The organism is Pseudomonas sp. KBW05 (genome assembly GCF_003852405.1).
GTDB lineage: Bacteria > Pseudomonadota > Gammaproteobacteria > Pseudomonadales > Pseudomonadaceae > Aquipseudomonas.
In genome coordinates this window covers 113,271-197,165 of record NZ_QAJM01000024.1, presented here as the reverse complement: position 1 = coordinate 197,165, position 83,895 = coordinate 113,271, and the positions used below count along the sequence as shown (strand labels likewise).

General features: G+C 56.7%; 77 protein-coding genes (1 of these 77 cut by a window edge). 14 read left to right on the top strand and 63 right to left on the bottom strand.

The features are described from left to right. Positions 1 to 426 precede the first annotated feature (426 nt). Positions 427 to 789 (top strand): Mpo1-like protein, encoded by a 363-nt coding sequence (locus DBR46_RS23540; protein WP_124528138.1) that lies wholly within the window; start codon positions 427 to 429, stop codon positions 787 to 789. Here DBR46_RS23540 and DBR46_RS23535 read toward each other — a convergent pair. The 3 genes from DBR46_RS23535 to DBR46_RS23525 all read right to left on the bottom strand — a co-directional run bounded on the left by DBR46_RS23535 (position 786) and on the right by DBR46_RS23525 (position 2,815). Continuing rightward, on the bottom strand, positions 786 to 1,583 hold the full coding sequence (locus DBR46_RS23535) for an acyl-CoA thioesterase II (RefSeq protein WP_124528137.1): 798 nt from the start codon (positions 1,581 to 1,583) through the stop codon (positions 786 to 788). The genes DBR46_RS23540 and DBR46_RS23535 overlap by 4 nt on opposite strands. Before the next feature lie 148 nt (positions 1,584 to 1,731). Beyond that, positions 1,732 to 2,493, bottom strand: coding sequence for a CHAD domain-containing protein (locus DBR46_RS23530; RefSeq protein ID WP_124528136.1), 762 nt, complete (start codon positions 2,491 to 2,493; stop codon positions 1,732 to 1,734). Positions 2,494 to 2,536: 43 nt separating this feature from the next. Then, entirely contained in the window at positions 2,537 to 2,815 is a 279-nt protein-coding gene (locus DBR46_RS23525) for a hypothetical protein (protein WP_017734442.1), read from the bottom strand. Positions 2,816 to 3,011: 196 nt separating this feature from the next. Here DBR46_RS23525 and DBR46_RS23520 point away from each other — a divergent pair, with 196 nt between their 5' ends. Next, positions 3,012 to 4,049: a patatin-like phospholipase family protein gene (locus DBR46_RS23520; RefSeq protein WP_124528135.1), complete on the top strand. Its 1,038-nt coding sequence runs from the start codon at positions 3,012 to 3,014 to the stop codon at positions 4,047 to 4,049. 132 nt (positions 4,050 to 4,181) lie between these two features. On the opposite strand, the gene DBR46_RS23515 is transcribed toward DBR46_RS23520, so the two are convergent. From DBR46_RS23515 to kdpF, 6 genes are all read right to left on the bottom strand, one after another. Beyond that, positions 4,182 to 4,871 carry a response regulator gene (locus tag DBR46_RS23515; RefSeq protein ID WP_101267897.1) on the bottom strand — a complete coding sequence of 230 codons (690 nt, stop codon included), beginning with the start codon at positions 4,869 to 4,871 and terminating at the stop codon, positions 4,182 to 4,184. Positions 4,872 to 4,908: 37 nt separating this feature from the next. After that, a complete protein-coding gene (locus tag DBR46_RS23510; protein ID WP_124528134.1) occupies positions 4,909 to 7,560 on the bottom strand; it encodes a sensor histidine kinase KdpD in 2,652 nt (883 codons plus the stop codon). Between the two features lie 136 nt (positions 7,561 to 7,696). Continuing rightward, positions 7,697 to 8,242, bottom strand: a complete 546-nt coding sequence (kdpC, locus tag DBR46_RS23505; RefSeq protein ID WP_124528133.1) for a potassium-transporting ATPase subunit KdpC — start codon at positions 8,240 to 8,242, stop codon at positions 7,697 to 7,699. Positions 8,243 to 8,315: 73 nt separating this feature from the next. Further along, positions 8,316 to 10,379: a potassium-transporting ATPase subunit KdpB gene (gene kdpB / locus DBR46_RS23500; RefSeq protein ID WP_124528132.1), complete on the bottom strand. Its 2,064-nt coding sequence runs from the start codon at positions 10,377 to 10,379 to the stop codon at positions 8,316 to 8,318. A 6-nt stretch (positions 10,380 to 10,385) separates the two neighbouring features. Further along, entirely contained in the window at positions 10,386 to 12,080 is a 1,695-nt protein-coding gene (gene kdpA, locus DBR46_RS23495) for a potassium-transporting ATPase subunit KdpA (RefSeq protein ID WP_124528131.1), read from the bottom strand. Positions 12,081 to 12,090: 10 nt separating this feature from the next. Then, positions 12,091 to 12,180: a K(+)-transporting ATPase subunit F gene (gene kdpF, locus DBR46_RS23490; RefSeq protein ID WP_003218754.1), complete on the bottom strand. Its 90-nt coding sequence runs from the start codon at positions 12,178 to 12,180 to the stop codon at positions 12,091 to 12,093. Between the two features lie 414 nt (positions 12,181 to 12,594). Between kdpF and eat the strand changes: the two genes are divergently transcribed. Both eat and DBR46_RS23480 read left to right on the top strand, forming a co-directional pair. After that, positions 12,595 to 13,959, top strand: a complete 1,365-nt coding sequence (eat, locus tag DBR46_RS23485; RefSeq protein WP_124528130.1) for an ethanolamine permease — start codon at positions 12,595 to 12,597, stop codon at positions 13,957 to 13,959. A 111-nt stretch (positions 13,960 to 14,070) separates the two neighbouring features. Continuing rightward, positions 14,071 to 14,238, top strand: coding sequence for a DUF2897 family protein (locus DBR46_RS23480; RefSeq protein ID WP_008437727.1), 168 nt, complete (start codon positions 14,071 to 14,073; stop codon positions 14,236 to 14,238). A gap of 70 nt (positions 14,239 to 14,308) precedes the next feature. Here the strand turns inward: DBR46_RS23480 and DBR46_RS23475 are convergent, their stop codons facing one another. Together DBR46_RS23475 and DBR46_RS23470 are read right to left on the bottom strand one after the other, a co-directional pair. Continuing rightward, positions 14,309 to 15,157, bottom strand: coding sequence for a DUF1989 domain-containing protein (locus DBR46_RS23475; protein WP_124528129.1), 849 nt, complete (start codon positions 15,155 to 15,157; stop codon positions 14,309 to 14,311). A 15-nt stretch (positions 15,158 to 15,172) separates the two neighbouring features. Further along, positions 15,173 to 15,817, bottom strand: coding sequence for a GntR family transcriptional regulator (locus DBR46_RS23470; protein WP_124528128.1), 645 nt, complete (start codon positions 15,815 to 15,817; stop codon positions 15,173 to 15,175). A 130-nt stretch (positions 15,818 to 15,947) separates the two neighbouring features. On the opposite strand from DBR46_RS23470, the gene DBR46_RS23465 reads away from it, so the two are divergent. Further along, entirely contained in the window at positions 15,948 to 16,526 is a 579-nt protein-coding gene (locus tag DBR46_RS23465; RefSeq protein WP_124528127.1) for a TetR/AcrR family transcriptional regulator, read from the top strand. Positions 16,527 to 16,542: 16 nt separating this feature from the next. On the opposite strand, the gene DBR46_RS23460 is transcribed toward DBR46_RS23465, so the two are convergent. The 44 genes from DBR46_RS23460 to mtnA all read right to left on the bottom strand — a co-directional run bounded on the left by DBR46_RS23460 (position 16,543) and on the right by mtnA (position 66,280). Continuing rightward, complete coding sequence (locus DBR46_RS23460) at positions 16,543 to 16,875, bottom strand: ComEA family DNA-binding protein (RefSeq protein WP_124528126.1); 333 nt, start codon at positions 16,873 to 16,875, stop codon at positions 16,543 to 16,545. Between the two features lie 181 nt (positions 16,876 to 17,056). Then, on the bottom strand, positions 17,057 to 19,006 hold the full coding sequence (locus tag DBR46_RS23455; RefSeq protein ID WP_124528125.1) for a hypothetical protein: 1,950 nt from the start codon (positions 19,004 to 19,006) through the stop codon (positions 17,057 to 17,059). Next, entirely contained in the window at positions 19,006 to 20,031 is a 1,026-nt protein-coding gene (locus DBR46_RS23450; RefSeq protein ID WP_124528124.1) for a glycosyltransferase family 2 protein, read from the bottom strand. The genes DBR46_RS23455 and DBR46_RS23450 overlap by 1 nt, the downstream gene beginning before the upstream one ends. A gap of 49 nt (positions 20,032 to 20,080) precedes the next feature. Next, positions 20,081 to 20,443: an EamA family transporter gene (locus DBR46_RS23445; RefSeq protein WP_124528123.1), complete on the bottom strand. Its 363-nt coding sequence runs from the start codon at positions 20,441 to 20,443 to the stop codon at positions 20,081 to 20,083. A 218-nt stretch (positions 20,444 to 20,661) separates the two neighbouring features. Further along, entirely contained in the window at positions 20,662 to 22,647 is a 1,986-nt protein-coding gene (locus tag DBR46_RS23440) for a nucleoside-diphosphate sugar epimerase/dehydratase (RefSeq protein ID WP_177414116.1), read from the bottom strand. A 111-nt stretch (positions 22,648 to 22,758) separates the two neighbouring features. Continuing rightward, positions 22,759 to 23,778, bottom strand: coding sequence for a glycosyltransferase family 4 protein (locus DBR46_RS23435; RefSeq protein WP_124528121.1), 1,020 nt, complete (start codon positions 23,776 to 23,778; stop codon positions 22,759 to 22,761). Continuing rightward, positions 23,775 to 24,740, bottom strand: a complete 966-nt coding sequence (locus tag DBR46_RS23430) for an SDR family oxidoreductase (RefSeq protein ID WP_124528120.1) — start codon at positions 24,738 to 24,740, stop codon at positions 23,775 to 23,777. The genes DBR46_RS23435 and DBR46_RS23430 overlap by 4 nt, the downstream gene beginning before the upstream one ends. Beyond that, on the bottom strand, positions 24,737 to 25,504 hold the full coding sequence (locus DBR46_RS23425) for a glycosyltransferase family 2 protein (RefSeq protein WP_124528119.1): 768 nt from the start codon (positions 25,502 to 25,504) through the stop codon (positions 24,737 to 24,739). Before DBR46_RS23425 ends, DBR46_RS23430 begins: the two co-directional genes overlap by 4 nt. A gap of 4 nt (positions 25,505 to 25,508) precedes the next feature. Next, the gene (locus DBR46_RS23420) at positions 25,509 to 26,924 is read right to left on the bottom strand and encodes a mannose-1-phosphate guanylyltransferase/mannose-6-phosphate isomerase (protein ID WP_124528118.1); all 1,416 of its coding nucleotides are present in this window, start codon (positions 26,922 to 26,924) and stop codon (positions 25,509 to 25,511) included. A 240-nt stretch (positions 26,925 to 27,164) separates the two neighbouring features. After that, the gene (locus DBR46_RS23415) at positions 27,165 to 28,139 is read right to left on the bottom strand and encodes a GDP-L-fucose synthase (RefSeq protein WP_124528117.1); all 975 of its coding nucleotides are present in this window, start codon (positions 28,137 to 28,139) and stop codon (positions 27,165 to 27,167) included. 3 nt (positions 28,140 to 28,142) lie between these two features. After that, positions 28,143 to 29,267, bottom strand: coding sequence for a GDP-mannose 4,6-dehydratase (gene gmd / locus DBR46_RS23410; RefSeq protein WP_124528116.1), 1,125 nt, complete (start codon positions 29,265 to 29,267; stop codon positions 28,143 to 28,145). After that, positions 29,264 to 30,385, bottom strand: a complete 1,122-nt coding sequence (locus tag DBR46_RS23405; protein WP_124528115.1) for a glycosyltransferase family 4 protein — start codon at positions 30,383 to 30,385, stop codon at positions 29,264 to 29,266. Before DBR46_RS23405 ends, gmd begins: the two co-directional genes overlap by 4 nt. Before the next feature lie 46 nt (positions 30,386 to 30,431). Beyond that, on the bottom strand, positions 30,432 to 31,505 hold the full coding sequence (locus DBR46_RS23400; protein ID WP_124528114.1) for a hypothetical protein: 1,074 nt from the start codon (positions 31,503 to 31,505) through the stop codon (positions 30,432 to 30,434). A gap of 105 nt (positions 31,506 to 31,610) precedes the next feature. Continuing rightward, entirely contained in the window at positions 31,611 to 32,741 is a 1,131-nt protein-coding gene (locus DBR46_RS23395) for an N-acetyl sugar amidotransferase (RefSeq protein WP_124528113.1), read from the bottom strand. Between the two features lies 1 nt (position 32,742). After that, positions 32,743 to 33,489: an AglZ/HisF2 family acetamidino modification protein gene (locus tag DBR46_RS23390; protein ID WP_256659382.1), complete on the bottom strand. Its 747-nt coding sequence runs from the start codon at positions 33,487 to 33,489 to the stop codon at positions 32,743 to 32,745. Between the two features lie 16 nt (positions 33,490 to 33,505). Continuing rightward, positions 33,506 to 34,132: an imidazole glycerol phosphate synthase subunit HisH gene (gene hisH / locus DBR46_RS23385; RefSeq protein ID WP_124528111.1), complete on the bottom strand. Its 627-nt coding sequence runs from the start codon at positions 34,130 to 34,132 to the stop codon at positions 33,506 to 33,508. Further along, positions 34,125 to 35,405: a hypothetical protein gene (locus DBR46_RS23380; protein ID WP_124528110.1), complete on the bottom strand. Its 1,281-nt coding sequence runs from the start codon at positions 35,403 to 35,405 to the stop codon at positions 34,125 to 34,127. The genes hisH (DBR46_RS23385) and DBR46_RS23380 overlap by 8 nt, the downstream gene beginning before the upstream one ends. Next, entirely contained in the window at positions 35,405 to 36,112 is a 708-nt protein-coding gene (locus DBR46_RS23375; RefSeq protein ID WP_218569334.1) for an acylneuraminate cytidylyltransferase family protein, read from the bottom strand. Before DBR46_RS23375 ends, DBR46_RS23380 begins: the two co-directional genes overlap by 1 nt. After that, positions 36,105 to 37,160 (bottom strand): nucleotidyltransferase family protein, encoded by a 1,056-nt coding sequence (locus tag DBR46_RS23370; protein ID WP_124528109.1) that lies wholly within the window; start codon positions 37,158 to 37,160, stop codon positions 36,105 to 36,107. The genes DBR46_RS23375 and DBR46_RS23370 overlap by 8 nt, the downstream gene beginning before the upstream one ends. Positions 37,161 to 37,168: 8 nt before the next feature. Further along, on the bottom strand, positions 37,169 to 37,843 hold the full coding sequence (locus DBR46_RS23365; RefSeq protein ID WP_218569333.1) for an acetyltransferase: 675 nt from the start codon (positions 37,841 to 37,843) through the stop codon (positions 37,169 to 37,171). Further along, positions 37,840 to 38,928 (bottom strand): N-acetylneuraminate synthase, encoded by a 1,089-nt coding sequence (neuB, locus tag DBR46_RS23360; RefSeq protein WP_124528107.1) that lies wholly within the window; start codon positions 38,926 to 38,928, stop codon positions 37,840 to 37,842. The genes DBR46_RS23365 and neuB overlap by 4 nt, the downstream gene beginning before the upstream one ends. A 3-nt stretch (positions 38,929 to 38,931) precedes the next feature. Next, the gene (gene neuC / locus DBR46_RS23355) at positions 38,932 to 40,086 is read right to left on the bottom strand and encodes a UDP-N-acetylglucosamine 2-epimerase (protein ID WP_124528106.1); all 1,155 of its coding nucleotides are present in this window, start codon (positions 40,084 to 40,086) and stop codon (positions 38,932 to 38,934) included. Continuing rightward, complete coding sequence (locus tag DBR46_RS23350) at positions 40,083 to 41,234, bottom strand: LegC family aminotransferase (RefSeq protein ID WP_124528105.1); 1,152 nt, start codon at positions 41,232 to 41,234, stop codon at positions 40,083 to 40,085. Before DBR46_RS23350 ends, neuC begins: the two co-directional genes overlap by 4 nt. Positions 41,235 to 41,244: 10 nt before the next feature. Next, a complete protein-coding gene (locus DBR46_RS23345) occupies positions 41,245 to 42,222 on the bottom strand; it encodes an NAD-dependent 4,6-dehydratase LegB (RefSeq protein ID WP_124528104.1) in 978 nt (325 codons plus the stop codon). Between the two features lie 24 nt (positions 42,223 to 42,246). Continuing rightward, entirely contained in the window at positions 42,247 to 43,464 is a 1,218-nt protein-coding gene (locus tag DBR46_RS23340; RefSeq protein ID WP_124528103.1) for an N-acetyl sugar amidotransferase, read from the bottom strand. A 7-nt stretch (positions 43,465 to 43,471) separates the two neighbouring features. Then, entirely contained in the window at positions 43,472 to 44,080 is a 609-nt protein-coding gene (gene hisH / locus DBR46_RS23335) for an imidazole glycerol phosphate synthase subunit HisH (RefSeq protein ID WP_124528102.1), read from the bottom strand. Then, positions 44,077 to 44,826 carry an imidazole glycerol phosphate synthase subunit HisF gene (hisF, locus tag DBR46_RS23330; protein WP_124528101.1) on the bottom strand — a complete coding sequence of 250 codons (750 nt, stop codon included), beginning with the start codon at positions 44,824 to 44,826 and terminating at the stop codon, positions 44,077 to 44,079. Before hisF ends, hisH (DBR46_RS23335) begins: the two co-directional genes overlap by 4 nt. A 191-nt stretch (positions 44,827 to 45,017) precedes the next feature. After that, complete coding sequence (locus DBR46_RS23325; RefSeq protein ID WP_124528100.1) at positions 45,018 to 46,310, bottom strand: lipopolysaccharide biosynthesis protein; 1,293 nt, start codon at positions 46,308 to 46,310, stop codon at positions 45,018 to 45,020. Then, positions 46,307 to 47,437 (bottom strand): DegT/DnrJ/EryC1/StrS aminotransferase family protein, encoded by a 1,131-nt coding sequence (locus tag DBR46_RS23320; RefSeq protein WP_124528099.1) that lies wholly within the window; start codon positions 47,435 to 47,437, stop codon positions 46,307 to 46,309. Before DBR46_RS23320 ends, DBR46_RS23325 begins: the two co-directional genes overlap by 4 nt. Beyond that, positions 47,434 to 48,015 carry an acyltransferase gene (locus DBR46_RS23315; RefSeq protein WP_124528098.1) on the bottom strand — a complete coding sequence of 194 codons (582 nt, stop codon included), beginning with the start codon at positions 48,013 to 48,015 and terminating at the stop codon, positions 47,434 to 47,436. The genes DBR46_RS23320 and DBR46_RS23315 overlap by 4 nt, the downstream gene beginning before the upstream one ends. Before the next feature lie 7 nt (positions 48,016 to 48,022). Continuing rightward, a complete protein-coding gene (wbpB, locus tag DBR46_RS23310) occupies positions 48,023 to 48,973 on the bottom strand; it encodes a UDP-N-acetyl-2-amino-2-deoxy-D-glucuronate oxidase (protein ID WP_124528097.1) in 951 nt (316 codons plus the stop codon). Positions 48,974 to 48,989: 16 nt separating this feature from the next. Further along, entirely contained in the window at positions 48,990 to 50,303 is a 1,314-nt protein-coding gene (wbpA, locus tag DBR46_RS23305; protein WP_124528096.1) for a UDP-N-acetyl-D-glucosamine 6-dehydrogenase, read from the bottom strand. A gap of 789 nt (positions 50,304 to 51,092) precedes the next feature. Further along, positions 51,093 to 52,433, bottom strand: a complete 1,341-nt coding sequence (locus tag DBR46_RS23300; RefSeq protein ID WP_124528095.1) for a Wzz/FepE/Etk N-terminal domain-containing protein — start codon at positions 52,431 to 52,433, stop codon at positions 51,093 to 51,095. Between the two features lie 283 nt (positions 52,434 to 52,716). Then, entirely contained in the window at positions 52,717 to 52,941 is a 225-nt protein-coding gene (locus tag DBR46_RS23295; protein ID WP_124528094.1) for a lipopolysaccharide assembly protein LapA domain-containing protein, read from the bottom strand. 22 nt (positions 52,942 to 52,963) lie between these two features. Further along, the gene (ihfB, locus tag DBR46_RS23290; RefSeq protein WP_124528093.1) at positions 52,964 to 53,260 is read right to left on the bottom strand and encodes an integration host factor subunit beta; all 297 of its coding nucleotides are present in this window, start codon (positions 53,258 to 53,260) and stop codon (positions 52,964 to 52,966) included. A 132-nt stretch (positions 53,261 to 53,392) separates the two neighbouring features. Further along, the gene (locus DBR46_RS23285) at positions 53,393 to 53,677 is read right to left on the bottom strand and encodes a hypothetical protein (RefSeq protein WP_124528092.1); all 285 of its coding nucleotides are present in this window, start codon (positions 53,675 to 53,677) and stop codon (positions 53,393 to 53,395) included. A gap of 161 nt (positions 53,678 to 53,838) precedes the next feature. After that, positions 53,839 to 55,527 (bottom strand): 30S ribosomal protein S1, encoded by a 1,689-nt coding sequence (rpsA, locus tag DBR46_RS23280; protein WP_017734470.1) that lies wholly within the window; start codon positions 55,525 to 55,527, stop codon positions 53,839 to 53,841. A 120-nt stretch (positions 55,528 to 55,647) separates the two neighbouring features. Next, positions 55,648 to 56,337, bottom strand: a complete 690-nt coding sequence (cmk, locus tag DBR46_RS23275) for a (d)CMP kinase (RefSeq protein ID WP_124528091.1) — start codon at positions 56,335 to 56,337, stop codon at positions 55,648 to 55,650. Further along, on the bottom strand, positions 56,334 to 58,544 hold the full coding sequence (locus DBR46_RS23270) for a bifunctional prephenate dehydrogenase/3-phosphoshikimate 1-carboxyvinyltransferase (RefSeq protein ID WP_256659381.1): 2,211 nt from the start codon (positions 58,542 to 58,544) through the stop codon (positions 56,334 to 56,336). The genes cmk and DBR46_RS23270 overlap by 4 nt, the downstream gene beginning before the upstream one ends. Positions 58,545 to 58,572: 28 nt before the next feature. After that, positions 58,573 to 59,685, bottom strand: coding sequence for a histidinol-phosphate transaminase (hisC, locus tag DBR46_RS23265; protein ID WP_124528089.1), 1,113 nt, complete (start codon positions 59,683 to 59,685; stop codon positions 58,573 to 58,575). 9 nt (positions 59,686 to 59,694) lie between these two features. Continuing rightward, the gene (pheA, locus tag DBR46_RS23260) at positions 59,695 to 60,789 is read right to left on the bottom strand and encodes a prephenate dehydratase (RefSeq protein ID WP_003172650.1); all 1,095 of its coding nucleotides are present in this window, start codon (positions 60,787 to 60,789) and stop codon (positions 59,695 to 59,697) included. After that, the gene (serC, locus tag DBR46_RS23255) at positions 60,789 to 61,874 is read right to left on the bottom strand and encodes a 3-phosphoserine/phosphohydroxythreonine transaminase (RefSeq protein ID WP_124528088.1); all 1,086 of its coding nucleotides are present in this window, start codon (positions 61,872 to 61,874) and stop codon (positions 60,789 to 60,791) included. Before serC ends, pheA begins: the two co-directional genes overlap by 1 nt. A gap of 243 nt (positions 61,875 to 62,117) precedes the next feature. Then, positions 62,118 to 64,787 (bottom strand): DNA gyrase subunit A, encoded by a 2,670-nt coding sequence (gyrA, locus tag DBR46_RS23250; RefSeq protein WP_124528087.1) that lies wholly within the window; start codon positions 64,785 to 64,787, stop codon positions 62,118 to 62,120. A gap of 422 nt (positions 64,788 to 65,209) precedes the next feature. Next, positions 65,210 to 66,280, bottom strand: coding sequence for an S-methyl-5-thioribose-1-phosphate isomerase (mtnA, locus tag DBR46_RS23245; protein ID WP_124528086.1), 1,071 nt, complete (start codon positions 66,278 to 66,280; stop codon positions 65,210 to 65,212). Positions 66,281 to 66,389: 109 nt separating this feature from the next. Between mtnA and DBR46_RS23240 the strand changes: the two genes are divergently transcribed. From DBR46_RS23240 to DBR46_RS23225, 4 genes are all read left to right on the top strand, one after another. Further along, on the top strand, positions 66,390 to 67,721 hold the full coding sequence (locus tag DBR46_RS23240) for a TRZ/ATZ family hydrolase (protein WP_124528085.1): 1,332 nt from the start codon (positions 66,390 to 66,392) through the stop codon (positions 67,719 to 67,721). A gap of 64 nt (positions 67,722 to 67,785) precedes the next feature. Next, positions 67,786 to 68,484, top strand: coding sequence for a bifunctional 2-polyprenyl-6-hydroxyphenol methylase/3-demethylubiquinol 3-O-methyltransferase UbiG (ubiG, locus tag DBR46_RS23235; protein ID WP_017734479.1), 699 nt, complete (start codon positions 67,786 to 67,788; stop codon positions 68,482 to 68,484). Between the two features lie 4 nt (positions 68,485 to 68,488). Then, positions 68,489 to 69,160: an N-acetylmuramic acid 6-phosphate phosphatase MupP gene (mupP, locus tag DBR46_RS23230; RefSeq protein ID WP_026136488.1), complete on the top strand. Its 672-nt coding sequence runs from the start codon at positions 68,489 to 68,491 to the stop codon at positions 69,158 to 69,160. Between the two features lie 187 nt (positions 69,161 to 69,347). Next, positions 69,348 to 70,088, top strand: a complete 741-nt coding sequence (locus DBR46_RS23225; RefSeq protein WP_016975315.1) for a YciK family oxidoreductase — start codon at positions 69,348 to 69,350, stop codon at positions 70,086 to 70,088. A 154-nt stretch (positions 70,089 to 70,242) separates the two neighbouring features. Here DBR46_RS23225 and DBR46_RS23220 read toward each other — a convergent pair whose 3' ends face one another. From DBR46_RS23220 to DBR46_RS23195, 6 genes are read right to left on the bottom strand one after another with little or no spacing between them, the layout of a single operon-like run. Then, positions 70,243 to 71,757, bottom strand: a complete 1,515-nt coding sequence (locus tag DBR46_RS23220) for an ABC transporter substrate-binding protein (RefSeq protein ID WP_124528084.1) — start codon at positions 71,755 to 71,757, stop codon at positions 70,243 to 70,245. A gap of 32 nt (positions 71,758 to 71,789) precedes the next feature. Then, positions 71,790 to 72,761 carry an ABC transporter ATP-binding protein gene (locus tag DBR46_RS23215; RefSeq protein ID WP_124528083.1) on the bottom strand — a complete coding sequence of 324 codons (972 nt, stop codon included), beginning with the start codon at positions 72,759 to 72,761 and terminating at the stop codon, positions 71,790 to 71,792. Then, on the bottom strand, positions 72,758 to 73,714 hold the full coding sequence (locus DBR46_RS23210) for an ABC transporter ATP-binding protein (RefSeq protein WP_124528082.1): 957 nt from the start codon (positions 73,712 to 73,714) through the stop codon (positions 72,758 to 72,760). Before DBR46_RS23210 ends, DBR46_RS23215 begins: the two co-directional genes overlap by 4 nt. Then, positions 73,711 to 74,568, bottom strand: a complete 858-nt coding sequence (locus tag DBR46_RS23205; RefSeq protein ID WP_124528081.1) for an ABC transporter permease — start codon at positions 74,566 to 74,568, stop codon at positions 73,711 to 73,713. The genes DBR46_RS23210 and DBR46_RS23205 overlap by 4 nt, the downstream gene beginning before the upstream one ends. Beyond that, the gene (locus DBR46_RS23200; RefSeq protein ID WP_124528080.1) at positions 74,565 to 75,512 is read right to left on the bottom strand and encodes an ABC transporter permease; all 948 of its coding nucleotides are present in this window, start codon (positions 75,510 to 75,512) and stop codon (positions 74,565 to 74,567) included. Before DBR46_RS23200 ends, DBR46_RS23205 begins: the two co-directional genes overlap by 4 nt. Positions 75,513 to 75,515: 3 nt before the next feature. Next, positions 75,516 to 76,403, bottom strand: coding sequence for a proline iminopeptidase-family hydrolase (locus tag DBR46_RS23195; RefSeq protein ID WP_124528079.1), 888 nt, complete (start codon positions 76,401 to 76,403; stop codon positions 75,516 to 75,518). Positions 76,404 to 76,586: 183 nt separating this feature from the next. On the opposite strand from DBR46_RS23195, the gene DBR46_RS23190 reads away from it, so the two are divergent. Both DBR46_RS23190 and DBR46_RS23185 read left to right on the top strand, forming a co-directional pair. Beyond that, positions 76,587 to 77,351, top strand: coding sequence for a LuxR family transcriptional regulator (locus tag DBR46_RS23190; RefSeq protein WP_124528078.1), 765 nt, complete (start codon positions 76,587 to 76,589; stop codon positions 77,349 to 77,351). A gap of 93 nt (positions 77,352 to 77,444) precedes the next feature. Further along, positions 77,445 to 78,377 (top strand): proline iminopeptidase-family hydrolase, encoded by a 933-nt coding sequence (locus DBR46_RS23185; protein WP_124528077.1) that lies wholly within the window; start codon positions 77,445 to 77,447, stop codon positions 78,375 to 78,377. A 102-nt stretch (positions 78,378 to 78,479) separates the two neighbouring features. On the opposite strand, the gene DBR46_RS23180 is transcribed toward DBR46_RS23185, so the two are convergent. Continuing rightward, on the bottom strand, positions 78,480 to 79,982 hold the full coding sequence (locus tag DBR46_RS23180; protein WP_124528076.1) for a nucleobase:cation symporter-2 family protein: 1,503 nt from the start codon (positions 79,980 to 79,982) through the stop codon (positions 78,480 to 78,482). A 173-nt stretch (positions 79,983 to 80,155) separates the two neighbouring features. Here DBR46_RS23180 and DBR46_RS23175 point away from each other — a divergent pair, with 173 nt between their 5' ends. Together DBR46_RS23175 and DBR46_RS23170 are read left to right on the top strand one after the other, a co-directional pair. Beyond that, positions 80,156 to 81,103, top strand: a complete 948-nt coding sequence (locus DBR46_RS23175; protein ID WP_124528075.1) for a LysR family transcriptional regulator — start codon at positions 80,156 to 80,158, stop codon at positions 81,101 to 81,103. A 143-nt stretch (positions 81,104 to 81,246) separates the two neighbouring features. Then, entirely contained in the window at positions 81,247 to 82,080 is an 834-nt protein-coding gene (locus tag DBR46_RS23170) for a nucleoside-binding protein (RefSeq protein ID WP_124528074.1), read from the top strand. A gap of 132 nt (positions 82,081 to 82,212) precedes the next feature. Here the strand turns inward: DBR46_RS23170 and punC are convergent, their stop codons facing one another. Further along, positions 82,213 to 83,397, bottom strand: coding sequence for a purine nucleoside transporter PunC (gene punC / locus DBR46_RS23165; protein ID WP_124528073.1), 1,185 nt, complete (start codon positions 83,395 to 83,397; stop codon positions 82,213 to 82,215). A 122-nt stretch (positions 83,398 to 83,519) separates the two neighbouring features. Here punC and punR point away from each other — a divergent pair, with 122 nt between their 5' ends. Continuing rightward, positions 83,520 to 83,895, top strand: the start of a protein-coding gene (punR, locus tag DBR46_RS23160) for a DNA-binding transcriptional activator PunR (RefSeq protein WP_124528072.1). 533 nt of this gene lie beyond the right edge of the window; the window shows 376 of its 909 coding nt (coding positions 1-376); the start codon lies at positions 83,520 to 83,522; its stop codon lies off the right edge, out of view.

Here is an 83,895-nt window from a genome sequence, read left to right as displayed (position 1 = left end):
ATGTGGGTGAGTCATACCGGCGAGGACCTTTTGCTTACTTTTGGGTCCTTCCAAAAGTGAGCCGCTGTAAGAGCGGAACCGTCAGTGGCCGTGACCGCAGCAATGGATATGTACTCCGACCAAAAAGCTCCAGCGCCCGACACATAGCCTTCGCGAGCAAGCCCGCTCCCACATTTGGACCGGTGTCCATCCGACAAACTGCGATCGTCTGTCAGGAAGCTATCGCAGGCAAGCCAGCTCCCACAGTAGAGCCGGTTTACACCCGGTAAAAAATGCCCGACTGCCAGTCCCTCGCCACGGGTCCAGCAGTAATGCTCAATGTTGTTTAGATACCTATAGCCCCCATAGCCAGCCTTGATTCGCCGACCCGCCCGCCCCCACCTAAACTCTGTTCAAGTTGTTTCAACGGACAGAGGATTTTTCATCATGGGCAAACGTCACCCCAATCTCCCCGCCTGGCAATGGCGCAACTACCCGCAAAACCATCAGCACCCGACCAACCTGGCGTTGCACCTGATTGCCGTGCCGCTGTTCATCGTCGGGTTTCTGTTGATTGTGTCCGGGGTGTTCAGCCTGAGCCTGGCCAGTTTCGCCATTGGTGTGGTCGGCATCGTTGCCGGCCTGGCGTTGCAGCGTCACGGCCATAGCCTTGAAGCCCAGGCCAGTGAGCCGTTCAGTGATCGCACAGACGCCGTACAGCGCCTGGTGGTCGAGCAGTTCGTGACCTTCCCGCGTTTTGTCCTGAGCGGTGGCTGGTGGCGCGCCTGGCGGCAGCGCCATCGGCATTAAGCGAACACCACCACGGTCTGGCGGCTGATAGCAATCAACGCGCCGCTCGGGCTCCACAGCGCGGCGGCAGCGTGGCCATAGCCGTCGCGGGCATGCTCGATGGTTACGTAGTATTGGCACCAGTCCAACGTCGAAAGGTCCTGCAAGGGTTGGATAAATTCGATAGTCCAGGTCAGCGTGCTGCCCGGCGCGGGCTTCTTCAGGTGCGGCAGCAAGGCCGGGGGCCAGGCGTCCACCAGGGCGAGGATGTGCGCCTCGGTCAGCGGTTCTTCTTTCACATCACCACGCAGTCGGACCCAGCCGCCCATATCGCGGGACTTGTTCCCGGTAAACGGTAGGCCGCCGACACTCCAGCGCATCGCCAAATGGCGCATGAACTCCGGGGTGACGCCCTTGATATAGGGCAGTTCCTGGCATTCGTCCCAATGCTTGAACACCGGCGGCGCTTCGCTTTCAACCGTAATTTCCGACTCCCGAGACCCACCGAAACTGGCCTGCACCAGCGTCGCCACTTCGCCGTTCTGCACCACGCGACCGAGCAATTGGCTGACGGCCTTGCCTTCGCGCAACACTTCGACTTGATAGCTGGCCGGTACATCGGGCGCCACTGGGCCGACGAAGGTGATCGCCAACGAGCGCAATGGCCGATCTGCCGGAACCTGGGCACGCAGCGCTTCGTATTGCAACGCGGCAACCAGGCCGCCAAAGGTGGCACGGCCTTGAGCCCATTCGGCGGGGATGGTGACGTCTTGCGGGTGGCTTCGGGCGGCATCGAGCAAATCACTAAAGCGCATGGCGACCTCACATCAAAAGAAACGGATGGGCGATCTTAACCAGCGTGTTGGCCGGGTACAGCGCCTATTCCGGCCAAAAGCCGGACGATTGTAGGACACGGAGCGTCCTGGGCTGCGTTCCCACGCGGGGCGTGGGGACGATCAGGTGTCAGAAACAATCGGTGCGGAGTTTATCCAGCACGCGGTCCGCCTGCCCTTCTGCCTTGGCCATGGTGCGCTGCCACACAGCTACGCAGGGTTGCAGATCAGGCTGGTGTTCGGCCTGGGCCAGCCACTGCCAGCAGTCGTGCCAATCCCCCAGGGCACCCTGGGCTTTCTTCAGGCGGGACATGGCGTTGGTGGGGAGCTTGTTCAATTCGGGGTAGGCCTCGGCGGCATAGCGTACGCGCTTGATCAGCAACCGCAGGCGGTGGCGATCATGGCCTGGGTCCTTCAAGGCGACGTCGAGGGCCTGCCATTGCTTAGCCAGACGCTTCTCGATGCGCGGGCGCAGGCCCTTGAGCAATTTCTGATGTTCGGATGCGCGGATAAAGCGCGGGAAGGCATCGAGGATCAGCAGCAGCTGCGCCAACTCGGGGCTTTGCGCCACGTGGCGATACGCCTCGGGTTGCAGGCGCAGGCGCCGGTCAGCCGCCTCGTGATAACCGTGCTGGTGCAAATAGGCTGCCAGCACCTCGCGGTCACGCAGCGGCGTGGTCAATTGGCCGACCGCGCTGGCGGCCGATTCAAGCTGTTCCACGCCCGGCAGCCCACGCAAGGGGCGCAACAAGCTGCGCAGGCGGCGCACGGTGGTGCGCAGGTCATGCAGGGCTTCATCGTCGGTGACGGCGGTGAGACGAGCCTGGCAGCTCAGCAACCCTACTTCCAGGCCAATGACCTGAGCGACTAACTGATCGACCAACGCTGACATCCTGCCCTCACTCTCCGATGAAAATTCCTACTCGCTGCTCGGATCAACGCCCGGCGCGCGACTCACGAATATAGAACCGCGCTTTCTCGGCCTTGTTGGCACAGCCTTCAAACGCTTCAAATTGCTGCTGGGTCTTGGCACCGGTCAGCAGGGACAGGGCCTTGGAGTAGCTGACAGTCCCGGCGAACCCTTCGGCCTTGGCCAGGTCCAGCTCGTGCCAAGCGGCATCCAATTGCGTGCCGCAGCTGTCGCGGTACGCGGTTTTCCCGGCACAACCAGCCAGGGCCAACACGATCACAGGCACACACATCCAGGCTTTCATCGATGACACCTCAAAATAAAGAAAAACAGTCGTACGTTGTAGACGTTGCCTACATGAAAAAGTGCCTTGTCCTTAGCCTGAAATCGGTCGTACCTATCACCAGAGCATACCCGAGGCTTAGCACTCCCGCTGCGAAGATTGAAGCCGCCCCCTCAATGGGTGCATTGTGGGCACCTGCCATCTGTAGGACATGACCATGAAGAAACGTGTTGCCTTGGTACTGGGCTCTGGCGGTGCCCGGGGCTACGCCCATATCGGCGTGATTGAAGAGATCGAACGACGGGGCTATGACATCGCCTGTGTCGCCGGTTGCTCCATGGGCGCCGTGGTCGGTGGCATCTACGCCGCCGGCAAGCTGGATGAGTACCGCAACTGGATCGAAAGCCTCGACTACCTCGACGTGCTGCGCCTGGTGGACGTGAGCTTTCGCCTCGGGGCAATTCGTGGCGAGAAGGTCTTCGGCCAGATCCGCAAGATCGTTGGCGAGTTGAATATCGAAGAGTTGCGCATCCCCTACACCGCCGTCGCCACCGACCTCACCAACCAACAGGAAATCTGGTTCCAGGAAGGCTGCCTGCACCAGGCCATGCGTGCTTCGGCGGCGATCCCCAGCCTGTTCACGCCGGTGATGCAAGGCAACCGCATGCTGGTGGACGGCGGCCTGCTCAACCCGCTGCCCATCGTGCCGGTGGTGTCGAGCCATTGCGATTTGATCATCGCGGTCAACCTCAACGCCACCAACCAGAAGCACTACCAACTGCCGGTGATCCAGCGCCCACCGGCGTTCAAGAGCCGCTTCAACAGCCTGGCCAAATCACTCGGTTCGCACCTGCCGTTTCGGCGTAAGCAGGCCGAGCAATTGATGAAGCTGGAACAGGAAGCCTTGCAGGCCGAAGCCGCCGACATCAACCCGTGGCTGGACGCGGCAGAACCCGAATCCCAGCAACCCGCCGCCGCACCGGAAAAGGCTGGCGCGCCGAAGTCGGCCACCGGTTCGTTCATCATTGATAACGTGGGGCCGGCGTCGTTGCTGGACCTGATCAACCAGAGTTTCGAGGTGATGCAGACGTCATTGGCGCAGTACAAGATTGCCGGGTACCCGCCGGATGTATTGATCAACGTGCCGAAGCGGGTGTGCCGGTTTTTCGAGTTCTACAAGGCGCCGGAGTTGATCGCGTTGGGGCGGGAGATTGCGCGGGACACCTTGGATCGGTATGAGAGTGAGCAGGGCTGAAATTTTGGCTGTTGCTGATGGCCCCTTCGCGAGCAAGCCCGCTCCCACACTTGACCGTGTTCCAACATTTGAAATGCGGTCAAATGTGGGAGCGGGCTTGCTCGCGAAGAGGCCGGCACACACAACGCAAATCTAAGCGCTCAACAACCGATACCCCACCCCCGCCTCCGTCACGATAAACCGCGGCTGCGTCGGATCATCCGCCAGCTTCTGCCGCAAATGCCCCACCACAATCCGCAGGTAGTGACTGTCTTCGGTGTGCGTCGGCCCCCAGATATCCTTGAGCAATTGCTGCTGGGTAATCACCCGTCCTGGATGCCGCGCCAGTTGCGCCAGCACCGCGTATTCCTTGCGCGTCAGGGCGACTTCGACGCCGTCCAGCAGCACGCGGCGGTAGGCCAGGTCCACGGTCAGCGGGCCGAACGACAGCGCCGCTTCCTGCGCCTCCCCCGCCGGCGCCTGGCGCAGCAGCGCACGCACGCGGGCGAGAAATTCCTGGATACCAAAGGGCTTGGTCACATAGTCATTGGCGCCGCCGTCCAGGGCTTCGACTTTCTGCCCTTCGCTGGCGCGCACCGACAGCACCAGTACCGGCACCGTGGACCACTCGCGAAATTCGCGCAGCACCTGCTGGCCGTCCATGTCCGGCAGGCCGAGGTCGAGCACCAGCAAGTCCGGTTTACTCAGTGCTGCCTGGGCCAGGCCTTCGTTGCCGGTACCGGCCTCGATCACCTTGTAGCCCTGGGAAGCCAGGCTGATACGCAGGAATTTGCGGATCTGCGGTTCGTCATCAATGACCAAAATCGTCGCGGTCTGGCTCATGGTGTCCAATCAGAATCGGGAGAGAAAACAGGGTAGCTCATGCCTCGCGCTCCAGGCCAGGCTGGGTCGGCAACGGCAGGAACAGGGTGATGCAAGTACCGCGGCCATCGATGCCGTCGGCCACACCAATATGCCCGCCGTGGGCGCCGACCATGCCCTGGCAGATCGCCAGGCCAAGGCCCGTGCCCTGCCCGCCGCGATCGCCACGGGCGGCGGTGTAGAACATGTCGAAAATCTTCGCGCGCTCGTCCTCGGGAATGCCGGGACCTTCGTCGGCGACGGCAAAAAACAGCTGGTTATCCACTACCCCCGCGCTCAACTGCAAACGCCCATGGACCGGCGAAAAGCGCGCGGCGTTTTCCAGCACATTGACCAAAGCCTGCTCGATCAGCGCCGCGTGCACATACAGCAATGGCAACTGTGCCGGCACCTCGGTGTGCACCTGCAGCGGCGCCAGTACGGCGCGCAATCGGCCGAGGGCACTGCCGACGATATCACCCGGCGATACCCAGTCCCGCGCCAGCTTCAACGCGCCGTGGCCCAGGCGCGTCATGTCCAGCAGGTTCTGGATGTAGCGGTCGAGGCGCTCGGCTTCATCGCGGGTGCCTTCCAGCAGTTCGCGGCGATCCTCCAGCGGGATGGCCTCGCCGAGGGCCAGCAGGCTGTCGATGCTGCCGCGCATGGAGGTCAGCGGCGTGCGCAAATCGTGGGACACCGAGGCGAGCAAGGCGCTGCGCAGTTGCTCGGTTTCGCCGTGCAGGCGTGCCGACTCCAACTCCTGCGCCAGTTGCGCACGGGCCAGGGCTTGCGCCAGCGGCTGGCTCAAGGCCGTCAGCAGGCGGCGGCGCTGGCCGCTCAATTCCAGGCCCGGTTTGGGGCTCACGCCGAGCAAGCCCAGCGGCCCTTCTTCAGCGGATAACGGCCACCACCACCAACGTCCAAGCGGCAAGGTGCCGGTGCCCATGCCGGCCGGTTGATCGTGCTGCCAGGCCCAGTCCGCAGCGGCGCGTTCGCCTTCGGTGAGGGTCAGCGGGCCACCGGTTTCGATCGTCCAACCACCCTGGCCGTCGCGATTGACCAGGCACAGGTCGAGGTCGCTCCAGCCTTCCAGGTGATGGGCCGCCGCGCTGATCACCGCCTGGCGGTCAGTGGCAGCGGTGAGCTTGCGCGACAGGTCGAGCAACTCGCTGGTTTCTTCCTGGGTGTCGCGCAGCGCCTGCAACTGTCGGCGTTGACGCGCTGCGAGGTTGCCGGTGAGCGCTGCCATCAGCAGGAAGAACAGCAAGGTCAGCACGTCTTCTTCACGTTGGATCGCGAAGGAGAAATTCGGCGGGATAAACAGGAAGTCATAGGTCATGAACGACAGCGCCGCGCACACCAGCGACGGGCCCAGGCTGCTGCGCACCGCCACCAGCAAGACTGCCGCGAGGAACACCAACGAGATATTCGGCAACGGCAATACGCTGGACACCGCCCAGGCCACCGCCGCCGCGACGACGGTCGCCACCACCGCCAGGCCGTAGTCGAACCACACCAGCCCACGCACATCCGGCAGGCGCGGCGGTGCGGGGATGTCGTCGCTGTCGAGGACGTTGATTTCCAACCCACGGGCATTGCGCAACAGGCGCGCCGCGAGCCCGCCACCGAATACCCGACGGCGCCAGCGCATGCGCGACTGCCCCACCAGCAGTAGGCTGGCACGGCGTTCGGCGGCGTGCTGGATCAGGGTCTTGGCCACCTCCCCGGCCCGCAGCAATACCACTTCGCCGCCCAGGCGTTCGGCCAGTTGTTGGGCGTTTTGCAGGCGCAGCCGCGATTGCTCATCCCGCGCGCCGCCGTTGTCGATATGCACCAGGCTCCACGGCAAATGCCGACGCTGCGCAACACGGCTGGCGTGACGCACCAGGCGTTCGGCCTGGGCATCTCCGTCCACGCCCACCAGCAGGCGACCGCGCACCGCTGGCGCGGCCTGGCCGAGTTGGCGGTAGCCTTGGGCCAAGTCGTCATCGACGTGGGCGGCGGCGGTCTGCATCGCCAGCTCGCGCAGGGCCATCAGGTTAGTCTGGGTGAAAAATGCGTCGATGGCCGCGCGTGCCTGTTCCGGCACATACACCTTGCCGTCGCGCAGACGCTCCAGCAGTTCGCGCGATGGCAGGTCGATCAGCAGCAGTTCGTCGGCCTCTTGCAGCACCCAGTCCGGCAGGGTTTCACGCACCTGCACGCCGGTGATGCCGCGCACTTGGTCGTTGAGGCTCTCCAGGTGCTGGACGTTGACCGTGGTGAAGACGTTGATGCCGGCAGCGAGCAGTTCCTGGATGTCTTGCCAGCGTTTTTCATGCCGGCTGCCGGGGGCGTTGCTGTGGGCCAGTTCGTCCACCAGCACCAGCTTGGGCTTGGCGGCGAGCAGGCCGTCGAGGTCCATTTCTTCGAGCATCACGCCGCGGTATTCGCTGCGCAATAACGGTTGCTGCGGCAGGCCGCTGAGCAAGGCTTCGGTCTCGGCGCGGCCGTGGGTCTCGACCACGCCGGCGATCAACTTCACGCCCTGGCGCAGCTGGGTGTGGGCGGCCTGGAGCATGGCGTAGGTCTTGCCCACGCCTGGCGCGGCGCCGAGGAAGACTTTGAGCCGGCCACGGCCGTTGCGGGGCAGATCGGCTAGCAGGGCATCGGCGCGGCCGGAGTCGCTCATGTAGGGGGTTCCTTCAGGTATTTATGTTCACTGAGGATCCAATGTGGGAGCGGGCTTGCTCGCGAAAGCGGTGGTTCAGTTGAAATACCTGTGACTGACACACCGCCTTCGCGAGCAAGCCCGCTCCCACAGGGGATTACAGTTTTTCCAGGGCCATGTTCAGCGCCAGCACATTCACCACCGGCGGCCCCACCAACGGGCTTTCGATGTGCTCATCCAGCAAACGTTGCAAGGTCGACACCGGCACATTCCGCGCCGCCGCCACGCGCGCCAGTTGATAGGCAATCGCCTCCGGTGGCAAGTGTGGATCAAGACCGCTGCCAGAGGTAGTCAACGAGGCCAAAGGCACTGGCCCCTGGCTTGGCACCAGCTGTTTGCTCGCATCGTCGAAGACGCGCGTGGCCAATGCCGGGTTGCTCGGGCCGAGGTTGCTGGCACTGCTGGAAACCGTGGCGAAGGCACCGGCGGATGGGCGCGGGTGGAACCAGTTGTCACCGCTGAAATCCTGGGCGATCAGGCTGGAGCCGCGCACCTTGCCGCTGGCGTCGTACACCAGGCTGCCGTTGGCCTGCTCGGGGAAGGCGACTTGGGCGACGCCGGTGACCACCAGTGGATAGGCGACGCCGGTAATCAGGGTCATGAGCACCAGCAGGCTCAGGGCCGGGCGGATGATGTTAGCCATGTTCAACTCCTTAACAAATCGAGAACCATTGTGGCGAGGGAGCTTGCTCCCTCGCCACAGACAGTCGTTGGACTTAGACCAGGTGCAGCGCGGTCAGCAGCATGTCGATGGCCTTGATGCCCACGAACGGTACCAACAGCCCGCCCACGCCGTAGATCAGCAGGTTGCGCCGCAGCAACGCCGCCGCACTCGCCGCCTGCACACGCACGCCGCGCAGGGCCAGGGGAATCAACACCACGATGATCAAGGCGTTGAACACGATGGCCGAGAGGATCGCGCTCTGCGGGCTCTGCAGGTGCATCACGTTGAGCACACCCAATTGCGGGTAGATCGAGGCGAACAGCGCCGGCAGGATCGCGAAGTACTTGGCCACGTCGTTGGCGATGGAAAAGGTCGTCAGTGCACCACGGGTCACCAGCAATTCCTTGCCGATCTGCACCACGTCCAGCAGCTTGGTGGGGTCGCTGTCGAGGTCGACCATGTTCGCCGCTTCGCGGGCAGCCTGGGTGCCGTCGTTCATCGCCATGCCGACGTCAGCCTGGGCCAGCGCCGGGGCGTCGTTGGCACCGTCACCGCACATCGCAACCAGGCGGCCGTCGTTTTGCTCGTGACGAATGCGCGCGAGTTTTTTCTCCGGGGTGGCTTCGGCCAGGACGTCATCCACGCCGGCTTCGGCAGCAATGGCGGCGGCGGTCAGCGGGTTATCGCCGGTGACCATCACGGTGCGAATCCCCAGCTTGCGCAGTTCGGCGAAACGTTCGCGGATGCCGGGCTTGACCACGTCCTTGAGGTGAATCGCACCGAGCAATTTGCCGTCGGCGCACACCAGCAACGGGGTGCCGCCGCTTTGGGCGATCTTGTCGATTTCCCGCGACAGCGCGGGTGCGAGGTCGCGGCGTTGTTGGCCGACAAAGGCCAGCAGCGAATCCACCGCGCCTTTGCGGAATACGCGGCCTTGGTAGTCGACGCCGGACAAGCGGGTTTCGGCGCTGAACGGTACGGCGGTCAGTGCGTCCAGGGACGGCTCGGCTTGGGGGTGCAGCGCACGCAGGTATTCGACGATGGATTTGCCTTCCGCCGTGTCGTCCGCCAGGGATGCCAGCAACGCGCCTTCGGCCAGCTCGCGGCCGCTGACGCCAGGCGCCGCGACCACCGCCGAGCAACGGCGGTTGCCAAAGGTGATGGTACCGGTCTTGTCCAGCAGCAGCACGTGCACGTCCCCCGCCGCCTCCACCGCGCGCCCGGATTTGGCGATCACGTTGAGGCGCACCAGGCGGTCCATGCCGGCGATGCCGATGGCCGACAACAGGCCGCCAATCGTCGTAGGAATCAACGTCACCAGCAGTGCGACCAGGAACACCAGGGGCAAGCTGCCATTGGCGAAGTGGGCGAACGGTTGCAGGGTCACCACCACCAGCAGGAAGATCAGGGTCAGGCCGATCAGCAGGATATCCAGCGCCACTTCGTTGGGGGTTTTCTGGCGTTTGGCGCCTTCGACCAGGGCGATCATGCGGTCCAGGGTGGACTCGCCGGGGTTGGCGGTGATGCGGATCAGCAGCCAGTCCGAGACCAGGCGCGTGTTGCCGGTGACCGCCGAACGGTCGCCGCCGGATTCACGAATCACCGGTGCGGATTCGCCGGTGATAGCCGCTTCGTTAACCGCCGCAATGCCTTCGATGACCTCGCCGTCACCAGGGATCATTTCCCCGGCGGCGACGCGCACCACATCGCCTTTGCGCAGGCTGGTGGCCGGCACGACCTTGAAGCTGCCGTCGGCTTCCTTGCGGCGTGCGCTGAGGCCTTCGCTGCCGGCCTTGAGGCTGTCGGCACGGGCCTTGCCACGCCCTTCGGCCAAGGCTTCGGCGAAGTTGGCGAACAGCACGGTGAACCACAACCACACAGCGATTTGCACGGCGACGAACGTCGGCACGGTGGTGTCGGGCACAAAGCACAGCACGGTGGTGAGGATGGCGGTCAGTTCGACCACCAACATCACCGGCGAGCGTTGCAGTTGGCGCGGGTCCAGCTTGACGAAGGCCTGGACCAGCGCCGGGCGCCACAGGGCGGAGATGGCGGTTTTGGCGGGCTCCTGGGTAGTCACGGGAGCGGCGTTTTTTGCAGGCATATTCATTGTCATATCCCCTTAGAAGCCCATGCTCAAATGTTCAGCAATGGGTCCCAGCGCCAGCGTCGGCAGGAAAGTCAGGCCGCCCACCAGCAAGATGGTCACGGTCAACAGGGTCACGAACAGCGGGCCATGGGTCGGGAAGCTGTTCTGGCCAATCGGTGCGGCCTTCTTCATCGCCAGGCTGCCGGCCAGGGCCAATACCGGGAGGATGTAGCCGAAGCGGCCGATCAACATGCCAAGGCCGAGCATCAGGTTGTGGAACGCGGTGTTGGCGCTGAAGCCGCCGAACGCCGAGCCGTTGTTGGCACTGGCCGAGGTGTAGGCGTAGAGCAACTGGCTGAAACCGTGGGGGCCGGGGTTGCTAATGGCACTTGCCGGGCCGGGCAGGCTGGCGGCGATGGCACCGAGGACAAGCACGCCCACCGGCATCACCAGCAAGGTCACCACGAGCAATTGCACTTCCTTGGCCTGGAGTTTCTTGCCGAGGTATTCCGGCGTGCGACCGATCATCAAGCCGGCGAGGAACACCGCGATCAACACGTTGAGCAACATGCCGTACATGCCGGCACCGACGCCGCCGAAGATCACTTCGCCGACCATCATGTTGACCAGCGCGACCATGCCGCTCAGCGGGCTGAGGCTGTCCTGCATGCCGTTGACCGAGCCGTTGGACGCCGCGGTGGTGGTCACCGACCAGAGCACGGTGCCGGTGGTACCGAAGCGCGCTTCCTTGCCTTCCAACGGTGCAGTCTGTTCGACAGCCGGGTGGCTCAGGGTCGGGTTGGGCTGGTACTCGGACCACAGCGAGGTGGCGCCGCCGATCAGGAACAACGCCAGCATGCAGCCGAGGATCGCGCGGCTCTGGCGCAGGTCCTTGACGTAGTGACCGAAGGTGAACACCAGCGCCACCGGGATCAGGATGATCGACGCCACCTCAAACAGGTTGGCCCACGCGGTCGGATCTTCAAACGGGTGCGCCGAGTTGACGCCGAAGAAGCCACCACCGTTGGTGCCCAGTTGCTTGATCGCAATCTGGCTGGCGGCCGGGCCGAGGGGGATCACCTGATCCACCCCCTGCATCGTCAACGCATCGACATAATGCGCAAAGGTCTGCGGCACGCCCTGCCACACCAGGAACAACGCCAGCACCAGGCACAGGGGCAGCAGTCCGTAGAGGGTGGCGCGGGTCATGTCGACCCAGAAGTTGCCCAGTGTCTGCGCGGATTTGCGCCCGATCCCACGGCACAACGCGACAAGGACGGCCAGGCCGGTGGCCGCACTGACGAAGTTCTGCACAGTCAGGCCAGCCATCTGGCTGAGGTAGCTCAGGGACGCCTCACCGCTGTAGGACTGCCAGTTGGTGTTGGTCATGAAACTGACGGCCGTGTTGAAGGCCAGCGTCCATTCCTGGCCCGGTAATTTCTGCGGGTTCAGTGGGAGGTAGTCCTGGAACAGCAGGATGGCGAACAGCAGCAGGAAGCCGGCGAGGTTGAATGCCAGCAGCGCCAGCATGTACTTCTGCCAGCTTTGTTCCTGATGTTCATCCACCCCCGAGAGGCGATAGCAGGCTTTTTCGACGGGCCCCAGGACCGGGCTCAGCCAGGTGCGCTGGCCTTCCATCACCTTGTAGTAGAACCGGCCCAGGAACGGCGCCGGCACCAACACCACGGCAAAGAAGGCGATGATCAGCCAATAGTCATAACTGTGCATGGCCAAGCTCCTAGTTCCGATCCGCGCGTAACAGCGCAACCAGCAGATAAATGAACAGCGCCACGGCCAATAGCAGTGACACCCCGTCCAGAACGCTCATGGAAGTTTCTCCGTTTTGCGGCGTATTGCCGCGTGTGGGGCAATTGTCCGCAGGAGTGGCGTAAAGGAACGAGAGCGAGGGTGTGGGTGGGGCGTAAAGACGGCGTAAAGAGTGGGTTTATGCGGGGATTACAGGGAGATTTGTGCTGGCTGGGAGGGCCTCATCGCGGGCGAGCCCGGCTCCCACAGTTTGATGGGTGCTCGCCTTGCGAACGCGGTCAAGTGTGGGAGCGGGCTTGCCCGCGATAGCGGCAGCTCAAACAACATCGCACTTATCTGGTGCAACCCTGCCGAGATTCAAACGCCAAACCATCCCCCCGACGACAGTTGCGTGCCTTTACGACAATGATTCTCAGGCTGGCATGGCCGCTGCAACACCTTGAATCATTCCAAACCGTTCAGGGAGCGCAGCACGATGAACACACAACTCAAGCCCACCTTGGGCACCCTGCATTTGTGGGGCATTGCCGTCGGCCTGGTGATCTCCGGGGAATATTTTGGTTGGAGCTACGGCTGGGGCGTCGCAGGAACCTTGGGCTTCCTGGTGACGTCGTTGATGGTCGCCGCGATGTACACCTGCTTTATCTTCAGTTTCACCGAGCTGACCACCGCCATTCCCCATGCAGGCGGGCCGTTTGCCTACAGCCGCCGCGCGTTTGGGGAGAAAGGCGGCTTGATTGCCGGGCTGGCGACCCTCATTGAATTCGTGTTCGCCCCGCCCGCCATCGCCCTGGCCATCGGCGCCTATCTCAACGTGCAGTTTCCGGCGCTCGACCCGAAACATGCGGCCGTCGGCGCCTACTTCGTGTTCATGGGCCTGAACATCCTCGGCGTGAAACTCGCCGCCACCTTTGAGCTGGTGGTGTGCGTACTTGCCGTGGCCGAGCTGCTGGTATTCATGGGCGTGGTCGCCCCGGCGTTCAGCTTCAGTAACTTCGCGCTGAATGGTTGGGCAGGTTCCGACACCTTTGGCGCGCCAGCGATTGCCGGGATGTTTGCGGCGATTCCCTTTGCGATCTGGTTCTTCCTCGCCATCGAAGGCGCGGCCATGGCCGCAGAAGAAGCGAAAGATCCCAAGCGCACCATTCCAAAAGCCTACATCAGCGGCATCCTGACCCTGGTGATCCTGGCCATGGGCGTGATGTTCTTCGCCGGGGGCGTGGGTGACTGGCGCACCTTATCGAACATCAACGACCCACTGCCGCAAGCGATGAAAACCGTGGTGGGCGACCACTCCGGCTGGCTGCATATGCTGGTGTGGATCGGCCTGTTCGGCCTGGTGGCGAGCTTCCACGGCATCATCCTCGGCTATTCGCGTCAGTTCTTCGCCCTGGCCCGCGCGGGTTACCTGCCATCGTTCCTCGCCAAGCTGTCGCGCTTTCAGACACCCCACCGCGCCATCCTCGCCGGTGGTGTGGTCGGCATCGCCGCGATCTACAGCGACGGTTTGATCAACCTGGGCGGCATGACGCTCACCGCCGCGATGATCACCATGGCGGTGTTCGGCGCCATCGTGATGTACATCATGAGCATGCTCAGCCTGTTCAAGCTGCGTAAGACCGAACCGCTGCTGGAGCGCACCTTCCGCGCCCCGGGCTACCCGATTGTGCCGGGCATCGCACTGGTACTGGCGGTGGTATGCCTGGTGGCCATGGCCTGGTTCAACACGTTGATCGGGTTGATCTTCCTGGGCTTCATGGCGGTAGGGTTTGCCTACTTCCAGATGACCGCGCAGCACCGTGCCGATGCACCGGCAGATGCGATGTTGACCGGGCTCTGATCTACTGGAGGCAGAACGGGCCTACACTGAACTACTGAGAAAGCCCGTTACTCAAAGCAGTTATTCCCGTGGGAAAATTCTCCCACGGCAATCTGCCTCAAGGAGAGCCTTATGCCGTGGTATGCGTGGTTGATTTTAGTGGTGGCAATCGGCTCGATCGTCGGTGGCCTGCTGATGCTGCGGGACAGCGCCAACAAGGTGGAACTCACCGACGAACAACGCAAACGCGTGGCCGAACGCAACGCCCAGGCGGATGCCAAGGACGCGCAAGACCGCTGATAGTGCCTGACAAAAACCTGTGGCGAGGGAGCTTGCTCCCGCTGGGCTGCGAAGCAGCCCCTCCCAGGCCCTACTCCCAAGCCGCCTTGGCAATATGCAACCCGTGCTGCCCCTTGTAGGCAGCACGTTCCGGCTGGCTCCAGCCGCTGAGCAACGCCTCTTCCAACCGGTAGATCTCAACACCCAGCGGACGACACACCGTCAGTGGGTCCTGGGCGTCCGGCCCCCACATCGGCAGTGACAGGTCCCCGCCCGGGCACGTCGACAGCGCGCACAGCAGATCAATCTCGGCAAAGAACTCCAGGTAATCACCCTTCTGCGCCGGGCATGCCTTCATGAAATACATGTCGTCCTGATTGAGGCCGGTGCATTGGAAAATATTCAGCACGTCATGCACGTCGAATTCCGTCAGGCCGTAGGGTAAAACCGCCCGCGTCAGGTTGGAATGGCAATGGTGATGAAAGTCCTCGCCGGTGAGCATGCGGTTCACATACGGATCGCAGCGCGTACCGAGCAGGTCATGCAGGCGCCCGCCGTGCTCATCGATGCCGTAGCTCGCCAGGCTGTCATCGGTGATGGTCACCAGGGGCCGCAGGAACGGCAGGTTCGACCACAAGCGGTCATGGGTGCTGACATGGGCGCCCTGCAACTGCCGCGTGCGTGCCGCCCACAGCCGTTCGCGCGGGTCATGAGCGTTCCACACGTTAAAGTCGCCCACCTGCGGGCCAACCGGGGTGGTCACCCGGAACACATGCCCGGCCGGCACTTTCCACGCCCTCCCCGTACGAATCGGCACCTCGAATTGTTCGATCAAGGTACGTTGGTCGACACGTTCGCGAATACGCTCATAAAACGCCGTATCAACCTGCAGCGCCGAACCTTTGCTGACCTGATATGCCGCCGGATAGTCTTTGTACATCATGGAACTCCTCGATCAGGGGTGGGTGAACAGGGCCAGCGACACACGCTCCGAGTCGTCCAGATATAAACTCAGCGCCTGCCCTGCTGCCGGTTTGTCCGCTTGGACCAATAGCGCGTATATCTCGCGGTCGCGCTCCAGCCAGGGCGACTGGAAACGCTGCTCATCGGGTGCTGCACAAAACACCAGGCGTAACTGGGCGATCACCTGGGCGAAAAACTCATCGAACAACGGGCTGCGCATCAGCCCGACAATCTGTTGGTGGAACACCAGGCTGTGGGTGGCCACGGCGCGCCAATCCTCACGCTCCCGTGCCAGGGTGGTGGCGTCGATAGCATTTTGCATGCGCTCGGATTGATCGACGGTCAATGCGCGGCTCTGGGCGATGGCCTGCAACTCAAGCGTGCGCCGGACTACAAACAAGTCGCGTACCTCTTCACGCTCCAGGCGCCGGACCATAACCCCCTTGTTTCGCACGTACCGGGTCAGGCCCTCCTGCCCCAGGCGATGCAACGCTTCGCGTATCGTGTTGCGCGATGCGTTATAAGTCTTTACCAATTCCACCTCGACCAACGCCATTCCCGGCAGCAGCCGCCCACCAATAATGTCGGCGCGAAGCTCCAGGGCGATCTGGTCGGCTAACGACAGACTGAGTGTCATCACTCCCCCACGATTGTTGAACAATCCGTTGCGTAGACGTAATCACTTTTCGTGCCAACCGCTGCGCTTCGCTGGATGTGTAATAACGTTCAACTCCGTTAAACTGCCATTTCGTTACCGAGGCAGCCCTATGCGTTACTCCCAAGACCATAAAGCCCAAACCCATCAGCGCATCATCAAGGAAGCGTCGGTACGCTTTCGCCGCGACGGCATTGGCGCCACCGGCTTGCAACCGCTGATGAAAGCGCTGAACCTGACGCATGGCGGGTTTTACGCACACTTCAAGTCGAAGAACGAACTGGTGGAAAAAGCCCTGCTCGCCTCGGCCGCAGAGCTCGATGCCCACTGCGAGATGCTGTTCAGCCAGGAACGGCCGTTGGACGCGTTCATCGACAGCTACCTGTCGGATTGGCACCAGAGCTCTCCGGATCAGGGTTGCCCTTTGCCGACCATGTGTTCCGAACTAGGGCTGCGAGGCCAGCCTAGTCCGACAACGGATGCAGTGCTCGACGCACGGCTCAAACAGATTGAAACAGCGTTGGGTGAAGGCCGTGCTGACGCTCAGGCACTGGTGATGATGTCGACACTGGTGGGCGCGCTGGTGCTGGCCAGGAGTGTCGAGAATCCGCAGTTGGCAACGCGGATCATGGACGTGGTGCGAGACACCTTGAAAACGCAGGTCCGGGAGGATGAAAAGGCCGATCAATGACCGGCCTCCTGGCTGCTTAATTGAGCGACAGCCTTTCGCGGTTCTTCTCCAGCAACGCCTTGCCGATGCCCTTCACTTCCAACAACTCATCCACTGCCGTGAACGGACCGTTGCTATCGCGGTAGGCGACGATCGCCTTGGCTTTGGCGGCCCCGATGCCAAACAAGTCACGACGCAGGGTTTCGGCGTCGGCGGCGTTCAAGTTGACCTTGGCGGATTGCTCGACCTTGGTTATTTGCGCAGTGATGGGGGTTGGCGCTTCGGGTTTGATTGAAGGGGCTGCGGTGGTAGTGACGGAGAGAGTGGTGAGGAAGGCGAAAATCAGGGAAGAAATGTAGGTGTTTTGCATGGGTGACGCTCCTTGACAACTATGAGAGAAAAGCAGCTTTCCGAAGCTGCTTTTCAAACTTAGGTGATGTTGTGGGAGAGTCAAAAATGGGAGGGTTACAAGGTGTTAGCAAACCGTCTTCCGCGAGGCATATGGCTACCACTGCCGGGTATTCCAGCGGTGATAGCCATACTCTAGAGAATCAGCGCGGCTCGCCCCGCCACTTCTTCAAAATAATGACACCTGGCGTATCCTGAGTGACCTTGAGTATTGCAGAGTTACCCGTCGCCGTTGTCTCATCAAAAACAGATGGATAGGCCTTCCGCAACGACTGAAGCCCACTGCCGACGAACACGTAATGGTTATTACCCAAGGTGCGTTTGAATGTATCTTCGGCCCAATTGCACGTTGTGGTATCACCTGGATACAACGGAGGCCCGAAGGAGAAACAGCCTCCCGCTTGCGGTGTGCGCGGGGTGAGCTCGTAACGCAAGATCCAGTATTCCAATCCAACAACTGAGGGTTTTTCAGCCTGCCAGACGACCAGGACACTCACTCGCGGGTAAGCCTCATCGACAAATGGATGTATCAGAGGTCGGACCAATTCATCGCGAGTGGGAAAATACTCAGGACCGCCCTTCCACAAATAGGGCTGAATGCTGCTGCGACCCAGCCAAGTAATGGGAGCAAGCAAGGCTAACAGCAATATCATCCCTGAAATTTTCTGCGTTCTTGAAGAAAATGGTAATGAGCCCAACCCCGCCAAGAGCAGGAAGGCTGTACCCAAGGCATATGAACCATAGTAGCGTTCAAATGAACTTAGAGCCCGCCCTTCAGAATCACTAAATCCATACAGGTAATAAAGTAACAAAAGCAGGCAATAGACAACCCCTCCCGCGCTGATCCCTAGAACCAACAGTGCATAGCTACGACGGTCTGCACTATTGGCTTGCAACACTGCAATCAGAAGCCCAACTATAAATAATGCGAGCGCTAATTTGCCTGGCGCATCCCAGTGCGTAGTCGCAACTTGCTTAATCATCTGACCGGTGCTTTTGCCCGCCCCTGCCGCGTCGGGCTCGATACCAAGCATACGATCCGAAAACCTGGCGAGAACGAAGTGTTCACGATCGGTTGTGCAACAATGAGAGGCTTGCTTGATCATCCCACTGATCGAAATACCGGCAAGTGATCGACCCAGCTCAGCGCTCTTGACGTGTGCCGACCATGAGTAACTCACTGCCACCGGCACGAGCACGCAAAGAGCTAATGCCTTCCACGTGCTTGTTCCACCGAACGATCCAACTGCCAGACGGCGAGTTCTGTACCAGTGTACAACCAGTATCAGAACAATCGCGGCGACGGCAAAACTTGCACCTGAATCCTTCGTTAATACCAAAAAACCAAACACTGGCGGGAGCGCAATCCAACGGTTTGGCTCGTTACGCTCGCCCCAATAGATCGCGAGTGTCACACCAAAAAGCGCACCCACGATTTGATCGATCAGGATAGTCGACCAGCCCTGCCCCATCAGCATGACTAAAACAAACGTTAGTGCCGCTACAAGCAATCCCTGCGTACGAAATGATGTGTTCGATGCTGCAACCGCGGGCAAACCTATGAACAGCAACAGCAGAGCATGAGAAAATATTGCTATGTTCTCGTGAAAGCCGGTAAACCGAAGAAAATAGTAGGCAACATACGCGGCGCCAGGGGGATAGTCCTGAAAGTAGAGGCGGTAGCCATGATTATTCAAATCGATAGCAGTATTCGCGAACTCCATTAACTTAATTATTGTTCCCCAATGAGAGAACATGTCCCAGCTTACAAACTGAGCATTTTTATTAACGTCAATTAGAAAAAAGATCGCCAAGCCGACGAGTGAGACATTTCGAACGATTGCAGTGGAAAAAGAAAACCCATGTTTTTTATAGTACTGCTTGCATTCCATCGCAAGCATCGCAATACCGCCAAACGTCAAACACAGGCTTGCCGGGCGTAAAAGAGAAACAAAATCAGAAAAAAACAGTACCAGCACAATTGCACTGAGCACCGTAATAGGTGCCACGCTCCATCGCACGGATGTATGCCGCGCCAATGCGAAAACATACCCTGCGATAGACGCCAAAGGCAGTAGCAAAAACCAAGACATCAGGCCCTCTCCTTCTGCCTTTCGGCGATGTTCAATACGATACTTGAGCGATGTGATAAAGCCGGGTGCAGGGCACGTTTGGGGACTGCCAGGATGTCGTAGTTAAAAAAAGCCAACAAAAACTGAATGCCTGTCAGAAGCGGCAACGCGGCAATCATTACTGAACCTGCCGTGGCGGGGGTACCCGTTTGCACAGAGGCGTACCAATGGGTCGCTCCATAGGCCAAGCCAAATACGAGCAACATCATCCCCAACACAAACTCGATAGTCGCAAGGGAGAAATCACGCAGTACATATCGATAGAAAAACCGTTTTGCGGTGTTTTTGAAGTGCTTGGCTAGGAATTCAGGGATCACCTTGCCGATCTTAAGATTGCTTTCTTCGTCCGCATAATGCGCAGACATAGGCAAATCGTGCGCGACGGCGCCTTGCAACGAGAGCCGGAATAAAATGTCTGTTTCAAAGAAATAACGCTGACTGATTTTTTCCAAGGGCAGCAGTTTTGCGACCTCACTATGAATGGCAGTGTAGCCATTGGTCGGGTCGAATAAATGCCAGTATCCCGTGGAGAGTTTGGTAAGAAACGAAAGTACCGCATTGCCGAACAGCCGGATAAACGGCATGCCGTTCAACGACTCGGGATCAAAAAAACGATTGCCCTTTACATAATCCGCTTGTCCCGCGATGATCGGCGAGACAAAACTCAAAATCAACGCAGGGTCCATTTGACCATCACCGTCGATTTTGACCAATATGTCGCAACCGTCAGCAATCGCGGCAGAATAGCCCGCCATCACCGCACCACCAACACCTAGATTTACTGAGTTGAATACAACATGGACACGCGGATCGGCACACTCACGCTTTACATAATCGCCGGTACTTTCTGGACATTTATCATCAACGACATAGATCGCAGAGACCTCCCCGCCAATTCGACCAACGACATCCAAAATGAATTTCTTTGTTTTATAACAAGGAATAACAACTGCAATGCGAACCGATGAAGGTATCTTCTCTAACATAAGTAACCCAAACCTGTGAGTATGCCAATTTTAATTGAAATCACTTAAATCATGAAATGTTTTGCCGAACGAAGGAATTCAATGAAACACCTGCCACAATCAACACCGCCGACGCCACGTTAACCCAATCAAATTTTTCAGAAAAAAACACCGCACTGGCGATAGGCACCAATAAGAACGTAATAGACAAAAAAGGATATGCTTGAGATAACGGGATATGCCTCAACACATAAATCCAGACCAGTGAAGAAAGACCATATACAGCAAATGCAGTGACCAACCACGACAGGGTCCGAATATTAAACAGACCGCCCATCTCATTCCAGGAAAGACTCGCAACCTTCATTAGCACTTGACCTGAAGCCACGGCAAAAGCACAGCCAATACAAATAAACACATTAGAAAGATTCATTTTTTACATACCAACGAAGAATGTCGAACATTAAAATCGACTAGCCAAGCACTTCACACTGAAGCTTTTTTGGATAGCGTGAAAAGACCCATAATAACTAATTGCATGGCACGCTGCCATCACCCATTTAAACCAAGCAGCAAAAACAGCAGTCCGGTCAACGGAGTTTATTCAACGACGCTGGGCACATCAGGACACCCCTACACTATTTCTCTCGATCAGGGCTCAAACCGACGCTGCAGATACATCCAATCGACAATTTCCCCGTCCGGCGAATAGCCGCTGACGGTGTCACGCAACAATTGCCGAACGCGGCTGTAGTCGTCCCTGTCAACCGCTGCCAGCAGTTCCGAAAGTTTCCCCTTCAGAACCTCCCATGACAGATAATCTTCATTCGCACTCATAATCATCGAGTGCGGAGTCGCCACCACATTGTCGCCTATCAGCAGCTCTTCGTAGAGCTTTTCACCCGGGCGCAAACCGGTGAACTCAATCGCAATATCGCCATGGGGGTTTTGCTCGGACCTGATACTCAGCCCCGACAAATGCACCATTTTTTCGGCGAGCTCGACAATTTTTACCGGCTCGCCCATATCGAGCACAAACACATCGCCGCCCAACCCCATGGAGCCTGCCTGAATCACCAATTGCGCAGCTTCAGGAATCGTCATGAAATAACGGGTGATCTTGGGATGGGTGACCGTCAGCGGCCCGCCGGATTTGATTTGCTTGTGAAACAGCGGGATTACCGATCCCGATGAGCCCAATACATTGCCAAATCGAACCATAGTGAAGCGGGTCTTGTTCACTCGCGAGACATTGGCTTTATCACCGAACAAAACGGGCGCCAGTTCGCGACTGAGTGCCTGCAGGGTCATTTCCGCCAAGCGCTTCGTGCTGCCCATCACATTGGTTGGGCGAACAGCTTTATCGGTAGAAATCAGTACGAAATTTGAAACGCCAGCCTGGAGTGCTGATTGCGCTGTATTCAAAGTACCGATCACATTGTTCAACACGCCCTCAGCAATATTGTGCTCGACCATGGGGACATGCTTGTAGGCCGCAGCATGGTAAACCGTGTCTACTCGCCAGGCCTTCATCACTTCCAGTAGCTTGTCTTGATTGCGCACGGACCCCAGGATGGGGAGAAGCCGAACAGGCAGCGACTCACGCGTCACGCGTTGTTCCAGCTCACTTAAAATAGTGTAAAGATTGAACTCGCTGTGGTCGAACAGCAGCAAAGTCGTCGGCTGCAGGGCAAGAATCTGACGGCAAAGCTCCGAACCGATGGACCCGCCTGCTCCGGTAACCAAAACGCTCTGGCCCTTGACGCAACGCTCAAGCAATTCACTTTGGGCGGGTACTGAATCACGCCCTAGCAAGTCGGCGATATCGACTTCCTGGATATCATCAACCTTGACACGGCCGCTGGCCAGATCCATGAACCCGGGGACGCTTCGCACATGCAGAGGAAAACCCTCGAGAAAGCCAAGGATCTCACGACGCCGTCCACGGTTGGATGATGGAATCGCGAGCAGGATCTCCTGGGCCCCGGTTGCATCAATCATGCGTTGTATATTTTTTGGCTTGTAGACCTGAAGCCCGGAAATCACTCGGTCAGAAATAGACAGGTCGTCATCGATAAAAGCAACGGGACGCATGACACGGCCCATGCGCAGCGCCGCTACCAGTTGATTACCAGCAGCGCCAGCACCGTAGATGGCCACCTTGGTCAAGCCGTCGTCACGGCGAGTGAATGGAACGTGCTGCGCAGCAGTGAACCAGTCGCCCAAAAAATACTGACGCATTGCCAAGCGCAACCCGCCAATCGTGATCAGGCTGAGCCACCAATAGTTGAAAATGATAGAACGGGGAACAACATTCTGGTGATTGCTGTACCAGTAGACAACCAATGCCAGCACCAATGCAGAAAGAGTCACCGCCTTGACAATCGCTATCAAGGCATCGTTACCGAAGTAGCGCATGACCGCGCGATACATGCCGAAGCGAATGAACAGTGGAATTGCAATAACTGGGGCGACGGCGAACAGCCACAAGTGCAGCTTGACCGGGTTGATCATTTCGTCGACGCCAAGGCGTACGACAAATGCGGCCCAAAGAGCAAACCACACCAGAAAAACATCCGCCATCACCTGTATGACCCGCTTGTATCGGCGTGGCAATCCCAGCAGTAGCGCGCGCATCCTATCCACATCAACCTCCCACGTCGCAGGGTTCAACTACACATACGAGCCCATGCACTAAACACAATTCTATCGACACATTGCACAAACAACGCCTGCTTGAGCGACTGCTCAAGCTGCTCTTTCCTTTTCACCCGCATGAAACTTGAAAGCCAGGAATACCAACGGCAAGTAGGCGACAGCGACTGCCAAAAACCCTTCAATATCGAACAGGACTGAACACACTGCGATGGGGAACAGCCAGATCATGTTGATGGCAAGTACTGCCAACGTAACGGGCCGATGACGACCAAAACGCCGCGAAGCAAATTGATAGGCATGACTGCGGTGCGCTTCGTAAACCTTGTCGCCTCGAATCAGCCGTCTGATCAGAGTGAACGTAGCGTCCACAATAAACACTCCGAGCATAACAAGCCAAGCCCAGAGTAGCTGCGATGAAACCCACCCCGCCTGAAGTGAAAGCACGCCGAGGGTTACACCGATGAAACCACTGCCCGCATCGCCCATGAAAATACGTGCAGGTGGAAAGTTCCAGAACAAGAAACCCAGTACTGCCATCGATAGGACCAACGGCAGCCAGACCAATTGCTCTGCTCCGGCCAGCCAGTAGATAGCGCACATGCCCAGGCACACACAAAGCGCTTCAACACTGGCGATTCCGTCAATCCCGTCCATGAAGTTATAGAGGTTCAGCAACCAGACCAAATACAGGACGGCAATAACGTGCCCGAACCAGCCCAGCTCAACGGAGTGGCCAAAAAACACCACAGGAGGTAGGCCACCGATAAAAAGCAGCGCCCAGATTGCACCGGAGAAATGCCCCAGCAAGCGCCACCTGGCAGCAATATGCCCGTGGTCATCCATGAATCCCAGTACCGCAACCCCGGCGCCTGCCCCTAGCAGCGCCCACGCCCAAGCCCAGGAAACAAGCCCCGCCAGTGCAAGCGCGGGGACTGCCAACAGAAAGCAGAGAACAATGGAAACCCCTCCCCCCCTGGGCGTCGGGATCGTGTGAGAACTGCGCGCATTGGGCGTATCAATCAGGCTCGCAGCGAGCGCATAACGACGCAACAACCACGTCAACAACAGCGAAGCGCCTGCCAATACCGGCAGAATCCAAAAAAAGTTCATAGCTTGCTCGGGTTCAGATAATGCTTGGCCGTCGCTGCAAGTGCAGTGTTGACACTTACTGGCGGAGTCCAGCCCAACAAAGTGCGTGTCTTTGTGATATCGACTTGAAGTGACCCACACAGCCGTTGGGAGAGCTCGGGCTTCCCTATCAGCAATGCACCAAGCCTCAGCACCCAGACTGGCACAGGAAGAAGGCGCGCCTGTGCGTTCAACGCTTCAGCCATTCGGCGCAACAGTGCCGTGGTGGAGAGGTCTTCGCCATCACTGACCAGAAATACCTGATTGGAAGCAGCGGGATGATCTACGCAGGTTACGATCAGGTCGCAAAGATTATCCAACGCTACCAGACTGCGCTTGTTGTGGATCGCCCCCAAGGGCAAAGGAACGCCCCTCGACAACCAGGTCATCAAACTTAAAAAGTTGGCTTTGACACCCGGCCCATAGACAAGTACGGGGCGGATGATGACCACGTCCATATCGACGGTCTCGGCAAGCGCCAAAAGGCCAGCTTCCGCTTCCAGCTTGGAGATACCGTAAGGATCAGTGGGCTGAGGGATGTCATCAGCCGTATAAGGCGCACCCGGCAACGTTTGCTCGCCGTTGACCTTGATCGAGCTGACAAAGATGAATCTGCGAACGCCTGCGGCCGCCGATTCACGAGCCAATCTCAACGTTGCCTCAACATTCGCCTTGCGAAACTCGGCCAATGGATTTGCCGATTTGTCGAGCATCACATGGACCCGGGCGGCGCAATGCACAACGGTGTCAACCCCCGCCAAGGCTGGTACCCAGGAGTCTTGCGGATTTTCGACATCCACGAGATGCGTCCTGACAGTCGCTGACAACACGCTGGAGGGGCGACGTATCGAACCGGCCACGGTGTAACCATCCGCCTGTAGGCGGCCGATAAGATTGCGCCCCAGGAACCCTGAAGCGCCGGTAACCAGTATAGATTTCATCAGCGTTTCGAACCTGTCGGTTTCAGAAACTCCAACAACTTGAAAGGTATCTTACTCAAGATCATCAACAAGTTGGTATAGATGCCATTTCTCCGGCATGCCTGAACAATTTCCTTATTAAGGCGCAAACTGCTTTTGAATCCGGCAGTACTGACACCTCCCGAACGCATACGGACGAGCACTTTGTCGAGGTGGGTATAAGCCAGGCGCTTAATGAGTAGCAGCCGAACAAACATTTCATAGTCGGCAGAGATTTTATACAACAGGGAGTAGTCACCCACAGCCCTGTAGGCAGCGGCCTTGACGAAGGTCCCTGGGTGCGGTGGCATCCAGCCAAACCGCAGCTTCCATGCCTTGAAATGAGCAGCGGCATACAACCGGGTTACGCGCTGAAGATTATCGGGCGAGACAAAAACAATATCGCCAAACACCAGTGAGCTTTGCGGGTTAGCATTAAACGCGGCCACCACCCACTCAATCGATTGATCGCTTTCGTAGAAGTCATCGGAGTTCAAAATACCGATCACATCACCCGTCGCCAGCGCGATGCCTTTGTTCATCGCATCATAAATGCCCTTGTCGGGCTCGCTCACGACCTTGGCAATAGAGGTTGAATACTCTTGAACAATGCTCATGGTATTGTCGCGGGAGGCACCATCAACAATGATGTATTCAATATCTGAATACGTTTGCGCCAGGACCGATTCAATAGTATCCCTGATTGTCTTACCACTATTGTAAGAAACCGTAATAATAGAAACTTTCAAAAAATCAATCCTTCACTCGACCGTAAATATCTTCGAACCGAACAATGTCGTCTTCGCCTAGATAGGATCCTGACTGAACCTCTATCAATTCAAGAGGAATCATCCCGGGATTTTCCAATGCGTGAACATGTCCGATCGGGATATATGTCGATTGATTTTCAGTAACCAGATAAGTCTTATCGCCGTTGGTAACACGAGCAGTACCACTCACGACAATCCAGTGCTCCGCCCGGTGGTGATGCATCTGCACCGATAGTTTCTCGCCAGGTTTTACTGTGATCCTTTTGACCTGGTACCGCTCACCACTGTCGATACAATCGTAGACCCCCCAAGGGCGATAGACCTCGCGGTGGTTTGCATGTTCATAACGCCCGGCGGCTTTGAGCCTGTCGACGATCATCTTGACGTCTTGCACTTGATCCTTGTGCGCCACTAAAACCGCGTCCTTGGTTTCAACGATAATCAGGTCCTCAATCCCCAGCGTCGCCACCAGGCGATGAGTCGCGTGAACATAGCTATCGGTGGTCCGTTCGGCCAGCACATCGCCCCGGAAGAGATTACCTTCGGCATTCTTCACACCGGCGTCCCACAGGGCGGACCAGGAGCCGATATCACTCCAACCTGCACTCAAGGGAACCATGACGGCATCGTTTGTCTTTTCCATCACCGCATAATCAATGGAAACGTCAGGGCAAGTCGCAAACGTGTCGGCGTCGACGCGAGTGAAATACATATCCTGCTGCCCTTTGGCCAGGGACTCACGGCATGCAGACAATATTTTCGGCTGAAACTGTTCGAGCTCCTCAAGATAACGGCTGGCACGGAACATAAACATGCCGCTGTTCCAATAATACCCTCCCGTAGCCAAGTACTTCTCAGCCGTTTTCAAGTCCGGTTTTTCAACGAATCGGTCAACCTTGAAACCGCCTTCCCCAACAGACGTTCCACGGCAGAGGTAGCCATATCCTGTTTCCGGATGAGTCGGAACCACGCCGAAAGTAACCAGCTTGCCCGCTTCGGCAAGTGCCAACGCAGAACGAACACTGGCGTGGAATGCCCCCACATCCTGAATCAAGTGATCCGCAGCGAGAACCAACAGCACAGGATCATCGCCTGATGACAACGCCTGCAACGCAGCCAGAGCAATAGCGGGTGCGGTATTGCGCCCAAGCGGCTCAAGTATGATCTTCGCCTCTTCAACGCCCGACTGGCGAAGCTGCTCAGCCGCCAAGAAACGATGGTGCTCGTTGCAAATCAATCGCGCAGGCAAATGTTCCAGCCCATCGAGTCGATTGATGGTCGCCTGCAGCATCGTCATCCCCGCCTCTACAAGCGGCAAAAACTGCTTAGGATTCAGCTGACGAGACAGGGGCCACAGGCGAGTACCTGAACCACCCGCAATGATTACCGGAAGAAACATTCAAATCATCCTTTGACTCTATTCGAACGGCACAAACAGTTACTCCCAGGGTGCAATGACACCCCGGAGACGCTGCCAACCAATCCATATCTATCGCAAGCCGCCAATCATACGCTCCCTACATGATCCCTGGCGACGTAATAGCACCGCAACGCCAGAACCCAAGGCATCACTGTTCGTCGCAGGAACGACGGCAGGAACGACGGCAGGAACATCCTGCCGAGCAGGCACTGGGAAACATCAGTCTCGGACACTCAGGCGGTTGTCAACAAACCACCGGTAGGCATCACTGAGCCCCTTCTCAAGACTGATGCTGGCCTCCCACCCTAGCGAACGCAGGCGCGAGACATCCATCAACTTGCGCAGAGTGCCATCTGGCTTACTCGCGTCAAATCGCAGAGAGCCTTGATAACCTGTGACCTTGGCAATCGTTTCAGCCAGCTCGCGAATCGAACAGTCAACGCCAGTGCCCACGTTGATATGCGACAACATGGGTTGCGTATTGGCCTGATAGTTAAGGGCGTCAAGCTCCATCACATGCACACTCGCCGCGGCCATATCATCGACATGCAAGAACTCCCGCATAGGGTTGCCACTGCCCCAGATAACAACCTCCTCTAGCTGCTGGGCAACCGCATCGTGAAACCTGCGTAACAACGCAGGGATGACATGGCTATTGTCCGGGTGATAGTTGTCGTTAGGCCCGTACAAATTGGTGGGCATGACACTGCGGTAATCACGATCGTGTTGGCGATTATAACTTTCGCACAACTTGATGCCCGCAATCTTAGCGATTGCATAAGGTTCGTTGGTGGGTTCAAGAGTCCCCGTCAACAACGCATCTTCCACCATCGGCTGCGACGCGTGTTTGGGATAGATACAGGAAGACCCCAGAAACAACAGTTTCTGCACATTCGCGCGATGAGCAGCCTCAATTACATTGGCCTGGATCATCAGGTTGTCGTAGATGAAATCGGCAGGATAAACGTTATTGGCGTGGATACCGCCCACCTTAGCCGCGGCGAGGTAAACCTGATCAATCTCGTGCGACTGAAAGTAGGCCCTGACAGCCGATTGATCAATCAGGTCAAGATCTTCACGCCCCAAAGTCAGGACGTTTGTGTAACCCAAACCGGACAACCGCCGCACGATGGCAGAGCCAACCATTCCACGATGACCAACAACCAGTACGCGTGCATCCAAATTGCGCGCCATTGATCAGTTCTCCGTCGCGACGGGAATGTCATGCCCGTGTTGCTTCAACAGCGCGTGGCGCTGGGCAACCTTGAGGTCCTCACGGACCATTTCCGCACACATTTCCTGAACGGTGATCTCGGGGGTCCAACCCAACTTGGTTTTGGCCTTCGTCGGATCACCCAGCAGGGTCTCTACTTCCGCCGGGCGGAAATAACGCGGGTCAACCCGAACGATGATATCGCCTACCTTCAACGCCGGTGCAAGATCCCCTTGGATCGCATCGACAACAGCAATCTCTTCCACGCCGCTGTTTTCAAAACGCAGGGAAACGCCAAGCTCGGCAGCCGACCAACGAATGAACTCACGCACCGAATACTGCACGCCTGTTGCGATGACAAAGTCTTCAGGTTGGTCTTGCTGAAGCATCATCCATTGCATACGCACGTAATCTTTGGCATGGCCCCAGTCACGCAAGGCGTCCAGGTTCCCCAAAAACACACATTGCTCCAGGCCTTGGGAAATATTGGCCAGCGCTCGCGTGATCTTTCGCGTCACGAATGTTTCACCACGGCGTGGCGACTCATGATTAAACAAGATGCCATTACACGCGTACATGCCATACGCCTCACGGTAGTTTACCGTTATCCAGTAGGCGTACAGTTTGGCAACGGCATAGGGCGAACGCGGGTAGAACGGTGTCGTTTCTTTCTGAGGTGTCTCTTGTACAAGGCCATACAGCTCAGAGGTAGATGCCTGGTAGAAACGAGTTTTTTTCTCCAGGCCCAACAAACGAATGGCCTCCAGGATACGTAGCGTACCCATCGCATCCACGTCAGCCGTGTACTCAGGCGATTCGAAACTCACAGCCACGTGCGATTGTGCGCCCAGGTTGTAAACCTCATCCGGCTGAACTTCCTTGATAATACGAGTCAAGTTCGAGGAATCGGTGAGATCACCGTAATGCAGGACAAAATTGCGATTATCTACGTGTGGGTCCTGATAAATATGGTCTACACGCTGTGTATTGAAAGAAGAGGCACGGCGTTTGATTCCATGCACTTCATAACCTTTACTGAGCAAGAGTTCGGCGAGATAGGAGCCATCCTGACCTGTCACACCCGTTATTAGCGCTTTTTTAATGCTCATTTAGTCACCTTGGAATAAATAGTATTTAGAAGATCTGAATAGTCAACATAATTGCTGCGGGTGTCTCTTGGCTCGCAAGATTTGCCGTTATGCAGCTGTTCGCGGATGATCGCCATGAGGCCCGAAAAATCGTTGGGCGCGTAAAATCTGACACTGCCTCTAAACCCCGCAAGAATACCATCTTCGTCGAGATTATTTGGATGCCCCGGCAAGATCACCTGCCCTCCCGAATAGAGCGCCTCGTACACGGTACGACCGGTACAGAAAAAAGGCTCCCCTCTTATCAAAAAGTCGACACGTCCAAAAAATCCGGTTTCCTGCAGGTTCTTGACTTCACCCAGATAAACAATTCTGCCTTGACTCGAGCCGACCAGTGAAGCGATCTCCTCTAAGCATGACGGCGCTCCGCCACCCACAATTACGAGTACAGCGGCATCTGATTCCAACTCGCTAAATGCGCGACAGATCTCGAGAACGCCTTTGCCATTTTCGATTCGGCCCGCCATCGCGAAAACTTGCTTTTCAGGATCGACAACCAACCCTGCCGCCCCGCCGGCGACCTCTACGGAACCCTTGAAGGGATTCTGGACGATATCAAAGTCCTTCGGCGCCCCCACAGCACTAAAGAAACGAAGCTGGACGGCCTTATCAATGAAAACAAAATGATCGCACGTCAAAATAAGAAATTTTTGCCATGCGGAAAGCGAGGGCTTCAACATTTCCCTGACGTGCGAAACAATCGAGACCTTCCTGAAGAGCCGGTAAAATCTCAACAACAGCAAAAAGTCGGATAACACCAAGCTATTCAAGTGGACAATATCAGGAGAGGTTCTGAAAAGCTGATACAGAACCCACGGTGACGTAAACCAAAATGCCACTCGCGAGAAAAGCGACAACCCCCATACGCGGAACAGAGAATGGGTCGCATCGTTATTGTAGGTAACGGGACTAAATATCCTCTTGACCTCGACGCCGCTGTCAACCGACTCCGCTCGCTTGTGCACAGGGGACAATAACGTCAGGCGGTGAGCGCCGAGCAGGCGCATATGTTGGCGCAAACTGGACCCGGCGCCATAAATAGAATCAGGTGAAACATGGCTCACCAACATGACCTTCATGTGCTTGCTATCCATATATTCTTAACACACTTATTATGAAAACCCATCATGAGCGAACCGTCTCGCTCAAACCGGGATTTATATCTGAGCCCGCCTTCACAGCCCTGGCATTGACCAAGCACAGCAAAAAATATACCGGATAAAAATACCGTGGGGCATAAATAGGGCTGAGCACGAAGATCACGCAATACACGACTGCGATAAACACAAAGTCATCCGACATTCGCAAGCGGCGCTTAACTAGCGTGTACAAAAACAGCAAAAACGCAACGACACAGTGCAGCGTCACCATCACGCGATTGTAAAACAAGCCTGCGTCAGGATTGAAGGTATCGCCTAATTTGAAGACCATGCCGTACATTGCCTGCAAGGCTTTTGGAACAAACACCAAGAAATAGCCACCGCTCTGCTGCAGGCTATTAAAAAGGGAATACAAGCCGCTTCCGCCCCCTGAAAGGGATCCATCGCCGGCAATTTCATTGACCCGTTCAAAATATCCAGACACCATCGGATAGATGCACGAAACAAATACCAGGACCAGAAATATGTATATATACCTACTTCGCCTTAGCGGGTTGAGCCCTGACAACGAAATATAAACAGCCACCACAAACAAAGAAAGTTGCCACCTAACCAAAACCGAACACAACAACGCGAACAACAAATAAGCAGCGTTCCTGCGGACAGACCACGCCACCACAAGCGCAACAGACAAAATCGACAAGATCTCTTTATTCACCGACTGCAAACTTGAAAATGTAAGCGGGCTCAAAAAAAACAAAAGCAAAAAAGTCGACGCATTCAATTCAAGGCGCGCCCTGACGATCCATACGACCAGGAACAAGACAAACAAGTTAAAAAAGAGCACCCACTCTCGACTGCCACTGAACAGATCAAGAATAAGTATCGGACCTAGAAAGTTCGCGTTAAATGTCACAAGATCAGAAAGCGAATTCAGGTTCAGATCCCGATAGATACGCTCATACGACAGTGAGTCTGCATAAAATTGAAAGTCGATGTCTCCGGCGAGCGCATGGCGGCCGACAAAAATATAAAAAACAACTGAGGACAGTGAAAAAAAAGCCAGCAACAATGTCGACTTTCGGACTAGAACACTCATAAAAACTCCTTTCGCGACCTAGAAACGCGGCCAACCATCCCCCGTGTTCTCACGGCACTTATTGCACGTGCGTGGCAACACAGAGAATAGTTAACCGGTATTTGACTAAGCCTTCGTTCTTGATGAGTACGCTTGGTATGTCTTTCTCATCCAATCCCAGAACGCCCTGTCACTCGGATAGAGATCATGTCTCTTTTCAGGACGAGCGAGATAACTCGACAGATCAGCCTCGCTCCAGCCCATCTTCTTCAAGAAATATCTTCGATCGGTCTCAAGCCCCTCGAGAACCGGGTATGGCGACTCTTGAAGCATTGCCAGCGCATCATCCCTGCTCATTTGCCCACTCATCACAAGCGTTGCAAGATGCAGCTTTCGCTTATCGACACCAAATTTCTCTGGCAGCAGATACCCTTGGTAAAATCGCGTGAAGATAGACTCATAGTGCTTGTAAGGGTAACGCTTATAGCCATACTCACGCTCTAGCAACTCTAGAGCCTGATCCTTCTGGTAGTCGTAATAATCTAAATAAGGAACCCACTCTATACGGCGGATTACGCGATTGACCACATAATCTACAGTGCCGACGACAGGAAAAGTCTTAAGCTTGACGCCGCCCAACTTCCCCAATGCCTTGATATTTGTCTTGTCCCATTTACGCCAGTTCCACCCCTCAGGCATAGGCATGCCTTCTGTGGCGGAGTTGCTACCGGAGAGGATATACTTTATTCCGTACTTCTTTGCCTGGCTATAATTAACCGCCAACATAGCATTGTCATAAAGAAGCTCTACATCGATAACATCAGCATCAAAAAAAGCCTGCATCAACTTTTTATATTCAGGCCAATCAATAACATGGGTATACAGGTCGACATTCAGGCCCGCAACCAGGTTTTTGATGTTGCTTGATGCCAGCTCGGAGTTCCAATTGTTGTCCATATGGACCGCTAAAGGTCGTAAACCTTCCTTTACCGCGAGGTCAAGCGCATAGGAACTGTCCACGCCGCCCGACAACCCCATGACACAATCGTAACGCTTCCCCTTGCCCGCCTTCTTTACTTGTTCGATAAAGGCCGCCCGACGAATTGCGCGGGTTTCGTCTGTTGCGAAAACAACCTCATTGAGTTGGCGCTCAAAAGAGGTGCAAAAATTACAAATACCGTCTTGATCAAAAGAGATATTTGAAGCACTGGTATCCATGACACACCGTGTACATACCTGGTGTTGTTTAACCTGCATATTAACTCCTGAAGAGCTTATCGAGCGCTGAGTATCCGGGGTAGCTGATCAGCACCGCCCGATGGGGTCCCTGTAATACGAATAGGCTTCCTGCAGCCACTGCGGAGGCTCCGGCCTGCACAGCTTCAAGCAAATGCGCCATGTTACCCGCACCTCCGAGTGCCACCAAGGGTATATCAAGTATTGCTGCGGCGGACCTTATCACATCTAGGTCGTAACCATTCTGCACACCATCTCGATCTACCGAATTCAGAAGAAGCTCACCCGCGCCTGCCGACTCCAACTCCTTTATGACGGCCAGCCAATCGGCCTTGAGCTTGCGCTTACTCGATGAGCCCCAAAGCCTCGTCCTGCCCAACCAATCTTTCTTGACATCGATTGATACAACTATGCTCTGGCTGCCAAATCGAGAGGCCATCTCGGTAACAAGGGAGGGGTTCTCCAAGGCGGCAGTTTGCAGGACCACCTTTTCAACGCCTAACGAAAACAACCGCCTGGCTTGCTCCACGGTGCGAATCCCGCCGCCATAACCCAGGGGCATAAAGCACTCGCCAGCAAACTCCTCGATCAAGGCGTAATCAGGCTCTCGATTCAAGCGGGTTGCATCAATGTCCAACACGACCAACTCATCCACTTCTTTTTCATTGAAAATGCGGATAGCGTTGATCGGATCGCCCACATACTTGGCATTGGCGAAGCGCTGTGTTTTCACCAGGCCCGAGTCACTCAGAAGCAAAGCAGGTATCACTCTATGGCTTAGCAAGTCACACCTCTAGAAATCGTTTGAATATTTCCATACCAAACTTGTGGCTTTTTTCCGGGTGAAATTGAAAGCCCCAAATATTTTTACTCCGAAATCCCGCCACAAATTTTTGACCGTAATTGCATTCCAGCAATACATCGTCTCTGTCGTGACAACTAACGTAATACGAATGTACGAAGTAGAAACGTCTCAGTATGGAGCGATCATCAAACACCGGATCGTCCTTGACCACATCAACGGCGTTCCATCCCATGTGCGGCACCTTAAGGCGTAAGTGCTGTGCTTCAAAATTGAAGCGCTGAACGCTGGCGCTGATCCAATTCAATCCCTGTGCAACGCCCTCCTCGCTAGACTTGCACATCAACTGCATGCCCAAGCAGATTCCCATGACAGGGACCTCGTTCTGCAATACGCACTTATTCAGCTCTGGGAGCCACCCCCCGTCATGCAGACACTTCATCGCATGATCAAACGCGCCTACACCCGGGAGAAGCAACTTGCTGGCTTGAGCCAAATCGCGAGGCGATGAAATAACCTCAGCTTCGCCGCCAACGTGCCGGATCATGTTAACAACGGAGGCAATATTGCCGGCCCCGTAGTCGATGACGGAAATTTTTCGTCTAGACATTTTTCACCAGCCTTCTATCTAGAAAGGAGTTCACACCTGAATGAGGCAACTCTTTTTCTGTGGACTGAAATTTCGTTTGTAACGCTTCCGCGATCCAGGATGTGATAGCTGCATTTTGCTGGGGAATAATCTTTGCGATACCGCTTTGCCGCTCTCGCAGATAGAGCTTATCTATGCAGCCACCCTCTTCGAGAAAGGGGTTCAGTAGCGCAGAAGGGATACCAAACCATGAGGCCTCAATCACCACAGAACTCATATCAGTGATGTGTAAATCAACTTGCGACAACAATAGGGGTAACGGAACAGTACTGGTTTTATACCATTCGACATCCGCAAGATGACCAAACGTAGCAGCCAGGTATTTCTCGCAATGATCACCTTCTGCACCCGTAAGCTGCAGCGGGTGAAGCCTCAGCAGCCATTGGTACTGGCCTTGCGTTTGCAAAATAACCGACTCCAGCGCATCACACATTACGTGATTGAAGTCAGTGTCCGCATAATAATGGATGTGCAACCCCCACTGCAGCGCAACCAGAATTGTTGGCTTGTCGCCAACGGCAATCCTGCTTGACTGCAAGGCCTCTCGAACCAAACCATCATTGGCTGACGGATTTCTAAAGCGTTGATACCACGGATGGCCAACGACCAGAACCTCTGCCCCCCGAGCGGGTGCCCAGGCTTCAAGCACCTTCGCGCTTTCATGATCCCAACACAAAAAGCCACTCGGTAATTCAGCGTCTTCGGAGTTTCTTTCTAATATTTCACCGTACCAACTGTTACTCGACTCAATAACACCGTGCTGTATGTCGTAAACAGGAACGCCCAAAACCCGGCCCGCCCGACATAAAGAAATATCAGGTTGAATACCGATCACCATTTGAGGCTTTACACGTGCAAGGATGCTCAGCCAAAGATTCGTTTTCTTCGTAGAGGCCCATGCCTTACTTTTTTCAGGCCCAATCAACAGTTTCAAAACACGTGCCCACAGCGCGATTGCAAGAAACGGGCGGTTGAATGCCACGGGGTAATTAAATGCGCGCTGCTTGGTGATGTGGCTGAAGGGTGTTGCTACGGACTGCACAGTAAAGCCCGCAGAGAGGCAATGCTCGACCAGGGTATCTGCAATCGGCGAATAGACCGCATTGGCATACCGGTATCCGCAATCGGCATCATGCCTCAGGATGAGAAGATCAGATTGCTTGAGTTCTCGCCAACCATTTGCACGACAAAAAGACCTAAAAACAACATTGATTCTTGCGAAAAACTTTTTCATCAAACACGCATTTCTAAAATGATCTGGCAAAGTTTAAAATCGATAATAGTATCAATATCAACTGACTTTTCTGCTGGCATGACATACGCCATGCTGTTTGACATGAAAAAGCCCTTTTGCTCTATAAAAGATTGTGTATTGGCGATATAAACAGCGCCGTTCAGCCTATAGTATAAAGGTAGATCCTGGCTGCGCTGATTGAGTAGCGCCGGTGACAGGAAGTCGTCCATTTGTCCCTGTGCGCCCAGCGTATTGGACCACAACGGAGAATGCTCACATGGACAGACGCTCACCACGCTTTTAGCCTGGGTTTCATTCATCCGACTCACTGCTGCCTTGATATCGTCAGCGTCACGTAACGGTGAAGTGGGTTGCAACAACATAATTCGAGCGGGTCTCACCCCTTCTAGCTTGAGGGATTCCAAAGTGTGCAGGAGCACATCGTACGTAGTTGACGTGTCCTGCGCCAAATCGCTGGGGCGTCTTAGGGTACGAGCGCCCAATCGCTCACCGTGTGCCAACACCTCATCGTCATCACTGCTGACGACCAGCAGATCAATGACTCGACTCTTTTGCGCCGCCTCCAAAGTCCAGCAGATCAACGGCTTTCCGTGTAGCTCCAAGGTGTTTTTCCCCGGCAGCCTTTTGCTTCCGGCCCGCGCCGGGACAATCGCCAAAATATCCATATTAGGCGTGTACTCAACCATTGAAGAGACCACCTATATCAGATTGGGCTCGCTGGAAATCCTCCATCCGACCGATATCCAGCCAATACTCATGGATAGGGAAAATATTCACATCTTTACGGTTGGCGATTTCTTGTTCCAACAAAGTAGGCATATCGATATGCGTGCCTGGCTTCACGCTTCTGACCAGTTCGGGCGATAGCAAATAGATTCCTGCATTGATAAAGCAGCGATGTACCGGCTTCTCGACCATTGAACTAATACGATGCCCATCGCTTTGAATGACCCCATAAGGTACGCGATGCTCGTATTCGCGCACGCACATAGTTGCAACGGCCGAATGCCCCTCGTGAAACTCCAGTACATTCCGGAAATTCAACGTAGTCAGCAGATCACCGTTCATCATGAACATAGGCAAATCTATTTCATCATGCGGCAAGAGCCCTAAGGCACCCCCCGTCCCCAGCGGGGTATCTTCGTGAACATAACGAATACTCACTCCCCAACGAGAACCATCACCGAAATACTCTCGGATCATTTCCGGCATATAGTGGGTTGAAATAAAAAACCGATGAAAGCCTGCCGCAATGAAGCTCTCAATGATCAATTCCAAAATGGGTTTATCACCCACTTTTAGAAGCGGCTTGGGGCAATTATGCGTCAACGGGCGCAAACGCGATCCAAATCCACCTGCCATCAGGAAAACGGGATTATCCCGATGCGCTTTCTGCGTCAGCCCTTGAAGGGTTTCCAACCCGACAACTCGATGTTGCGCATCGACCACCGGCAGCTGCAACAACTGAAGCTTGTCCATGACCGCGAGAATGCGTTGTTTTGTCCAATCCCTGCCCACTGTTTGAGGGGAACTGCACATCACTTCTTGCACCTTGATATCCAGAGGCTGTTGCTTCAGCAAACTGCGCCTGACATCGCCATCGGTCAACGTGCCTAACAGGCGTCGCTCCGTATCGACCACTAGAACGATACGCAAAGCCGCTTCGTCAAGCGTCTTAATAGCCTCTCCTAGGGAGGTATCTGGCGTGATAAGTATTGATTCCCACTGTTGCATAAAAATCCCTAATGGTCTTGACCAGCAATCTTACTGCGCGCTGCCGGGCCTAAAAGAGTCTGATGAGCGGCCAGATCCCTGACCACCGCGACTCCGGCCCCCACAACTGCACCCTCACCAATACTGAGACCTTGTATGACTGTTGCTCCGCTGGCAACAAAAACCCTATCCGCCAGAAAAACACCACCGCAAAGTGTTGCACCCGGCGCAACATGAACATCGCACCCCAATTGGCAGTCGTGATCAACACTTGCGCGAGTGTTGATAATGGAGTTTTCCCCAATCACCACATCAGCCTGAATGATGGCGCCCGCCATAACCTGGACACCTGGGCTCAGCGATACAGACTCATCAACCCAAGCGGCGGGGTGAACCAAGGCAGGAAACCCGAACCCACGCGCTGCAAATGCATCAAACACCGAGCGCCGCCCAGCGCCCCTCACCAATTGACCAACACCGTTCACCAGTCCTACTGAGTGCGGATCCATGGCGAACACAGCTTCATCGGAGCCCAATACCTTGATACCGCGCCACTCGATGACACCTCTTCGCGCCAACCCAGGATCACAGACCCCCAACACTTCAAAGCCGCAGGCGCGAATAAGCGACAACAGCACTTTCGCATGTCCTCCCGCGCCCAACAGAATCAATGGGGGTCTCAACTCGACTTCCTCACCACTCACAGATCTATATTCTCACCGGCCATATAGCTACGAGATGCTTTTCTTCCGACTAATTCCCACAGCATGGTTGCCGGCAGCCCCTTCCCGCTGCGAGCAGTGGTCAGGTGCGCCCGAGTGTACACACTGCCGAGCGGGATATCACAGCTCGCTACGACTTGCTGTCTCGCCGCTCTGCGTGTATCCCATTCACTGTCCTGGGGAGCCTTGGCGCCATCGCCAAGTGCTTGTTCAAGCGCGCGAATATCAGAAACCATCGCCTGCAATTCGTCAGGCTCAAGTGAAGACAGATGATCCGGGCCTGGCAACGCCCGACTCAACGTAAAGTGCTTCTCGATCACCTTGGCACCACGCGCCACGGCAGCAATCGAAATCAAGCCACCTACCGTGTGGTCTGAGTAACCGACTTCCAACCCAAAGGCAGCGGCCAGCGTGTCCATTGCCCTGAGATTCACCTCCCCCCATGGGGTCGGATACTGCGAGGTACAATGGAGCAAAGTCACGTGACCACAAAGCATCTTGCGCGAACTGCTACGACCCCAATTCTCCCAAACCTCATCCAGGTTTTTCGGCTCAGAAACAGACACAAGCGCATGCGCAACGATTGCTAGCGCTTGTTCCACCTCTGATAGAGTGGCCATTCCGGTAGAAAGAACCAGTTTTTTTCCGGTTTTAGCGAACTGCCATAAAAGCGGTCCGTTCGTTAGCTCACCCGACGGCACCTTGTATAAAGGCATACCCAGGTCCGCCAAGAATTCGAGGCTGTCCGAGTCAAATGCGGTCGACAAGAATTCGATGCCCTGCTCCCGGGCATGCCTCTGTAGTTCATGATGCCATTCTTGAGGCAACTCGAGTTTTTGAAGCATGGCGAGCTGACTTTCAGTGCTGTCGGAATTCTTCTTTTGATAGGCCGCCTTTTCCAAGTGCTTGGCAGCAAGCCGCTTTGCATCGAAGGTCTGGAACTTTACTGCGTCTGCTCCTGCCTGCGCGGCGGCGTCAATCAATGCAAACGCCAATTCACGCTCGCCGTTATGATTAACACCGGCTTCCGCGATGATGTAAACCGAATCTCTGCTAATCAAATCCATGGTTCAGCCCAAGTCGTGAAAAGATTTGTGAGTTGCTCCCTCGAACTGCTCCAAAACGCCAATGATGGTTTCAGAAGCGTTGCCTTGGCCGTAAGGATTCGTGGTCGATTTGCAAGCCAAGGCGAACGGCTCAGATAAGGCAAGGCAAAGTGCTCTCTCTATATCGACCTTCGTCGAATCGCAGTCGATTACCGAGTCGGCAGCCAAGCGCCCTTTCTGGCGAATACCAATGTTCACCGTTGGAATTCCGAATGCGGGAACTTCGATGATACCGCTTGAGGAGTTCCCGACTACAGCACAAGCCAATGGAACAGCACTCAAATACCGCTTGAAGCCAAGGGAAGGAATTGCCAGAACCCGCTCAGGCTGGCGCTGGGCATAATCTTCCAAAAGAGGAATTATTGCTCTCCCCCCATTGTCAGCATTGGGGTATGTGAAGATGACCTGGTGCAGAGGGAACTCATCCAAAGCCTCCAGGAGCGCATTGAAGGTCTCAACCGGATCTTCACCCTGCATCGTTACGGGATGATAGGTTACTAGAAAAAATGGTTGCTTGATCGAAAAGCTCAAGCTCTCGGAAAGCTGGGCGCTGTCCATTCTGGCAGTGCGCAACACGTGATCCAGCCCTATCGCACCCACGTCAAAGACCCGATCTGGCGACTCACCCATCTGAATCACACGGCGCCTGTAAGCTTGCGCGGAAACAAAGTGAAGATATGACATCTTGCTGATAGCGTGACGAATGGCGTCGTCGTATGCGCCCTCTGTTATCTCCCCGCCGTGTAGATGCGCCACCGGAATTCTCATTACGAGGGCAGCCTGAACAATTGCCAAGGCCTCGAAGCGATCCCCCAGTACAACAAGTACATCAGGCTTGAGACGGTCGAGCGCATCTGCAAACCCAAGCGTTCCGAGCCCCATGGATTTGACCACGCCAACGGAGGTGTCCGACGAAAGCAACATCTCCACTTTTGCGTCAATCCCGAAACCATCCTGCTCAATCTGCTTCCAGGTTTCACCAAACTCGGGCGAAAGGTGCATCCCACTGACGATAAGCTGCAACTCTAGGTGCTGACTTTCCTGAATGCCCTTGATAAGCCAATACAGCAAACCATACTCAGCCCGAGTACCTGTAAATACCGCAACTTTACGGCTCAATCCGGCAACTCCGAAATGACACTGCTCGGCAGGTTGACTATACGTTCAGCCAGCCACTCGGAATTCGTCAAATCACCACGAAGGCAACCACCATACATAGACAAATGATTCATCAGTTGCCAGATAGGCCGCGTCATCACTCCGCCCTCATTGGTTTCTTTCAACAACCTATCCCGAGCTTTCGAATCCTCACAGATCACCGCATTGAGCCAATAGTTGGAACGGCAATTGTCGGGTTCGGTGAAGAATCTCAGATCACTGCCTTGCAAAGCAGTCGAATACGCAGAGGCCAACTTGCGCTTCGCCGCGATAAAGTCTTCCAACTGCTCAAGCTGAGCACATCCGAGCGCCGCATTCAGGTTTGGCAGACGATAATTGTAGCCAACCTCATCGTGAACATACTCATAGGGGTGCGGCTGCTTGGCAGTAGTGGTGAGGTGCTTTGCACGTCGACCTAGATCCTCATCGGCAAGAATCATTCCACCACCACCCGTGGTAATGATCTTGTTGCCATTAAAACTCAGAACGCCTACACGGCCAAAAACACCGGTATGGCGCCCCTTGTAAAAACTGCCCAAAGACTCTGCAGCATCCTCAACGAGTGCTATGCCCCAGCGCGCGCAGACCGCGACAAGACTGTCCAGTTCGACGGGATGCCCAAAGGTGTGCATTGGCACACACGCCCGCACAACCTGCCCTGTCGACTTCAATCTGCACGTGCCATCATCGTCTTTACGGGCCATCTCCTCCAACCACTTCTCAAGGGCTAGAGGTGAAAGGCCAAGCGTGTGTCGATCAACGTCAATAAAAACGGGTTGAGCCCCACAATAAGCAATTGCATTACACGTGGCCACAAACGTCAGCGCCTGCGTGATCACAAGATCACCGGACTGAACGCCCGCCAACATAAGTGCAGTGTGTAGCGCGGCAGTACCGTTGACTGTTGCTACGGCTTTTTGGCTTCCAGTATAGCCAGCCATGTCGCTCTCAAAGCGCTCAACGAAAGCACCTACGCTAGAAACGAATGTGGACTCGATAGTTTCCAAAACGTAGTCACGTTCGCGCCCAGAAAAAACCGGGGCATGCAAAGGAATAAAATCGTTAGTGCGGTATTGCTCTCGGATAAACTGGATGAGCGAAGCGAACATGGTGATTTACTCAGACGTTATAGATATCAGCTTTGTACTTGGCCAGGTTTTCCGGCTGAACAAGCCAATCAATAGTCTTTTGCAAGCCATCGCGGATAGAGTACTCAGGTTCAAAACCGGTCAATCCGCGAATCTTCGTGTTGTCACACCAAAGGCGAAACACTTCGGATTTTTCAGGTCGGATTCGCTGCTCATCCGTCAGGAACTCGACATCACTGCCCATCAATTCACGGATGAGGTTGAGTGTATCCGCCACTGAAATTTCATAGTTAGAACCGATATTGACAACTTCGCCAATAGCTTGCTCACACCGGGCCAGCTGCAGAAAACCACGGCATGTATCAGCAACATAGTTGAAGTCACGCGTCGGCGTAGTATCGCCAAGCTTGATTTGTTTCATCCCACTGGCAATCTGAGTGATGATCGTAGGAATAACAGCCCGAGCTGACTGCCGCGGGCCGTAGGTATTGAAGGGGCGGGCAATGGTCAACGGAAGACCGAAAGAATTGAAAAAGCTCATCGCCATGGCATCCGCACCAATTTTAGAGGCGCTATAAGGCGATTGAGCCTGCAACGGGTGCTTTTCGTCTATCGGGACATATTGGGCTGTGCCGTAAACCTCACTGGTAGACGTATGAATCACTCGGCCAACACCATTTTCAAGTGCGGCCTGGCAGATATTCAAGGTACCCTTGATATTCGTATCAACGTAACTATCAGGTGCAACATATGAGTACGGAATAGCAATCAACGCAGCCAGGTTGAAAACCACATCAATATTTTCCGTAATATGTTTACAGTAGTGAGGGTCACGCACATCACCACTTAAAACTTCGATCTCTTTCCGGCAGCCAACATTTTCCAGCCAACCCCAGTTATTAAACGAATTATACTGAGAGAGCGCTTTTACGGTGTACCCTTCGGCGACCAAAAGTTCAGTGAGGTGTGAACCTATGAAACCATCAGCACCTGTTATCAATACGTTCACGGAGACGTCATCCTTATAAATTTATTAAGATTTCCAGATTGGCTTGCGTAGCTGCCAACCACTCGCAGTTTTTTCCCAAAGATGGGGAGTGCGAAATTCTTCAATAACATCATTGAAACGCTGTTCGGTAATGCCCATGTACTCCAGGCATTGCTTTTGGTAAACCTCTGGGTATTCACCATCAAAACGCTTGATCAGTGCAATGCCTTCATCGCGACTAATGTCACCATTACGAATTTCCTGGGCGGCATCATAGGTAGCGCGTCCGATACCAAACTTGGTATAGGTGGTGTAGTAGTGCAACCAGTCAATCATATCATCCAACGAACTGTACTTACTGAAACTGCCTTCAGTACGAGAGTCGTTTGGCATGAAATCGGAATTTTCGACGGAGAAATAATACGTTTCTTGAGGGTGCCATTTCATGTAGTAGCCGAGATAATGAACCTCGGTTCCAACCGATTGCAATTTATAAGGATCCGCCGGCAGATAGGCCTCCAGGTCTGCCAAGGTAAACTTATACTCCTCCATTAGCTGCGCGGCACTAACACCGCCGAGATACAAATCAGCGACTTGATTCTCTGCCGTATAATATTTTGGATCTCGCGTTGGCTTATCGTTATCCAAAATCGCATTGCCGTATTCAGCCTCGTTTTCTCCGAAAACAACCAACGGAATACCAAACAACGCCGACATTTTGGGGGCCAGGTTTTTTTGCCCCAAAATGAATGGCTGAAAAGGGTGACACAGTTTTTCGAACGCCAAACGCGTTAACGTCCGGTGAACTTTTTTGTTTTGATGATACGTATAATTTGCAAAACCGGCATTTATCCAGGCATCAAAATTATCACGACCAATAACGGTGTAAATCGCTGGCGGCCAAGTAACCAAGATCGGGTTCATGTTGTACTTAAACTTCAAAACATGTGCAGCCATTACACTGTCTTTGCCGCCACTGCCTGGTACCACGACATCGTAGCGACCATCGTATCGCCGATGTTTGTCACACAGCTCGCGCAGCTCGCGCTCACGCTCATTCCAGTCGATGGTTTTCTTCTTTTCTGCAAAAGTACAAGCGTCGCACACGCCGTGCTCATTGAAGAAAATAGCTTTCTTGATTTCGCCAGGCTTATTCTTGAACTCGACCGTTGAAGAAGGACGCTGATTATTCATCGCGCACTTCTTGCAAAATTGTATATCTAGCGGAAGACCGTAACGCCCGAAGGATTCTTGATTATTCATTTCGAACTCACACACTCAGGAAGTTTTCGAAAACACGAACACCGACTTGCCTACTTTTCTCGGGATGAAATTGCAACCCGAACACATTCTCACTTTGAACACCGGAGACAAATTGATGCCCACCATATGTGCTCAACGAAATAATGTTGGTATAGGCCTGAACCTCATAGGAATGCATAAAGTAAAACAAATCCTGAGGCGTAATGCCCTTCAACAGCGCCGACTCGCCAACCACGGACAAGTTATTAAAGCCCATATGGGGAACCACGCTATCACACAACATCTGCCTGACCTCTCCATTGATCAAGCCCAAGCCAGATGTCACACCGTATTCAAATCCAATCTTGCTCAGCACCTGCATTCCCAAACAGATACCCAGCAGAGGATGTCCTTCGTCGGCAAATTCGACAATTGCTTCTGCCATACCCGAAGCTTTCAACTCGCGCATACCGTCAACAAAACTACCAACACCCGGCATCACTAACTTGCTGATACCTTGAAGATCCTTAGGCTGTTTGATGACTCGCACATGGGCCCCAGCGATTTCAAGCGCCCTCGCGATGCTAAAAACATTGCCCGCTGCGCCGTAATCCACGACACCAACAAGGTGAGTCATACCCGTACCTCCACGCCGCGCTCAATCAAGAAACGCTTTACATCAGCAATCGTCGTTTTCTGGTAGTGCAACACCGACGCCAGAGCAATACCACTTGGGGCAGCCACCTGTGCGACTTCAAGAATGTGCTCCAACGTACCGGCACCACTCGCTGCAACCACGGGGATGTTTACCGCATCAACCACCACCTTCACCAAAGCAATATCAAAGCCCCGCTGCCTACCGTCGCAATCCACCGATTGCAGCAGGATTTCACCTGCCCCACGGAGCTCAACTTCTTTCGCCCATTGCACGACATCACGACCAGAACTGATTCGCCCGCAATCGGTGTAGCAAACCCATTTTTGGTCGCCGATGGATTTGGCTTCAATATTGACGACAACCGACTGCCCCCCAAAAATCTTGGCAGCATCATCAATCATCGCAGGCACTTCCAAAGCACCCGTATTCACCACCACTTTGTCTGCACCATGATGGAAAAGGCGAGAGAAGTCTTCGACACTGCGCACGCCCCCCCCGACGGCAAACGGAACAAGAAGTTTTCTAGCCGCCGCTTCGATATAGTCATAAAGGACCTCTCGTCTATAGAGACTGGCCACAATATCAATATAGAAAATCTCATCAGCTCCCTGCTGATAAAACTGAGCTACCAGCTCCTCTGGGGTGCCGACCTTTCGAAGCCCCTCGAAGTGGACTGGCTTGACCACGTATGGAGGCTTCACATCAAGCTTTGCAATGACTCGCATGGTATTACTCTCGGAAAACATCTAGTCATGATGACAGACCATGAAATGGTCACAGACAACCTATACAGCCCTGGTCCCTAGGCCGCACGTGAACCCTACTTTAGCTACCGGCAAACTCTACACCAAGTAACGAAGCCGTAGCCAAACCCAATACAATTTTTAACATTTCACCGAAGTAGCGCCCCTGGAACTCACTTGGAGGCCTTTCTGAGCAATACAGTCGACAGAGAGGAAAACACGCTCAACCACGGCATCGGATAAATCAGCCTAGAAAACGCCCAGACAAAAAAGAATAAAATAAACTCAGAAAGAGCATACGCCATCGCTGCCCCCTCCAAGCCAAAGCGTTCAACAAACCACAAAGATGCTAAAATCGATACCCCACCCGTTGACAATGTTATAAATGAAAGCCTTCCGGTGCGAGAGGAGAAAAAGAACAAGCCCGTGACGGTAAGATACATTCCTTTAAAGGTCTGCCCCAAGAAAAACCAAAAAAGTATTTCTTGAGCCTTATAAAAATTTTCACCGACAATTTTCAAGAAGAATAACGAGCAGAACACCTGGGCTGCCAGCGCCAACATAATAAAAAACAGCCATGACAAATAGGTGACACCTACCACTTCCAAGCGTGCTGCTGGCGTGCTGTCCTTGAGTTTTCGGTATAACCATGGGCTGTATACTTTTGAAAATGCATCGGCGATCAACCCCATTGCCATGCCAAACTGCAATGCCAGGGTGTAAATACCAACCGATTCCAGATCAAGAAAGCTGCCAACGATGAACCTGTCTGCGACTACCATCGCGAGCCCGCCTATTACATGCGGAATCAGCGGCACACCAAAGTTAAGCGCATCACGGTAATACGTTTGCCCATCATGACGAAAATTCAGTTCTTTGCTTCTGAACAGCGCAAATAATGCCAACACGCCAAACGCCGCGGTCGCGACTACCTGCCCCCACACTCGCCCTTCCCAGGCCATGTAAAACAGAAAAATCAACAACAACGAGCACGCTGAATTCACAAGGCCCTGCGAAACCTGGAATACACCATAGCTCTTGGCGTTCTGACTAACTTGCCAAAGCGTGAGTTTGATATTGACGATAAACTGCAAACCGGACACAACGACGGCCACTAACAGCCAGCGGTATGGCACATTGGTAATCGAGACCAAACGGTCACCTATAACAGCGACTAACAAGAGTACGACCAACGTACTGACGCACAGTATGGTGACGCAATCAGCGACGTACCCGGCCAGCGCCTTTCGATCCAACTCAAAATAGCGCACACCAATGGCCCCGTGTACGCTCAACCCTGTCAGCGCGCCAAAAATGCTGACCATGATGCTGAACATCGCTACAACACCATAATCAGCAGGCGTTAAAACACGCGTCAATATTGGCAATAGCAAAAACGGGATGGCGGCGTTCACAATATTTGCGAACAGAAAGATACCCGCCTTTCCTAATAACTTCCTACTCATCCAACAGCACTTGCAACATCAGTTTCCAAGCGACTTAAAACCTCGGACAATTGCGAAGCGACGTGATCAATAGCCTCACCCACATCTGCACTCATCGGCAAGCTCATTACCCGTTTCGACACCGCTGAAGAAATCGGTGTATCCAATGCAGAGCCATATTTCGAATACGCGGGCTGCTCATTCAATGGCACAGGATAATGCACGGCTGTTGGAATACCGGCATTCTTCAGCAGCACTTGCACCTGCTCACGCTGTTCGACCAATACAGTATATTGCGCATACATACTGGTACGTTCAGCCGCAAGACGCACGCGCTCGACCCCAAGCCCATCCATTAGCGTGTTGTAGCGATCACCATTCTCGATCCGCTGGCTGACCTCCCACTCAAAACGCTCAAGCTTAGCGAGAACAATGGCGCATTGAAGAGTGTCCATTCGCCCACCCAGTCCTACACGGGTATGCCAATACCGACGACTCTGGCCGTGAACGCGAATCTCACGAAACACCTGCGCGAGCTCATCATCCGATGTAAATATCGCACCACCATCGCCATAGCATCCAAGCGGCTTGCTTGGAAAAAAACTCGTACAACCGATCGTCGACAGGTTACAGCTTTTATTCCCCTTGTAGACCGCGCCGAAACTCTGCGCCGCATCCTCAATGACAGGGATAGAACCATGTCGAGCAGCGATTGCGTTAATTTCATCCATATCAGCGGGCTGGCCATATAGGCTAACGGGCATAATGGCTTTTGTACGAGTTGTAATGGCCGCTTCAATTTTGCTCGGATCTATATTGCAAGTCAGTGGATCGATATCCACAAAAACTGGAATACCACCGAGCAGCACAATCACTTCTGCAGTGGCCGCGAACGTAAAAGGCGTGGTAATGACTTCATCACCTGGACCAACATTCAACGCCATCAAACTGATCAGCAGCGCGTCCGTGCCACTCGAGACGGTTACACAATGCTTAGCTCCAGTGTAACGCGCCAGTCGCTCCTCCAACTCTGCAACCTCAGGCCCCATAATGTACTGGCCGTGCTCCAGAACACCATCTATACGCGCCTGTATACTTGACTTGAGCGCCAAATATTGAGTTCTAAGATCAACAAAAGGAATAGTCATAAATCAAGGCACTCCATGTCTTCACCGTTCAACTTATATCGCAGCGCTGTGTGCGGACAGAGAAATGTGCCCTCCCCTCGGAGGGGAAGCGGGATACGCTCTCCTTGCTGGCTGATCCAGCCGATATGACGTGCTGGCACACCAACCATGAGAGCGTAGGGCTTGACGTCGCCCTTTATCACAGCCCCCGCACCTACAAACGCGTACTCTCCAATTGTTGCACCGCACACGATTGTGCAGTTGGCGCCGAGAGTAGCGCCTTTCTTAACATAGGTATCTCGATACTCATCTTTTCGCGAGACCGAACTGCGCGGGTTATAAACATTAGTAAACACCATGCTCGGCCCGCAAAACACGTCATCTTCCAACGTCACATTGTCATATACCGAGACATTATTTTGAATCTTGACGTTATCTCCAATGACCACCTTGTTTGCGATGAAGACGTTCTGCCCCAATGAGCACCGCGCACCGATTTTCGCGCCAGAGCATACGTGAACGAAGTGCCAAATACGGGAATCCTCACCGATAGTGGCACCCTCATCTATGATCGCAGTAGCGTGAGAGGTGTAGTTCATATAGACATCAACCCACGAGTGTAGAAAGGAAAGGATGCCCTTCATTATCAGCAGGCGCTACGCACGCTGAACTGCGAATAACTTCAACCGTCTCAACACAATGGCGCGCGTCTTCCAGGCCATAGCCCCGGCCCGCGATAATTTCTTCGTAGCTGGTAGTATGGAGATCTGTGAAACCTTCAGAGAACTCTATTTCCTCACCGTTTACCGTAATAGATCGGTAAGTCGGCTTTTTCCCCTTTACAGCTTCCGGAAGGTCATTGCTGTCAATCGATAGAAACCAGCGCACTCGAGCGTGCTCGTACTCCAAGTAGCCAGCAGCCTTGTACTCGCTGACAAAATGGACGACATTTTTCTGCAATTTCCCAAAAATGAAATGCAGCATATCGTAGAAATGCACGCCGATATTTGTAGCAACACCAAATGACTTGCGTGGATCGCCCTTCCAACTTTCCATGTACCATCGGCCACGCGAGGTGATGTAGGTCAACTCGACATCATATTTTTGCTCATTTTTTTCTCGAGCAACTTTATCCTTCAGCTCCAATATCGCCTTGTGATGTCGCAGCTGCAGAATATTGTATACACGCCGCCCCGTTTCTTTTTCCACCCGTGCGAGCTCATCCATGATGGCTAACGTCGGCACCAAAGGCTTTTCGCAAATAACGTCGCAACCTAAACGCAAGCCTGCAACGATATGCGCATGATGCAGGTAATTGGGAGAACAGATAGAAACGTAATCAAGAGCCGTCTTCTCATCCCGCCCTGACGTCCATGCGTGATCATAGAATCGTTCGAACTCCGTAAAGAATTCGCTTGCAGGCGCAATACTATCGATAATTCCAACAGAGTCATTGATATCGTAAGCAGACACCAACTCGTTACCGGTATCCTTGATTGCTCGCATGTGACGAGGGGCGATATAGCCGGCAGCACCTATCAGGGCAAAACGTTTCAAAATCTTCCTCCTGCCCTTAGGCCTTGATAATATTTTTTTGCGCTACACGGTATTTACCGCGACTATCGATAATTAAGGCGGCATGCTGCTTAATCAATTCGTAATCAAAACGATCGTGATCCGTCGCCAACACAACTGCGTCAAAACGCGTTATGTTTTCAGCTGTCAGCGGCTCGCTTGAAAGATCAAACTTATGCTCTCGCATTTTTGGAAACACTGGAACATGCGGATCGCTATACGCCACGTGACAGCCTTTACGCTCGATCAGCTCCATAATTTCAACTGAAGGAGACTCGCGCATATCATCCACGTTCTTTTTGTAGGCAATGCCTAGCACTAACACTTTACTGCCTTTAAGTGCCTTACCTTCTTCGTTCAGCCCTTCCATAAGCTTATTGACAACATACTCCGGCATTGCCTTATTGACCTCACCAGAAAGCTCGATAAACCGCGTATGCAAACCATATTCACGCGCTTTCCAGGTCAGGTAGAACGGGTCGATTGGAATACAGTGCCCGCCTAGCCCTGGCCCCGGATAATAAGGAGTAAAACCAAAAGGCTTAGTCGCCGCAGCGTCGACCACCTCGAAAATATCGATCCCCATGCGGTCAGCCACGATCTTCATCTCGTTGACCAGGCCAATATTAACCGCGCGATGTATATTCTCAAGAAGCTTGGTCATTTCTGCGGCCTTGGTAGAACTGACCTTTACAACCTGGTCAATCGCAGGCTCGTAGAGTGCCACCCCAACTTCCAGGCAAGCAGGGGTATGACCACCAATAACTTTAGGAATAGTTCGAGTTTCAAAATTCGGATTGCCCGGATCTTCTCTTTCAGGCGAATAAACTAAAAATATATTGTCGCCGACCTGCAAACCACCTTCCTGCACACGAGGAAGCAGCTCTTCCTCAGTGGTCCCCGGATAAGTTGTGCTTTCCAGCGAGACGACTTGCCCAGCGCGCAGGTACGGCTTTATTGAGTTTGTCGTATTAATGACAAAGCTCATGTCCGGCTCACGGTATTTATTAAGCGGCGTCGGCACACATAATATTAGCGCATCACACTCGGAGGCCCGACTGAAATCGGTAGTTGCCTCGAAACCCGTCTCCCGAGCCAGTGCAACTTTGTCCGCGGAAATATGTTCTATGTAACTTTGACCAGAGTTGAGTTTATCCACCTTTACTCGGTCAATGTCCAGGCCAAGCACGCGAAAGCCTATTGCATTATATCGAAGCATGAGGGGTAACCCCACATACCCCAAGCCGACAATACCGATAACGGCTTCTTTATTAGCGAATTTGGCGATACTCGCCTGCTTTATTCCCGACATCAGGCTAAACTCCAAGTAAATATTACAAATATATCCTATTATATAGCTGGGCGACTGCTACCTCTACACTTCATCACTCAAACATAGAGATAACGTCATTTCTCGCATCCCAACCATCAAACTATGCATTCAGCCCCTTTACACCAAACCACCCCTCCAGCGGCTGAAATAGGCGTACTTGAAAACACGCCGCCGCTGCGAGACTCCGCATTGTCTACCGACATGGCACCCGCTGCCTGCCCCGAAGCATATTGCTTGAGGCAACCGCAACACTCCGGACAGGATTAAACAACCAGCGCCAACAAGCCGCTCAAAAAAGATGGCACTTAGCTATAAAATATAGACATCTGTTGCATTCACGATACATGACCAGAAGCGAAGCCTAGCAAGATTCACCAACTCAAGCAAAAAATAGAAATCCCGAGGGCGCCACCCCCCACCCAGCTCTCGCGCGCTGCGTCTTCACTGACACCACCAAGAACTCGACGGGGACGCGCCGCTTCGACCGATCCGCAGCCACAGCATAATAAAACTCCTGCGCACCCGCATATAAAGCGCATCAAGTCAAAAATAATTAGCTCACGAACCAACACGAAAAATCAAGGCCGAAACGGCAGCAAGAGACAGATCCACGAAGGGTTCAGGAATTATTCAGGTTAAGCGTCGCACCAATAGGTCATAGGACGCAGGCAACGCAAAGCAACACCATCGCACCAACGACAAACGCACCAGCGCGCCAATGGTTTTTTGGCGCTGGTGCGTTTGTCGTTTTGTTGCTTGCAAACTGCCTCAGGCCCGCTCTACCTCACGAGAACTACTGATCGGAGAAGCTTCTACGGCAACATATTTCTGCTTCGCCGTAGCAACACTCGTCTTCACGATGTGGCGGGCAAAAGCCAGAGCCAAGCCCAGAACCACCCCGAAGATCATTCCGAACGCTACGATCAACAAACGTCTTGGCTTGATCGGATTCAGCGGCTCCAACGCCTGCTGGTCAATGGTGACCAACTTCAAACGGGTCATATCCATATTCAAGTTACGTAACCGTGCCTCTTCAGCGCGCAACGGCTGAACGCCCGCAAGAAAGCGATCTTCATTTTCACGACTGTTGAGAACTTCAATCTGCCGATTGGACTTGAGCAATTGCAGCTCCTTGGCAATCTGGCCAATCCGGGGATCGGTGAAATCATCAGACTTACGCTGCAGCAGTGCAGTACGCTCGGCTTCAAGCGCCTCTACACCCATAAAGTACAGAGGGATTGCCTGGTTGGTGATTTCTGTACGCATGACGTTCGAGCCATTATCCCGACTCATGTCGCCCAAGGAGGATGGCGTTGACGGCTTCTTGATACCAAGGGATTTGGCAATACCAATCGCCTCGTCGAGCTGAGCCATACGATTCATACGCTGATTTTTTAACTGAGCACGCAACGCAGTAAGCTCGTCCAGCAACTGAGCACGGCGCAATTGATCTGCTTCAGTCAAAGAAGCAATCTTAGCTTCCTTGTCAACGCTATAACCGGATCGAGCAGCATCCAGCTTACCCTTCAGCTCATTGAGTCTGTTTTTAACAATGATATTTAAATCAGAAGCGATCCGTTGTTGCTCGCTTGCGATCGCATACTCAATAAATCCATTAAGTATCGCAACACCATCGATTCCTGCGGGATAGTTCATTTCAAGCTTTATATACGCGCTCAGCGAGTCTGCCTTTTTAGGATCAGGCAAAACAAGGCGAATGGAGCTTCTATTAAACTCTTCAAAACTCTGCTCAAGCGTTCGCCCCGGGCGCTCAAAACTTTTGAATAGCTTCTGGTTTGCGCGGAAGAAATTTAAACGAGTCTCATATGACTCCAGCGCCGCACCAACCGCAGTCAGCGCCATACCAGGAGGCAATTGATAAACCTCAGATCGATTGAGCGCATCAAGCTCATTGATGGCGGCAGGGCGTAACACACTACTGACCTGATACACAGGCGTCGCAGTGAAGGCGTAAGCCGCGGCAATTAACGTGACGACACAAGCCACAAATATAATTAGATATTTTTGTTTCCAAATGAGATGAAACAAAGCAGAAAAATCAACTTCATCAGACCTGGAAACCGGAGGGGCACGGAAACTACTGCTCACAACAAAAACCTGCCTTCTTGAGAGAAACTGCGGGCTCGTTATGCGAACTCTGTGCTTATAGCCTACCAAAAACCCCAGGCATCACTGCAGAGTCAATGCCAGACACACAAAATGACCGTTATCGAGAACGGATTGCAGTTTGCCATCTCTGCGTCACATTACAAGACTTGACATGACGAGGAAGAAGTCCTACAGAAAAATCACCCTAGACATAACTGTCCGCACATCAATGCACCCAAAGCCCACCTTCAAGCTGAAGCCACGCAGAGAGCCTTAGGCCCGCCTAATCACGACGCGTTTTTTGCCGAACCATCCGACCAAAAACAGGCCCGATAACCATGCCGACCACCAATGCAGACACCACAAATACAGACAACGGCATTTTGGAGGTGGACCACCCCAAGAATGCGACAGTAGCTTCTTGCTGATTTTCCAGCACAAATACCAAAACCGCCAAGGCGACGGCCAATAGAATCAAACTCAAGAAAACTCGACGAGCTCCACGCATAAATGTCTCCCAAACCAAAAACTCAGAGATCCTCCTCCTCCTCTTCGTTCACCCGATCCCGCAACTCCTTGCCCGGCTTGAAGTGAGGAACGAACTTACCGTCGAGACTAACCGACTGCCCAGTCTTGGGATTACGCCCAACCCGCGGAGCGCGATAGTGCAGCGAGAAACTCCCAAACCCGCGAATCTCAATCCGATCGCCGGTCGCCAGACATTGGGACATTTGTTCAAGCATGGTCTTGATGGCCAGCTCTACATCCTTGGATGAAAGCAGCCCTTGATGGGTGACAATTCGTTCGATCAACTCCGACTTCGTCATATTTTTCCCTTCTTTTTCAAGCAGCTAGGAAAAGCGCTTCGAAGGTTTTAGCATGACTTGACGAATTTGAACAGCCCATGCCTTAACTTATCTACCAGAGCGATCAACGACAGTAAAACAGGGCTCACCCCCTCAATTGCTGATCACCAACATCGTCCGAGTGACGGCACCTGCCGGGTTCCAGCCGAAAAGATAGTCACCCTCCTCGTCCTTTGCATCGCTGGACCTGGTGACAACCTTGTAGCCCTGCATCTTGCACTCACGTGCCGCACGCTTCTCACACTTGTCCCAACCAGAGCCAAGGCCAGAGCAATCGATCTCGATACCGCTTACACCGTGCCGGGCATGGGTTTTGGCACTGGTGACGGAGCAGCCTGCAAGCACTGCCATTGCGAACACTACGATAAGCCTGTTCATTCCAACCCTTACTGAATAGCCAACACGGGAGCAGCTTTTCAAACGACTATAGTCAGTTCTGACAACCGCTCATACCGCTTGGTTCTTGGTTGTTGATTCAACGAATTTCAGGCACAAAAAAGGGCGACCGAAGTCGCCCTTTTTCTATAGCTTTACAGAACTTAGTTCTGCTTGGCCATTGCTTCGCGCAGCAGGGAGGCCATAGTGGTCTCGCCAGTTGCAGCAGCTTCTGGAGCCGATTTCAGGCTCTGCATAGCTTCTTTCTCTTCCACTTCGTCTTTCGACTTGATGGAGAGTTGGATCACGCGGCTCTTGCGATCAACGCTGATGATCTTGGCTTCTACTTCCTGGCCTTCTTTCAGAACGTTGCGCGCGTCTTCAACGCGGTCACGGCTGATTTCGGAGGCTTTCAGAGTCGCTTCGATATCGTCGGCCAGAGTGATGATGGCGCCTTTAGCGTCAACTTCTTTCACGATGCCCTTAACGATTGCGCCTTTGTCGTTGTCCTGAACGTATTCAGAGAACGGGTCGCTTTCCAGCTGCTTGATACCCAGGGAGATGCGCTCGCGCTCTGGGTCAACCGACAGGATAACGGTGTCCAGCTCGTCGCCCTTCTTGAAACGACGAACAGCTTCTTCGCCAACTTCGTTCCAGGAGATGTCGGACAGGTGAACCAGGCCGTCGATGCCGCCGTCCAGACCAATGAAGATACCGAAATCGGTGATCGACTTGATGGTGCCGGAGATTTTATCGCCCTTGTTGAACTGGCCAGAGAAATCTTCCCATGGGTTAGATTTGCACTGCTTGATGCCCAGGGAGATACGACGACGCTCTTCGTCGATGTCCAGAACCATAACTTCCACTTCGTCGCCGACTTGTACGACTTTCGAAGGGTGGATGTTTTTGTTGGTCCAGTCCATTTCGGAAACGTGCACCAGGCCTTCCACGCCTTCTTCCAGCTCAGCGAAGCAGCCGTAGTCGGTCAGGTTGGTAACACGCGCGGTTACGCGAGTGCTTTCTGGGTAACGAGCTTTGATAGCAACCCATGGATCTTCACCCAGTTGCTTCAGGCCCAGGGAAACACGGTTGCGCTCGCGATCGTATTTCAGAACCTTTACATCGATCTCGTCGCCAACGTTGACGATTTCAGATGGATGCTTGATACGCTTCCAAGCCATGTCGGTAATGTGCAGCAGGCCATCGACGCCACCCAGATCGACGAATGCGCCGTAATCGGTGAGGTTCTTGACGATACCTTTGACTTGTTGGCCTTCCTGCAGGGATTCCAGCAGAGCTTCACGCTCGGCGGAGTTCTCTGCTTCCAGGACGCTGCGACGGGAAACGACAACGTTGTTGCGCTTCTGGTCGAGTTTGATGACCTTGAATTCGAGTTCCTTGCCTTCCAGGTGCGTGGTATCGCGCACTGGACGAACGTCGACCAAAGAACCTGGCAGGAACGCACGGATGCCGTTAACGTCGACAGTGAAGCCGCCTTTAACCTTACCGTTGATAACGCCCTTGACCACTTCTTCAGCTGCGAAGGCTGCTTCGAGAACAATCCAGCATTCAGCGCGCTTGGCTTTTTCACGGGACAGCTTGGTTTCACCGAAACCGTCTTCAACCGAGTCCAGAGCAACGTGAACTTCGTCACCGACATTGATAGTCAGGTCACCAGCATCGTTGTAGAACTGTTCCAGCGGGATCAGAGCTTCAGACTTCAGACCAGCGTGAACGGTTACCCAGCGAGCTTGGTAATCGATATCAACGATAACACCGGTGATGATGGAGCCTGCCTGAAGGTTCAGGGTTTTTAGGCTTTCTTCAAAGAGTTCCGCAAAGCTTTCGCTCATTTTAATTCCTGTTGATAAGGGCGAAGAATACGCCCATCTCCACACCCCAGACGGTGTGGGTCAGTTTCAGTTAAAAGAAGCCACCGCAGGACTATGACTGGTCCCCTGCGGCCTTCTTGGTCACCCGGCGATATCGCGAATGGCGATTTCGCTCAAGATGCGTTCCAGCACCTGCTCGATGGACAACTCCGTGGAATCCAGCTGTATCGCATCAGCCGCCGGTTTAAGCGGGGCTACTGCGCGCTGGGTATCACGCTCATCACGTGCACGGATCTCATCTAGCAGACTCGACAGACTAACACCATCGACTTTGCCCTTCAACTGCAAGTAGCGGCGGCGAGCCCGCTCCTCGGCGCTGGCCGTCAGGAAAACCTTCAGCGGCGCCTCGGGAAACACGACGGTTCCCATATCGCGCCCGTCAGCCACCAGGCCCGGCGGCTCCTGAAAAGCCCGCTGACGCTGCAGCAATGCGTCACGTACGGCCGGCAGCGCGGCAATCTGCGAAGCCCAGGAACCGACTTGTTCATTACGCAGGTCGTCGGTTACATCATCCCCTTCCAGGATGATGCGTTGCGGATGACCTTCCGTCGCCCCGACGAACTGCACATCAAGATGCGCCGCCAACAGCTTCAAGGATTCTTCGTTGGTCAGGTCTACGCCATGGTTGCGCGCAGCAAAAGCCAGCAGGCGGTAAAGGGCGCCGGAATCCAGCAGGCACCAACCCAGGCGCTTGGCCAGGATGCCGGCGATCGTGCCTTTGCCCGAGCCGCTTGGCCCGTCGATGGTAATCACCGGTGCTTTAATATTCACAATTGAGCCTCTTGGGCTACACGAATGCCGACTTGGGCACACAGTGTAAGAAAGTTCGGAAAAGATGTAGCTACATTGGCGCAGTCACGGATACGAATCGGCGCTGTCGCCCGCAGGGAAGCAACGCTGAAGGCCATGGCAATCCGATGATCACCGTGAGCATGGACTTCACCACCACCCATCGGGCCACCGTCGATAATAATCCCATCGGGGGTCGGTTCACACTTGACCCCCAGCGCCAACAGACCATCGGCCATGACCTGAATACGATCAGACTCTTTAACGCGCAGCTCTTCAGCGCCCCGCAAAACGGTGCGCCCCGCCGCACAAGCTGCCGCAACAAACAGCACCGGGAACTCATCGATCGCCAACGGCACCAGCGCTTCGGGAATCTCGATCCCCTTCAGCGCTGCGGCGCGCACACGCAGATCGGCGACAGGCTCCCCCCCCACTTCACGCGGGTTTTCCAAGGTGATATCCGCCCCCATCAGTCGCAGGATATCGATCACCCCGGTACGCGTCGGGTTGATGCCAACATGCTCCAGCAACAACTCGGAGCCCTCGGCAATCGAAGCGGCCACCAGGAAAAACGCCGAAGAGGAAATATCCCCCGGCACCTCGATACGGGTTGCCGTCAGCGCATGCCCGGACTCGACCGACGCAGTCGCCCCGTCAACCGCCACCGGATAACCAAAGCCACGCAGCATGCGCTCGGTATGATCACGGGTCGGCGCAGGCTCGGTCACCGAGGTCGTGCCTGCGGCGTACAGCCCGGCCAGCAACAGGCAGGACTTGACCTGCGCGCTGGCCATCGGCAACGCGTACGTCAGCCCTTTCAACGCCTGACCGCCACGAATGGTCAGCGGCGGCCGCCCTTCAGGGCCGGTGTCGATCACCGCGCCCATTTCCCGCAGCGGCTTGGCCACACGACTCATGGGACGCTTGGATAAAGAAGCATCGCCCGTCAGCACACTGTCGAAGCTTTGCGCGGCCAGCAGCCCGGAAAGCAACCGCATGGACGTACCGGAGTTCCCTAGGTAAATCGGCCCTGGCGCTGCCTTCAAGCCATGCAAACCCACCCCATGAATGGTCACGCGCCCATGGTGCGGGCCTTCAATCACCACGCCCATGTCGCGAAACGCCTGCAAGGTCGCCAAGGCATCTTCGCCTTCGAGGAAACCTTCGACCTCCGTCACACCCTCGGCCAAAGAACCCAGCATGATCGAGCGATGGGAGATCGACTTGTCGCCCGGCACGCGGATACGCCCGCTCACGCAGCCGCCCGGACTGGCCAGGAACGTCAGCTCATCGGCGTCCACCGCCGTCTCCATGTAGGCCCGGCGCGCCAGGATCTTGCTGAAATGCTCCCGCGCCACCCGCGCACGGGTGAATACGCCCAGCAATTGATGCCCATCACCCGCGTCAACTGCGTCGCGCAAGGCGTCGAGGTCGCTGCGGAAGGTGTCCAGGGTACGCAACACCGCTTCGCGGTTGGCGAGGAAGATGTCGTGCCACATCACCGGATCACTGCCGGCAATCCGCGTGAAATCACGGAAGCCACCGGCGGCGTAACGGAAAATCTCGAGATTCTCGTTGCGCTTGGCCAAGGAGTCCACCAAACCAAATGCCAACAGATGGGGCAAGTGGCTGGTCGCCGCCAACACTTCATCGTGGCGCTCGACCTGCATATGTTCCACGTCCGCCCCCAGCTCGCGCCAGAGACGATCCACAACGGCCAGCGCGGCCGGATCGGTCTGCTCCAGCGGCGTCAGGATCACCTTGTGGCGACGGAACAACTGCGCGTTGGAAGCTTCCACCCCACTCTGCTCGGAGCCGGCAATCGGGTGACCCGGCACAAAGCGCGCCGGCATGCCGCCAAACGCCAGTTGCGCCGCGCGCACCACATTGCCTTTGGCGCTGCCGACGTCCGTCAGGATCGCCTGGCCCAGGTCCATGCCGGCCAACAACGCCAGCAACTTCTCCATGGCCAGGATCGGCACCGCCAGCTGGATCACATCCGCACCCTGGCAGGCAAGCGCCAGGTCGGCCTCACAGCGATCGACTACCCCGAGTTCAACCGCCAACTTGCGCGACTGCGGGTCCAGGTCCACACCGACCACTTCGCCACACAACCCGCTTTCACGCAGGCCTTTGGCGAAGGAGCCGCCGATCAACCCCAGACCGACCACCACCAGGCGACCGATCATAGGCACAGCAGGTTGCATTGCAGTGACATCAACCACGAGCCAGAACCTTGGCCAACGCCTCCAGGAAGCGGGCGTTCTCGGCCGGCAAACCAATGGTGATACGCAGGTGGTTCGGCATGCCGTAGTTGGCCACCGGACGCACGATCACACCTTCAGCCAGCAGCCCCTGGAACACCGGGGCAGCCACCTGGCCAAGATCGACACAGATGAAGTTGCCTTTGGACGGAATCCAACCCAGACCCAGCTCACGGAAACCCTCTTGCAGTTGCAACATGCCGCTTTCGTTGATGCGGCGACCCTCTTCCAGATACTCGGCATCCTTCACCGCCGCACAAGCCGCCGCCAGGGCAAGGCTGTTGACGTTGAACGGCTGGCGTACGCGGTTCAGCACGTCGGCGACGACGGCCGTGGACAAACCGTAGCCAACCCGCAACGAAGCCAAGCCATACGCCTTGGAGAACGTGCGCGATACCAGCAGGTTCGGGTAGGCCGCCAGGAAGTCCAGGCCGTCCGGCAGGTCGCTGCCTTCGGCGTACTCGATGTAGGCCTCGTCCAGCACCACCAGCACGTGCTCGGGCACGTCCTGCAGGAAATCGTTCAGCGCCTGCGCATCGAACCAGGTCCCGGTCGGGTTGTTCGGGTTGGCGATAAACACCACGCGGGTCTGTGCATCGATGGCCGCCAGCATGACCGGCAGATCGTGCCCCCAGTCCTTCGCTGGAATCACCCGCGCATCTGCGCCAACCGCCTGGGTGACGATCGGGTAGACGGCAAACGCGTGCTCACTGAACACCGCGTTGAGGCCCGGCGCCAGGTAAGCACGGCCCACCAGCTCAAGAATGTCGTTGGAGCCGTTCCCCAGGGTTACCTGATTCAGCTCGACCCGGCACTTTTCAGCCAGCAGCGACTTCAGGGCAAAGCCGTTGCCATCGGGATAACGGGTCAGCTCGGCCAGCTCTTCACGAATCGCTGCCAACACCTTGGGGCTTGGGCCCAACGGGTTCTCGTTACTGGCCAGCTTGACGATCTTCGCCGGATCCAGGTTCAACTCACGCGCCAACTCGTCCACAGGCTTGCCCGGAACGTAAGGCGACAGTTGTTGCACGCCCGGCTGCGCCAGGGCGAGGAAGTTGCCACTCATGTTAACGCCTCACAAAACCGCTTTCGGGTAGGAGCCCAGCACCTTGAGTGCCACCGCTTCCTGACTGATTTTCTCCAGCACACCCTTGACCAACGGGTCACGGTGATGGCCGATGAAATCGATAAAGAACACGTAGGTCCATTTACCGCTGCGCGACGGACGAGTCTCGATGCGCGTCAGGTCAATCCCGTTGTCATGGAACGGCACCAACAGCTCATGCAGTGCGCCGGGCTTGTTGCTCATGGAGACGATGATCGAGGTCTTGTCGTCGCCCGTCGGCGGCACTTCCTGGCTGCCGATCATCAGGAAGCGTGTGGAGTTATCCGGGCGGTCCTCGATTTTCTCGGCCAGGCGCGTCAGGCCGTACAGGCCCGCTGCCATATCCCCGGCGATGGCCGCCGAGTTCCACTCGCCCTTGACCCGCTTGGCCGCTTCGGCGTTGCTGGACACCGCCACGCGCTCGACATTCGGGTAGTGCGCATCCAGCCACTTGCGGCACTGGGCCAGGGACTGGGCGTGGGAGTAGATACGGCTGATGCTGTCGGTCTTGGTGTTCTCGCCCACCAGCAAGTGGTGGTGGATACGCAGCTCGACTTCGCCGCAGATCACCATGTCGTGCTCAAGGAAGCTGTCCAGGGTGTGGTTGACCGCGCCCTCGGTGGAGTTTTCCACCGGGACCACGCCAAAATTCACCGCACCGGCTGCCACTTCACGGAACACTTCGTCGATCGCTGCCATTGGCTTGCTGATCACCGCGTGGCCGAAGTGCTTCATGGCCGCCGCTTGGGTGAAGGTACCTTCAGGGCCGAGGTAAGCCACTTTCAGTGGCTGCTCCAGGGCCAGGCACGAGGACATGATTTCGCGGAACAACCGCGCCATCTCTTCGTTGCCCAGCGGGCCTTTGTTGCGCTCCATCACACGCTTGAGCACCTGGGCTTCACGCTCAGGCCGGTAGAACACCGGCACTTCGCCTTCCGCCAGGGATGCCATCTTCACCCGCGCCACTTCCTGGGCACATCGCGCGCGCTCACTGATCAGCTCCAGGACTTTCTCGTCCAGGCTGTCAATGCGTACGCGCAGGGCCTTGAGTTCTTGCTCAGACATTAGCCGTGTTCCTTTTCGAACTCTGCCATGTAGGCAACCAGCGCATTGATCGCGTGGATGTCGACAGCGTTGTAGATGGAGGCGCGCATGCCACCGACCGAACGGTGGCCCTTGAGGTTCAGCAGGCCGCGCGCGTCGGCACCGGCCAGGAATGGCTTGTCGAGGCGATCGTCAGCCAAGCGGAAAGGTACGTTCATCCACGAGCGGTCGCTCAGGTTGATCGGGTTGCTGTACAGGCCGCTGGCGTCGATGAAGTCGTACAGGGTGCGCTTCTTCTCTTCGTTGAGCTTGCCCATGGCGGCGACACCGCCCTGCTCTTTCAGCCACTCGAACACCAGGCCGGACAGGTACCAGGCGAACGCCGGCGGCGTGTTGTACATCGAGCCGTTGTCGGCCGCGACCTTGTAGTTGAGCATGGTCGGGCACAGCGAACGGGCGCGACCCAGCAGGTCTTCGCGGATGATGTTGACGAGGATACCGCTCGGGCCGATGTTCTTCTGCGCCCCGGCGTAGATCATGCCGTACTTGGACACGTCGATCGGGCGCGAGAGGATGTCCGAGGACATGTCGCACACCAACGGCACGTCGCCGACCTCCGGCACCCAGTCGAACTCCAGGCCGCCAATGGTTTCGTTCTGCACGTAATGGACGTAGGCCGCATCCTTCGACAGCTTCCACTCGTTCTGACCGGGAATCGCGAAGTAATCGTAGGGCTTGGCGGTACCGGCGACGTTGACGTTGCCGTAGCGCGAGGCCTCTTCAATGGCCTTCTGGCCCCAGATACCGGTGTCGATATAGTCGGCAGTGCCATCTTCCGGCAGCAGGTTCAGTGGGATCTGCGCGAACTGCTGGCTGGCGCCGCCTTGCAGGAACAGCACTTTGTAGTTCGATGGGATGTCCAGCAAGTCGCGCAGATCCTGCTCGGCCTTGTTGGCAATGGACACGAACTCATCGCTGCGATGGCTCATTTCCATCACAGAGAGGCCTTTTCCATGCCAGTCGAGGAGTTCACCCTGCGCACGCTGCAGGACTGCTTCAGGAAGCGCCGCGGGACCGGCACAGAAGTTATAGGCTCTCTTGCTCACATCCAATCTCACTCTGATCTGGTGGGGCTGCAATCATGTTCGGCAACACCCTTTCTCTGGAGCGAATCCTTGTGGGAGCTGGCTTGCCTGCGATAAGGGCACCTCGGTATCGCAGTGATACCGTGGCGCTGCCATCGCAGGCAAGCCAGCTCCCACATTGACCGCGTCCAGCCAAAGGACATGTTGTTTCAAAGGGGACAAACAACAAGGGGGCGAATCTTCATCCGCCCCCTGTGTGTCCGCTTATTCCTGCGGTTCTTCTTCGTCTGCGGCAGCGTCGAGGGTTGGCTCGTCGACGTTGTCATCGCCGCTTGCGATCACCTCGCCATCAAAGCCTTCCCCTTCGCGCTCTGCACCCTCAAACTCCTCGCCTTCGACTTCCGATGGTTCCTGGACTCGCTCCAGGCCCACCAGTGTCTCGTCGCTGGCCAGCTTGATCAGCGTCACGCCCTGGGTGTTACGGCCCAGGCTCGACACTTCGGCCACACGGGTACGTACCAGGGTGCCCTGGTCGGAAATCAGCATGATTTCCTCGCCATCGAGCACCTGGACTGCGCCGACCAGACGGCCGTTGCGGTCGTTGCTGACCATGGCGATCACGCCCTGGCCGCCACGCTTGTACTCCGGGAACTCGCTGATGGCGGTACGCTTGCCGTAACCACGCGCCGAAGCGGTGAGGATCTGGCTGCCTTCTTCCGGGATCAGCATCGAAATCAGCTTCTGCCCTTCTGGCAGGCGCATGCCGCGCACACCGCGGGCAGTACGGCCCATGGCACGCACGTCGGATTCCTTGAAGCGTGTCACCTTGCCACCGTCGGAGAACAGCATGACTTCACGCTCGCCATCGGTGATGGCGGCGGAGATCAGTACGTCACCTTCGTCCAGCTCCAGGGCGATCAGGCCCACGCTGCGCTGGCGGCTGAAGGATTCCAGCGGGGTCTTCTTGACGGTGCCTTTGGCGGTCGCCATGAAGATGAAGTGACCTTCGGTGTATTCCTCGACCGGCAGCATGGTGGTGATGTATTCATCACTGTCCAGCGGCAGCAGGTTGACCAACGGACGACCACGGGCGGCACGGGAGGCTTCCGGGATCTCGTAGGTCTTGAGCCAGTACACCTTGCCTTTGCTGGAGAACAGCAGCAGCGTGGTGTGGCTGTTGGCCACGAGCAGGTGAGCGATGTAGTCCTCATCCTTCACGCCGGTAGCCGATTTACCTTTACCACCACGGCGCTGGGCCTGGTACGCAGCCAGAGGCTGGGTCTTGGCGTAGCCACCGTGGGAAATGGTCACGACGCGCTCTTCTTCCGGGATCATGTCACCCAGGGTCAGGTCGAGGCGAGCATCGAGGATCTCGGTGCGGCGCACGTCGCCGTATTCGGCGCGGATCACTTCCAGTTCTTCGCGGATCACTTCCATCAGGCGCACGGCGCTGCTGAGGATGCGGATCAACTCGCCGATCTGGTTGAGGATCTCCTGGTACTCGGCCAGCAGCTTCTCGTGCTCCAGGCCGGTCAGTCGGTGCAGGCGCAGTTCCAGAATGGCCTGGGCCTGTTCCGGCGACAGGAAGTACTTGCCTTCGCGCAGGCCGTATTGTGGGTCCAAGGTCTCTGGACGGCACGAGTCGGCACCGGCACGTTCAACCATCGCCACCACGGCGCTGGATTCCCAAGGCGTGCTGATCAGCGCTTCCTTGGCTTCCGACGGGGTTGGCGAGGCCTTGATCAAGGCGATTACCGGGTCGATGTTCGACAACGCAACTGCCTGGCCTTCCAGGATGTGGCCGCGCTCGCGGGCCTTGCGCAGTTCGAACACGGTACGGCGGGTGACCACTTCGCGGCGGTGACGCACGAAGGCTTCCAGCAGATCCTTGAGGTTCAGGATGCGCGGGCGGCCGTCGATCAGTGCAACCACGTTGATACCAAACACGCTTTGCAGCTGGGTCTGGGCGTAGAGGTTGTTGAGGATCACCTCAGGCACTTCGCCACGGCGCAGCTCGATCACCACGCGCATACCGTCTTTGTCGGACTCGTCGCGCAGCTCGGTGATGCCTTCCAGCTTCTTCTCTTTGACCAGCTCGGCGATCTTCTCGATCAGGCGCGCCTTGTTCAACTGGTAAGGCAGCTCGGTGATGACGATCTGCTGGCGGCCACCGACCTTGTCGATGTCTTCGATCATCGAGCGGGCGCGCATGTAAATGCGGCCACGGCCGGTGCGGTAGGCTTCGATGATACCGGCACGACCGTTGATGATCGCGGCGGTCGGGAAGTCCGGGCCGGGAATGTATTGCATCAACTCATCGACGGTCAGCTCAGGGTTGTCGATGAGGGCCAGGCAACCGTCGATGACTTCACCGAGGTTGTGTGGCGGGATGTTGGTCGCCATGCCCACGGCGATACCGCTGGAACCGTTGACCAGCAGGTTGGGAATACGGGTTGGCATCACAGCCGGGATCATTTCGGTGCCGTCGTAGTTCGGCACCCAGTCCACGGTTTCTTTGTGCAGGTCAGCCAGCAGCTCGTGCGCCAGCTTGGTCATGCGCACTTCGGTGTATCGCATGGCCGCGGCGTTGTCGCCGTCGACCGAACCGAAGTTGCCCTGGCCGTCTACCAGCAGGTAGCGCAGGGAAAACGGCTGCGCCATCCGAACGATGGTGTCGTACACCGCAGTGTCGCCGTGAGGGTGATACTTACCGATCACGTCACCGACAACACGGGCAGATTTCTTGTACGGCTTGTTCCAGTCGTTACCCAGCTCGCTCATCGCGAACAGCACACGCCGGTGCACGGGCTTCAAGCCATCGCGCGCATCAGGCAGTGCCCGACCGACAATTACGCTCATCGCGTAGTCGAGGTAGGACTGTTTCAGCTCGTCTTCGATATTGACCGGGAGGATTTCTTTGGCCAGTTCGCCCATGAGAAGCCTGATTCCTTTTTCGGGTGAAACCTCGTCACATCCATATGGGACGAACGAAGCTCGCCGCTGCCGGCACGGTGCCTGACAACGACTTACGACAAATCAACGAGTTATGACACGGATCTGCACGTTATAGGCAACCCCTCGGGGCGGCCTTGGAAACCGCCGGATGTTATCACAATCGCCGCCACGCACCTATCCCCCAGATGCGCATGGAGCATAGTTAGTTGACGGGTGACAGGCTTGAGGGGGACGAGAGGGGCTTAGAGGCGGGTTGGTGCTATTTTTCGGGAGTGAATCCGAAGGATTTGTTGACTTATCGGCCCATTCGCGAGCAAGCCCGCTCCCACATTTGATTTGTGAACACATTCAAAATGTGGGAGCGGGCTTGCTCGCGAATGCGGTCCAACAGCCCCCCCCCCTCAATGCAGCCGCTTACGGCACATCAACTTGGCCATCTTGGCCACATCCGGCCGTTCGACAATGCCCTTTTCCGTGACGATCACGTCGATCAGATCCGCCGGCGTCACGTCGAACACCGGATTGAACGCATCCACCCCCAAACGCTGCCCGACAATCTCCAGCAACTCGCCCGGATCACGCTCTTCCAGCGCGACGTCATCGCCCGTTGCCATCATCAAATCGACCGTCGAACTCGGCGCCACCACCATAAAGCGCACGCCATGGTGCATAGCGCATACGGCGAGCTGGTAGGTGCCGATCTTGCTGATCACATCGCCATTGGCGGCAATGCAATCGGCACCGACGATCACCCAGGTCACGCCTTTGGTCTTGAGGATATGTGCGCCCGCCGAGTCGGCATTCACCGTCACCGGAATGCCCTCGCCCGCCAGCTCCCAGGCCGTCAGCCGCGAGCCTTGCAGCCAGGGGCGGGTTTCGTTGGCGTAGACCTGCTCGACCATGCCCTCCAGGAAGGCCGCCCGAATCACGCCAAGGGCCGTGCCCACACCGCCCGTAGCCAACGCACCCGCATTGCCATGGGTCAGGATCGCCTGGGCGTTGCCCTGATGCTTGCGGATCAGCTCGACGCCCAGCTGGGCCATGTTCAAATTGGCTTCCCGATCACTTTCATGGATCGCAATGGCCTCGGCCTCCAGCACGGCCAACGGATCGGCGTGCTTTTTGAGGCGATCCAGACGATCACGCATGCGCTTCAGGGCCCAGAACAGGTTCGACGCAGTGGGACGGCTTTCAGCCAACAGTGCGTAGTCCTCTTCCCACGCAGCCTGCCAGTCACCGCCCTCGGCGATACGTTCACGGGCGGCGAGCACCAAGCCATAGGCCGCACTGATGCCGATGGCCGGCGCGCCGCGCACGACCATGGTGCGGATCGCTGCGGCCACGGCCTCGACCGTGGAGCACGCCACCCAGTCTTCCCGGGATGGCAAGGCACGCTGATCGAGCAGGTACAGCGCGCCATCACGCCAATCGATGGCCTTCACTTTCTCCGCAGCCAACAGTCGATCGCGCATCCCTTACTCCGCACTCATGAACAAAAGCCGCCGATTATAGCGATCCGCCAGCCAGGACGCTCGGGTATACTTCGGCCTTCTTTTATAGCTGCCTGGGAAGAAGCCCGCGATGACCGCCACTGCCGCCCCGCTCGACTTGGTATTACTGCCCACCTGGCTGGTGCCCGTCGAACCTGCCGGCGTGGTGCTCAAGGAACATGGCGTGGGCATCCGTGAGGGACGCATTGCCTTTATCGGCCCACGGGCGGCGGCATTGAAACTGGCAGCCACCGAGGTCCGCGAGTTGCCGGGCATGCTGCTCAGCCCCGGCCTGATCAACGCCCACGGGCATGCGGCGATGAGCCTGTTTCGCGGCCTGGCCGATGATTTGCCGCTGATGACCTGGCTGGAAAAACACATCTGGCCCGCCGAGGCCAAGTGGGTCGATGAGGCGTTCGTACGCGACGGCACCGACCTGGCCATCGCCGAGCAGCTCAAGGGTGGCATCACCTGTTTCTCGGACATGTACTTCTACCCCAAGGTCGCCAGTGACTGCGTGCATAACAGCGGCATGCGTGCGCAAATCGCGATTCCGATCCTCGACTTCCCGATTCCCGGCGCCAGCAGCGCCGACGAGGCCATCCGCCAGGGTGTCGAGCTGTTCGGTGATCTCAAGCACCACCCGCGCATCAAGGTCACCTTCGGCCCTCATGCGCCCTACACCGTGTGCGATGCCAACCTGGAAAAAATCCGCGTGATCGCCGAAGAGCTGGACGCCGCGATCCACATGCACGTGCACGAAACCGCCTTTGAAGTGCAGCAAGCCGTCGAGCAGACCGGCGAACGCCCACTCGCGCGCCTGGGCCGCCTTGGGTTGCTGGGCCCGCGCTTCCAGGCCGTTCATATGACCCAAATCAGCGAAGATGACCTGGCTTTGCTGGTAGAAAGCAACACCAGCGTGATCCACTGCCCGGAATCCAACCTGAAACTGGCCAGCGGCTTCTGCCCGGTGGAGCGCTTGTGGCAGGCTGGCGTCAACGTGGCCATCGGCACCGATGGCGCCGCCAGCAACAATGACCTCGACCTGCTGGGCGAAACCCGCACGGCAGCGATGCTGGCCAAGGCTGTCGCCGGCTCGGCCACGGCCCTGGATGCCCACCGCGCCCTGCGCATGGCCACCCTCAATGGCGCGCGGGCCATGGGCCTGGAAAGCGAGATTGGCTCACTGGAAGTCGGCAAGGCGGCGGATATGGTCGCCTTCGATCTGTCGGGGCTGGCGCAACAACCGGTCTACGATCCGGTCTCACAGCTTATATATGCCACCGGACGCGATTGCGTGAAACACCTTTGGGTCGCCGGCAAGCAATTGCTCGACGACCGGCAATTGACCCGCATGGATGAACAGCAACTGACCGCCACGGCCATGGCCTGGGGCAAGCGCATCAGCGGGCACCACGAATAACGCCGGCCTTGAAGCCGTACGTTCAAGACCGACAAACCGATTTATCAGATTTAGAGGATGCACCATGAGCAACGTCGACCACGCCGAAATCGCCAAATTCGAAGCCCTGGCCCACCGCTGGTGGGACCGCGAAAGCGAGTTCAAGCCCTTGCACGACATCAACCCGCTGCGGGTCAACTGGATTGACGAGCGCGTCAACCTGGCCGGCAAGAAGGTGCTGGACGTCGGCTGCGGCGGCGGCATCCTCAGCGAAGCCATGGCCCAGCGCGGCGCCACGGTGATGGGTATCGACATGGGCGAAGCGCCACTGGCCGTGGCCCAACTGCATCAGCTGGAGTCCGGCGTTAACGTCGAATACCGCCAGATCACCGCCGAAGACCTCGCCGAAGAAATGCCCGAGCAATTCGACGTGGTCACCTGCCTGGAAATGCTCGAACACGTGCCGGACCCGTCCTCGGTAATCCGCGCCTGCTTCCGCATGGTCAAGCCGGGCGGCCAGGTGTTCTTCTCCACCATCAACCGCAACCCCAAGGCCTACCTGTTCGCGATCATCGGCGCCGAATACATCATGAAGCTGCTGCCGCGTGGCACCCATGACTTCAAGAAGTTCATCCGCCCGTCCGAGCTGGGCGCCTGGAGCCGCCAGGCCGGGCTGACCGTCAAGGACATCATCGGCCTGACCTACAACCCGCTGACCAAGCACTACAAACTGGCCAGCGACGTGGACGTCAACTACATGATCCAGACCCTGCGCGAGGAGTAAGCCTGTGAAGTTGCGAGCGGTTCTCTTCGATATGGACGGTACGCTGCTGGACACCGCGCCGGACTTTATCGCCATCTGCCAAGCCATGCGCGCCGACCGTGGCCTGGCGCCGATCAACGATGCGCACATCCGCGATGAAATCTCCGGCGGTGCGCGGGCAATGGTCGCCGTGACCTTTTCCATGGACCCGGAATCCCCAGGCTTTGAAGAACTGCGCCTGGAGTTCCTGGAGCGCTACCTCAAGGGTTGCGCGGTGCACAGCAAACTGTTCGACGGCATGGCCGAACTGCTGGCGGACATCGAGAAGTCCAAGCTGGTGTGGGGCGTAGTCACCAACAAGCCGCTGCGCTTTGCCGAACCGATCATGCAGCAACTGGGCTTGGCCGAGCGCTCGGCCCTGCTGATCTGCCCGGACCACGTGAAAAACAGCAAGCCGGACCCGGAGCCGATGATCCTGGCGTGCAAGATGCTCGACCTGGACCCGGCCAGCGTGTTGTTCGTGGGCGATGACCTGCGTGACATCGAGTCTGGCCGCGATGCCGGCACCCGCACCGCTGCGGTGACCTACGGCTATATCCACCCGGACGACAACCCACGCAACTGGGGCGCCGACGTGGTGGTGGACCACCCGCTGGAACTGCGCAAGGTGCTGGATAACGCACTGTGCAGTTGCTGATGGCGCACTGAATCTACAGACCAATGAAGATCCAAATGTGGGAGCGGGCTTGCTCGCGAAAGCGGTGGATCAGTTGAAGTATCTGTGACTGACACTCCGCATTCGCGAGCAAGCCCGCTCCCACAGGGGACCTGCGCTGTTTCCAAATTGGGTGTTTGCAACCTGTTGAATTTTGTCGAGGCTATTTATGTTTGATTACTCTGCACGTCCAGAACTGCTCAAAGGCCGGGTGATTCTGGTCACCGGCGCCGGCCGCGGGATTGGCGCGGCGGCGGCAAAAACCTACGCCGCCCACGGCGCCACCGTGCTGTTGCTGGGCAAGACCGAAGCCAACCTGGCCCAGGTCTATGACGAAATCGAAGCAGCCGGCCAACCTCAGCCGGTGGTGATCCCCTTCAACCTGGAGACCGCCCTGCCCCATCAATACGATGAGCTGGCAGCGATGATCGAAAAGGAATTCGGCCACCTCGACGGCCTGCTGCACAACGCCTCGATCATCGGCCCACGTACGCCGATCGAGCAGTTGTCCGGTGAAAACTTCATGCGGGTGATGCACGTGAACGTCAACGCGATGTTCATGCTGACCAGCACCTTGCTGCCGCTGCTCAAGCTGTCCCAGGATGCGTCGGTGGTGTTTACCTCCAGCAGCGTCGGGCGCAAGGGTCGGGCGTATTGGGGGGCTTATGGTGTGTCGAAATTTGCCACCGAGGGTTTGATGCAGACCCTGGCTGACGAGCTTGAGGATGTGGCAGCGGTACGCTCCAACAGCATCAACCCAGGCGGCACACGCACCAGCATGCGCGCCCAGGCGTATCCGGGGGAGAACCCGATGGAGCGGCCGGCGCCGGAAGAGATCATGCCGGTGTACCTGTACCTGATGGGGCCGGACAGTGCTGGCATCAACGGCCAGGCGTTTGACGCGCAATAACCCCTGAAACAACACAGAACCAAATGTGACCACAAAAAAATGTGGGAGCGGGCTTGCCCGCGATGGCGGAGTGTCAGGCGAGGTATTCATCACTGACAGACCGCCATCGCAGGCAAGCCAGCTCCCACAGTTGATCTATGTTGTTGGTGAGGACTTAGTTTTTCACGACTTCTTCAAGGGTGAAACGCCCCAACGGGTTTTGCAGGAAGTTACTGATGTTACTGCGTGAGATGTTGATATACGGGCTGTAGTACAAGTCAATCCAGTTCACGTCCTGCTTCGCCAGCTTCTGCAACTCCACATACATCTGCTCACGCTTGACCGGGTCGGCCTCGATCCGTGCGGCCGCCACCAGGTTCTTGACCTTGTCGTTCTTGTAGCGGGTCATGTAGTTCTGGTTGGTGTCGTGGCCCAGAACGAAAGTGGTCTTCTGGTCCGGGTCAAGGATGTCGTTGGTCCAGTACATCACCGAAATATCGTACTCACCGTCCACCAGCATCTGCCAGCTCTGGGTCGGGTCGACCTTTTGCAGGTTGGCGGTCACGCCGACCTTGGCCAACTGGTCCTTGATGATCACCGCGATCTGCTCGTCGGCTTCGTTGCCGGCGTTGACCACGTAGTTGAGCTTCAAGTCCTTGGCGCCGGCATCGGCCAGCAGCTTCTTGGCGGCCGTCGGGTCATACGGGCGTTGCAGGTTGTTGGCGTAGTGGTACAGCGAGCCTTTGGGGATGTAGGAATAGGCCACGGTGCCTTGGCCGTAAGTGGCGGTCTTCACCAGCGATTGTTTGTCGATGGCCAGGTCCAGCGCCTGACGCACCTCGGGCTTGGCCAGCAGGCCGTGCTCGTGGTTGATCAGCAGGTGATCTTCACGGGTCGACGGATCGGCATGGATCACCACGTTCTTGTCTTTCTTCAACTCTTCAACGCGGGAGAACGGCACGAAGATCGCCGTGTCCAGTTCGTTGTTCTGCACCATGCGCATGCGCGTATTATCGTCGGTCACGGAGACCCACTCCACGCCGTCCAGGCTGACGTTCTTGGCCTGCCAGAAGTTCGGGTTCTTCTTCAGGATCACGCGGTCGCCCTTGCGCCACTCGTCCACGGTAAACGCGCCGGAGGTTACCGGGTTTTCCGAGTAGGCGTCTTCGCCCATCTTGGTCATGGCCTTTTCCGACAGGATCGACACCGTCGGCGACGCCAGTTGCGAGAGGAAGGCTACGGCAGGCGTCTTGAGGGTGACCACCAGCGTCTTCGGATCGGCCGCCTTGGCCGTGTCGATCAGGCTGAACGGATCGCTCCACAGCGAGGCCTTGTTGTCACGGATGCGCAACAGGCTGAACGCCGCATCGTCGGCACTGATCGCCGAGCCATCAGAGAACTTCGCATCGCGCAGCTTGAAGGTGTAGGTCAGGCCGTCCTTGGAAATGTCCCAGCTTTCTGCCAACCCCGGCTCCATCTTGGTACCCAGGTTATCCACGCGTACCAGGGTGTCGTACACGTTGGCGAACACCCAGGTGTCACGGTTTTGCGCGCTTTTGATCGGGTCGAACGTGGTGCTGTCTTCACGGCAGCCGATGGTGAGAACACCGGCGGCTTGCGCCAACCCGGCAGTCAGGGACCATGCGGTCAATGTAGCGGCGGCGAGAGACTTCAAATGGCGCGATTGCATATCACAACTCCTTGTTAATGAATGGCAGAAGGTTAAAGCAACGGTTCTTCAAGCACGCAACTGTACCGATGCTCGTGCAGGAAATGGGTAGGCGGCAACACCACGGAACACATCGTTTGCGCATGCCGGCAACGCGGGTGGAAGGCGCAACCGGCAGGCAGGTTAAGCGGGCTCGGTGGCTCACCGGGCAAAGGTTCTGTAGGCAACGGCCGATTGGGATCGATCTCGGGTATCGCTTCGATCAACGCCGCCGTATAGGGATGGCGCGGCGCGGTGAAGACCGCTTCCACCGGCCCTTCCTCAACGATCTTGCCCAGGTACATCACCGCCACGCGGTCGCACAGGCGACGCACGATGGCCAGGTCATGGGCGATAAACAGGATCGCCAGGTTCATGCGTTGTTGCAGTTCCAGCAACAGGTTGATGATCTGGCCCTGGATCGACACATCCAGCGCCGCCACGCACTCATCGGCGATGATCAGGCGCGGCTCCACCGCCAATGCGCGGGCGATACCGACGCGCTGGCACTGGCCGCCGCTGAGGGAGCCGGGCTTGCGACTGGCCAGTTCCGGGCGCAAGCCGACCAGGTCGAGCAGTTCATCGATGCGGTGCGGGATCTGGTCCGGCGTGACCTTGCGCTGCACCCGCAGCACTTCGGCAATGGTTTCGCCGATGGTGTGGCGCGGGTTCAGTGCAGCATAAGGGTCCTGGAAGATCATCGCGGTTTCGTGGCGCAGGCGGGCGATGTCGATGGGACTGCCATGGGCCATGTCGATGCCATCGAACAGTACCTGCCCAGCGCTGATCGGATTGAGGTGCAAGATCGCCCGGCCCAACGTGCTCTTGCCGCTGCCGGACTCGCCAACCAAACCCAGGGTTTCCCCCGCCGCGAGGTTCAGCGAAACACCGTTGACCGCCCTCACCCACTGCTTGTTCAACCCCAGGAAGCCGGAGCCGGACGCGGCAAACTTCACCTCCAGGTCCTTGATCTGCAACAGGCTCATGAGTGCGCTCCCAACGGGTAGTGACAGGCCACGCGTACGCCTTGCGGTACTTGCTCCGCACACAAGGCGCCCACCTGCGGGCAGCGCGGGTTGAAGCGGCAACCGGCTGGCAACGCATCGAGTAACGGCGGCTGGCCGGCAATGGTGCGCAGCAAGGCGTGGCCGCTGCTGTGGGCCGGCTGGCAAGCAATCAGGCCGGCGGTGTACGGGTGTTGCGGGCGCGCCAGCAGGTCGTACTTGCTGCCCTGCTCGCACAAGCGCCCGGCGTACATCACCGCGATGGAATCACAGGTCTGCGCCACCACGCCAAGGTCGTGGGTGATCATGATGATCGACAGGCCGCGCCGGTCGCGCAGGTCCAGCAGCAGGCGCAGAATTTGCGCCTGCACGGTCACATCGAGAGCGGTAGTCGGCTCGTCGGCAATCAACACTCTCGGGTTGCAGCCCAGGGCGACGGCGATCATCGCGCGTTGGCGCATGCCCCCGGAAAACTCGTGGGGATAGTTGTCCACCCGCGCCTGGGGGTCGGGAATGCCGACTTGACGCAGCACCTCGATGGCTTGCCGACGCGCGTCTTTTTTCGACGCGCCCTGGTGCAGGCGAATGCCCTCGGCAATCTGCTCGCCGATGCGCATCAGCGGGTCGAGGTGGCTGCTGGGGTTCTGGAAGATCATGCCCAACTGTCCACCGCGTACGGCGCGCATGCCGGCATCGTCCAGCGTCAACAAATCCTGGCCGGCCAGCCGCACGCCACCACCTTGCACCCGCAGGTTCGGCGACGGCAACAAGCGCATGAGCCCGCGACAGGCCATGGTCTTGCCCGAGCCGCTTTCGCCCACCAGCCCGAGGATTTCGCCTTCGGCCAGGTCGAAGGACACACGATCCACCAGCGTCACATCGCGCCCGGCGTTGTTGGCGATCACGCTCAGGTCTTGCACCTGCAACAGGCTCATGAGCGTTCCCCCAACACTTGCGCGACACCGTCGGCCAGCAGGCTGAAGCCCATGGCCAGGGTGACGATGGCCAGGCCCGGGAATGTACAGATCCACCAGGCCGTGGTGATAAACGCCTGCCCTTCGGCGACCATCGTGCCCCACTCGGCGGTCGGCGGCTGCACCCCCAGGCCCAGATAGCTCACGGCGGCGCCATTGAGCAGCACCAGCACCGCATCCGACATGGAAAATACAATGGAGCCGAACATCGCATTCGGCAGCAAATGCCGGAACAGAATGCGCCCGTGGCCAAAGCCCAGGCTCTTGGCGGCCAGGGCAAAGTCGCTTTCCTTGAGCACCAGGATCTGCGAGCGGATCAACCGCGCATACGACACCCAGCCCACCAGCGCCATGGCAATATAAAAGCTCTGCAAGCCCGGCCCGAGGATGGCCATGATCGCCAGCATCAACACCAGGAACGGGAACGCCAGGATCACGTCGATCACGCGCATGCAAAAGTTGTCGAACCGTCCGCCGATGTAACCGGAGACCGCGCCGACAAAGGTGCCGATCAGGAACGGAAAAATCACGCCGACGATGGCCAGTTGCAGGTCGATGCGCGCACCCCAGATCACCCGGGAGAGGATGTCGCGGCCATAGTTATCGGTGCCGAAAGGATGGGCCAGGCTTGGGGCCAGCAAACTGAACTCGGTGTTCTGCGCAATCGGATCGTAAGGGGCGATCCACGGCGCAAACAGCGCCAGGGCAAACCACAGCAACAGGATCAACAGGCCCCACGCGGCGGTCAGCCGACCGTTGCGAAAACCAAAGCGCAGGCGCAAGCGCCACGGGGCAATCAACGGGCGGCCGCTCATTGCATCTTCACCCGTGGGTCGAGGGCTACCGTCACCACGTCGGCGGCAAAGTTGACCATTACCGTCGCACACGCCAGCACCATGGCCACGCCCTGCACCACCATGTAGTCGCGGGTAAAGATGCCGCGCACCAGCAATTGGCCGATGCCGGGGATCGCAAACAGGCTTTCGATCACCACTGTGCCGCTGATCAGCCAGCCGATATTCACCGCCAGCAGATTGACCGCGGGCACCAGGGAATTGGGTAACACGTGCCGGCGAAACACCGCCGCTTCCGACAACCCGCGCGCCCGGGCGGCGGTGACGTGATCGGCCTGCAACTCCATCAACATGCTCGCCCGCAGGTTGCGCACCAGCACGGCCGACAGCGCCAGGGCAATGGTCAGGCACGGCAAGACCATGTGATGCGCCTTGTCGAGAAAGGTGCGGCCGTAGCCAGACACCGGAAACAGGCCCCACTTCACACTCAGCAGCAGGATCAGCATCAAGCCCAGCCAGAACGCCGGCATCCCCAGGCCGACCGTGGTGAATACACGGATCAGGTTATCCACCCAGCCGCCCTTGTTGCGCGCCGCCAGGGTGGCCAGCGGCACCGCGATCAACAGCGCCAGCAGCACGCTGCCGAGCACCAGCACCAGGGTCGGTTCAATGCGGGTGACGATCAGCTTCAGGGCATCGACCTTGTACAACAACGATTGGCCGAGATCGCCCTTGAGCAGGTTCTTCAGGAAGTAGAAATATTGCAGCCACAACGGTTGGTCGAGGCCGTACTGGGCGCGGATTTTCAGCAGCGCGTCCGGTGTGCTGCGCGAGCCCAGCAAGGCGCGCGCCGGATCGCCGGGGATCGAGCGCACCAGGATAAAAGTGATCAGGCTGATGCCAAACAACACCGGCAGCAATTGCAGCGGCCGGGACAGCACAAAACGGTAGCGCGCCAGATTCATCCGTCAGCCTCGGTGACGCGCGAGGAAGTCCAGCAACACCGGGAAATAGGCCTGGGGCTCTTCGTAAAACGGCATATGACTGCTGTTGGGAAACACGTGCAGCTCGGCATGCTTGACCGCCATCTTCATGCGCATCGCACAGGCCGGGGTGAGTTCGTCGTGTTGGCCGGTGGTGATCAGCGTGGGCATCTTGAAGTCGGCCATCTCGGGGATGCGGTTCCAGTCCTTGAGGTTGCCGACATAGAGGAACTCGTTGGGCCCCTGCATGGTTTCGTAAGGGCCCATGTTCCAGTCGCCGAGGGAGCGCTTGACCGGCTCGGGCCATTCGTCCAGGCGGCACACGTGGCGATAGTTGAGCAAAGTGATGGCGGCCTGGTACTGCGGATGGTCGAGGGTGCCCATGGCTTCGTGGCGCTGCATCATTGCCACGGTTTCACTGCCGAGGGCGCCGCGCAGGCGTTCAAGCTCCTGGGACAGGTGCGGAATGTCACCGACAGTGTTTTCGAGGATCAGGCTTTTCAGTGCATCGGGGTAATGGATGGCGTATTCGATGCCGAGCCAGCCGCCCCAGGAATGCCCCAGCAGATGCACGCGCCCAAGGCCCAGGGTTTGGCGCACGGTTTCGACTTCTTCGACATAACGGCGGATTTCCCACAAGGAAACATCGGTCGGTCTGGCTGATGCGCCAGTGCCAAGCTGGTCGAATGCAACCACTCGCAGGTTATGATCCTTGAGCCAGCCATGGGCGTCGCGCAAGTAGTCACACGGCAGGCCCGGCCCGCCGTTGAGGCACAAGAGCACCTCATCGCCTTCGCCGAAGCTGTAGACCACGAGGTTATGGCCGTCGACTTGCACGTTGTACTGCTGGTCGGGGGCAATTTCACGCCACATGCATACTTTCCTTGTGTGGTATCGGCCTGGCTGGCAGCGGCCGTTGATCAGGCCAACACTACCGAGGATGCCGTGCGTCCATAACCTAGTATTTCTTATAGGTTTAGCCTGGCAGTCCTTCGCCGGGGCGTGGCATTCTACTTGCCGCAAGTCGAGATTCAAATGAATTCGGGAGCAGAACGGATGCTGGCCAAGCTTACTGCCTTCAATAACCGTCTGATGCCGGGCAGGAGCCTGGACGAACAGATGGACAACACCTTTATCCTTGCCCAACAGTTGGGCTTCGATGCATTGGTGTACGACTACACCCCGGTGCCCATGGACCATGACGGCGCCTTGATCACCCCCTCGGTACTGGAACTGCGCAACACACCGCCCGACTGGCACGCGTTGTGGTGTGGCGAAGGGTTCTACCAGATCGACCCGGTGCAGCACCTGGCCTTGAGCACGGTATCGCCATTTGTCTGGTCCTACGAGGCCAAAGCCCAGACGGCCCTGCAAAAGATCATCGACCCCTGTCACGCCCCTGTTTCCTCGTACCTGCATGAACGCCAACTGACCTGCGGCGTCAGTGTGCCCATCCACTTGCCGCGCGGTGGCTTTGCCTCGTTGACCGGCTTGCGCACCGGCAAGGCCCGCAGTGTGTTGCAGGATGCCCAGCAGACCCTGGCAGATTTCAGCCTGATCACCCACGCCTTGCAGGAAGCGGCCTACCCGCTATTCAGCAAAGAGCTACGCACGTACCCGCATATCCACCTGACCAAACGCGAACGCGAATGCCTGAAATGGGCCGCCGACGGGCTCACCGCCGCTGAAATCGCCACGCAATTGAGCCGCTCACTGGCAGTGGTCACCCTGCACCTGGCCTCGGCGATGCACAAGCTGGGGGCCAAGAACCGCGTCCAGGCGGTGGTGCGCGCCACCCATTACCGCTTGCTGGAAGATTGACCGATGGGTAAAACCTAGCTGTTTTGCTAGTTACCTAAATGTGGCGTGCCGACTATTGTGTCCCTGATCCTTTTTTCACGAGCAGGGTACGAAATGGAATTCATCGAACAGATCCGCGAAGGGTATGCGGCTTTTGGCGCCTACCAGACCTGGTACCGCGTCACCGGCGACCTGACCACCGGCCGCACGCCGCTGGTGATCATCCACGGCGGCCCCGGTTGCACCCATGACTATGTCGACGCCTTCAAGGACGTCGCCGCCAGCGGCCATGCCGTGATCCACTACGATCAACTGGGCAACGGCCGCTCCACCCATCTGCCGGACAAAGACCCTTCGTTCTGGACCGTCGACCTGTTCCTCGCCGAACTCGACAACCTGCTCGACCACCTGAACATCAGCGATAACTACGCGATTCTCGGCCAGTCCTGGGGCGGCATGCTCGGCAGCGAACACGCGATCCGCCAGCCCAAGGGCCTGCGCGCGTTTATCCCGGCCAACTCGCCGACGTGCATGCGCACCTGGGTCAGCGAAGCCAACCGCCTGCGCAAGCTATTGCCCGAAGGCGTGCATGAAACCCTGCTCAAGCATGAAGCCGCCGGCACCTATCAAGACCCGGAATACCTCGCCGCCTCGCGGATTTTCTATGACCAGCACGTGTGCCGCGTCAATCCGTGGCCGGAAGAAGTCGCGCGCACCTTTGCCCAAGTTGACTCGGACCCCACGGTGTACCACGCCATGAGCGGCCCGACCGAGTTCCACGTAATCGGCAGCTTGAAGGATTGGAAGTCGATTGGCCGGTTGTCGGCGATCAATGTGCCGACCCTGGTGATCTCCGGGCGGCATGACGAGGCCACGCCATTGGTGGTCAAGCCGTTCCTGGATGAGATCGCGAACGTGCGCTGGGCGCTGTTTGAAGACTCCAGCCACATGCCCCATGTCGAAGAACGCCAGGCGTGCATGGGCACTGTGGTGAAGTTTTTGGATGAGGCGTGTTCGGTACCGTACAAAACCCTCAAGGCTAGCTGAATTACCAATGTGGGAGCGGGCTTGCTCGCGAAGGCGGTGGGTCAGCTTGCACATGTACTAGCTGATCTACCGCCTTCGCGAGCAAGCCCGCTCCCACATTTTTCAAACCTCAGTGGTCTCGGGCTTTACGGTCTTCTTTTGGACCTCCGCCACCAACGGAATCTCCTTGCCCTCGGCATCAAACAACTTGCCCCCGCGGAAGTAATCCCCGTCGCGCAACGCGGCCACATCGTGGAAACACAAACTACGCTCCGTCCCTGCCACAAACACCGATTGCTGGTCCGAGTTACCGGCAGTGAAGTGATTGAACGCCAGGTTCAGCAGGATCGCCATGATCGCCGACGAACTGATCCCCGAGTGGAAAATGGTCGCGAACCAGGTCGGGAAATGATCATAGAAGCTTGGAGCGGCAATCGGGATCATGCCAAAACCGATGGAAGTGGCGACGATGATCAGGTTCATGTTATTGCGATAGTCCACCTTCGACAGCGTACGGATACCGCTGGCCGCCACGGTGCCAAACAGCACAATACCCGCCCCGCCCAGCACTGAAGTCGGCACCGCTGCGATCACTCGGCCCATAAATGGCAGCAGACCGAGGATCACCAGGAACAACCCGCCCGTTGCCACCACAAAGCGGCTCTTTACCCCGGTAACCGCCACCAGCCCTACGTTCTGGGCGAAGGCACTCTGGGTGAACGAGCCAAAGATCGGCGCGAACATGCTCGACAGCATGTCGGCGCGCAAACCATTGCCCAAGCGCTTGGAATCGACCTTGGTGTCAATAATCTCGCCGACGGCGAGGATATCCGCCGAGGTTTCCACCAGCGTCACCATCACCACGATGCACATGGAGATGATCGCGGCCACATGGAAGGTTGGCATGCCGAAATGGAATGGTGTGGGGAAACCGAACATTGGCCCCTGGGTCACCCCGGAGAAGTCCGCCATGCCCAGGAACACGGCAATCACGGTGCCGATCACCATCGCCAGCAGGATCGACAGACGGGAGATGGTCGCGCTGCCGATCTTGCTCAACAGCAACACCAGCATCAGCGTCAACGCGGCCAGGCCGATATTGGACATGCTGCCAAAATCCGCCGCGCGGCTGTTGCCGCCCATCGCCCAACGCGCCGCAACGGGCATCAGGGTCAGGCCGATGGTGGTGATGACGATACCGGTCACCAGGGGCGGGAAGAATTTGGTTATTCGCGAGAACACCGGGGTAATCAACAGCCCGATAAACGACGCGGCCATCACCGCCCCGAGAATCGCCGGCACCCCGCCGGCGCCATCACTGCCGACGATCGCCACCATGGTGGCCACACCGGCAAACGACACGCCCTGCACCAGCGGCAACTGACAACCAAAAAACGGTAAACCCAAGGTTTGCAACAACGTGGCCAGGCCACCGGCAAACAGCGACGCGGCGATCAACAAGCCAATGTCTGCTGGCGACAACCCGGCTGCCTGACCGACGATCAGCGGCACGGCGACAATGCCACCGTACATGGTGAGGACATGCTGCAGGCCGTAAGCCATGTTGGCGGCGACGCCCAGATTTTCATCTTCGGGCCGCTGCGGTGACGCCTTCGGGATAGTCATGGTGAGGGGATCTCTGTTTTTGTTGTGCAATCACTGTATGCAAAGGAAACACGGGATGTCCATAGAGTTGTATACAATCAATTCCACAACAGCCTTGTAATCCTCGTTACAAAAATCCATTCAGCCGCCCTGTCCCGTGGCCTGAAGACCTGCGCAAAAGGACCTGAAAAAAAATGCTCAACCGCAAATTGCGCATCCACGCCCCGGCGATCTATTACTTCGACATGGTGCGGCGCTGCCATTCGATCCGCGAAGCCGCGCGGCGCTTGAACGTGGCGTCATCGGCGGTGAACCGGCAGATCCTCAAGCTGGAAGATGAGATGGGGGCGACGCTGTTTGATCGCTTGCCGGGCGGCCTGCGTGTGACGGCGGCCGGCGAAATCCTCACGCGCCACATCACGCTGCTGTTGCAGGATGTGGAACGGGTGCGCGGTGAACTGGATGGATTGCATGGCGTGCAGACCGGCCATGTGGAAATCGCCACGGTGGAAGGGGCTGCCGTCGAGTTGCTGCCCGCCGCCCTCAAGCGCATGCGCGAGCGCTATCCGAAAGTGACGATTGGCGTCACGGTGCAAGGCTCGCAGTCGATTCCCAGCGCAGTGGTCAATGGCCAGGCGGATTTGGGACTGGCTTTTGCCCTGCCTCGCGGTGGTGAAATCACCCAACTGTGTGTCGGCCATTTCCGCCTTGGCGCGCTGATGACACCCAGTCATGTGTTGGCCGGTGAAAGTCATGTCAGCTACGCACAGTGCTGCGAACACGGAGTGATCCAGGCCAAGAGCGAGCTGTCGGTGCATCACCTGATCGCCCCGCTGCACAAGCGTGCTGCGCCGAACAAGGCGCTGCTGCACAGCAACTCCATGGAGTTGGCCCGGCAGTTGGCACGCCAGCAATTGGGCATTGCCTTCCAGACCCGGATCGGCATCGAGGCCGACCTGGCACGCGGCGAATTGCTGCATATCCCCTTGAGTGACCAGGGTGGAATCTTCAGCGACCTGGGCGTGTATGCGCGCAAAGACCGCGACCTGCCGGTGGCGGTGCAAGCGTTGGCGCATTTGCTGGGCGAGGAAATTGCCTTGCGCGAGCGCGATGAAACGCCCCTGGCGCCACGTATTTCCTGACTTTCAGGGCAAGCCGACTGCTGCCGTTTCGGCATCGGCCCAGGCGAGATTCTGTTCTTTGGCGTGCGCCATCCTTGTGTCGATACTGCGCCCGGCGGCCCCTGCAAGGTCGCCATGAGCCAAACGCCAAAGGAATTAAAACAATGAAAAAGGCACTGCACGGCGCAACCGTATTGCTCACCCTCCTCGGCGGCGGGGAGGCTGTCGCGGTGGAATGGATGAACAACAGCGTAGGATTTCGCTACGGCCAACAGTTCACTAATCCGAATAACCCCGACGAATTCAGCAAGCGTATCTATAGTTTCACCCACGCCAGCGGCTACACGTACGGCAGTAACTTTCTCAACCTGGACGTGTTCCTGTCCGACAGCAGCGACCCGCGCAAGGGCACCGATCACGGCGGCAGCGAGGTGTACGCGGTGTATCGACACCAGCTGTACGCGTCACGGGTGTTCGATGTGCCGTTGGGCACCGGGTTGGTCAAGGATTACGCGCTGACCCTGGGCTTCGATGCCAACCGCAACAACAACTTCGCCTCGGCGAAAAAACGTGCAGTGGTGGTCGGCCCGACCTTGAAGTTCAACACCGTCGGCGTGTTGGATCTGAGCCTGCTGTACTACAAGGAAAAGAACCACACTGGTATTCCCGGCGCACAAGAGTCGAACCACACCTTCGACGACACCTACATGCTCAACCTGACCTGGATGCGCCCCTTCGAAATCGCCAACCACGCGGCGAAATTCCAGGGTTTCATCAACTACGTCGGCGAGAAAGGCGAGGACTACCACGGCCGCGACACCGCGCCCGAAGCGCTGATGCGCAGTGCACTGATGGTGGCGGTGCGGCCGGGTAAAAGCGTGAAGCCGAACCTGTATCTCGGGGTGGGTTACGAGTATTGGCACAACAAATTCGGTGTGGACGGTGGCCGGGGTAGCCGCACGTCGACGCCGACGGTGAATATGGAAGTGACGTTCTAGATCTCTACTGGCGAACCCGGATCAAAATGTGGGAGCTGGCTTGCCTGCGATGCTGGCGACTCGGTGTTTCAGATACACCGAGGTGATGCTATCGCAGGCAAGCCAGCTCCCACAGTTGATCGCATTACACTTCTAAGCCTGTGCCAGCTTCGAACCGTCAGCCTTTGGCCGAGCCAACCAGTACCCCAACACCGCCAACGGCGCGGTCGCCAGCATCACGATCACGGTAATCAGCAACGGTTGGTCAATCATCGACGACACCAACAGGCTGCTGAGAAAACACAGTCCCAGTTGCAGGGTGTTTTGCAACGCCGCCGCCTTGCCGGAATTTTCGGCAAACGGCATCAGTGCATTCGCCACCACAATCGGGTAACTGGCACCGTTGACCAGCGCCATCAGGCAGAACGGAATCAGCAAAGTGGTGAGGGTCGGCACGGTCAGCGTCGCGACCAGGTACAGCGCCACCATGCTGATGCAATACGCCACCAGCAACCAGGGCAACAGGGTCTTGCCCTGGAAGCGCTGCAAGGCGCTGCGGCAACTGTAGCCACCCACCAGAAACGCCAATGTCGGCAGGACGTAGCTCAGGCCAATATCGTTCGGGCTGTAGCCCATATCGCCGAGGATGAAGGGCGAAGCCGTCAGCCAGGCGAAGAAACTGGCGGAACACGCGGCAAAGATCATCACGTTGCCGGTAAACACCCGGGAGCTGAGCAATTGGCCATAGCCGAGACGCGAAGGTGCGCCCTCTTCTGCCGGACGTTTCGGCACACGGCGCAGGAGCAATGTCGGCAGCAGCAACAGCAGCGACACCCCCAGCAACACGCCGAAGATCGCCTGCCAGCCAAAGTGATTCAACACGATCGCCCCCAACAACGGCGCCAACGCGGGCGACAAAGACATCAGTGGCATGATGCTGGCGAACACGCGGTGGGCCTTCTCAGCCGGATAGCGGTCAATCACCAGTGCCTGCCAGCTTACGGCAGCGGAACATACGCCAATCGCCTGGATAAAACGCAGCGCGAGCAGTTGCGGCGCGGTCTCGACCCAGAACATGCCCGCGCAACCCAGCACGAACAGGCTCAAGCCGGCGAGCAGAATCGGCTTGCGCCCCAGGCGGTCGGACAACGGCCCCCACAGCAACTGCCCTACCGCGAAGCCAGCGAGAAAAATACTCAAGCTGGCGCCCACCGCGCCAGCGCCAATCTGTAGTTGCTCGCCCATGGCGCCGAACGCCGGCAAGTACATGTCCATGGCGAGGTAGCCGAGCATGCTCAGCCCCGCCAGATACCAGGTGAAACCAAAAGAATTTTTCATCGAAGCCTTGTAGATCCTGCCATCAAACTATTTGCTGACTGGCGCCCATTATGAAGCTGACAGTTTCTATGTGAAGCGATAATAATTGGACACTCTTATCAATAAATTTGAAGGCAACGGCCATGTGGTCCGAATACTCCCTGGATGTAGTCGATGCGGTGGCACGCCACGGCAGCTTCAGCGCCGCAGCGCAGGAATTGAACCGCGTGCCGTCGGCCATCAGCTATACGGTGCGTCAGATTGAAGAGTGGCTGGCGGTGCCATTGTTCGTGCGTCGACACCGCGATGTCGAGTTGACCGCCGCCGGGCGCCTGTTTGTCGACGAGACACGGGGCGTGATGAAAAAAATGCTCGGCACCCGGCGCTTGTGCCAGCAGGTGGCCAATGGCTGGAGCGGCCAGTTGAAAGTCGCCGTAGACTCCATCGTCAAACCCCAGCGCTGCCGGCAATTGGTGCTGGATTTCTACCGGCAGTTTCCCGAAGTGGAATTGCTGCTGG

What these genes read in the sequence shown, in the direction of transcription:
- DBR46_RS23350 (WP_124528105.1), bottom strand. Translation starts at nt 41,234, where the DNA reads ATGTTCGCTTCGCTCATCCAGTTTATCCGAGAGCAATACCGCACTAAC.
- DBR46_RS23225 (WP_016975315.1), top strand. Translation starts at nt 69,348, where the DNA reads ATGTTTGATTACTCTGCACGTCCAGAACTGCTCAAAGGCCGGGTGATT.
- DBR46_RS23270 (WP_256659381.1), bottom strand. Translation starts at nt 58,544, where the DNA reads ATGATCGGTCGCCTGGTGGTGGTCGGTCTGGGGTTGATCGGCGGCTCC.
- DBR46_RS23400 (WP_124528114.1), bottom strand. Translation starts at nt 31,505, where the DNA reads ATGAGTGTTCTAGTCCGAAAGTCGACATTGTTGCTGGCTTTTTTTTCA.
- DBR46_RS23315 (WP_124528098.1), bottom strand. Translation starts at nt 48,015, where the DNA reads ATGAACTACACCTCTCACGCTACTGCGATCATAGATGAGGGTGCCACT.
- gyrA (WP_124528087.1), bottom strand. Translation starts at nt 64,787, where the DNA reads ATGGGCGAACTGGCCAAAGAAATCCTCCCGGTCAATATCGAAGACGAG.
- DBR46_RS23370 (WP_124528109.1), bottom strand. Translation starts at nt 37,160, where the DNA reads ATGCAACAGTGGGAATCAATACTTATCACGCCAGATACCTCCCTAGGA.
- DBR46_RS23285 (WP_124528092.1), bottom strand. Translation starts at nt 53,677, where the DNA reads ATGAACAGGCTTATCGTAGTGTTCGCAATGGCAGTGCTTGCAGGCTGC.
- DBR46_RS23420 (WP_124528118.1), bottom strand. Translation starts at nt 26,924, where the DNA reads ATGTTTCTTCCGGTAATCATTGCGGGTGGTTCAGGTACTCGCCTGTGG.
- hisH (WP_124528102.1), bottom strand. Translation starts at nt 44,080, where the DNA reads ATGACTCACCTTGTTGGTGTCGTGGATTACGGCGCAGCGGGCAATGTT.
- DBR46_RS23515 (WP_101267897.1), bottom strand. Translation starts at nt 4,871, where the DNA reads ATGAGCCAGACCGCGACGATTTTGGTCATTGATGACGAACCGCAGATC.
- ihfB (WP_124528093.1), bottom strand. Translation starts at nt 53,260, where the DNA reads ATGACGAAGTCGGAGTTGATCGAACGAATTGTCACCCATCAAGGGCTG.
- DBR46_RS23325 (WP_124528100.1), bottom strand. Translation starts at nt 46,310, where the DNA reads ATGAGTAGGAAGTTATTAGGAAAGGCGGGTATCTTTCTGTTCGCAAAT.
- neuB (WP_124528107.1), bottom strand. Translation starts at nt 38,928, where the DNA reads ATGGATTTGATTAGCAGAGATTCGGTTTACATCATCGCGGAAGCCGGT.
- DBR46_RS23465 (WP_124528127.1), top strand. Translation starts at nt 15,948, where the DNA reads ATGCGTTACTCCCAAGACCATAAAGCCCAAACCCATCAGCGCATCATC.
- DBR46_RS23535 (WP_124528137.1), bottom strand. Translation starts at nt 1,583, where the DNA reads ATGCGCTTTAGTGATTTGCTCGATGCCGCCCGAAGCCACCCGCAAGAC.
- DBR46_RS23375 (WP_218569334.1), bottom strand. Translation starts at nt 36,112, where the DNA reads ATGGTTGAGTACACGCCTAATATGGATATTTTGGCGATTGTCCCGGCG.
- DBR46_RS23395 (WP_124528113.1), bottom strand. Translation starts at nt 32,741, where the DNA reads ATGCAGGTTAAACAACACCAGGTATGTACACGGTGTGTCATGGATACC.
- DBR46_RS23195 (WP_124528079.1), bottom strand. Translation starts at nt 76,403, where the DNA reads ATGTGGCGTGAAATTGCCCCCGACCAGCAGTACAACGTGCAAGTCGAC.
- DBR46_RS23170 (WP_124528074.1), top strand. Translation starts at nt 81,247, where the DNA reads ATGAAAAAGGCACTGCACGGCGCAACCGTATTGCTCACCCTCCTCGGC.
- DBR46_RS23295 (WP_124528094.1), bottom strand. Translation starts at nt 52,941, where the DNA reads ATGCGTGGAGCTCGTCGAGTTTTCTTGAGTTTGATTCTATTGGCCGTC.
- DBR46_RS23480 (WP_008437727.1), top strand. Translation starts at nt 14,071, where the DNA reads ATGCCGTGGTATGCGTGGTTGATTTTAGTGGTGGCAATCGGCTCGATC.
- DBR46_RS23180 (WP_124528076.1), bottom strand. Translation starts at nt 79,982, where the DNA reads ATGACTATCCCGAAGGCGTCACCGCAGCGGCCCGAAGATGAAAATCTG.
- rpsA (WP_017734470.1), bottom strand. Translation starts at nt 55,527, where the DNA reads ATGAGCGAAAGCTTTGCGGAACTCTTTGAAGAAAGCCTAAAAACCCTG.
- DBR46_RS23540 (WP_124528138.1), top strand. Translation starts at nt 427, where the DNA reads ATGGGCAAACGTCACCCCAATCTCCCCGCCTGGCAATGGCGCAACTAC.
- DBR46_RS23435 (WP_124528121.1), bottom strand. Translation starts at nt 23,778, where the DNA reads ATGAACTTTTTTTGGATTCTGCCGGTATTGGCAGGCGCTTCGCTGTTG.
- DBR46_RS23525 (WP_017734442.1), bottom strand. Translation starts at nt 2,815, where the DNA reads ATGAAAGCCTGGATGTGTGTGCCTGTGATCGTGTTGGCCCTGGCTGGT.
- DBR46_RS23210 (WP_124528082.1), bottom strand. Translation starts at nt 73,714, where the DNA reads ATGAGCCTGTTGCAGGTGCAAGACCTGAGCGTGATCGCCAACAACGCC.
- DBR46_RS23380 (WP_124528110.1), bottom strand. Translation starts at nt 35,405, where the DNA reads ATGAAAAAGTTTTTCGCAAGAATCAATGTTGTTTTTAGGTCTTTTTGT.
- kdpB (WP_124528132.1), bottom strand. Translation starts at nt 10,379, where the DNA reads ATGACAATGAATATGCCTGCAAAAAACGCCGCTCCCGTGACTACCCAG.
- punC (WP_124528073.1), bottom strand. Translation starts at nt 83,397, where the DNA reads ATGAAAAATTCTTTTGGTTTCACCTGGTATCTGGCGGGGCTGAGCATG.
- hisF (WP_124528101.1), bottom strand. Translation starts at nt 44,826, where the DNA reads ATGCGAGTCATTGCAAAGCTTGATGTGAAGCCTCCATACGTGGTCAAG.
- eat (WP_124528130.1), top strand. Translation starts at nt 12,595, where the DNA reads ATGAACACACAACTCAAGCCCACCTTGGGCACCCTGCATTTGTGGGGC.
- DBR46_RS23220 (WP_124528084.1), bottom strand. Translation starts at nt 71,757, where the DNA reads ATGCAATCGCGCCATTTGAAGTCTCTCGCCGCCGCTACATTGACCGCA.
- hisC (WP_124528089.1), bottom strand. Translation starts at nt 59,685, where the DNA reads ATGAGTGGCAACTTCCTCGCCCTGGCGCAGCCGGGCGTGCAACAACTG.
- DBR46_RS23175 (WP_124528075.1), top strand. Translation starts at nt 80,156, where the DNA reads ATGCTCAACCGCAAATTGCGCATCCACGCCCCGGCGATCTATTACTTC.
- DBR46_RS23240 (WP_124528085.1), top strand. Translation starts at nt 66,390, where the DNA reads ATGACCGCCACTGCCGCCCCGCTCGACTTGGTATTACTGCCCACCTGG.
- kdpA (WP_124528131.1), bottom strand. Translation starts at nt 12,080, where the DNA reads ATGCACAGTTATGACTATTGGCTGATCATCGCCTTCTTTGCCGTGGTG.
- DBR46_RS23340 (WP_124528103.1), bottom strand. Translation starts at nt 43,464, where the DNA reads ATGAATAATCAAGAATCCTTCGGGCGTTACGGTCTTCCGCTAGATATA.
- DBR46_RS23510 (WP_124528134.1), bottom strand. Translation starts at nt 7,560, where the DNA reads ATGAGCGACTCCGGCCGCGCCGATGCCCTGCTAGCCGATCTGCCCCGC.
- kdpC (WP_124528133.1), bottom strand. Translation starts at nt 8,242, where the DNA reads ATGGCTAACATCATCCGCCCGGCCCTGAGCCTGCTGGTGCTCATGACC.
- DBR46_RS23405 (WP_124528115.1), bottom strand. Translation starts at nt 30,385, where the DNA reads ATGAAGGTCATGTTGGTGAGCCATGTTTCACCTGATTCTATTTATGGC.
- pheA (WP_003172650.1), bottom strand. Translation starts at nt 60,789, where the DNA reads ATGTCTGAGCAAGAACTCAAGGCCCTGCGCGTACGCATTGACAGCCTG.
- mtnA (WP_124528086.1), bottom strand. Translation starts at nt 66,280, where the DNA reads ATGCGCGATCGACTGTTGGCTGCGGAGAAAGTGAAGGCCATCGATTGG.
- DBR46_RS23190 (WP_124528078.1), top strand. Translation starts at nt 76,587, where the DNA reads ATGCTGGCCAAGCTTACTGCCTTCAATAACCGTCTGATGCCGGGCAGG.
- DBR46_RS23445 (WP_124528123.1), bottom strand. Translation starts at nt 20,443, where the DNA reads ATGAATCTTTCTAATGTGTTTATTTGTATTGGCTGTGCTTTTGCCGTG.
- DBR46_RS23455 (WP_124528125.1), bottom strand. Translation starts at nt 19,006, where the DNA reads ATGTCTTGGTTTTTGCTACTGCCTTTGGCGTCTATCGCAGGGTATGTT.
- hisH (WP_124528111.1), bottom strand. Translation starts at nt 34,132, where the DNA reads ATGTCTAGACGAAAAATTTCCGTCATCGACTACGGGGCCGGCAATATT.
- DBR46_RS23185 (WP_124528077.1), top strand. Translation starts at nt 77,445, where the DNA reads ATGGAATTCATCGAACAGATCCGCGAAGGGTATGCGGCTTTTGGCGCC.
- gmd (WP_124528116.1), bottom strand. Translation starts at nt 29,267, where the DNA reads ATGAGCATTAAAAAAGCGCTAATAACGGGTGTGACAGGTCAGGATGGC.
- DBR46_RS23530 (WP_124528136.1), bottom strand. Translation starts at nt 2,493, where the DNA reads ATGTCAGCGTTGGTCGATCAGTTAGTCGCTCAGGTCATTGGCCTGGAA.
- wbpA (WP_124528096.1), bottom strand. Translation starts at nt 50,303, where the DNA reads ATGTCGGGAATAAAGCAGGCGAGTATCGCCAAATTCGCTAATAAAGAA.
- DBR46_RS23200 (WP_124528080.1), bottom strand. Translation starts at nt 75,512, where the DNA reads ATGAATCTGGCGCGCTACCGTTTTGTGCTGTCCCGGCCGCTGCAATTG.
- DBR46_RS23475 (WP_124528129.1), bottom strand. Translation starts at nt 15,157, where the DNA reads ATGTACAAAGACTATCCGGCGGCATATCAGGTCAGCAAAGGTTCGGCG.
- DBR46_RS23215 (WP_124528083.1), bottom strand. Translation starts at nt 72,761, where the DNA reads ATGAGCCTGTTGCAGATCAAGGACCTGGAGGTGAAGTTTGCCGCGTCC.
- DBR46_RS23520 (WP_124528135.1), top strand. Translation starts at nt 3,012, where the DNA reads ATGAAGAAACGTGTTGCCTTGGTACTGGGCTCTGGCGGTGCCCGGGGC.
- ubiG (WP_017734479.1), top strand. Translation starts at nt 67,786, where the DNA reads ATGAGCAACGTCGACCACGCCGAAATCGCCAAATTCGAAGCCCTGGCC.
- kdpF (WP_003218754.1), bottom strand. Translation starts at nt 12,180, where the DNA reads ATGAGCGTTCTGGACGGGGTGTCACTGCTATTGGCCGTGGCGCTGTTC.
- DBR46_RS23450 (WP_124528124.1), bottom strand. Translation starts at nt 20,031, where the DNA reads ATGTTAGAGAAGATACCTTCATCGGTTCGCATTGCAGTTGTTATTCCT.
- DBR46_RS23460 (WP_124528126.1), bottom strand. Translation starts at nt 16,875, where the DNA reads ATGCAAAACACCTACATTTCTTCCCTGATTTTCGCCTTCCTCACCACT.
- DBR46_RS23320 (WP_124528099.1), bottom strand. Translation starts at nt 47,437, where the DNA reads ATGACTATTCCTTTTGTTGATCTTAGAACTCAATATTTGGCGCTCAAG.
- DBR46_RS23440 (WP_177414116.1), bottom strand. Translation starts at nt 22,647, where the DNA reads ATGCGCGCGCTACTGCTGGGATTGCCACGCCGATACAAGCGGGTCATA.
- DBR46_RS23205 (WP_124528081.1), bottom strand. Translation starts at nt 74,568, where the DNA reads ATGAGCGGCCGCCCGTTGATTGCCCCGTGGCGCTTGCGCCTGCGCTTT.
- DBR46_RS23415 (WP_124528117.1), bottom strand. Translation starts at nt 28,139, where the DNA reads ATGGCGCGCAATTTGGATGCACGCGTACTGGTTGTTGGTCATCGTGGA.
- DBR46_RS23470 (WP_124528128.1), bottom strand. Translation starts at nt 15,817, where the DNA reads ATGACACTCAGTCTGTCGTTAGCCGACCAGATCGCCCTGGAGCTTCGC.